Origin of the sequence: Limnobaculum zhutongyuii, from assembly GCF_004295645.1 — a bacterium.
In the GTDB taxonomy this organism is placed as follows: Bacteria; Pseudomonadota; Gammaproteobacteria; order Enterobacterales; family Enterobacteriaceae; genus Limnobaculum; species Limnobaculum zhutongyuii.
In genome coordinates this window covers 3,454,739-3,570,081 of sequence record NZ_CP034752.1, presented here as the reverse complement: position 1 = coordinate 3,570,081, position 115,343 = coordinate 3,454,739, and the positions used below count along the sequence as shown (strand labels likewise).

Here is a 115,343-nt window from a genome sequence, read left to right as displayed (position 1 = left end):
AATGGTGCTGGCGCAGTCGTTGCCCCTAATTTTGATAATACACAGTCCTATACTAAGGGAACCGTTGTTGCTGCTGCTGGCGCTACTTATAAGGCAACAGCAGATATTCCCGATCATACTTTTGAACCAGGAAAATCCAATCCCTGGAAGGCTTACGCTGCGGCTCCCGGATGGGCTGCGGATAAAGTTTATGATGCCGGAGAGATTGTTATTGTAAATGGTCAGGGTTATAAATCTTTGTTCTATAACATCGGTGATAACCCAGCCAGTGTTGATAACCAAAGCCCGGATGGTAATAACGGTCGCCCATGGCAGTCATTGGGTCCACTTACTAACTTTACCGATCAGGAATTGGCTAAAGCACCAACCCTGAATTTAGAAATGACCTACGCAAGCGGGGCTCTGGTTAAGTATCAAAGCATTCCTTATGTTGCGCAGTCGCAGGTTCATAAAGTGAAACCCGATGATAAAACATCCTGGGAGATTTACATTGACTGGACTGGCACCAAAGAGCGCGTTGGTAAACCAAACTCAACATGGCCAAAACATGTTTATGCTCCTTATGTCGACTTTACGCTAAACAGCATCCCTGACTTAGCTTCTCTGTCGAAAAGCCAGAATATTACTCACTACACGCTGGCCTTTATTGTGGCTAAAGATGCGAATACCTGTCTGCCAACCTGGGGTACAGCCTATAACATTAACGACTATACCCAATACAGAAAGATTAAAGAGCTACGCGAAGCAGGCGGTGATGTAATGGTTTCTATCGGTGGAGCCAACAACACTCCGCTGGCAGCGGCCTGTAAAAACGTAGATGACCTGCAAAAACAGTACTATGACATTGTTGATAACCTGAATCTTAACGTTCTGGACTTTGATATTGAAGGTAACTGGGTTGCAGATAGTGAGTCGATTCAACGACGCAACGAAGCGGTGAAAAAAGTACAGGATCGCTGGCGTCAGGAAGGTCGTAAAGTGGGTATCTGGTATACCTTGCCAATTCTGCCAACCGGATTAACTCAGGAAGGGATCTATGTACTGAATGATGCTAAAGCCAAGGGTGTGGATCTGGCTGGGGTTAACGTGATGACCATGGATTACGGTAACAGCATTTGTCAGTCAGCAGGAACAGAGGGGCAAAATATTCACGCTAAGTGTGCGACATCAGCAGTTGATAATCTGTTTTCTCAGGTAAAAGCCATTTGGCCTGAAAAAGACGATGCTACCGTAAATGGGATGTTAGGTACCACACCAATGATCGGCTATAACGACGTTCAGGGTGAAGTATTCTTTATGTCTGATGCGCGAGTCGTTTTCCAGCAGGCGAAAGATCGTAATATCGGCATGATCGGTATTTGGTCAATGTTCCGCGACCAGCCGGGAACTGCCGGATATGTAGGGCCGGAAAATAGCGGGATGACCGAGCAGCAGGCACCAATATATGCCTACAGTAAAGTCTTTGCCCCGTTCACTACAACCAGCGGTGGTCAGCCAGTTCCTCCGGTGACCGGAAATGTTCCTCCGGTTGCTAATGCGGGTATCAGCCAGACGGTTGATGGCTCGCAAGCAATCACTCTGGATGGTTCCGGCTCTACCGATCAGGATGGTGATGCGCTTACCTATCAGTGGGAGCAGACCGGTGGACCAGCCGTTACTCTGACGGGTGCTGATGCGGCGAAAGCCACCTTTAGTGTTGAACAACCGGTACAGCACGCAACCTATAAGTTCCGTCTGACGGTTAAAGACTCTGAACACAGTGCCTATGCGGATACGACCGTTTCCGTGGTTAATGCGGCGCAACCAATCGCACCAACATTAACGCTGGCTCCTAGCTGGCAGGTACAAAGTGGTAGTCAGGTAGTGATTACGGCGACAGCGACCGATCCTGATAGTACTGGTAATCAGTTAACCTGGAGCTGGACTATCCCAAGTCAATTGACTCAGGTTACCGGACAAGGTACCAATACCCTGACCATTACGGCACCATCCGTCACGACAGTGAAGAGCTATCAACTGACAGCTCGGGTTATTGACCAAAATAACCTGAGTGCAACGGCAAATACTGCGCTACAGGTCAACCCGGTAGCGACACCAACGCCACCGACTCCATCAGGGGATTATCAATATACATATCCGAAAGATATCAGCAAATATACTGCCGGAACCCGTGTGTTAGGGAAAGATGGCAGCATTTATGAGTGTAAACCATTCCCATATTCTGGCTGGTGTAGCCAGGCAGCGTGGGCTTATGAACCGGGTAAAGGCGTTAACTGGAAAGACGCCTGGGATAAACGTTAACTATTGACTAAGACCCGTTATCGCCAGGGTTGGCGATAACGGGCAAATAGTAAAGCCCTGTACCGGAGAGCCCATAATGAGAATCACCGCTTTCTTTACACTTATGGCGATCAGTACCGCAAGCTATTCAACCTGCTGGGATGAAGCAGCGGGTTACTTCAATATTGATCCCCGGTTATTAAATGCGATAGCGCAAGTTGAGTCGGGTATGAAAGCCGATGCTTATAACTCCAATAACAATGGAAGTTATGATGTTGGGCTAATGCAAATTAACAGTTCCCATTTTTCTCGCCTGAAAAAACTGGGTGTTGATGAGCATGTGCTGGTAAACGATCCCTGCATTTCGGTGTTAGTAGGTGCTTCCATTTTATCAGAAATGATCGGTCAGTATGGTTACACCTGGGAAGCGGTAGGCGCTTACAATGCCGGAATGGGTGAAAAACGTCACGATTTGAGAATGAAATATGCTTATCGGGTATGGCAGCGTTACCAAAAGCTGAAAGAAAGATAATGGATAATCCTGATAGTGTTTAAAACCGCTCTGGTAGTTTACCCACGTGCTGTAATTTTCAATTTTCAATTTTGATATATCCCCCCTGCTTAAGTGCAGACAAGATATTCATAATACGGCTGCGGGAAAAGTTGGTCCGTTCCTGTATATAGGTGTAAGCGCTGGTATTTTGACGAATTTCCTCAGGCTCACGCATCAGCTGTAACAGGTGCAGGCAGATTGATTCATAAATGGTCGTCCCCGGCAGATAATTTTCTCTCTCCATGAGCGTTTGAATAAAGTAAGCCTGTAAATACATTAGGCTTATTAATGCATCATTTTGATAAATAACATCTAACGCTGTTTTTACTGATAAAATACCCGCATTAATTTCAGTTTCTGTACGTAAAAAGTAATTATCCTGACGAATATCCAGAGAGGCAATTCCTATGATTGTTGGGGCGTGGGTATTGGTTAACACCATGCCATCTTTATTCCGACATACTGACACACTGCCTTCAATCAATAAGATACAAGACGACTCATTGTTATTGTCTAGCTGAATAGTTCGATATTGTTTATAGGATTTAAAGGTGGTTAGTGGCGTTAGAATTTCCATCAACTTATTGATGTGTTCAGTAGGTTTACCCTCCCGAACCTGAAGATAGGTTGTTTTATCATTATCGGAATTCATTTTATGCCTTATATCATAATGTTTATGGGTAAATTAAGCATAAGCAAGAAACGGTAAATTTCACAGGAAACAGGCCTGAAAAGTCTGAATTTTCAATAATAGTGGGAATTGTTTACGGTTGAACTGAATAGAAGTTACTGAGTTTCGGTTTTCTTATAGAAAATTAGACTATTGAGAATCATTGAATAAGACATCACAACGAATATTGATTTCCGTTGTGATGTCTTATGAAGATTGAATTAAATCATCTCAGACCAGAGAATTACTTAACGTACTGGAATACGGTAATAACCTGTTTTACGCCGCTGACTTCGCTGGCAACTTTCGCGGCTTCCTTACCCTGGGCTTCAGTCACCAGACCTAACAGGAATACTTCACCATTCTCTGTCACAACTTTCACATTGCTGGATTTCACTTTGTCGCTGGTTAGCAGTTGTGAGCGAATCTTAGTGGTGATCCAGCTATCGCTTGAAGCGGTACCGATTTCAACCGGCTTACCTTCACGAACTGCGTTATGAACTTCCTGTGCGCCATCTACGCCGACAGCAATATTTTTTGCACGCTCAGCCAACTCTGCTTTTGGGGTTTGGCCGGTTAACAAAACGCTGCCGTGGTAAGCGGTAGTGACAATACGAGCTTCTTGTTTAATTTCTTGATCTTTCGCAATAGCACTACTGACACGGGCTTCTAATGTCACATCATCTACCTGCGTGCCTACTGTACGTGGGTCGGTAGCGGTTTTAGTGGCCATAGCTGCACCACCGGCGACGACTGCCACACAGCCACTTAGCATGGTGGTACTCAGTAACATAGCCAATACAGTAAGGTTACGGATTTTCATTCAAAAAGCTCCTTCAGTCATCCTGGTGAGGGAATAGGGTGTAATCAATAAGATCGCAAAGGCAGTTGATAATCAACATGTGCATTTCTTGTATTCGAGCTGCCCGATGCGAGGGAATACGGATTTCAACATCCTGCAGGCCCAGTAAACCAGCCAGTTCACCGCCATCAGAGCCCGTCAGAGCGATAATGGTCATATCCCGGGTCACTGCGGCTTCAACGGCTTTGATGATATCACGGCTATTACCACGGCTTGAAATTGCCACTAAAATATCGCCGGCCTGCCCCAGCGCACGTACCTGTTTAGCATAACCTTCATCTTTTACGCCACCATTATTAATGGCGGTGAGGGTGATGGTGTCTGCGCTCAGGGCTAAAGCAGGTAAGCTGGGACGTTCGGTTTCAAAACGATGGATTAGCGTGGCGGCAAAATGTTGAGCATTAGCGGCGGAAGCGCCATTGCCACAGGCCAGTACTTTATTTCCATTCAGTAATGACTGAACAATGCTCATCGCTGCACGGGATATGGAGTCTGGCAGGGCTTCTGCTGCCGCAATTTGTGTTTGGATGCTTTCGGTAAAACAGCCTTTAATTCTTTCTAACATAGTATGAGTTCTGCTTTCGTTTTGCTTGTTAGGCCGAAGAGGGCGCTAGGTCTCACCATCGGCATTGAACGCGTTCGGCAACCATTGTAACTGATTACCGGTAATGGCTAAAACATCGAACCGACAGTTTGTTGTTTCCAGACATAATTGATGTTGTGCTAACCAGCGGGAAGCAGCATAAAGCAAACGTTGCCGCTTATGCCAGGTAATAGAGTCGGTGGCGTGACCAAAGTGTGAATTTTGCCGATAGCGTACTTCCACAAATACCAGAATATCGCCGTCCTGCATAATTAAGTCCAGCTCGCCACCGCGAAACTTAACGTTTGCGGTGACAAAGCATAAACCTGAACGTTCCAGATGGCGACGCGCTATGGCTTCATAGCGCGTACCAACCTGATAGTGGGTTATTTTACCGGAACCAGTTGTCCCTGACGGTATTGTATCCATGGCAATTGACGGTGAACCACGCAATTAGTGTCTGCACTGAGTATGCCTGTGGAACCCGAAAGTTTGAAGTCAGGTAACTGACTAATTTCTGAGAAATGGTTCGCAAGTTCCCATGCATCTGCTCCCATACCGTAAAGGCGGGCCAGAGTATAGTCGCTGCTATATTTGCTTGCGGCCTGTGAAATTGCCGGAGAAAGGCCAACCAACATTGGAATTTCACTAAACTGAAGACCTTCCATCTCAAAGCGGAAATCCGGACCGGCACCCGCCTGATAGCTGCGAGAGCTGGCGTATAAACTTGCCGATTTAGAGGCTTTAGACATATCCAGCATTGGCTTAATCAACGCCAGTTCCGGCTGTGTTGCCACGATATAGATAGCATCTACCGGACCGCTGATAGTACCGGTTACTCCTGAAGAAAGCGTAATTGGCTGACCCTCAGCACTCATACCGCGGCCACCGCTCAGTGCATCTCTCAGACCAGTCTGGTTAGAAAAATATTGGACGCGAGCAGCGTTACCACCAAACTGACTCCACTGATCGGCAAAGGCGCGCGCTACGCGATCGCCCAGGTTTCCACGCGGTGCAATAATCAACGGGGAGGTTTTACCCTGAGCATTGATATGACGAGCGGCATCAGCAGCTTCATCTTCCGGTGACAGGGCGAAATAGCAGATATTTGGACGATCTGACAGTTTTTCCGGTTGATTCAGCGCCAGCATATTGAGCGTTGAGGGCGATACAGCCAGTTTTTCTACGTCAGTTTTGATTAATGGCCCAACAATAACGGAGGCACCATCTTGTTCGGCCTGCGCCAGAAGTTCTTCTACTGGCTTACTACCAGTATCGTAAACTTTTACCTGAGTACCTGCACCAGTAGAGCTTTGTGATTTCGCTGTATTAAAACCTTCCTGAATGGCCGGGCTGAACTTACTGCCGGAACCGGTCAACGGTAGTAATAATGCGATATTAGCGGTAGAGGTATCTGCTTTCTGGAAACCTAATGCACGAGCCAGCGGTGCAGGTAACATTTTAGATGCCGGATGGCGGCTATAGCGACCCTGCCAATCCTTAACCGCAGACTGAAGCATACTGTTGTCTGCTTTATTGTTTTGATAGGTTTGCAGCAACTCAAGCCATTCGCTTAGCGTATTTTCATTCGCATCAACATTCAGCGCGGTGAGCATCGGCATGGTAAATCGGTTTAACAGGTTCCAGGTTTGATCGATTACCTTTTGTTTTTCACCTTCGGTGACCAGAGGCTCCAGATTAATATAGGCACGTAGTTGAGCTACCGGGTCACGACCCTGATTTGCCTGTATTTCTACCCGATAGTAGCGGGCTTTCTGTACGTCAGATAATTCGTTGAGGTTAATGTTTTTTAGCCACTGGAACATACCTTTGCTATCCTGTTGCTTCGCAGCCAGCTCGGCACGTAACAGGAGGCGCTCCTGATCCTGAGCAACCGTCAGCATCTCGGGCAGTTCTTGTAGTATATTCAACGCCTGTTTGGTGTCATTTTCCATGATCAGTGCGCGGACGGCTAACAGCTTCCAGTTTATCTGGGCATCGCCATTGCTTTCGGCGGCGAGTTGCAAGTAGTGAGCTGAGGGTTGAGTCAGTTCACCCTGAATACTGTTCTGTGAGTTATTTAAACTTTGGCATCCTACCAAAAACAGCGTAGCCAGTACTACTGGCAGAGCCTGGCTTGCCTTAGTACGAAGGTATGTAGTTAAACGCATGCTGTATCCAATTTATTGATAATCTTTAGATCGTTAATATTAAACGGCCACCCGGATGAAACCATGAGTCAACACAATCAAGTCGCTATTCTACCCTCGACCCTTTACGTGGTGCCCACTCCCATCGGTAACCTTGGCGATATTACTCAAAGAGCGCTAGATGTACTGGGTAGTGTCTCCCTTATTGCGGCAGAGGATACCCGACATACTGGTCTGCTATTACAGCATTTTGCCATTAATGCACAACTTTTTGCACTGCACGATCACAATGAGCAATCTAAGGCAGACATTTTAATCACAAAATTGAAAGATGGACACAGTATAGCGCTTGTTTCTGATGCAGGTACCCCATTAATTAACGATCCGGGTTACCATTTGGTGCGTCGTTGTCGGGAAGAAAATATACGTGTTATCCCGTTACCAGGGGCTTGCGCGGCGATTACGGCGATGTCGGCGGCGGGTCTTCCTTCCGATCGTTTTTGTTATGAAGGTTTTTTACCGGCTAAAACTAAAGCACGTTGCGATGTGCTGCGTGATTTAGAGACTGAACCCAGAACGTTGATCTTCTACGAGTCGACACACCGCCTGCTGGATAGCCTGCAGGACATGATCACCGTTTGGGGGCCACAGCGTTATGTGGTACTGGCGCGAGAATTAACCAAAACCTGGGAAAATATTAATGGCGCACCGGTGGGTGAATTGTTGGCTTGGGTGAAAGAAGATGAAGTGCGCCGCAAAGGTGAGATGGTATTAATTGTTGAAGGCTATAAAGCAGAGAATGAGAGTGAGCTTTCGGCGGAGTCGTTGCGTACATTAGCGCTGTTACAAAAAGAATTACCCTTAAAAAAAGCAGCGGTACTGGCGGCTGAAATTCATGGCGTAAAGAAAAATGCCCTGTATCGCTACGCGCTGGATCAACAGCAGGGCGAAAAGGAAGACGAGTAGTTTTTGATCGTCACCAACAGAGTTTGCCTGGTCTGTGTTGGTTTGCGTTCTGGCTTATTGTGGCTATCACGGGTATACTCCGCGCCGGAGTCGGCCAGACAGTCGCCGTTTCACCGTAGTCCCTTTGGGGAGACGGGTGGAAGGGAGGAAAGTCCGGGCTCCATAGGGCAGGGTGCCAGGTAACGCCTGGGAGGCGCGAGCCTACGACCAGTGCAACAGAGAGCAAACCGCCGATGGCCCACGTAAGTGGGATCAGGTAAGGGTGAAAGGGTGCGGTAAGAGCGCACCGCGCGGCTGGCAACAGTTCGTGGCACGGTAAACTCCACCCGGAGCAAGGCCAAATAGGGGTTCACATGGTACGGCCCGTACTGAACCCGGGTAGGCTGCTTGAGCCAGTGAGCGATTGCTGGCCTAGATGAATGACTGTCCACGACAGAACCCGGCTTAACGGCCGACTCCAATATCTTTTATAAAGGCACTTTATCTAAAATAAGGTGCCTTTTTCTTTTCAGGTTGTTCTTGATAATAAGTTAAATGAATTTAATATAGCAGGGTATTTACGCAAAATTTACTTGAAGCTTATTTAATTAAAACAATAAATTAACTCATATTAGCGATGTTATTTATAGGAATGGATATCAAGGAATTACAATGAAAAAATTATCTCTTTTAGCATTGATCGTGCTGGCTGTAGCAGGGTGTGCATCTAAATACTCAATTCTGACAAAGTACCATATGCGATGCGATACCGTGAATCCAAGTGCTGATGCTTTTGTCGGATATGTCGATTGCATGAATTCACTGGTTGATGCGGATGAGAAGGTCAGTCAGGGTAGTGGAACCATTAATATTATGGCTACAGCTAACAAGTATAAGGTGCAGGTTTTAGAGAAAAAAATGACCAGCAAAGAAGCCAAGCAGGCTTTCCAAAATCAATATAAAAGATTTACCTTTGCTTCCAATGTTCAACCAGCACCTGATGCCGTTGCTCCTGTCTCTGCTCCAGCTAAATAACACCGTGAATAAAAAAAACCGGCAAATTGCCGGTTTTATATTTAAGCATTACCAAAATTGATACCAGGGTTTTTTGGTAGGTTTCTTGAGCGGTAAAACCCGATGTATTTCGTCGCTTTGAGCATCAGCAACGATGATATTGAGTGCAAGCGCCGTTTCAATGATAAAAGGGACAACCTCCTCAACTCGTGAGAACGAAATGGCCAGCATTCCCATTTCATGACTGAAATTATTGATCATCGGCCCGTCAGCCCACGGACAATCATCAACTTCATCATCACTGCAATCACATAAGCAGGGGTAGCGCGCAGTTAATACTTTATGCAGTTCCAGAAGGGCTGGGGCCTTTTCTCTTTTATCATCATAATACTCTTCTCTGAGCTGAAAGATTTTCTCCCAAGCTTGTTTGTCTGAATCGGGTAGTGGAACGCAGATTAATTCGACGGTATAGCTCATTTAAATAACCTCCATTGTTTTGATTCGATAGCACCACTCTGAATTAGTGAGTTGCACCGATGGCTATATATCCAACATCCTCTATTAGCTTTTGCCCTTGTGGACTAAGGAACCAGTCCATCAGTTTTTGAGTATTTGCAGTAGGCTGACGGGCAGTCACCATATAAACATTAACGCTAAACGGATAACTGCCATTACGAATATTTTCAGCCGTTGGGGCAATACCGTTAACCGATAATAGTTGTAGCCGATCATTATGATTCATTTGGCTGGCATAATAACGAAATGAATAACCGAGGGCATTGCTGGTGTTCTGGTAATTGGCCACCCGACGAATAATACCGCCCATTCCTTGCGCCATTTCTGATTCTAACGGTTCGCGCATGGCTGTATCTTGCATCACTTTCGCCAGCATGGTGGTTTGACTACCGGAACCTTCAGGCCGTTGATAGGGAATGATATTGGTATTTTGGCCACCGACCGCCTGCCAGTTAGTTATCTGACCGGAATAGATCTCACGTATTTGCTCAACGGATAGATTCTTCACGGGGTTATCTTTATGAGTGATAAATACGAAAGCTTCCCGCGCAAAGGGGACCATGGTTAGTGTCAGGCCATTATCGGCTGCCAGTTTCTTTTGCTGTTCTGAAGGTTGGGCAACAAAAATTAAGTCAGTCTCACCGGCAATCAGGGCGTTGTAAGCCTCCGGAGTACGGCGGCTGTGGATATAAGGGGTCACTGAGTTCTCATCCAGTCCTTTATACAGCGCCTGAACGGCTGAGGCGTAAACCGGATAGGCGGCAGTGGCGCCATCCATTCGCGGCCAGTCTTTGTCGATGGATATTGTGGCTGGTGAAGAGAGCGGCGTCAGTCGGTTATCTTCGGTTTTAAAAGGCGCATAGTCCCACAGACTGATGGTTTCGTTAACGGTAAGTTCGCGATTTTCTGTGACTAAATGGGTTTCACGTTGATAACCCTGAAAGGCGATAATAATCAGCAAAATTCCACTTAAAATCAGAGTAGGTAATCGCCCCCGGTAGTTGGTAACGACACTCCCCGATCTTTTGGCTCCAACGGCAAGGCCTAAAGCAAAGCTGATATAGCAAACCACAGGCGTCAGAAGCAGTATCCATAAGCTTCCGGTGAAAAAAGCAATAATGTTTGTTGCCATAAAAGGGATAAACAGACCCATCAGATCGCCAAACGATGAGTGGGTAAAGTCGCCTTTGCTGAGAGCCGTTACGATAGCCCAGGTTAATAAACAGTATATTAACGGCGCTAATACCGGCAGATAACGAGGCAGAAAGCTGGTTGGTAAATTCTTTTTCCGCGCCCACCAAAATCCGACCGGAAAGATAACCAGTGACGCAAGAACGATAGCAACCAGAAAATTTGGAATTAGCATGCCGATTGCGATGCTGGCGACCTGAATCAGAACCGGTAGCCCAATCAGGGTAAGTAATAGGGTTTCTATGATATAGCGTTTATTACGGATGGGTTTTTCCTGATTGTTCATTGGGGACTTCCGTGTGGTGGTTTTGGGGATATTTAATAACGTGGAGTTGATATGGGCTACTATTATTTTTTGCGTTTGCCTGTGAGCTTGTTTATGTAAATTATTCAGTGTTTCTTTAGGTTGCGTATGGAAAGTTAGTTATCTTCGAGCAGATTGCCGTCTTCATCATAAGTAGGGGCACTGTATCTGACTTCTCTGTAAATAACGGCTTCTTCTTTTGTCGCTCGCCAGTTATCTCCACGTATTTCCCACATACAGATTAGGCCTAATAGTTCTTCGGGGGAAGTGGCACTGAAGAAGAGATCATCCTTTTTAGCGTTGTAATAATCCAGCCATTCTTCGTTTTCTTTTGATTCGAGATAGGAATAAACCTCTATTTCATACCCTTTTGACTTTATGGCAAAGTAACAAGGGGAGGCAGTATTTCCTGCGATTCTAATCTTCATTTTCTTTTGATCTCATAGCAAAAAACAAGCTCCTTTTGTATTTTCTGCGGTTAAAATTTGCACTTTTATTTCTTTCATAGCTACTCTTCTTGTTAATAATATAAGAGTGAAATAATTTATTAAGACAGGTATCAAATGCCAATAATGATTATTCCACCATGATTTATCATTTGCTGATTAATCCAAACTATCAATTTTTCTAACATAACTAAAATATCATTCTTATAATTTATATAGTTTAATCTGATATCATTAAGTGTATCTTTTTGAATGAATTTAAATCCAAATAGAATATTTGATAGATACCCCCAACTCAAAAGATTCTCTGATGGTAACTATTAAGTGATTTATATCATCTTTAAGAAGACCCCATTCCTGTTTATTAACGGGAGTGCTTCCCCAGTGACCATGGTTTTTGTATTCATTAACTCTTTGATATACAAATTCTTCTATGAGTCCAAAAGCATCTTCCGTCATATATAATGATGATTGATTATTTACATTACCGTTGGAAGTTAGAGATGCAAACTCGAAAATCAGCCCTGTGTTTACTTCGCTGATTTTTTGAAGGTTAAAATTAATCATATTAGTTTTCTATAATTCCTCATATGGACTCATTCTTCATTCCTTCTATAAAAGCTAGTCATCTTCTATTAGGTTTCCGTCTTCATCATAAAAGGCTTCATTGGACTCGATAAAATGTGGGGCATTGTAATAGGCTTGTTCATACTCCTTTTTTTCATTCCATGTTGCCCGCCAGTTATCGCCTCTCATTTCCCACATGGTAATAATTCCCAATAACTCTTCAGGAGAGTTTCCGCTGAATAGCCTATCGTTTTTTACAGCATCATATTGATAACAAAGGTTAACACCTTGATCCAGATGAGATACAAATTGAGTAATAGATATCTGGTAACCTTTTGACTTTATAACAGCAAAACATGGAAGCCTTGTATTACCTGCGGTACCTATTTTTACATCTAACTCTTCCATTTAGTTCTCCTTTCGCTATCTTGTTGAGTCGTATATTGTTGCTTGCTCTTCAATCTCATCATATTCTCTGGCTTCATCTTTGGTTATGCGCCAAACATCGCCTCGCGTCTCCCACATGGTGATTAACCCTAATAGTTCTTCCGGAGAATCTGCTGTAAATAGTTGACCCTTTTTTATCGCTTCATACATGTAATAACGAGCGTTATCTTTTTCTTCCAGGATGAACAGTGTTATTTTCACTTCATAGCCCTTTGCTTTTAAAGCAGAGAAGCAGGGGGCTTTAGTATTATCTGATGTGGCTATATTTACTTTGAATGAGTGCATGTTAAAACACCTGTTTGAAAGACGTTTGATTAAGAGAAGATTGATTATTCAATGAGTTTTCCGTCTTCATCAAATAGCGGTGCATTTCTGACTTTTTTATTAAATTCATGAGCTTCATTTTTATGAACTCTCCAGTTATCTCCTCTCATTTCCCACATATGTATTAAACCTAAGAGTTCTTCTGGAGAGGAGGCACTAAAGAATTCATCCTCTTTAGTGGCATCATATTGATAAACAACTTTTTCATATGGTTCAGTCCAAAGACAAGATGTAATCCTTATTTCATAGCCTTTGGATTCAATAGCATAAAAACAAGGAGCGGCGGTATTACCAGCAGAAACGATTTGTACTTTTAGTTTGTGCATAAAAGTTATTTATTCTCAATAAGGTTACCATCTCGGTCATACATTGGTATGTTGCAGGTAATATCCCAATATTCATCCGCTTCTTTTTCATTGGCTCGCCAGTTATCACCTCTAGTCTCCCACATGCTAATTAATCCTAATAATTCTTCGGGGGAAGTGGCACTAAAAAACAGGTCATCTTTAGTTGCATTGTAATCAAATGACCACTCATTCTCTTTTTCTGATTCAAGGTATGAAAAAATTTCTACTTGATAGCCTTTGGCTTTAATTGCAAAGTAACAGGGTGAAGCGGTATTGCCTGCAATTCTAATCTTCATATTCATCATCAATATGATGCTCTTTATCTTTTATCGTGAAGAAACAGGGCCTGTTGTATTTGAGGCTGCTGCCATTTGAGTTTTTACTTCTTCCATAAAAGTTAATCATCTTTCAGAAGATTACCATCTTCATCATATAATGGAGAGTTATCAACGTATTCGCCATATTTATGAGCCTCGCTTTTACTTACTCTCCAGCTATCTCCTCTTATTTCCCACATATGTATTAGACCAAGTAATTCTTCAGGAGATGAAGCACTAAAAAATTCATCCTTTTTATAGGCGTCATATTGATAACTAATTCTTTTATAAGGAACTTGTCTTAAGCATGAAGATATCTTTACTTTATAGCCTTTGGACTCAATAGCATAAAAACAAGGGGCGGCGGTATTACCAGCAGAAACGATTTGTACTTTTAGTTCTTTCATATTTCAACTCACTTTGTATTTTTTATGTATTTAGCAGGTATTTGCCCATGAATTAATATTTCATTGTTCTTTTCCATAGTGTAATAAACAGAATAGTCACTACCGCTAGTTCTTTTATTTGAGCTTGATTCAATAATACTTTTAGCTTTTTCTTTAGTAATTATTTCAATAACTCCATTTGATTGAAGTTGCTCAAGATCTATTGATGATACTTTTACAATACGTCCTTTACGAGTAAAATAGTCAGCACCTCGGCTGTCAGTAGAGCTTGTCTTTTTTCCTGAAAAAGAGGTAAGTCTTCCATCACCTTTTTCACTTAAGTGATTGATAATATCCCGAGCAGTAATTTCGCCTTCTTTCGGTAGACCAATCGGACCACCTTTATAATTATCATCCCCCCGAAAAAAATTACTAAACATGACATAAATCGGCGGCATCCCCGAATCCGGTGGGAACACCAGAATATAGTCATTAAAATCTTTTTCTTCTAAAGCAGGGTAATGTTCAGTCGTATCCGCTTTGCCTAACTCATGAATTGGAAAAGTGAGGATGGTAGCCTGATTAAACTCGCCGTTTTCAGGAGAGGGATAACCAATATTAGTTGGAATATCACTGCCTTCAGGTCTAACGGGAGTCCAGATAATGGTAGGTTTGGTTTCGCCAGCTTCCGTAAACTGATAACGTGTTTCAGTGCGATCCCAATCCATATAGCGAACCCGAACATTCTCCAGCGGGTTACCTTCTTCAATATGGATACCGTATACCTGAGCATGATTGCTGTCAGTTTCCTTCCATGCAAATCTTACCCGGGTTTTTACCGTTCCCTGCTGTTTAGCTATTTGGCCTAATTCACTACGAGTGTATTGGGTGAGATCCTTATCAGGGTTAGTAATAAATATTCCCATTCCACTGTATTTCAGCGCCATTAGCATATTAACAACCATCTGATTGCGAACAGAGGTTAACATATTTGGAATGGTGACTGATGGGCTGGAGTAAGTAGCAACAGGCATTAGCTGCATAGCCATCATTGGGCCAGCAGGAGTAGGGACTACAACCGGAACCGGTGCCGCTCCATAAGTTGCATGAGATGTATTTGAGTCAGGATAGTAATGCAAAAAAGAGGGATGATTTGCTTCTGATTCAGAGGAAATTAATGACGCTGCGCCATATAGCAGCATCGTGCCAAAGTTAGTTGATGGTTCAGATTCAGTACCGGCATCAGTGCAACCATCATCCTGCAGGCAGGATTTAGCAAAAACTTTGGCTGTTTCTTTTTCTTCGCTCAGGCTTTTATTTAGTTGAGGTGTGGAGTCAGAAAATGATGCAGATTGAACGCTGCTGGATGATGATCCTGGCACATAATCCTGCTCATCATCTGCAAACATCATGCTCAGATTAGCGATAATTCGATTCGTTCTGGCAGGGCAGCCACAAGCAATCAGATAACCATCTAAGGCCGCTCCTTTGCCATGTATATTAAAGGTTCCTAATCCCTGAATAATGGTGCCGACAGTATTACATTTAGGGCAGGTCGCTCGGTCTCCCATACGGGCAACCTGTCGCCCATCGCCAAAACAGCTATCTGCACCGGTGATAATGACTCCACCCGTTGTCGTTCTGTCACCAATAACGGCTATTCGTTTTGTTGCCATAACCTGTCCCTGTGGTTTTTATTTAAGCTGAAAAACGTATAACACAGGTTTATTCATTAAAATACAGATAGTTATGAAAAAAGTGAGGGGGTTGCTACCAGTTAAAACACAATGGATACAGGGATGGGCCACGTGAGTGATAATAAATTTAAGTAACTATCGTCAGGAGTAAAATGACGCCAAAGAGTTTGAACAGATTAATCAGATGATAAGAAAAATTTTCATCAATAATAGGTTTTAACATCAACAACAGAAAGAATTGGTAAACAAAGTCATCATTGAGTGGTTTTTAACTCATTCTCTGCAAACCCCTCCCTCCATTCTCAAACTTCTGCGAACCATCCCCATAATTCAACATATTGAGCCATAAGCATATTGACCGGTTTACGCTACAAATATACCGTGTGTTTGTTAACCGCTTTTTATGGGTTGGCTTAAAAAGCGAAACCCCGCAGTGCTAGGAACACATACGGGGTCTCTGACCACAACGTTATACAAGGTAACAATTATGGCTATTGAGAAGCATACCCAAACTCACCCTGAATTTATACCTCACCCTCGATCCAGTTTCAGATCCGGATCGGAAAAACGATCCTCTATTTCAGTCGATTATGCAGAAGTGGGAGGGCTCTATCATGCTTAACCTTATCGATTCGGCCCCCAACGATCCGCTGGAACTGGCGGAACAGTGCCTGGCGCTGGCCAGTGCGGTGCTTAAAATTGATGAGGCATCGGTAAAGGAGTCTTTGCAGTTTATTCTGCATGAAAAGATGGAGGCATTATTCCGAATGTTTTATAGCGCGGAAGGGGAGATAAACCAGCAGATTAAACCCTGAGTGATTATGTTATGCAAATGGCCAGAGGTTATCTGGCCATAATTAAATTTTAACGCACAGATTGAAATTTTAGGTATCACATCCTTTTGTTTTATATTATGTTTCTATTCACAGAAAATGACTTCAGGGAAGGAGCAGGATTTCATGTTAGCCAGGCAAATAGCGACAGGATTGATTAAGTTTTACCAACAGCGAATTTCACCCCATAAGGGTTTTTGTTGTGCCTATCGCTATGTGACCGGTAGAGACTCCTGCTCGGGTTATGCGCTAAAAGTTGTGCAACGTTATGGTGTATTAGCGTTGTTCAACGCTATGCCGCGTCAGTTTATGCGTTGCCGTCAGGCTAACCTGCAATACTCTTCAAATATGAAAAAGTGTACGGAAGAGAAGAATAAACCGAACAAATATGAACAGGGCTGCGATATTGTTAGTGGATGCTTAGAGTCTGTGGAAGACATTAGCAAATGCGATTGTTGTGGGGACGCCAGTTTACGAAAAATATTGGTCACATTGTTCAGACGTTAGATATACCTCATCCAACAATGTATTAAGAGAGCGGCTAATTCTCCCTGCATTGAGATAAAAAAACACCGGGTTTCCCCGGTGTTTCCCTATAACAGGCTTAGTAAACCCGCATCCAACTACGCCCCCATCGGCACATCATGAGCGGTATTTTTAAGCATCGGTCCGGTATATTTCTCAATTTCCAACTGAGCCATTTGGCCGCAGTTACCCTGCGCCAGACTGGACGAACCAATATCAAAAGTCAGACAGTTAACGTTACCGTTTTTACATAAGGATTTATCTTCGGCAGGATCCGCCGGATCAAACCAGGCGCCTTCACTGATACGCACTACGCCACTGCGAATATCTTCGCTGACGATAGCCCCCACCAGAATTTGCCCACGATCGTTAAATGCCCGCACCAGATCGCCATTTTTGATGCCGCGTTTTTCTGCATCCTGTGGGTTAATCAGGATGGCTTCCCGATCGGCTACCGCATGCTTCTCACGCAGCGGGGTATTATCCAACTGGGAGTGCAGCCGGTTGGTGGCGTGAGCGGTATTCAGGGATAGCGGGTATTTCTCCGCAATCTCGGCTTTATACCATTCGTGCGGCGGCATCCAGCTTGGATAACCTTTACAGTCGGCATAATTCATTTTGGCGATGGTATCCGAGAAGATCTCGATCTTACCTGATGGAGTACCCAAAGGGTTCAACAGTGGGTTTTCGCGGAAATCAGCAAACCGTACCCATTGGGTATTGGCTTCCGGTACCGGGAAACGCACATAGTTGTTTGATGCCCAGAACATATCAAACGGCGGCAGGGCAACGCGAGCGTTACGGGCCTGCAGTTTCATATCGTCATACATGCCTTTCAGCCATTGGGTTTCATCTTTGCCTTCGGTAAAGGCATCGTGTACCCCCAGACGGTCGGCTAAACCAGCAAAAATATCGAAGTCATTGCGCGCTTCGAACTGTGGCGGAACGCATTGATGCATAGGGAATACATAAAGTTGAGAGTAGTCGCCCCCCATCTCCAAATCATTACGCTCATAGCTGGTGGTTACCGGCAAGACGATATCCGCGTGTTTTGCGGTGGCTGTCCAGTATGGTTCATTTACTACAACCGTTTCTGCATGGCTGTATGCTTTACGCAGGTTGTTGGTATCCTGATGCTGGTGGAATGGATTCCCGCCAGAAACATAGATCATTTTAACATCCGGATAGGTCACTTTATTGCCGTTAAAATCAACGGTTTTACCCGGGCTGGTTAAGCACTCGGCAATACGCGCTACCGGAATCGGAGTTGGTGAATTTTTCGGTGCATTACCCGCTGAGATACCTGCGACAATACCGCCTTTGGCCGTTGGACTACCGCCAGAAGAGTAGTGATAGCTAAAGCCAAAACCGCCACCCGGCAGGCCAATCTGCCCCAACATAGAGGCCACGGTAACCAGCATCCAGTGTGGTTGCTCCCCATGATGCTGGCGCTGTATACCCCAGCCACCCATAATCATGGTGCGATTTTTAGCCATATCACGGGCTAACTGACGTAAGGTATCCGCTTTAATACCGCAAATTGCTTCAGCCCATTCGGCCGTTTTTTCTTCACCGTCGGTTTTGCCCATCAGATACTGTTCAAACTTATCGAAACCAACGGTATAGGTTTTAATAAAGTCCGGGTTGTGCAGTTTTTCCGTCAGCAGCGTATGGGCAATACCCAATAGCATGGCGCTATCGGTATAAGGATGAGGTGCAATCCATTCGGCGTTAACGAATTTCGCGCTGTCGTTATGCACCGGATCGATGCTGATAATACGGGTGCCTTTCTTTTTCAGCGCTTCAAATCCGGTTTGACCGTAGTGGTCCGGCACGTTCCAGCTGTTCTTCAGGGTCACCATTGGGTTACAGCCCCACATCACAACCAACTGGGTGTTTTCAATCACGTTTGGCCAGGCGGTCTGCTGTTCATACACTTCCATAGAACCCACCACGTGAGTCATGATCACCTGCGCTGCACCGGTTGAGTAGTCACCTGCATAGCCAAGGAAACCGCCGCTCAGGTTCATCAGGCGCTGCAGTAAGGTTCGGGAGTTGTGGAGCATGCCGACGCTTTTCCAGCCGTAGGAACCGGCATAGATCGACTGGGGACCAAACTCTTTTTGCAGGCGGGTAATTTGTCCGCTGACTAAATCCAGGGCTTTGTCCCAGCTAACCCGTACCCATTCATCATTGCCACGCAGTTCAGGATGGCTCCCCGGACCATGTTCCAGCCAGCTTTTACGTACCATTGGATATTTGATACGGTTTTTGGCATGAACCTGATAAGGAGCCATAGTAATCAGCTCATTAGGATAGGGATCATCCCCCACAGACTGAACAGCAACCATCTTGTCGTTTTCTACGATGGCTTCAAATGCCCCCCAGTGGGCGGCGGTCAGGATGCCTTTTTGCGCCTGACGCAAAGCCACAAATTGCGGCAATGCCTGGCTGATAGCTTCTGCCAGCGCCGATTTCGGCCACAGGCCACTCAGCAGTGGTACTGCCGCCATAGCACTGGTACCCAGTAAAAAGCGGCGGCGGCTTAGTTTCAGCGGTTGTTGTTCAAACACGGACAGCTCATCAATGCGGCGATCTTCAGAATCATATTTTTTCATTTCTTTTATTCCTTAAGATTTAGCAGGTTGAGCGCTTTGCATATCGCTGGCGTGTTTCTGAACGTATTGAGTCAACAGGCGTAATTGCTCCTCAGTCAGAGAGGTTCTCGGTGCCATCCCTTTAACCACACCAATCCACTGGTTGGCGTTAAAGCGGTCAAGAGCGGTTAAACCGTGGCAGCCGGTACAGTTGGTGGACATCATGGTTGAAGCGTATTGCCAGATTTTTTCCTGATCGTCGATCAGCTGGTTTTTAGCGACCCATACCTGAATGGCCGCCTGATGCCATACCAAACCGGTTTCCGGATCGGTTACGGTGCTTTGTGTTTTCAGCGTGCCGCGGGCTTCATCACCCAGCAGTACGCTGAGGATGCGTTTACCTTCTGCGGCATACAGCACTTCGTTTACCCCATCCTGCTGCCAGCCGGTGACGTTAACCAGTACGCGATCCCCATCGCGCTTGACTACGGTCACTTCGGTGGAAGGCATCAGGTTACCGGCATTATGCTGTTCGCCAGGTTGTAAGTAGAAAGGTTGGGTACCAATGGTATAGAGCTTAGTGGCGCTTTCCGGCGTTTTTGCCGCAGCGTCAGACAGCTCGGACGCACCGGCAGCAGCAAGAGAACTCATATCCGGCAGGATATGGGCAACCCCTTTATGACAGCTGATACAGGTTTGTCCCTCTTTAATGGCGACCGGATGTTGTATCCGGGCTTCCGGCGTTTGAGCAACGATATCCATGGCATCAAAACTATGGCAGGAACGGCAGGTGGCAGAGTTGTTGGCTTCAAACTCTTTCCAGACCTTTTGGGCCATTTCCAGTTTATGGGCGTTGTATTTTTCTGGCGTATCGATCTTTCCGGTCATTTCACCGTAAACATCTTTTAAGGCTGCAACTTTGGTCAGTAGGTAATCGACCGGTTGATGAGGAACGTGGCAGTCAGAACATTCAGCCCGAATACCTTTGGTATTCTGAAAGTGTACGCTGCCCTGATATTCTGCCAGTGGCTGCTGCATGGTATGACAGGATACGCAGAATGCGGTATCGCTGGTTTTATGCATCACATATGCAGAGCCGCCCAATAAAACCGCACCCAGAATAATGCCTATGATTAATATCCATAGCACACTCCATTTGCGGCGCTTAGCCGATGGATCGTTTGTATTTTTCATTGCTCGCCTGCTTTTTGTTTATGTCTTAATAAAAGATGAATTATCCGGGTCTCACCACCTCGGAAATGACGGAAAGGGAAACGTAAAAGCTCTCCGATAAGCTAAAGTGTAGACCATAATTTTCGAAGGGAATTGGCATGACAGCCCCATTGTGTGGGGATGGAGAGAAAACAGGCAATTTGGGTATCAAACGAATAAAAAATCGTCGGATAAGCAAAGAAAAACAGAACGTAGCGGTATAAAAATAACAAAAAAGCCGCCATTCTGAGGAGAATAGCGGCGAATCATGAAAGCCGATCAGGACTGCTTAACCACCTTATTGATGCTGCCTTTGTAACCGGTTTTATCAACGGATTTCAGCAGTTCATCGGTATTAAACCCTTCCGGTACAATCACTTCGGCCTGCTGGGTTTTCAGCGAGGCTTTCGCTTTAATCACCCCGTCAGTTTTACGCAACGCCTGATTAACCGAAGAGACGCAAAGCGGGCAGGTCATGCCTTTTACATCAATGGTCACCTGAACATTCTCGGCCCAAATCAAAGGGGAAAACAGAAACAGGGCCAGAAACATTAAGCGTTTCATTCCAATACCTCCAGTAACCACGGTAAAACAAAGGGATAAAGCTGAAAAGCCAGTACGATAGGGACGGCAATCCAGTACAGACAAAGCATCTGAAAGCGACTGATGGAACCTCTGCAAAATGGTTTTCGTGAGAAGTAGAGTCGCCAGAATCCCATGATGATTAGCACGCTTGAAACGGCAATCATCGGGAACTGTAACCAGCCCAACTTTTCAATACCCGACAGTCCGGCAGCGGAAACGCCAAATACCAGATAAATGAGTGGTCCGATACAACACAGGCTTGAGGCCACGGCAGCCGCGATAGCCGCCGCCAGCGTGGCCAGAAAACCCTTAGCGTTGCTCTTTTGACTGGTAGTCATAAGCAAAGATTTTTGGCTCATAGTAGTTTAACGGATCGCCATCGACTTCCGCATATGGATAGCCGAAGTTATTAATCGGAGCCTGTTCTGCTTCCGGAGACAGATCGAAGTCGCGGCCGTAGTTAAAGCCGACCCAGTTCATCTCCCAGTTGCCAAACAAATAGTCGTTTACAGCCTGTACCGCAGGATCGCTGTGTTCTTTTTTCTCCGTCAGGCGCATTTTGGTGACGTCTGCCGGATCTGCCGGTAACCAGCCATATCCTGCCAGGTAGAACATCGCGCGACAGTGTTGACCACCGCTGATTTTAGCTATGCCGCTTTCATCAGCGCTGCCAAAAGCAGTTTTAGAATATTTATCCAGTTTGATGGATTTACCTAAGCGAATACCAAACATTTCGCGGGCGGGAATGCCAGCAGCGCGGGCCAGAGCAACGAATACGGAGTTGATGTCGGTACATTTACCGCCCAACTTACCGCTTTCCAGAATGGTTGCCACATCACCGGTACCGCAACCAATCACGCTGTTATCACGGAACATATTGGCGCTAACCCACAGATAGATCAGATGGGCCTTTTTCAGTGGATCGGTTTCAGAGCCGACGATTTTATCGGAAGTTTGCTTAACAATGCCGGTAGTTGGCATGTGCTTGGTGGACTTCAGATAGTGTTCAACATCCACCGGGTAACGAATATCTTTTGGTGCACGATAGGTTTTCAGATCGCCATTTTTCATCGGCTCCCAGTCGAGGGTTTCGATATCCATCTCGACGGCCATCTCCATTTTGCTTTTGGCATCAGGCCAGGTAGCAAACAGGGTTTTCGCGCCGTAGCTGTTATCTGCGGTGATCCAGGCGTCTTTATAGTTGCCTTTAAAGGTTATTTTACGCAATTGTTGAAAGTGGGTATCTTCCGGCACCGGGATCCAGACTTTTACTACCCCCTCAGACCCTTCCGGAGCAATCACATTATAGGTTTGAGTCATAGTAAAACGACGGCGACCTTCACTGGCGCACTGCTCTGTTGAGGGCGTTGCCGTGGTGGTAGTGGCCATCATCGGCGTAATCAGTCCCGCTGTTGATAAGATAGCTGCACTTTTAAGAAAATTGCGTCTTTCCATTATTCGATAACCTTAATATGTATGTGATGTGGCACCTGAAAGAGAAGTGCCGTCAGACCTGATGCGGTGTTGCATTATGAATTGTAGCAAATCAGTCTACAAGGTTTGTTCTGTAGCAAAGTATGAGAACATCTGGTTAATATTTCATCATCTATTTATAAAGACGATGATTCATTTCCCCATTTTGTTGTCATAATTAACAAAGACGTTTTAGTCATCTATCTGTCGGGAGCCTGTCTATGAACTGGAAAATGGTCTTTACCCTGTTATTGGTTGGCGTGCTTTCGGGCTGCGCTCATACGGAATACGTTCAGGTCAGTGCGATTAAAGCGAAAGATGCGACAACTCAGTATAAAAAGTTTGCCATTGTCTCCGACCGCTATCAGCCGGTTAATGATGACCTGAACTTTGCAGAGTATGCCCGTCAGGTAGCCGTGGTGTTGAATCAGCAAGGTTATGTGCAGGTGAAGAATCAGCAGGATGCGGAAGTGTTGATTTCCCTGAGCTATCGGGTCAGTGAACCGCAGGTTCATACTGAGATTGTGAACACGCCAGTCTACCCTCGGGTTGGGCCGTTCTACGGCTCACGATTTGGTTATTATCCTTATCCAATGTTGGGATATCCGGCTTATGAACCTATGGTTTATCAGTCGATTGTGTACAGGAAACTGATCCGTATACAGTCTATTGATGCTGGCATTTACCATAAAGATAAAACGGTAAAACCGCTGTGGGATGTGCTGATTGTCAGTAATAATGATAACGGCGACTTACGCTATATGTTCCCGTACATGCTGGTGGCAGCCCAACCTTATATTGGTCAGGATTCCCAACATAGCGTAACCGTATCGGTAGATGAGCAAGATCCGGCGGTACTTAATTTGAAAGCTATAAAGTAGATTAAACCTAATTTGAAGTGCTCCAGCGTTGGCTGAAGCACTTCACTCTAACCAGAATTACGATTTTTTGTGCGAACGATGTCTCATGTGGGTAATAAAGCGTCGCAGGTGACCATCTCTCAGCGCACCCACCAACCAGCCCAGCGTGGCGTAGCTGGCACCTAATACTAATAGCATCACGACGTCACCTCCCACTTCCGTAATGGAAAGCCCCATCTGATTCACACTGGCAATGGCATTGGTTGCCCAGGTCGATGGCAGAAGATGGGTAATAAACCACACCCATTTTGGCATCAACTGCAGCGGCCAGATAGTGCCGGAAATATAGAATACCGGCGTAGTGACCATGGCTAACGTCAGGTAAATCAGCTCAACGCTACGTAAGCATTCAGTGATCAGTTTGGCAAAGCCTAAGGTTGCCAGGATGAACGGGAAGGTAAGCAACAAAATTTCGGGTATGGTGGCGGTCTGCCGATAACCTAACAGCATCGGCCAGACCACAAAGAGTATTACCGATAGAAATAACCAGATAGGGATAAGCGCCGACAGGCAGCCCAGATAGACCGGTAATGGTGGTTTTCCCTGCGGCAGGGTATGCAACACAATGCTGGTGCGTGTACCGGCAATGAGCAGCGTGTGCTGTAACAGCATGACCATCAGGCCTGGGAAGGTGATAGCTGCAAAGCTGATACCGGGATTAAATAAATCGATACTCTGGGCATTGATCGGCGAGAGAATGCGCTGAATCTGAATCGGGCTAAACCCGTTGTTCATCAGGATCTCGCTGTTATAAGAGAGGGTCATGGAACGATAGGCGCTAATCACATCCTGCTCTATCTGGCCGTTAGCCAGCCGGTTAGTCGCATCACCATAGGCAGGAATCGTTACATTCTCTCCATGCAGGATGCGTTTTTCCATATTGTGTGGCAGCACGACCACGGCAAATAGCTTACGGGCTGCCAAATCTTGCTGAGCCTCGTCAACGTTGCTGTAACTGCGTACCGCAATTTTGGAGCTGGCATCCAGACTGCGGGTGACCATACGGCTGGCTGAACTGTGGTCCAGATCGACCACGGCTACCGGCAGATCCCAAACCGAATGGTTAACGTAGACCAGGCTCATAATGCACAGTGAAAAGAGCAACAGCATCCACATGGGTTTTTCCAGCATGCGGTTCATGATCATCATAAAACCGCGGAAATAGCCTTTCATCATTATCGAATATCCCCACCCTGCAGGCGCTTAGGTAAGCGTTTTCTTACCAAAAAAGCAGTGATTAGTGGATAAACCAGTAGCAATACACAGACATACACCAGTGATGATGCAGGAACCCCGCGTAAGAACACATCAAACAGAGCGTACAGAGCATGGGTCAGCGGTTCTATGTTGGCAATGATCTGAGCAATAAGCGGCATGGACAGTTCCGGCACTGCGGTACCGGAATAGGTCATGGCAATACCCACCAGTAAACCGATTAAGGTATAGGCAGTAATAATATCTTTGGTGAAAGTAAACAGCAGTAGGCCAATGCTTTGCGCCGCCATAATATAGAAAAACCCAATAGCCAGCATAAACAGTGGATTACCATTTATTCGGGCACCGGAATAGGTGACCAGTGCGGCAAGCTCAACCATCAATAATAGGGTGTAGATAATGGTGTAGGGTGCCAGCTTACCTATCAACGCCAGACTGAAAGGACGGGCATTAAGTAGTACTTTACGTCGGCTTAAAACATAGATAGTGCAGGTGACCACAAACAGCTGGAGAATATGGATGGTTGCGGCAAATAGCTGGTAGTAAATAAAGTTGCCGCTGGCGTTAAACAGGCTTTCATAAGAAAGACTAACCTGCGCCAGTGGCGGTAGCGGACGACCAATTGCCGTTGCAATAATTTGCGAATAGGTTTGATTTAACTCTGCGGTCAGACCGGGAAAGTCCTGAGTAGAATAAAGACCAGCACCATAATACAGGCCATTATAGTAAAGCGCCGGAGTGGGTTGGCGGGCAGCCAATACATCCGCTTCAAAATTATGAGGAATGTACAATAGCGCGTAAATCTTAGCCGAACGCAGGTCCAACAGCGCCTGTTGCAGGTCGTTATACTGGGTTATTTGCGCATGGGAGCCTGCATCCAGATCGCGAATGATTCTTCTGGACAGGGTACTATGATCGTTATCTACCGCAGCCACCGGTAGATCCAACATGGTTCCGGCGGAGAAGTTGGCGCTGATAACCGTAAACAGCAGCAGAGGAAAGATCCACGTTAACCAGTGGAGCACAATACTGCGGGAACCGGCCCTGGCTTCTACGTTAAATGAGCGGTTAAAGCAGCGCCAGCCAGCTTTTAATCTTCCCATTTCCATAATGCGCTCATCCCCGGACGCAGCCCTTCAATCGGTTTAACCGGATAGAGCCGCACTTCGAAAGTTTTTAGATCAAAATCGCCGGTCGCGCGGGTAGCCCGTTTGGTTGCGAAATCGCCCATTGGTGAAATAAAGCGCACTTCTGCTTCAATCTGCTGATTTTTTAACGCGGGTACCTGCAACATGATTTTATCGCCCTTACGTACATGAGCCAAAATGTCTTCACGCAGGTTATAGACGAAATAAGCATCCGGCAGGCGGATAATGGTTAACAGAGGGCTGGCAGCGTTGAGTAATTCCCCTTGTTCTGCGGGAATGGTACCAATTTCGCCGTCTACCGGCGCTTTAACCTGCAGGTCATCTTGCTGAACTTTTATTTGCGTCAGGTTTTCTTCTGCCTGATGTAGCGCGGCCACAAAGGCATCTTTCTGTTCACTACGATCGCCATGCTGCGCTTCATCTAACAGCGCACGGGCGGCATTGACTTGATGAAATGCGGTATCTCGGGCTTTGAGTGATGCGTCTAACATGGTGGCAGAGACATAACCCTTAGGCGCCATGCTCTGATTACGACGATAATCCTTTTCTGCATTTTGATAGACAGCTTCGGCCTGTGCCAGTGACGCCTTCAGATTACGGATACTCTCTTCCCGGGTACCGTGCATTGACTCTTCCAGTCGCGCTTTTGCCTGATCTCTGGCGGCTTCCAGCGATTTGACCTGAGCATCCAGTTCCGGACTGTCCAGCTTCATTAACAATTGACCGGCTTTCACGCCGTCACCGCGTTCAAAATAACGTTCGACCACGCGACCTTTGGCTTTAGAGGTAACTAATACCTCCGGAGCATCTACTTCCCCCTGCAGCAGAATATATTGGTTATGCGCACGGAATAATATTGCCAACGCAATAACAATAATTATAAACATCAGGGTAATAATCGATTGTTTCTTCATATCAAATATATCGTTGTCATCATCATTTATTTAAAAAACAGATTAACGCCGGGCATCACAAAAAATAGTCTGAAAAATCAGGCTAGTAAAAATGTCATCGGGTCATTGTGCTGCAAAGTGATGCATGAAGCATCGGTTTGATTCTGGCGCCTGTTCTCGGATGGAATTGGCATTGATATCGTCTCTGCGCGGACTATAAATTCTACCTTAATATGGGCTTCAGACATAATAATCCCTTAGCATAAAGTGCTAAACATCCCGCTCAAATTGCCAGATACAGCAACCTTATTGCAGGAGATATTGAAAAATATTAACCATAACGGCCAGCGCTATTTGTTTTCTGATATTTAATTATTAGCCATAAAAATAGCAAAGATGATAATTATTGGTAGACGTTAACGGCGGATAATTTATTTCGTTGATATTGATGTGAGGTATGGCATAAAAAACAGGCAGTAACATGGATTGCTACTGGACGATTATCCATTCGCGGGTTAGTCTGACACACAATATTGTTATCAACAATCCGGCCAATCATTCAGCGATTATTATGAATAAAGACAGGGCACTAACACTCGAAGCATTAAGAGTCATGGATGCAATTGAACGCCGTCGTAGCTTTGCTGCTGCTGCAGAAGAGCTTGGTCGGGTTCCTTCGGCATTAAGCTATACCATGCAAAAGCTGGAGGAAGAGCTGGATGTGGTGCTATTTGACCGCTCTGGTCATCGTACCAAGTTTACGCCTGTTGGCCGTTTATTGTTGGAGCGAGGGCGTATTCTGCTGGAAGCCGCAGACAAACTGACCTCAGACGCGGAAGCGTTATCCCGCGGTTGGGAAACCAATATCAATATTGTCACGGAAGTGTTAGTACCTGCCTGGAGCCTGTTTCCTCTGGTTAATCGTCTGGCTGAAAAATCGGATACTCAAATCGCCATTACTACCGAGGTTCTGGCCGGGGCCTGGGAGCGTCTGGAGCAGGGGAAAGCCGATATTGTGATCGGACCTTCTGACTACCTGCGTCAATCTTCCGAGATTAACTCGATTCGTCTGTATAGCCTCACCAGTTTGTATGTGGCCGTACCGGACCATCCTATCCATCAGGAACCCAACCCGCTGGATGAGAGCACTCGCCTGAGATATCGTGGTATTGCTATTGCCGATACCGCGAAAGAACGCCCAATTTTGACCGTAAAAGTGCTGGAGAAACAGCATCGTTTAACCGTCAGTTCGCTGGAGGATAAACATAAAGCTCTGCTGGCTGGATTAGGTATCGCCACTATGCCCGTTGATATGATTCAGGACGATCTGAAAAATGGCAAACTGAAAGTCATTGGCGACGATCCGGGAAGTGAAGTGGAGATCATTATGGCCTGGCGACGGGATCAAATAGGTAAAGCGAAAGCCTGGTTACTGCGTGAAATACCTAAATTGCTTTCAGCCTGATTTCAGCAAGCATCCATTCATTTTTTATTCGGTGGCATCATGACCCGTGGTAGTGCTTTGTGGCAAATGCATGCCGCTGCCGTTCTGTTTGGCATTTCCGGTATCTTTGGGAAGTTAATTATCAGCGGTGTTGCCGTACTGGTTTTTGGCCGGGCGGTTTTTGCCGTTCTTTCCCTCTCGTTATTACTGATTAAATCCCGCCGCCTGCCCTGGCAGGGGATGACTTCCCAACGTATTTTTAACCTGCTGGCGATGGGTTTATTGCTGGTGGCACATTGGGTAACGTTTTTTATCGGTATTAAAGTCGGCGGGGTTGCGGTTGCTACGCTGGGGTTTGCCTGTTTCCCTGCGTTTGTGGCATTGCTGGAAAGCGTACTGTATCGGGAACAACTGACTAAAACCGAATATACGCTGATTGGGCTGGTGTCTCTGGGATTGGTATTAGTTACCCCCAGCTTTGATTTTGCCAATAATGCCACTGAAGGGCTTATTTGGGGAATTTTGTCCGGATTTACCTATGCATTACTCACCATTGGTAACCGTAGCGTGGCGGCTAAAATGTCAGGAGTACAGGTTAACTGGTGGGAGAATCTGTCGGTGATGTTGTGCTTACTGCCTTTTGCTTTTGCGGATATTCCACAGGTACCCTGGCTGGATTGGGTATGGATTGCCTGCCTTGGCCTGTTATGTACCGGGCTTTCTTATAGTTTTTTTATTAATGCGTTGAAAGTGATTAACGCCCGAACCGCCGCGATGATTATTGCACTGGAGCCCGTCTATGCCATTTTGGTGGCATGGGTTCTGTTTCATGAACAACCGGGACTGAGGATGGTGGCTGGTGGTGAACTGATTATTTTTGCCGTGGCCTGGTCTACCCGACAGAAGTCAGGCTAAATAAAAGGGTGAAAGTTTACAGTTCACTTTCACCCTACAAGCCCTGATGTAAGAAGACTATGCGGTAAATTTTCCGCTGTTATAGTCATTGATTGCCTGTTTAATTTCATCAACAGTGTTCATCACAAAAGGACCATACTGTACCACCGGCTCATTCAGCGGTTTACCCGCCAACAGCATGGCTCGTCCGCCCAGAATATCGGCTTTTAAGTGCAACATATCGCCATCGGTAAGAATAGCCGTTTGGTCAAATTGCAGCGCTTCATTTCCCACCTGAATCTCACCTTCAAACAGATAGAGCAAGGCGTTGAGTCCGGCTGGAACCGGAATATGTACCTCACCATTAGGTTGCAGATGAATATCGGCAATCAGCGGTTGAGTGGCATGGGCCTGTACCGGGCTGGTGTAGCTATCTCCATCCAGCGTCAGTGAGCCAGCAATCAGAATGATTTGCCCTTCTTCCAACAGCGATATATTGGGCAGTTGCTCAGCATCGAAGTTTTGATAACTGGGATCTTTCATCTTGTCGACCCCGGGCAGGTTAAGCCAAATCTGGAAGCCGCGCATTTCGCCATCTACCTGCTGTGGCATTTCAGAGTGAATGATTCCCCGACCAGCGGTCATCCACTGAATGCCACCGGTTTTCAGTTCACCACGATGACCAACATGGTCTTCGTGTAGCATGTTGCCTTCCAGCATATAGGTAATGGTTTCAAAACCGCGGTGTGGATGGTCCGGGAAACCGGCAATATAGTCTTGCGGATCGTCGGAAAAGAACACATCCATCATCAGATAGGGATCCATTCTCTGGCTATCACTCTGGCCTAAAGCGCGTTTAAGGCTAACCCCTGCACCGTCCTGAGTTGCCATTGCCGGAAATACCTGACGAATAGCTCGATATTGTTGATTACTCATTATGTTCTCCTTACTTATTCACCAAAACGCCGATCGCGATGGTGTGGAGCATTGAGATCCTGTTTTGGTCCGACAGAGATAATCCCGGTCGGGTTAATGGTTTTATGGCTACGATAATAGTGGTTACGAATATGCGGGAAATTAACCGTCTCATGAATGCCAGGGAGCTGATAGATGTCCCGCAAGAAGCCATATAAATTCGGATAATCACTGATCCTTTGATAGTCACACTTAAAGTGGGTGACATACACCGGATCGAAGCGAACTAAGGTGGTCCACAGCCGCAGGTCGGCCTCGGTTAGCTGGCTGCCTGTCAGATAGCGTTGCGTGCTGAGGATCTCTTCCAGCTTGTCCAGCGCATTGAAAACATTTGCTACTTCTTCGCTGTAGGCATCCTGTTGGGTAGCAAAACCAGCTTTATAAACACCATTGTTAACATTTGGGTAGATCCAATCGTTTAACCGGTCGATCTCTTCACGCAGTGGCTCCGGATAATAATCTGCCGGAGTTGCTCCCAGATCATCGAATGCGCTGTTAAACATACGAATAATCTCTGAAGATTCATTGCTGACAATGGTGTTCTTTTGCGTATCCCACAGTACGGGTACCGTTACCCGACACGTGTAATCAGGAATAGCTTTCAGATAGAGCTGATACAGATAATCCAGCCCAAAAAGCTGATCGCCGGTAGCGGCTTCAAAGTCGGTGGCAAAGGTCCAACCGTGCTCCAGCATCAAAGGATGTACCACTGAAACTGAAATCATTTTTTCCAGTCCTTTTAGCTTACGCATTAGTAAAGTGCGATGAGCCCAAGGGCAGGCGAGGGAAACATACAGATGATAACGCCCTGCTTCGGCCTTAAAGCCGCCTTCTCCGCTTGGGCCGGGTTGACCATCGGCAGTGACCCAGTGACGAAACTGAGGTGCGGTTCGTTTGAAATGACCGTTACTTGATTTAGTGTCGTACCAAACATCCTGCCAGATTCCATTAACTAACTGTCCCATTTTTACCTCCGCAGATAAGTTGGTTATAACAGGTATAGCTCAATTTTGAGTGAAAGGCTTTTCCTATATGTTTAACTATATGAAAAGATAGAAAATGAAAAGCTGCGCCTTGAGAGCGCAGCTTTTCAGTTATCAGTGAATTACCATTTTTTGTTTAACAGTCTATCAATACTGAAAGCACCAGGGCCGCTCACTGCCAGTAAGATATAACCGCCAGCAATGGTCAGGTTTTTCATAAACATTAACTGGTTAACGCCTTCAGCAAAGTTGCTGTGGAAAATAAACGCGGTTAACAGTGTGAACAGTGCAGTGAAAATTGCAGTGGTACGAGTCAGTAAACCAAATAACACCGCCAGACCACCACCCAGTTCCAGTAAAATTGTCAGCGGCAACAGGAAGCCAGGAACGCCCATGGCTTGCATATATTGCTGTGTTCCGGCGTAAGCATCACCTAACTTACCGTAACCAGCCACAATAAACAGAATTGGCATTAAAATACGGGCGATTAGTAATGCTACGTTATTTAAATTTTTCATTTCTACTCTAACTCCTGAACACAATTTGATAATGGTTTGCTTGCCCGTGATAGTTACGTACAAACATTGTTTTGTTTCGATGTGCTTATCCTAGTTCAGGTGATGGAAACTTGTTAGCGAGAAGAATTGCATAATTAATTCAAAAAATCTGAATGACTACATATGCTTAATGGTTATGATATATAACGAAATTATATATGTAATGAAACGTGCGTATTAGTTTCTCGAGCAGAAGCTCAGAATTATTGTTGAATTAATCAGCAGTATGAGACAGGCGGGATAATCCGGGTAGAAAAAGGTTATTTCGAGTTTAGACTATTTTTGACGAAATTCACGGTACTCCAGATGCCGAGAGCACGGCGGCCCCAAAGTATGAGTTTACGAGGATGGCGTAAACCATATACGGCAGCGATACCAAGACCGGTAGCAGTAATGATAGGGTAGTGCGTCAGCGTCAGCCAGCCCCGGTCAAAAGACTGCGTTTGTTCCAGCCAGTCTTGACGACCTTGAGCTAATTCTGAGCGCTGCCGGGCGATTTTTTTCAGCAGCAGGTTTTTTTTGAGTTGCCGTTGCTGCTTATTCACTTGTCATCCTCAAGCAGGATGTGATCCAGTTTCAGTTGATTGCGGGTTTCTTTCAGGAAGGTAGAGCGCTTAGCCCTGACCATAGCCCAAACCCCAGTGATAACAGCCAGCAGAAACAGAATTCCGGTAATCAGGGACAGTGCGAGCACGCGATAGGCGGGATCGATCGCCAGACAGATCAGAATGAACAGACCCATCAGGCAGAAACCGGAAAAAACCAGCGTCAGACCAACCAACATCAATAATTGAAGCAGATTGGCCTTCTCTTCTTCCAGCTCTACAGCAATCAGTTCCAGACGGGTTTGCACCATTCGATGCAGTAAGGTAAAGATTCGCTGGATAGTGGCCAGGGCACCCTTGCCGGGGCCCTGAGCAGAGGTGCTATTTGACATAATTAGCGACGAGTTAACAGTACGCCAAGCACCAGACCAACTGCAGCACCGATGCCTACGCCAGCCCATGGTTTTTCATGCACATAGGTGTCAGCTTTATCGGCAATCTCTTTAGTTTGGTCAACAATTTTGCCTTTGGTTTCGGTCAGGCGGGTACGGGTATCTTTTAACAGCCCTTCAGCTTTGGCGCGCATTTTGTCCAGTTCAGCTTTAGGTTTATCGCCAGAGGAGTGTAGGATCTCTTCCAACGTATTTGCCAGTGTTTCGAGCTCTTCACGAAGTTGTTCTGAAGTACTTTCTTTTTGCTGTGCCATTGGATCTACTCCTTAAAATATGAGCGAAATGTAATATTAACCATAGACCATTATTCAATGTTATTAAAGGAGAAATTGTGCTGTTTTGTCAGGAAATGCAAGGGAATTAGTCAGGGGGAAAGGTGAATATTCACCCGAGAATCAACAAAATAAAAGCCGAAATGGCGAGTCATTTCGGCTTTTATTTTAACTACCCGGAAAAGATTGGGTGATTAAAGGCGCTTATTTGGCGTTATGAGCGCGTTTTTTACGCCAGATAACGATAATTGAACCAATCAGACCCGCAACCAACAGTATGATTGGCAATAACACCAGACCTTTCATTAATTCGTTTTCATAACGGTCGAAAATTTTGGTGCTGCCCAGCGCATAACCCAGGCTGGTCAGAATAGCCACCCACAGGAAACCGCTCATCCAGCTGAAGAACTGAAAACGCTTGCTGTCCAGGCCAGAAACACCTGCCAGAGTAGGTAACAGAGTACGGACAAAAGCCAGAAAACGACCGATAAATAGTGCCGCTAAACCGTGACGATGGAACAGATTATGGGCACGTTGATGATAATGAGGAGGAATATGGGAAAGCCAGTTTTGCACCAACGACGTATTCCCTAACCATCGCCCCTGCAGGAAACCAATCCAACTGCCGATACTGGCACCCGCGGTAAGGATCACGATTGCCAGCGGATAATTAATTGCGCCTTTAGCGACTAAAACACCCACTAACAGCAACAGGCTATCACCCGGTAAAAATGCCGCGGGAAGAACGCCATTCTCCAGCAAGAGAATAGTGAAAAGTATGCCGTATAGCGTCCAGGTAAGGGACGGATTAGACAGCATTGCTATATCGTGGTGCCAGAGCGCTTGCCAGAGCGTGTGTATTACATCCATTTCGTATTCCTAAACATCGGTGTAACCGGAATATATCCCCGGGGATTAAATGGTTTGCTAGAGATCTCTGTTGCTAAAGTAAGGCTGGTATCTGGCGTGTGCCCTGAACATCTTCAGACTTCTTTTGACGCTAAGTAATCTACAGCTAAATTGGTGAAGCCTTTGGAATGTTCAGGCTTCTGATATCAGTTTAGTCAACATGTGTTGGTCTATTTGCTGCCTTCGCTGATTTTTCTCTGTTATCCATAAACAGGGAGGAAACAATGTTGTCACTCTAACAAAGTTCACTATGTCGAAACAGCAAAAAATCAGGATTTCCGCCATTTCTGAGGATTCTTTTAACATCTTTACAGAAAAACAGAGCGGAGATTATCACGCTCTGAAAGTACGATTATTGACGAAGACCAAAAAGCGGCTAATTCACTGTGCCTTTATCAATAATTGATAACCAATAGCGACCGCGAACAGGCATAACAACACATTAGCGATAATATTTAGCGCGGCTTTTAGCCACTCTCCCTGAGTAAAGAGCACCAAAGTATCAAATGAAAAGGTAGAGAAGGTGGTTAATGCACCTAAAAAGCCGACACCAATCAAAGGGCGCCAGTGGGGAGAAATTAATGTGCCGTGGGTCAGGGCGGACATTAAAGCACCCATGATGAAAGAACCACCTACGTTTACAGCAAGAGTGGCGTAGGGAAAGCTATTGCCAAACCATTGAATAAACCAGTTAGTAATCTGAAAGCGACTGACTGCCCCCACGGCTCCTCCGAACGCAACGATCAATAACGTTATGCCATAGCTCATTTTCTTCTCCTGCTATGCATGCCAATAGCCGCATAGGTTTAGTTTAATTGATTGGATTTGAATGGCTCTCGGAGGTACTGAGCGGGTAACAAAAACACCTGACGCACACAGACCTCCATAATGGAGTCATCTTTGTCAGGTGTCATCAGCCCTTAATATCAGGCGGTTTATAACCGGAAGGTTAATGGTGGAACGCCATCACCGATTGTTAGTATAGCGTGAAATGGAATGGGTACAATGTGATTGATTGTACTTATTTAACTTAAAAGTGGTTGAACCTGAGCTGGTTTCGTCCACTAACAGTACGGTGTTCAAATTACCTGTGGTGCATGTGGCCGAGCAGGGGGCGTTAAAAGGCGAACGCCCCCTGCACCCCCGCGCCTTCGCACCCGAATCCAGGTCGCCTGATGGCGACTTCCCTCCGCCTTCGTTCGGGTTTACGCACTGGCACTGATTCGGTTTATTCGCCTCATCCATGAGGCTCACCCCTACGGGGCCAGCACGTTGTGCTGTTCAAAATTGCTCCTGCAATTTTGAACAGCGAAGCAGTGCCTCGCCAAACATCCATGTTTGGCGTGCTACCCTCTCTCAGTTGTCGGCTGAATTCCAGTGCTCTATAAAAAGGTCAAGGGACACTTCTTATTTCAATAACTCACGGGCGTTCGCCACTACGTTATCAACCGTAAAGCCAAACTCGGCAAACAGTTGTTCTGCCGGGGCAGATTCACCGAAGCTGCGCATACCTACAATACGACCGTTCAGACCGGTGTATTTGAACCAGAAGTCCGCAATACCCGCTTCCACGGCCACGCGTGCACTCACACCGGATGGCAGTACGGATTCACGGTAAGCCGCATCCTGACGGTCAAACACTTCGGTACAAGGCATCGATACCACGCGAACTTTACGGCCTTCCGCACTCAGTTTATCTGCCGCATCCACCGCCAGGCTCACTTCTGAACCAGTGGCAATCAGAATTAACTCCGGTGTACCGGTGCAGTCTTTCAGCACATAACCACCACGGGCCACGTTAGCCAGTTGCTCTGCGCTACGCGGCTGTTGGGTCAGGTTCTGGCGGGAGAAAATCAGCGCACTCGGACCATCCAGACGCTCAATCGCTGCTTTCCACGCTATCGCGGATTCAACCTGGTCACACGGACGCCAGGTACTCATGTTTGGCGTCAGACGCAGGCTGGCCATCTGCTCTACCGGCTGGTGAGTCGGACCGTCTTCACCCAGACCAATCGAGTCATGGGTATACACAAATACGCTGCGAATTTTCATCAATGCAGCCATACGTACCGCGTTACGGGCATATTCCATAAACATCAGGAAGGTGGCACCATAAGGCACAAAACCACCGTGCAGGGCGATACCGTTCATCATCGCCGACATACCAAACTCGCGCACACCGTAATGAATGTAGTTACCCGCCAGGTCATCCACAATGGATTTCGAACCGGACCACATGGTCAGGTTGCTTGGGGCCAGGTCAGCAGAGCCCCCCAGGAACTCCGGCAGCACTTTACCAAAGGCTTCCAGTGCGTTTTGTGATGCCTTACGGCTGGCAATATTGGCCGGATTAGCCTGTAAATTCTCGATAAACTTCTGAGATTCTGCCTGCCACTGCGCCGGTAACTCACCGCTGACACGACGGCTAAACTCTGCCGCCAGTTCAGGATGCGCAGCACGGTAGGCAGCAAACTGCTTGTCCCACTCGGCTTCAGCCGACTGACCGGCAGATTTGGCATCCCACGCGCTGTAGATTTCCTGAGGAATAACAAACGGCTCATATTTCCAGCCCAGCGCTTCACGGGTGGCGGCCACTTCTGCATCACCTAATGGTGCACCGTGGCTGTCGTGCGTACCCGCTTTATTAGGTGAACCAAAACCGATAATGGTTTTACACATCAGCAGTGAAGGCTTACCGGTCTCTTTCTGTGCCTGCTCTACTGCCTTGCGAATGGCGTCGGCATCATGACCATCAATACCGCGAATAACGTGCCAGCCATAGGCTTCAAAACGCATGGCGGTGTCATCGGTGAACCAGCCTTCAACGTGACCGTCAATGGAGATACCGTTGTCATCATAAAAAGCAATCAGTTTGCCCAGTTTCAGGGTACCGGCCAGTGAACAGGCTTCGTGAGAAACCCCTTCCATCATGCAGCCGTCACCCATAAAGGTGTAAGTGTAGTGGTCAACGATATCGTGACCCGGGCGGTTAAACTGGGCCGCCAGCGTACGCTCGGCAATCGCCATCCCCACGGCGTTACAGATACCCTGACCCAGTGGACCGGTGGTGGTTTCCACGCCCGGCGCATAACCATATTCCGGGTGACCCGGGGTGCGGGAATGCAGCTGACGGAATTGTTTTAAATCATCGATAGTCAGGTCATAACCGCTCAGGTGCAGCAGGCTGTAAATCAGCATGGAGCCATGGCCGTTAGACAGCACGAAACGGTCGCGGTTAGCCCACTGAGGATTGGTTGGATTATGTTTGAGGAAACCGCGCCACAGAACTTCCGCGATATCGGCCATGCCCATCGGGGCTCCGGGATGGCCAGATTTGGCCTTTTGAACAGCGTCCATACTGAGGGCGCGAATAGCGTTAGCGAGTTCTTTATGAGAGGGCATCATTAGCTCCATTGGGTGAAAGATATCCAGAACATAATAATTCTGCTTCTGTATCCAGATTGATAGTTATAACAGATTAATCTGAGCTCTGAGAAGCAAAAAATTTATCATGTCAGTTGAAAATCGTCGGTTAAAAATTGGCTTATTAATGAGAATGGACTCCATCTTCACAGCATAAGAGGGATGGCAGTATCAACATAGTGTCAGGCATGCTGCATTTAGTGTGTTTAATCGCTGAAATAGCGAGATTTTAAAGGAAGGTTTTTTGTTCGGTTTCTCCGCTTGCCTTCCCCCGGCTTTAGCCGATAATACACCGGCCTTGATCCTATGATTGCTTAACTGTTCATCGCTGACTTATCGTCTACATCCACAGGGCAATGATAAAAAAGTGAATCAAGGTACTATTTTCCGGTTCTGTCATTATTGAACCGATGTTGTGATCTATCTCTGTGGTGTAACCATCTTGAAACTCAATCTTTCTGCCGTTATCGCTTTAGTCTGTATTACTTGTATCTGGAGTTACAGCTGGATAGTGATGAAAACCCTGCTGGTTTATATTGGCCCATTTGATTTTGCCGCAATACGCTGTACATTGGGGGCAGTGCTGCTATTACTGGTGCTTAAACTACGAAATCGTGGAATGAAGCCGCCACCGCTGGGTACCACATTTATCATTGGTGTATTGCAGACGGTTGGGATGGTTGGTTTTTCCCAGTGGGCGCTGATCACTGGCGGAGCAGGGAAAGTTGCGATTCTGGCGTATACCATGCCGTTTTGGGTGATTTTACTGGCGGCGCTGTTTTTAAATGAACGTCTGGGGAAATTACAGTATTGGGCCACGGCAATCGCCGTTTGCGGCATGATTCTGATTTTGCAGCCGTGGAATAATAACGGTTCGATGCTGGCTTCTGTGCTGGCGCTGTTATCAGGTTTCTGTTGGGGAGCCAGTGTGATTATTGCCAAGCGCTTGTATCTTCGTACGCCAACAGACCTGTTATCGCTGACCACCTAGCAGATGGTGATGGGGGCCATTGTATTAGTGGTTATTGCTTTGTTTGTTCCTTCAAAACCGATTGTCTGGCATCCTTATCTGTGGGGTGGATTACTGTATAACGCCGTTCTGGCAACGGCGGTTGCCTGGGTGCTGTGGATGTTTATCCTGAAACATTTACCTGCTTCCGTGGCAGGATTAGGCACATTGGCCGTTCCGGTTTGTAGTGCGCTCCTGTCATGGTGGTTACTGGGAGAACGCCCTAATGGCCCTGAAGCGGCAGGTATTCTTTGTGTGATAATGGCGCTGGTATTAGTGAGTTTACCCAAACGCAGAGCACAGAAAACCCTCTGAACCTTTAAGTTCTAAGAAAAACTGACGATGACTCTTTATCGTCAGTTAAAGATCCTGTCTTATGCTTTAAATGATAATGGTAATCATTTATTATTGGTGATATTGATTGAAATAGTCATTCCCAATCTTAAGGATCTGCCCTATGTCCTCCTCTTGCCCTCCCAAACGCGCTGAAGGTCAGCGGCAATTGCACGTTATAGCGTCTTATATGCTGACGGAAAATATCCGCCGGGTGATTCTGGGGGGCGAAGAATTGGTCGGTTTAGACATTGATGCCAGCCTGATTGGTCCTCATTTAAAACTCTTTATTCCACCGGCTAACGCAGCGTGTTTACTTTGGCCTGAATACGATGCTTTAACGGGGCGTCTGGTATGGCCGGAGCAGGGGGAGCGTCCAATCCTAAGAACCTATAGTCTGCGCAATTATGATGCTCAATTACATCAGTTAACTATCGATCTGGTCTGTCATGACGGTGGTGTGGCTTCCGATTGGGCTAAACAGGCTAAAGCGGGCGATAAAATAGGAATTTGGGGGCCGGGCGCTCGAGTGTCCTATAGCGATCAATGGCTGGTGCTGGCGGGTGATATCTCGGCACTGCCCGCGATTAGTTATACTCTGGAACAAGTTTTGCCTGCTCATGCTAAAGGCAAAGCTATTATTGAAGTGCCTTCAGAAGCTGATTTGATTCCTTTACATGCGCCAAAGGGAATGGAGATCACTTGGTTAGTCAGGCACCCAGGGCAGGAGAGTGGCTTGATTGATGCCGTTGCCTCGACGCCAATTCCTGCGGATGTTTCACCCTTAATCTGGGGCGGAATGGAGTGTGATTTAGCCAAAGGATTGCGCCGGGCGATTAAGGATAAGATGGGGCTACAACGTGATGAATATTATCTGGTGAACTACTGGCGCGAAGGCGTGCCTGAAGGTGGTTTTAACCATTCCTCCGATGAGTAGTGGCTCGATTTAGCGTTAAAACAGCAGAAAAATGGGGATGTAAGGTAACAATTTGTTGTTCCACAGTAGACGATAAAGCGTATTCCTGTGAAACTGGCTTCACCCTCTATTCAGGATGAATCGATAATGGATGAGTTGATATTCCTTGGTTTTATCATTCTTATCGCTGTACTGGCATCGCCAATAATGGCGCTGGTGGCTATGAGCCGCAGCCGCCATGCCAGAGACGAAGTAAGCCAGCTAAAAAAGCAGGTTGAGTCGTTACAAAAGCAGCTTAACCAGTTGGCAGATATTCCGGTCAGGCGATCTGATGCTCAGGAGACCAGAGTCGAACCCGCCGTATCACAACCATTACCAGAGCGGGTTATTCCTCCGGTAACGGATAAACCTATTCCAGTTGCACCACCGGCGATGGCAGCGAAAAGCGATGTCGAGCCTGTCAATCTACCGCCAAAATCCTCTGAACCCATCCAGGAGATTCCGATTGCTGCGGCGAAACCGCTGGCTGTTCCGACATCATCGGTAAATGTTGCGGCGTCGAAACCAGCTGCAGCACCGAAACCGGTATTGCCCCAAACTCAGCCGGCAGCGCCTGCACAAAGTGAAAGTTCAGATATTTTCTCTGGCATCATTTCCTGGCTGGTAAAAGGCAATCCGGTAGCAAAACTGGGAATTCTGTTGCTGTTTTTTGGCATCGCCTACCTGCTGAAATATACCATTGAACGGGATATGTTCCCGATTGAGCTACGCCTTGCCAGCTCTGCGTTAATTAGCGTGGTGCTGTTGGCATTAGGGTGGCGTTTACGCCATAAGCAGTCTCTGTATGCTCTGATATTGCAGGGCGGTGCCGTGGGGGCGTTATACCTGACGGTATTTGCTGCTTTCAGGATTTATGAACTGTTACCGCACACTTTTGCTTTTGTATTGATGCTGGTCATTTGTGCCGCCAGTGTGGCACTGGCCGTGTTACAACGGGCGTTGAGTCTTGCGATGCTTGCCAGTATCGGCGGTTATCTGTCACCAATCCTGCTCTCCACCGGCAGTGCTAACCATATTGGCCTGTTCTCTTACTATTTACTTATTTCCAGCGGCATTCTGTTTATCAGTATCTGGCAGTCGTGGCGGGTGCTTAATCTGCTGGGCTTTGTCTTCACGTTTGGCGTGGCCATCATGTGGGGTGTTGAGCATTATCAGCCAGAGGATTACCTCTCCTGCCAGCTATTCCTGATTGCCAACCTGGTTCTGTTTAGCCTGCTGGCTGAGCTGTTTGCGGTGAAAAACCGACTTCAACAGCATATGGCAATAGATGGAACACTGTTGTTTGGGCCTCCGCTGATTGGCTTCGCTTTGCAGTATGCAATGACCGAACAATGGCAATTTGGTCCGGCGTTCTCCGCGCTGGGCTTTGGCCTGATTTATCTGGTAATTACCTGGGGTACGCTGCGCCGTTTTCCACAGGAAGGTAAACGTATTGCTTTGGGCTATCTGGCTCTGGGGGGAAGCTTTGTTACGCTGGCAATTCCTCTGGCGCTTTCTGCTCAATGGACCGCGCTGGCGTGGGCGCTGGAAGGTTTGGGTATACTGTGGTTTGGCCTGCTGCAACATCAGCGTCGTTTAAGCTGGAGTGGCAGTGCATTGCTGGTACTGGCTTTAGGTGCCCAGTTAGTGGCCTATCAGGATTATCGTTGGGATATCTCTTTACTGTTTGTTTTACCGGTGCTGTTCCTGTGCTTTATTGCCGGTGGTGCTTTATGGCGCCACTTCAAACCAGAGTCTGATGCCTGGAAAGGGATCAGTATGGCGATGTTGGTGGCCGGTATTATGCTCTGGTGCTGGTGGTTGATGGAACTACCGTTAGCTTTCTGGACCAGAACTTACAGTCTGGAACCAATGTTACTGGCGCTGCTGGGACTCAGTGTCTCGGTCTGGATATGGCGCATTGCCGGAAATCGTTTAGCGTGGACGGAGTTAAAACAATCGGTTTGGTTATTGTGGCCGGCCGCGGTGATGGCGCTGTTCTTGCAACTTAATGATAATCCATTACCAACCGCATTAGGGTGGTGGAATCTGATTTGGCTGATAGTTGTTGCTACCGCACTCTTCCTGCTGCACCGTGATGCTCCTCAATTGCTAAAAGGAAATGCAGAGAAACTGGCACATCTGGCTCTCTTCTGGCTGGTATTGGCTTGGGTGGGAAGCGAGGTCTACTGGCGCACCATTCAAATGGCATGGGGAATGAACGAATGGCGCTTCTATCTGCAGATGTGCAGCTTGTCATTGGTTATTCTGCTACTGTGGATCGCCGATCGCCGTCAGTACTGGCCGATTAAGGCTCATGCCGATGTTTATTGGCTGGGCACCATTCCGCTGATGGTTGCAGCAGGCGCTATGCTGTTAACCGGCAACATGATGGATGGGCAGATGGTAAACTGGCGTTATATTCCATTGGTGAACCCACTGGAAGAAGCGGCAATGTTTGGTATTTTAATGCTGGTCATCTGGATCCGCCGTATTAGCGTCATTTTGAAGCCGCATGCCATTCAGTTAGATTCTATTATTCCGTTAGTCGGCTGGGGCCTGACTTTCTGGTGGTTCAATGGCATTTTGCTGCGGGCATTGGCTTACTATGCGGATATCGACTGGTGGTTTGACGCACTATGGGCATCACGTCTGGTTCATACCACGTTTGCCATCGTCTGGACGCTTATTGCTCTGATTTGTATGGTGTTCTCCGCTCGCACCGGACGTCGGATTATCTGGTTCATTGGTGCTGCCTTACTGGGCGTGGTTATCTTTAAATTATTCCTGGTGGATAGCGCTAAAGGGGGCGGTTTAGCCCGTGCCATCGCATTCCTGGGTGTTGCAGTCTTGCTATTAGTCGTGGGATATTTTTCCCCATTACCTCCCCGTCAGCCGCTTAAGCAGGAGCCAAAGGCATGATGTCGTTAATAAAAATAAAAAAATCCACCTTCACTTTACGCGCAGCGTTATGTGGCCTGTGCATATCGATGTTACCGCTGGCTCAGGCTGATGAAACTGAGTTAACGCCAAAGGATTTTTATAAAGGAGCAGAGCTGGAAGTGTCTGCTCCATCCCCTTTTTATCGCTTAACGCTGCCGGAAGAAGTCTATCTTGAAACGGTCTATCCTGATTTGCGGGATGTTCGGGTGTTTAACAGTTCGGGGCAGACGGTCACTTTCGCTTTATCAGCGGTGGATAGCGACACTACCGAACAGCAAAATATCCCATTACGTATTTTCCCGATGCAGGTGTCAGTGAGTAAACCTGAAGAGAATCAACGAGATGATAGAGAAACCTTTACCTTTAAATCGGCCGGTGGCGTTGAAGTAAAACTCTATCAGGATGGTGAACGTAAACCGCAAGCGACTTATTTGTTAGAGTTGAATCAGGATAAAGATAAGTCTGACGACGTTGGTTTTAACCAAGTTATGCTGGACTGGGCCCAAAGCAATGCCAACTGGCAGGCCAAAGTCACTCTGTATAGCAGCAGCGATCTGAAGGATTGGCGCAAACAGGCGGATAATGCACCACTGATGGATTTAACCTCCGGTACCGACCGTTTGTTGCTGAATAACATTGATATTGATGATAACTACAGCAGTCGACGCGCTCGCTATTGGCTATTGGTGGTTAATGGCGATGAAAAGATTGCTATCCCTGCTATCTCTAAGGCTCAGGGGGTGGTGATTAGCCGACGTACGGCGGTTGAAACCATTGAGCTGGCGTTTAAATCTGAAACGGTATCGAAAACCGAAGCGATATATCAGCTGCAGCGCCCTCAGCCTCTGTCATCCCTTTCCATCGTGCCCGATCAGAGTAATACGGTATTACCGGTAAATATTGAGTATCGCAGCACTGAGGAAGATAAATGGCGTCCATTGTCGACAGCGGTGGTATATCAAATTCATGGTGATACCGGATACCGTACTTCGGAGCCTTTAGCGATGAACCGTCTGTTAGTTCAGGGGATTCGGGTGAAAGCAGTAAGCGGTAACTGGGGTGATACTGTCCCTAAAGTCGTCGCTCAACGTGAACGTGTAGATGTACTGTTTAACGGACAGGGCAATCCTCCCTATTTATTGGCATGGGGGGCAAATCAGGCCCCTAAAGCGACGATTGGCGTGAATCAATTAATCCCAGCCTCAGAAATGCAGCCAAATGGATTACAGGGCCTGCCGCAGGCTTATGCCGGAAGTACCATGGTGCTGGGTGGAGAAGAGCGTCTGACGGCAACTTCGTCGGTAGAACGTGCACAACAATGGCAAACCTGGTTATTGTGGGGGTTACTGATTGTTGGCGTTGTTGGATTGGCGCTGGTGGTACTGAGACTGGCTCGCGAGTTGATGGAGCCCAAAAAGTAAGTAACTGAGCAAACCAGATAGTTTGGTTTTATGCTTTAGCGTCATTTATCGTCGGGCGGCGCCCGACGTACTTCGAAATCAGATGCAGATATTCTTCCGGCCGGGCACGATGGTGATATGTGTATATTGCCATTATGACCGGAATATCCCTGAATGCTGATTTATTCTCTCTGTCAGCATAACCATCAGACCTCTATCTGAGGTGTCGATTATTTATTTTCTGCCGCAACTTCATCATTCTGAGGCTTGTCTTCATGCTCAGAAATCTCAGATTGATTGTTCTCAATGATATCGGTTTTTTGCTCTGCGATTTTTTCTGTTACTGGAACCGGGATTGAAATTGGAGGAATCGCAGCGAGCGTTTTAGCTTCCCGACCAATAAAGAATGACAGTAAGGTGCGAACTACCACAATAGAAACCAGCACAATTAGCTCATTGTAGCCTGGGCTCATGATCGCTCGCAGTATATTCACCGCAATCAGAATTTCCAGACCAAGCAGTAAGCGGGAACCGAAGGGAACGCGTATTGCCAGCAGGCCATTGGCGGCCTGATGTTCGCGTTTAATTTCGCTGCGAATAAAGCCAATAACCGCAGCAATGACAGCATAAACGATGATGAATATACTGATAGCGCTCAATATATCGTTAATAAGATAAAGTATGTCTACCATAAAAAGATCCCTGTAGTGGTGAAAACATCAATGCTTCCCTCTCTTTTCCTTAGAGGGGCGGTTAGTTAGCATCCCATGAATTTGCGCTGCAAAATAGCTGTCAATATTCCCTGTTATATAGATGACCCCTATTTACACTAAAACGTTCCTGCCGAAAGTGAATATATTTCAAACAATCATGGTCAGGAGAAATAGCTTTCCTTTCAACACCTCTTCAGGCGCGGTGACAATTTTGATGTCCATTAGCTTTAGCATGTAACCGGGGGTAACGCTGAGATAGGGGGAGTTTTTATTGTTATAGCGCATCTTGAACAGTTCGTGCATATCGTCTTTGCGTATCACGATCAGCATCTTATCGTTCGGAACTTTGCCATATTGTAAGAAGACGTCTTCCTTCTTTCGCTGGATACCTTCAATAAGATGTTCAAGTAGCGGCATAGTTTTTCTCGCAGCGAAAGGTTATGAATAAAAAGTATCACTAATTCTGTTTCTGATAAACAGAGATTTCTTGTTGAAGTATAGGTGAATTTCTACCAATGGAATCGCCAGCGGTGGCTTTTATCGGTTTGATGATTTAACCATATTTGAATATTTGGTTTACCGTTAGCGGTGCATTATTAATGCTTCTTATTCATTTACCACTCTTGTATCGGGAATAATCAGCAATGGTTTCTGACTTACTGCTAATACAATCTGCAATCGGTTCCTGCACATTAAACCACCGTATTTTTTATTTTAAGGCTGGCAGAGTTTATTTTTACTTCCCTACAGATATTAATTTCACATATCCGGCATAAATTGAATGACTTATGCCGTATTCAATATTAACGGTGCTGATTAATATTAATTTAAACAACTACATCAATAACCATAATGAGACAGCGTAATCAATTTGGGGGAGCTCTTGATGTAGATCAGTAAAGACCTTTCTCAAGTAATCGTATTATCACTCTTAATAACAATAAACGTCCTAATATTTCTTTCTTGTTACCATGAGGGTAATGTCGATGCAGAGCAAAAAAACAGCGCGCCCTGGCGAGGTGTCGCGGCGGGAGTTTATCAAAACTTCCGTGGCTGCCACAGGTGCAGCCACAGTGGCGGGGTCATTAACCTTGCCATTTACTACCACGGCGGTTGCTGCACCAGAAGCAGCTTCAGCGGAAACCATTAAATACAGCGCTTGTCTGGTCAACTGCGGAAGCCGTTGCCCACTGAAGGTGCATGTTAAAGATGGTGTTATTACCAAAATCTCCAGCGAAACCGATTTTAATGATTCCACCTATGGTGAACATCAAATTCGCCCGTGCTTGCGGGGCCGTTCGGTGCGTTGGAAAACCTATAATCCTGACCGGATTAAATATCCGATGTTACGCACCGGCGCCAGAGGTGAAGGCAAATTCAAACGTATTAGTTGGGATGAAGCCACCACCATTTTAGCCGAAAAGCTAAAATATACCGTTGAAAAATATGGTAATGAGGCAATTTACTATCAGTACGGATCCGGCTCCACAGGGGCTAATTTACAAGGTCGTAATGCCTGTAAACGTATGCTCAATTTGTATGGCGGTTTCCTCGATCAGCATGGAACTTACTCTACGGCGCAGATCAACACCGTCATGCCATATGTGTATGGTGGTCTGGCAGAAACCCTGCTGTTGGAAATTAAAAACTCCGACCTGGTGGTGATGTTCGGGCATAATCTGGCTGAAACCCGTATGTCTGGTGGCGGTCAGTTCTATGAAACGCTGAATGCGCTGAAACAAAGCCATGCGCGGGTGATCATTATTGATCCACGCATGACCGACAGCGTAACCACACTGGATGCCGAATGGATCCCTATCTATCCGGGAACCGATAGCGCTCTGGTTGCGGCTATTGGTTATACCCTGATTAAAGAAAACCTCACCAATGAAGCGTTCCTGAAAACCTACTGTGTTGGTTGGGATGAAAGTACTCTACCTGAGTCAGCGCCTAAAAATGGCTCTTACAAAGATTATTTATTAGGTAATGGCCCGGATAATATTGCCAAGACGCCGGAATGGGCGAGCGAAATTACCGGTATTTCACCAACCCGTATTATTCAACTGGCGCGTGAGATTGGCTCGGCTAAAGCGGCCTGGATATCCCAGGGCTGGGGGCTACAACGCACCGCCAACGGCGAGCAAGCATCCCGTTCTATCATGATGTTGCCGTTAATGACGGGCCACATTGGTCGCGCCGGTACGAACACTGGTGCATGGGGCGGAAACGTAGCCTATTCCGTACCGGGATTTGCTATTCCTAATCCGATTAAAACCGCCATTCCTTGCTTTATGTGGACTGATGCCATTACGCGCGGAACCGAGATGACCGCGAAAAATGCCCACGTTAAAAATAAAGATAAGCTGACAACCAACGTTAAGTTTCTGTGGAATTATGCCAGTAACGTCATGATGAACCAGCATTCTGACGTGAATAAAACCCATGAAATTTTGCAGGATGAATCGCTGTGTGAATTCATTCTGGTATGGGAAACCCACATGACGGCCAGCGCCAAATATGCTGACCTGCTGCTGCCGGATGTTACCTCAGTTGAGTCAAACGATCTGATCAATAACTCCTATGCCAGCGGTGCTTATAACTACTGTATCCGTTTGCAGAATACCATCGAGCCGCTTTGGGAATGCCGCCAGTCTTATGATGTTCTGGCAGAAGTGGCGCAAAAATTGGGTATTCGCGAGCAATTTACCGAAGGGCGCACCCATGAGCAGTGGATTGAATATTGCTATAACAAAATGCGCGAGAAAGATACGACCTTACCTGAGTTTGCACAAACCAATGATAAGGGCATTGTCGCTCGCGCTCTGGCAGACAGTTCTAAATCCATTGCGTTAAAAGATTATCGTGACGATCCTCAAGCCAACCCGCTGAAGACGCCATCGGGCAAAATTGAAATTTACTCAGAAGCGTTGGCTACTATCGCCTCCACCTGGGAGCTGACGGAAGGGGATCGTATCCCGGCCGTGCCAGAGTATTGCCCAACCTTTGAAGGGGTTAGCGATAAGGCAGTACAAGAACTGTATCCACTTCAAATGACCGGCTTCCACGATAAAGGCCGTGTGCACTCTTCGTACTATTCAGTGGCCATGCTGCGTGAAGCGGTACCTCATATGATGTGGATGAACCCGATTGATGCACAGGCTCGTAAGTTGAAGCACGGCGATATGGCCGAAGTATTTAACGACCGTGGCCGTATCCGTATTGCTGTCAAAGTGACCGAGCGTATTTTACCGGGAGTTATCGGTGTACCACAGGGCGCATGGCGTAATACCAACGAGCAAGGGGTAGATGTGGGCGGATGTATTAATACGCTAACCACCCAGCGGCCTTCTCCATTGGCTAAGGGTAACCCTCAACATACCAACCTCGTTGAAGTAAAACGTGCATAAGGAGATAGTGATGAAACAGTATGGTTTTTACGTAGATAGCTCCAAGTGCACTGGGTGTAAAACTTGCCAGATTAGCTGCAAAGACGAAAAGGATTTGCAGCTGGGGCCAAAATTGCGCCGGGTTTATGAGTTTGGCGGCGGTACCTGGTCTAAACAGGGAAATCTGTGGACACAAAACGTGTTCAATTATTACCTGTCAATTGCCTGTAACCATTGCTCCAAGCCAACCTGTGTTGAAGGTTGCCCAACCGGCGCCATGCATAAGCGTGCAGAAGATGGACTGGTGGTGGTTAATCAGGATATCTGTGTTGGCTGTCGTTATTGCGAAATGCGCTGCCCTTACGGAGCCCCGCAGTTTGATGAGTCGAAGAAAGTCATGGCTAAGTGTGACGGCTGTTATGAACGAGTAGGGCAAGGGATGAAACCTGTTTGTGTTGAATCTTGTCCTCAGCGTGCGTTGGACTTTGATGAAATCAGTGTATTGCATGAAAAGTACGGCTATCAGAATGGGGTTGCACCATTACCGGATCCATCGCTGACCTCACCGAATCTGGTGATTAAAGCCCATCGGGATGCAAAACCTTGTGGTGATACATCCGGTCATATTCAGAATCCGGCGGAGGTGTAAGATGCATGAATTACCACTGGTATTTTTTACCGTACTTGGACAAAGCGCTGTAGGGGTGTTTTTGTTGGCCTTTGTTAGCTATCAGCTCAAATTGAGCGACTGGGAACAGCTCAGACGGGCTAACCTGTTGGCGCTGGTGTTGATGGCTATTGGCCTGATTTGCAGTATTTTCCACCTGGGGCAGATTTTCCGCATGTTTAATGTGATGGCTGGAGTAGGACGCTCGCCAATGAGTAATGAAATCGCGTTATGTGGCGCTTTCTTTGCTTTGGCTTGCGGTACTCTGTTCTTTAGCTACATCAAGAAAAACGTCGGGATCGCCAGCGTACTGAATGTGGCAACTATTCTGCTTGGGTTGGCTTTTGTCTGGTCAATTACCAAAGTGTATCAATTACAAACCGTAGGCAGTTGGAATACGGGTTACACCGCACAGCAAATGTGGCTTACCGTACTGGTTGGCGGCGGAGCCTGTGCTGTTTTAGCCGGAGTACGTAAGGTGGGTGCCATTGCGCTGTTGATTGGTGCCATTGTCAGCCTGGTGGCTAAACCGGGTTATCTGAGCTTTGTTAATCAGGTTGAACCCGCACTCTCTTCCCAACAGACGCTATTCTGGGGTATTCAGACCTTCTGTCTGGCTCTGGCGGTGTTGGTTGCGGTCGTGGTGTTGATTAAGCATAAGGGTTTGGGTTCTGTTCTGGCTCTTGGCTCTGCTGGTGTGGTGATTGGAGAACTGGCTTCCCGCATCGCATTTTACAATTTGTGGTCAATCGCCATGTAATCATTTCAGGCTGACCGGAAAACCGGTCAGCCTGTTGTGAAACACTAGAAAAAGGCCCTGTTGTTATGCTAATGAATACCACGATTCCCCGAATTATCGGAGCCTGCTTTTATTATCCGCCACAGACAACGCTGATCGCAGTATTGCCTGAATTGGTGGCGCTATTTCCCTGGCCGCAGCCAGAGTTGCTTCGTCAACAAACTGAGCGCCTGACGGAGTTTGACGCAGAAACCTTGATGCATGATTACTCTATGCTGTTTGAAGGAGTCGGCATGATGCCTGCGCCTCCCTGGGGTTCTGTTTATCTGGATCGGGAAAACCTGTTAATGGGCGATTCCACTCTGGATTATCGTCAGTTTCTTGCTCAGCAAGGAATGGCGACCAATACCGATAATCCTGAACCGGAAGATCAGTTTGGCTTGATGTTAATGGCCTTTGCCTATTTATTGGAATCAGATAAACCCACCGCCGCACAACAATTGTTGAGTGAGCATTTACTGCCTTGGGCAGAACGCTATTTGTCACTGGTACAATCAAGTGATACTGAGCATGTTTTTTATCCGCAACTGGCGGAGATGACCTGGCTTTATCTGCGAACCCTCCAGCAACAGCTTAATTTGCCGGTTGAAGCGAAGGAGCTTTATCTCTGATGAAAGATGAGCGCTTTTACAAAGCCTATATGGAGCATCGAACCGTCAGTCGGCGGGGATTGCTGCGTGGATTGCTCAAAGGTGCTCAGACCATTCCTGATTCATCTCCGGTGAAACATCATCAAAAAGCCGAAGTGATTCGCCCTCCGGGAGCCGTTGATGAGGTGATATTCCAACAGGCCTGTACCGGTTGTGGCGATTGCGCTTCCGCCTGTCCCGAATCGTTGATTGTATTGAATGCCTCTCTGCCCGAGCTGGATTTTATCTCTAATTATTGTACTCGCTGCGATCGCTGTATTCAGGCTTGCAGCCCTGGTGCTTTGCGAAGTGGCCCGTTTAATATTAATGCCCGGGCTCAATTAAATCACGCCTGTCAAAACAGCTATATGTATTGCGATAGCTGTTCCGGACGCTGTGATAAAAAAGCCATCCAGTGGCAAAGCGGTCGCGCGCCGGTTATTCAAACTGAGCTGTGTGATGGCTGTGGTGAGTGTGTATTCGTTTGCCCGGTAAAAGCATTGGAAATGGTGGTAATATAACGGTCGTTGATGATTTGGTAACGGGTTTCAGGGAAGAGAGATTGTGAAGATATTCATTTGGATTTTTACTCTTGTTGGCGTGTTGTTGCTCTCGATGGCGGGATATATAGGTTATTCTGCTTATAGCCTCGAAGGTGAAGGGGTTAAGACGACAGGAACGATTATTGCCTTGAACGGCACCCACCCTGTGGTTCGGTTTGTCACCGGGGAAGGGGAGCGGGTGACTTTTGAATCCTCTCTTGGTTCCAGCAGTTATACCAAACAGCTGGGTCAAGATATTGACGTTGTTTACCGACCTGACGCACCTCAGCAAGCTGAAATTGATGACTTTATATCACAATATCTTGTATCTATTATTCCCGGAATAATAGGTCTTATCTTTACGCTGACAGGTCTTATCCCCGCATTCATTATTCGCTATCGTGGAAAAAAGAAAATCCGATTATTGCAGCAGGGCAGGCCAGTAAAAGCGTTGATTACCGATGTGGATGTCAATCGCACGATTAAAATTAATGGTCGCTCGCCGTTTAGAATTTCATGCCAGTGGCGTAATACCCTGACTAATCAACATTACATTTTTACCAGCGAAAATATTTACTTCGACCCACGCCCTTATATTGAGCAACAGGAGATAACGGTCTATATCAACGGTGAAAATATCAAAGATTATTATGTGGATGTTCGATTTCTGCCGGAAAGAGTTTAATAAACGAATTCAATTGAAAGGGATAGCCGATGGGCTATCCCTTTTTCGTTGTCTCTAATTTGATCAAAGCGTTACAGGCGCGAAAAATATTAGATTATTTATCTTCATAATAAAAATAATTATCGTATAACTTAATGTAAAATATGATTTTATAGTAAGTTAAATATTCAAATTCTTTACTATTGTGATAGTAATCTCTTTTTATTATTTCTTACATTGCATGATATCTTCAAATTTATGAAGATATAGCGTAGCAGAATGGGTTAAGGGACCTATGAGTAAAACATTTATTAAAAAAGAGGGGATCGCTCAGTCCTTCCTGGCTCGTTACCTGCTGGCATTACAATCAGGAAGCCGCCTGAAAACCATTGATGAGCTTGCCAGAGAGTGCGAGTTATCTGTTGGATTGATGCAGTCTGCGCTGAAAGATCTGGAAAGCTTTGGTGCCCTGAAAGTTGTGCGGCGCGGCCGCAACGGGAGTTTTATCGATACCATCGATCATAAGCTGCTGTTGCAGTTTGCCAATATCGATAATGTGGTTTGTGCTATGCCATTGCCTTACGCCCGGGTTTATGAAGGGCTGGCCAGCGGATTAAAAGCCCAGTTTGCCGATATGCCGTTTTATTTCGCCCATATGCGAGGGGCAGACATCCGCGTTCAATGTCTGGAAAACGGTATATATGATTTAGCCGTCACTTCTCGTCTGGCGGCAGAGCAGCATTTAAAACAGGGCAATATCTATATCGCTCTGGCGCTGGGGCAGCAAAGTTATGCCGAGCAACATAAGCTGATTTTTCGGCAGGGGCAGGAAAAAAATATTCAACGTATTGGCATCGACAGTACGTCCGCTGACCAAAAGATCATGACAGAAGAATGGGTTGGCGGCAGAGATATTGAATTTGTAGAAGTTTCTTACCACGAATGTTTAAACAAGATTGTTAGCGGCTACATTGATGCGGCTATCTGGAACGTGGGGCAGGGAAAGACACTGGAAGCCCTTGGCCTGATGACCAGCGCGCTGTCAGGCAATGAGTCTTGCTATAAAGCGTCTGAAGCGGTGATTCTGACACGCAAAGATGATAAGCAGATTCAACAGTTGGTAAATACCATGCTCAATCGTGATGCTCTGTTGCTACATCAGCAGCAGGTGGTAGCCGGGCAGATTGAGCCGACTTATTGATATAAAAAGAGAAGTGATATGGAACAGCGGTTAGCCATTCTTTTACAAGGTGGCGTAATTGATCAAGATATTCACGATGGCATGCTAAATGTGATTACTGAGCTTGAACAGCAGTGGAACATTTCGATACGTCATTCACAGGGGAATATGGCATTAACCCATATGGCCAGCGCGTTAATGCGTTCCCGTCGTGGTGAAAGTATTGCCCCGATTGATAATGAGGTTTTGGAAGAGGTTCAGCAGTCTGAGCAGTATCCGTCGTTAGTGATTATTCATCAGGCGCTACTTCGACATTTTCCTCTGACTATCGATCCATCGGAAGAGGGATATTTATTGGCTAATCTTTATAGCCTGATGTTGGCGGCAAACGATCGCTAATTTTTTCAACTTAAATATTCATTTATTTGAATATTTAAGTTGTTAAGCCTGTATTTAAGGGAAAGGTATGTTTGTTGATGCACTTAAAAGGCAGAACCCACAACTGATTGAGGCCGCAGTCACGCTATGGCGTCAGGGCGCTATTCTGCCTGATACCTATGTTATCGATGTGGATCAGGTGCTGGAAAATGGTCGCAAGCTGCTTAAAACTGCGAATGATTATGGTATTGAACTCTATCTGATGACCAAACAGATTGGACGCAATCCAACCCTTGCCCGGCAGCTAATTGAATTGGGTTATCGGGGTGTGGTGGCGGTGGATTTCAGAGAAGCAGAAATTTTAACTGAGCATCAGATTCCTCTTTGTCATGTCGGACATTTGGTACAGATCCCGGATGGGCTGGTGGAAAAAATGCTCCGGTTACGTCCTGAGGTGATAACGGTTTTTTCCCTTGAAAAAGCACGGCAGATTAGCCAAGTGGCGCAGTCTATCGGTACGGTACAGCCGGTGATGATTAAAGTCATTGCCGATAGCGACAAGCTTTACCCCGGTCAGGAAGCAGGATTTATGCTGAATGACCTTGAGAATATTGTTCATCAGATACAAATGATGCCGGGTATCAAACTTACCGGGCTTACCCATTTTCCCTGTTTGCTATGGGACGATAAGCAACAAAGCACTCTGCCTACACCAAACCTGCAAACCTTGCTGGCGACTTACCATCGGCTTACCGATATGGGCGTTGGAATTCAGCAGCTTAATGCCCCTTCGGCTTCAAGCTGTGGCACTTTACCGCTGTTGGCAGAGTATGGCGTTACCCATACCGAGCCCGGACATGCACTGACCGGCACTATTCCCGCTAATCATTCCGGTACTGAACCTGAAAGAATAGCCATGGTATATATCACGGAAGTATCCCATCAGTTTTCAGGCCTTAGTTATTGCTTTGGCGGTGGTTATTACCGCCGTGGCCATGCCAGTAAGGGACTGGTTTTCTCTTCCTCTTCATCGAAGTTTCAAACTGCCCGGGTATTACCGCTGGATGATGCCAGCATTGATTACCACATTCCTCTGGAAGGCAACTATCCGGTGGGGAGCGGTGTTGTTATGTGTTTTCGCACCCAGATTTTCGTTACCCGCAGTGACGTTGCTTTAGTTTCTGGTATTCAAACCGGACAACCCGTACTGGATGGCATTTATACCAGTCAGGGGATGCTTAAACAGGGGGCTTTCTATGGCTAAGTTTTTGGTATTGGTGATTGATAGTTTTGGTGTTGGTGCCATGGATGATGTGCCACAGGTGCGCCCGCAGGATATCGGTGCGAATACCTGTGCGCATATCTTGCAGGCTAAACCTGATTTGCGTTTGCCGGTGCTGGAAAAGCTGGGAATGATTAATGCGCTTGGGTTTAGCGCCAATGTGATGCAACCAAGTGCTGAGGCCAACTTTGGTACTGCCGATTTGCAACATGAGGGTGGCGATACTTTTATGGGGCATCAGGAGATACTTGGAACCAAACCGAAAACCCCGTTAAGAATTCCTTTTTCTGAAGTCATCGATGCGGTAGAGCAGGCACTGTTCGCGGCAGATTATCAGGTAGAACGTATTGGCGGCACACTACAGTATTTATTGGTTAATCAGCATGTTGCCATTGGGGATAATCTGGAAGCCGACCTTGGTCAGGTATTTAATATTACTGCCAACCTGTCTGAAATCTCTTTTGAGCAGGTAAAAAAGATCGGGCGCATTGTTCGTGATTGCGTCAGTGTCGATCGGGTTATTGCGTTTGGTGGTCTGATGGCATCAAGTCAGCAAATCCTCGATGCCGCAGAAGAGAAACTCGGTATTTATATCGGCATCAATGCACCAAAATCAGGGGCCTATGACAAGGGTTTTCAGGTTGTTCATATGGGTTATGGTGTGGACAGTCAGGTACAGGTACCGGAAAAACTGCATAGTCGCCGGATCCCTACCACGCTGATCGGTAAAGTCGCTGATATTGTGGATAATCCCCACGGTATAAATCACATCAATCTGGTTGATTCACAAACCATCATGGATATCACCCTTGACGCTATAAAGCAGCCGGGGGATCGATTTATCTGTACCAATATTCAGGAAACGGATCTGTCAGGACACGCTCAGAATGTGGAGCGCTATGCGGATCGTCTGATGGTGGTAGATAACAACCTTGCTGACATATTGAACGTTATGACGCCGGAAGACTGTCTGGTGGTCATGGCGGATCACGGTAATGACCCCACCATTGGGCACAGTAAACATACCCGAGAGAAAGTACCGCTGTTGGTTTATCGACCCGGGGTAACCGGCGTTCAGATTGGCCATCGGGATAGCCTGTCTGATGTTGGCGCGACGGTATGTGATTTTTTCCATGCACCGGCACCGCAGAATGGAACATCGTTTCTGGCGCTGCTTAAGGCTCAGGAGTAAACGATGAGAACAAAAAACTACATTGATGCTTCAGGTTATACCTACGCCCACGAGCATCTGCATATCGATCTTTCCGGTGCGAAAAACAATATCGACTGTTGCCTCGATCAGTTTCAATTGCTGGTCGATGAAATGAAACGGCTGTATGCCCTTGGCGTACGCAATATCGTTGAAGTGACTAATCGTTATATGGGGCGCAATGCCCAATTTATGCTGGATATTATGGCCGAAAGCAAAATCAATGTTGTTGCTTCAACGGGATACTATCAGCAGAAATTCTACCCATCATCAGTGCATGCCATGAGAGTTGAAACCATTGCACGAGAAATGATTGATGAAATTGAACGGGGTATTGATGGTACCTCGCTCAAAGCAGGGGTGATCGCTGAAATTGGTTCCAGCCTGGGTCAGATCACTGATGATGAACGTAAAGTTTTTGAGGCGGCGGCGATAGCCCACCTCTCTACCGGACGTCCCATTTCCACTCATACCACCCTCAGTACCATGGGGCTTGAGCAATTGACTCTGTTGAAGGAGTTTGGTGTTGATCCTCAACATATTGTCATTGGTCACTGCGACCTGAAAGACAATCTGGACACCATCCTGCCTCTGCTTGATGAAGGTGCCTGGGTGCAGTTCGACACGATTGGCAAGAATGACTACTACCCGGACAGTAAGCGCATTGAGATGCTTCAGTCCGTCAAAGCGCGAGGCATGCTCGATCGCGTCATGCTTTCAATGGATATCACCCGCCGTTCACATCTGAAAGGTAATGGTGGTATCGGTTTTGATTACCTCCTAACAACCTTTGTACCCATGTTGCAAAAAGCGGATTTTACCCAGCGGGAAATCGACCTGATGTTGCGTGATAACCCGGCTGCTTTTTTTAATTACGGCCAAAACTAGAATATAAGGATAAGACCATGAAATTTGTAGTCGGTGGACAGATCGAAAAAGAAAAAATCGCAGAAAGTATCCGTACCTTAGCGGGCGACAAAGCCACATCCGTTGTGGTGATGAACGATATTGAAGCGGCAATGGCGCTTAAAAGTGGTGCGGTAGATTACTACCTTGGTGCCTGTAACACCGGTGGTGGTGGCGCATTAGCCATGGCTATCGCGATTGCGGGTATGGACCGCTGTGTCACTGTTGGTATGCCGGGAAAAATTCTGTCTGATGAAGAAATTATTGCCCATGTAAAAGGCGGCAAAAGTGCCTTTGGCTTTACCGGACAAGATATTGACGTGGTGGTTCCTGTCATCATTACGGCTATCTTTTTCTAATCAAGGACATCGTTATGGTACAGGAATTTTTGATGCGACTTATTGAAGTCGATCCCGTTAAGGCCGGACTTCTGGCTGCCATCGGTGCGATTTCTGCGATGATGGCTAATCGGGGAATTGCCGTTTTCCACGATGGATTACGACCATTGATTCCGGAACATTTGGAAGGGCGTATGAGCCGTAAGGCGCTGGCCGCGACCAGCTTTGCCTTAAGCTTTGGCCTGATTATCGGGTTTGGTATTCCTTTTTCACTGACGGCGCCGATCATTCTGGTACACAGCCTGCTGTTGGGCACTGATGTTATTGGGGTCTGGTGTTCAAACAGTAAAAAGGGTTTCGTGCTATCCGGCGTCATCGGGGCGCTTTATGCGGTTGCATTATTAACCGGCCTGAAATCGGTGGTAGAACTGTTTGCCATGTTGCCGGTTAACTTTATGACTAACTTAAGTAAAGTTGGCGATCCAATCGTAGTCTGCTTCTCTCTGTTCCCTGCCGTAGTGGTGGGCTATCAATACGGTTATCGTAAAGGTATTTGGGTATTGGCCGCCACGATAATTGGCTATCTGGCGACTCAGTCTATTGGCACCTTAAGCTTTGGCGGCTTTATTGAGAAACCGGTTAAGTTGGATCCAAACGGTAGCGCATTACTGATTGCGATGATCGCTATGTTCTACTTTGCAATGAAGCAACGCCCACCGGAAACGTCGGGAGATCAGAAAGGCGCCAATGAGATGTTAGTTGGCCTGTTCTCCTCGCGTATTGCGCGTATCCAGAAAAACAAATGGCTACTGGTGCTTAGCGGTGGTTTAACCGCCGTTGCGGCAACCATGTCGTTTAGCCTGCTAGCCGAAGGTCCGGTATCGCTGCAATTGATGGCTCAGGGTGAACAGAATGGTGCTCTGCTGGTTGCTCTGGCACGGGCCATTAGCTTTGTGCCGTTGGTGGGAACCACTGCCATTGCCACTGGGGTATACAGCCCGGATGGAATGAAGTTCGTTTTTGTTGCCGGTCTGGCAACCAATAATCCGTGGATCGCCTTTATTGCAGGCTGCGTGATTATGCTGATGGAAATCATGCTGCTGGCGAAGATTGCTATCTGGCTGGATAAATATCCTGGGGTTAAAGCCTGTGGCGACCATATCCGTACCGCGATCACCAGAATGCTGGAGATATCCCTGCTGGTTGGTGGAATGATTGCATCAAACGCGATTTTACCTGGTATGGGCTTTATGATTGTGGCGGGTATCTACCTGTTGAATAAGACCTCAAAACGTCCTCTGGTTGAAATGGCGATTGGTCCGATTGCTACCATTGCGGTAGGGATTCTGGCGAATATTTTTTATATCATGGGATTAGGCTAAGGCTGACCTGTAAATAGTTAAGGTAAAAACGATGAAAACCTACCCTTTGCAAAGTATGACGATGCTTCAGGCACAGCAACAGCAGTTTCGACTGGTGGATATTATCTGTCGTCATTTCCCCGGCAGTGATTTTTTGACGCAGGGCGATCTGGGGCTGGTGCCGGGTTTGAACCAACCTCTGATTACGCATCGGGTAGAGCAGGTTATCGCTGATTTTTTTAATACAGAAGCCGCAGCATTGGTTAGTGGGGCAGGGACCGGGGCATTACGCGCCGGCCTTGCCGTCCTGACCAAACCGGGGGATACGCTGTTAGTACATGATGCGCCAGTTTACCCCACCACGCAGGTTTCGATTGAGCAGATGGGAATCCGGGTTGTTAAGGCCGATTTTAACCATCCTGATGCAATTAAAGCGGCGATTGATGCCCATCAGCCGGTTGCCTGCCTGATACAGCACACGCGCCAGAAAATGGACGATAGTTACGATTTAGGCGAAGTGATTGCACTGGTGAATGGTTATCAGCTTCCCAGCTTAATTGATGATAACTATGCGGTAATGAAAGTAGAGCGTATTGGCTGTGAGTTGGGGGCGACGCTATCCACGTTTTCCTGCTTCAAACTGCTTGGTCCTCCAGGCGTAGGTGTCATTACCGGCGATAAGACGAAGATTGAGCAGGTTCGTGGCAGCATGTATTCCGGCGGCAGTCAGATTCAGGGCTTTCAGGCAATGGAAGTGCTGCGGGGAATGGTGTTTGCTCCGGTGACTCATGCCGTTCAGGCCATGGTGAATGATGAGGTCGTTTCCCGCCTGAATCAGGGAGAAGTGAAATCTGTTAAGCAGGCCTTTATTGCCAATGCCCAGTCTAAAGTTCTGTTGGTTGAGTTTCATAAGCCGATTGCCGCACAGGTATTGGCAAAAGCCCAGATTTTGGGAGCACTGCCGTACCCGGTGGGTGCTGAATCCCGATTCGAAATTCCGCCGCTGTTTTATCGCGTGTCGGGTACTTTCCGTCAGTCCGACGCTTCGCTGGAAAAACGGATGATTCGTATCAACCCAAATCGAAGTGGGGCGGAGACGATTTTGCGGATTTTAAGGGAGAGTTGTGGGTAAGGGACAGTGGCCACAGTGGATATAGTTTCCATCTTTGTTTAATAAGTAGGGATAGCCTTTGGGTTATCCTTTTTTATATTTGGTAATCAAATATCTCTCTACTCAATTGATTTATTTAATGGTGGAAGTAGTAATTTAGATTGTCTGATTAACGTTTCAATGATTTCTAAAGGCACGTTACTTTCCCAACAATTGAAGGTAAATTCTGAAGTTATATCGGAATAAAAAACTTCAGCGACTTGAATTAACGGATTGCTATTGGCAATGTTGACCTCAAGATACATACCGTCGCGTTGTACATCACTTCCACGGATAAATTGGTATTCGATGTTGTTAATTATCATTGTAGTAATACCCAGTTATGTCTCTATCAGTACGCTTATTAAAAGTTGTGGTAAGAGTATATTACATAATTAGTTACTATTGTTTTTAATAACTTATAGTAATATTTAAACCATGACATAGCTCGGAGAATAATAATATGGATATTCAATTGCGATTAGCTGAACAATTAACTAATCATCTTAATCGAGTTTATTGTGCTGATTTAAAACGTCAGGTTTATCAAACGAATAATCCCGAAGATTTACGAGCATTGTGTTATCACCCATCTGGCTATATTCGGGAAACCGCCGTAAAGTTATTAGGCGTTATGCAGGTAGGAGATGCGTGGCCTGATATCTTGGTGCGCTTGAATGATTGGGTTCCTCAAGTGCGAATTTCGGCACAGGAAAGTCTGGTAAAGCTATTAGTTGCTCAGAATGCAGATATTATGGTTTCATGCTTACCTGAATTGTATCGTCTCCTTGAGTGTCGCCGTGAAGATCATCGAGACTGGTTGCAGAATGTTATTAATTTCCTTCTACAACCGGAACACCAGCATCATATTATTAATGCGTTGTCGTGTACTTCTCCTAAAGTTGCTCGTTTAGCACTACAGCTAATTATTAAATATAACCTCCTCTCAACTGAAGAGATTATTCAACGTTGTTTACAACATCAGGATCCCGTTGTGCGTTGTATTGCAGTACGTCACTTACCTGATGTTTCTCAGCATATCTCAGAAGAGTTACTGCTAATAGCATTACGTGATACATCTCATTCTGTGCGTTTAGCCGCATTTGATAGCCTGTTGAAACAGCATTCAGAATTGTTATTCATTAATATTGATAGGCTTTTGTTTGATGCTAATGCCAGCATAAGAATGCGAACGATAGAATTACTTAAACAATCTAATAAAAATGCAGCGGAGCACTACCTTTTATCGCTTAATTGTTCTGATATAACAGCCAAAAAAACAAGTTATGCTTTATGGGGACTGGGTGTAATTCGTCACCCGGAGGCCTTGAGCACGGCATCGAGGTTTATTAAGCATCCTTATGCCAAAGTTCGCTGTATGGCATTGCAAGTTATTGTATGGCTGGTAGAAGAGGACAGGAAAGAGAATCTAATATCAGCTGTAAAAGATGATTTTCCCTCTGTAGTGAAAGAAGCGGTTAGATTAATAAATAAGTATAAAGTAAGCCTGTCATTGGATGAGTTAAATTATTTAATTTCAAATGCATATCATGTTTCAGGGTGCTATGGCTTATTGTATCGTTTGAGTAAATGGGATCGTTTGATTTTTTTACTTTCTCAATTAGCTAATGAGCCTAACCAAATTGCCGAGGGAGAATTACGTCGTTGGTATATGTCTTATAACAATATTGGAACGCAACCAACCAGAGAGCAAATAGTTTATTTAACTGAGCTACTGGATATAATAAATCCCCCATACAATCTCAGTTTACATAATGATTTGAATGAGATAGTGAAGTTTTATTACAACGGATAATATATTTGTTTATGGATGTTTTTATCCAGCATCATTATAAAAATCGGAGAGCTGCATTAATCAACGCAGCTCTCTGGGGACTAGATAATTAGGTAATAGGCAATACTTTTAACCTGATACGATAGTTAAATATCGCATAAAAACCATTGTTGCAACTTACTTCTGCGCCGGTTCCCACTTACAGCGCACAGGAGAAACAATCGTTCCTTTCTCTTTCATCACTTTAAACGCTTTATCGATCCCTTTACGGTCTAATCCGGATAGTTTTTCCACTTCTCCCGCAGAAATTGGTTTACCGGCTTCTTTCATCACTTTCAGAATTTGATCTTCCATTGGTCAGGCTCCTGTTTAATGTCCATTGCAAGCAATATGCTGGTGGCGCGAATTATATAATAATTAGAGGAATTCGATAGGCAATAATAGCCTGGCACCATTGTATCTCTGGTACAAAAAAGTCATTTCAGTCTCAACAACCCTGAAACTCTGATATATCTTTATCATCCCGATTCAACTTAATCAGCAACTGCGCACTGAATCAAAGCCCCACCTCTGTATGTGCATCCTCTTCGACTCCCACTTTCTAATTTACAGCCGTAGCCTATAGTTCCATCTGAATCTTGACTGGGAGGCAACATAGTTCCTTTCAATGTTTTACAGCAGCGGGCAAATCCATCAGGAGTGGAATTATTACAATTCGCATTGCTACCAGAAGCAACGGGATTATTACTCTGTGAGCTATTAACCATGGCGGTGCTTACTGACTGCATAACTTCAGGATTAGTGGAAGTATTAGCACTGGCCATTGAGGACAGTGTATTCGCGGCATCTGAATTAGGGGATATCGCTGATGCCGCAGAGGATAAGTCGCTGAGCCCGGTGTTAACATCTGACGTTCCACCAAGAGTAACAATGTCATAAACCATAACAATAGGTAATGTTAGGGTATACCAGGTAGCAACGCCATAATTACCATTATCAATCTCCTTTCCCGTCTCCTGTAATGCCTTCTGGGTTGTGCACGCAGTGATTGAAATAAAGGAGATTACAATCAAAAAACTCGAAAAGAGAACATATTGACCCCCACATTGGATGAAAGTGCAATGTATATGTAATCAAGCACAAACGCCCCATAGGCTTTTTATATGAAATTACTTTTCGATTCTGATTGTTTTAATGGCTGTGAAGTAACAGTTATCCGTTAAATATGAGTATAGCAGCTGAATTAAATCATCCTCTCATGCATAAGAATGAGGGAATAAAAAATCTAACCCAAGACGGATCTGATTAAGAGGCATCGTTCAGATTGATTGCGACGGTATGTCTTTCTGTGGAGGCGATTAAGTAAGTGCTGATGGTGGTGGCCCCTCCCCGGTTTGAACGGGGGACCAAGCGATTATGAGTCGCCTGCTCTAACCACTGAGCTAAGGGGCCAAGTGGCGGCGATTATACGGTAAACATTATTGTTTAGTCCATAGTTACGTGGTGTGAACGTTGGTTTTATGCACAGTTGTAGGGCATAGCGCTTGTAATGGGAAGTATGTATTCGATATCAAATAGATTCGTGGTATTTGACAGTCTGAACAGAATTGGGCATGGTCTGTGTACTTAGGGAGAAATAGCACACCGTCAGGTGTGTCAGACGCCATCTGATTAATCAGAGCATGAACAGGACGATGTGATAATGATATCTAAAATAGGTCGTATATTATTCTATTCAATCATTAGCTTAGGTTGCAGCGTCAGTATTGCTGACGATGCGCTCTCCATACCTAAAGACAGTCAGTGGAAATACCTCACCACCAATGTGAATGGGAAATATTCTATTCGTATGGACTACACCATTGCACCCCGGCATCCACTTTATCCACCGGACTGGGCTCAGGTATGGCTTAAAGAAGAGGTATTAGATTGTACTGATTTGACCTGTGGTTCAATCACTCGCCATATTGTTGATTGTGTCTATCGACCTAAGGGCTTCGTACAAGAACAACGCTATGATTATGATATTCATGGTAAGCGTATTTTTACCGATTCAGGACAAAAGCCGTTTAAAGATTATTCAGATTACCCCTCCTTTATCAAATTGTACGACACCGCATGTGCAGAAACTGCTGGAGCACGGAGTAAGGCTGCTGCTGAAAAGAAAGCAAGAGATGATAAATCGGCGGCTAAAAAAGCCAAAGAACTTGCGGAAAAATCACCTTATGACCGTAGCTTGCCGTTGACATATAATCCGGATGGAACCGGTGGCCCATTGGCGAATGAAGCCTATATTTTATTTGAAGATGGTCGTCAGGTTGCCCGTGGTGTCAGTGATAAGAATGGCAATATTCCCTACAAATTAAATAAAAACTCAAGCTATATCATTCAGTTTGCATATGGGAAATTTACGTTAGATCCGGTACGTAAAACACGGCGTAAGTAATAATATTGGGGGGAATTGCTATTCCCCCCAATATCTAATCTCATCATCTCTGATTTAGTATCTGTTCTAAACGTGGGATGGTGTAATCCTCACGATAGTACTCAGCATCACTGTCTGATAACGCTAAACTTATATCGCCATTCCAGGCAGGTAAGCGGGTTGGCGGTAATGGTAATACACGATGTAGATTGGTGAATTGCCATAGCAGACTGGCTTTCTTTTCCGGATTACGTCCCATGCTCTTGCGATAAGGATCCGGATAGAAACGTATCGGATCTATTGCCTGCCGAAATTGAGCTACCCGTTTTAAGAACGCTGGTGAGAGATAATCTTTGCCCATTGCCTGCTTATAATCATCGTTAAACTGCACAAATTCACTAAAGGATGCGTAGTAACCCGCTTGTGCTGAACGATGTAAATATGAAAAGGCCTGGTCCCAGTCTGCCTGACTCTTTGCCTTTATATTTTGAGCCAGAGCCAGCAGGTTAAGTGCCCGACCCGATCCATTTTGAGCTGCGCAGGCAATGTACTGCTGCGCTTGTGCAGAGTTTTTATTGGTTAATCGTAAATTAGCCATATACATCAAGGCAGAGGAATAGCCCATTTGTACTGACTGGTACATATAGGCGGAGGCCGGACTGGGTGAAGTAGTATATTCCTCCAGCGCTCGGTTACGCCAAAGAGCCATATAATAGAAAGAGGCCGCAACTTGCTGCTGCATCAGTTCGTTAATATAAGTGCGCGATTGTTTTGGGTTATATTCGGTATATTCAATAACACCATGTTTTTTAACAGGTTTGATAAGATGCAGTTCAGCCATCAGTAATTTGGCCCGCCAATCACCCATTTTCGCGGCTTTGGTGCCCAAAGCATACATGTGAGGATAAAGGCCGGTCTCCTTTTCTCCCCATAATTTATGTGCAATTTGGTAGTATTTTTCTGCCTCTCTTACCGTGGGTAATGGTACTTCGGTGGTGCAGCCTGAAAGCGGTTGGTTTACCACATCAACGGCGGGATAAGTTCGTTGAATATCGAATTGAGGCGCAGCGAAGGCGGTATTAACCAATAAAAATAGCGGTATTATCTTAGCAATATTTTTCATCATAGTAGGCCATCAATCAGTATTTCTTTCACTAAACGATCGTAGTGGTAGTCGGTACGATATTCTTTGGCATCTTCAGCAGAAAGCAGAACTGAAAAATCACCGTTCCAGGCGGGCAGTTTTGCTGGTGGGGGAAACGGAAGTACTTTATCTAAATTGGGTAGTTTATAGCTGGTATTGCCTTTTACACGGAAAGGCAGACCTCTGCGCTTACGATCGGGGTCATCATGGTGAAATCCCGGGCGAGTCATAATCCAAAGTTTATCTGAACGTTTGGCATATTCTTTATTCGGCGCGGCAAAACTTTCTCCAAAAAGAATTTGGTAATGACGGTCAAGAGATGAGAAACCGTGTAAACCATCACTATCACCTGCGACTGCACTCAGATAGTTATAGCGAAAAGCCTCTTTCCAACTCTCTTTATTCATGCCCGAATTGATACTGATTGACATTGATCTGTCCTGAGCTGCTATCCCATGACCATATTTAATCCCACACTGGATAAGCTTTTCGGCGCTTTGGTAACGTTTCACATTTCTGAATATATTGGCAACATCGACCATGCCTCTGGGGTCGCCCCGGCGTGCGGATTCATAAAGATAGGCAGATGCCGGGCTGGGAGCATTATCAAAATCATCACCGCCTCGTTGGCGGTATTGGCTCATAAGATAAAATGCCCCCGGAATGTCCTGTTCCATCAGTTCATCCAGATAAATCCGCGCCTGTTTGGGATTCAGACGGTTATAGGAGGTTGTCATATACAGCTCAGCCATAAATAGCTTGGCACGCCAGTGACCTAAATCAGCGGCTTTTTTCCCCAGCGTGAACATATGTGTAAAATAATTACCGTCCTGCTGTCCGGCAATTTTTTTAGCGGCGCGATAATAAATGTCGGCACGAGGATCGCTAATTAGCGCGGGAAGATGACTTTCCGGGTCGACACAATCGGGTTCTGATACGGTTAAAAAATTAACCCGAGGAAGGCTTTTATTAATATCAATGGCATGGACAGTGGCTGAACCTGTGCTTACTGCCAATAATAAACAGAGTGTGTATGTTCTCAATGCTCTTCCTTAATAGAGATCAATCCATTTTAAGGAGGATAATAGAAACCCGCTATTTATTAAACACACTCTGTTTTTTAGCACCAACAATGATAGGTCTGTCACTATTGATGGTTGGATAGATTCTCCCGTACTTCCATCAACGCAAACCCCAACAAATTCTGCCCATCCCACAATAAAGGATTTGCCGCACGTGGGTCATCCTGCGCCAGGCCAATACCCCAAATCTTATCTACCGGGCTGGCTTCAACCAGAACCCGCTGTTTGGTATTCAGCAGAAACTCACCCAGATTTGGGTGCTGACTGAATTTATGCAAGTTGCCCTCACAAACCAGCTCAAAGCAGCGTGATTGCCATATCTGTTGATCGAAGCCCTTTACCTGTCTGCCCAGACTTTTGGCCTGTGCGGGCGTTCTGGCGCTTAAAATCTGCGGGATAATCTGCTCATCGCCAAATAACTGAGCTTTACTTGCCATCATCCAGTGCTCTGCGGTTGCATAAGTGACGCCATCAACCACAAAAGGGGAGGGCCACCACTGGCTAAAACAGGATGCCGTAATAACGCCATTAGCTGAAGGTTGATGCCCCCAAAAATAGAGATACTTAAATCGAGAGCCTGACTTCACCGCATCCTGTAGCGCCTGAAGTGAATAATGTCCCTGTTGCATAAATCCCTCCCTTTAAAATAAAGACTCAGCCTGAAAACAAGAAAACCCCAGAGGACTGGGGTTTTCTTGTTTACTATTCATTAACGCAAAGATTAATCATCCAGGAAGCTGCGCAGTACTTCTGAGCGGCTTGGGTGACGTAATTTACGTAATGCTTTCGCTTCAATCTGACGAATACGTTCACGGGTAACGTCGAACTGTTTACCCACTTCTTCTAACGTATGGTCAGTATTCATATCGATACCAAAACGCATGCGCAGTACTTTCGCTTCACGAGCGGTCAGACCAGCAAGCACGTCGTGGGTTGCTGAACGCAGGCTTTCAGAAGTAGCAGAATCCAGCGGCAGCTCGAGGGTGGTATCCTCGATAAAATCACCTAAATGCGAATCTTCATCGTCGCCGATTGGCGTTTCCATTGAGATTGGCTCTTTGGCGATCTTCAGCACTTTACGGATCTTGTCTTCTGGCATCAGCATACGCTCTGCCAGTTCTTCCGGCAGTGGCTCACGACCCATTTCTTGCAGCATCTGGCGAGAGATACGGTTAAGCTTGTTAATCGTTTCAATCATATGCACCGGAATACGGATGGTGCGCGCCTGATCGGCAATTGAACGGGTGATCGCCTGACGGATCCACCAGGTGGCGTAAGTTGAGAACTTATAACCACGACGATATTCAAACTTATCTACCGCTTTCATCAGACCGATATTACCTTCCTGAATCAGATCCAGGAACTGCAAGCCACGGTTGGTATACTTTTTAGCGATAGAGATAACCAGACGTAAGTTAGCTTCAACCATCTCTTTCTTCGCACGGCGGGCTTTTGCTTCACCGATAGACATCCGACGGTTGATATCTTTAACCTGCTCGATGGTTAAGCCGGTTTCATCTTCAATTAACTGTAACTTCTGGATGCAACGCTCGACTTCTTCGCTGACATCTTTCAGTTTTTCAGACCATGGTTTACCCATCGCCAAAGCGCTGTTAAACCAGTCCATTGAGGTTTCATTGCTGGCGAACAGAGTGACGAAGTTTTTCTTCGGCATTTTACTTTGTTCAACGCACAGTTTAAGGATCAAACGTTCCTGAGTACGGACGCGGTCCATCATCTGGCGCATGTTATTGACCAGATAATCAAACTGTTTTGGTACCAGACGGAACTGTTTGAAGACTTCAGACAGTTTTACGATCTCTTCAATTGCCTGTGCGTTGCTGCGGCCAAACTCTTTAATGGCTTTGCGCGTTGCTTCATATTGCAGGCGCAGGTCGTTAAACTTCTCGCGGGCAAGTTCAGGATCGATACCGATATCTTCATCTGCATCGGAATCATCATCGTCGTCATCATCATCGTCGTCATCATCCTGCTCTTCGCTGGACAATTCGGAGCCTACATGTGTTGCCGCAGGACCAATGGTGTCATCCGCATTAGGATCGATGAATGCGGTGATAATGTCAGACAGTCGGGTTTCGCCAGTTTCAACGCGGTCGTATTGTTCCAGCAGATAGGTGATCGCTTCAGGGTACTCAGCAACAGAACACTGAACCTGATTGATACCTTCTTCTATGCGTTTTGCAATGTCGATCTCGCCTTCGCGGGTTAACAGTTCAACGGTACCCATTTCACGCATATACATGCGCACCGGATCTGTTGTACGACCGATTTCGGATTCAACGCTGGAGAGCACTTGTGCTGCGGCTTCTGCTGCATCTTCATCGGTGTCTGCGGTGTTTTCTGCGAGCATTAGATCATCGGCATCAGGTGCTATTTCCATTACCTGAATACCCATATCATTGATCATCTGGATGATATCTTCGATTTGATCTGAATCGATGATATCTTCAGGCAGATGGTCATTGACCTGAGCGTAGGTCAGGTAGCCTTGCTCCTTGCCTAGGGTAACAAGAAGTTTAAGCTGTGACTGCGGGTTTTGCTCCATAAGACGGTATCCACACTTCAGAGTATTAAATTTTATCGGCTAAGCCGGTAATCATAAGGTAGTCGGGCTATGTTTATCAGCTGTCGCCTTTATAAACAGCTATGCGCAGGATTTCTTACCTGCAATGAGCGGCACTTAAGCCGTTAATTCTGTTAAATCTGTCAAACTAATCTTTTTTTGCCAGAGCCATATTCAAAGACCATAATTCTTTGCGCTCTTCTGCGTTCAAACCGTGGGTTCTGTCACGGGCAATCAATTCTTCCTGACGTTGCTCTAATACTGAGTCATACAGTTTCGCTAACGTATCAAGAAATGTTTCTTCAACCATGTCCTCTACAATCATGTGGTTCCATGTTGCTAAAGTTTCAAGTTGTTGACTGTAATTATTTCCGCGATACAGCTCTAAAAGTTGTCCGGTAGTTAACCCCGGCTGAGCCAGACAGGTTTTAACCAGTTCAATAAACAGCGGTACTCCCGCCAGATTGGTCTGTTCTAACCCCTGTACTGACGGAACCAGTGTTGCCAGATAAGGGCGCTGAATCAACAGACCTATCAGTATACGCATAGTTGTGCGTTTTAGCTGGGGTGCCTGATAGCTTTGTTCAGTTTCAATTTGTTTCGGCATCAGCTTATCTAACTGACTGTCATCCAGAATGCCCAGTTTTTGACCGAGCTGCTGGCGTAGATACAACCGCAATGTTTCGCCGGGCACCTTGCTGATAAGCGGTAACGCTAATGTACTAAGTTTAGCACGCCCATCCGGTGAGCTCAGGTCGACCTGCGGCATAAGTGTATCAAATAAAAACATCGAAAGAGGTTGGGCTTGTTCTAAACGTTGCTGAAAAGCCTCTTTTCCCTCTTTTCTTACCAGCGTATCCGGATCTTCGCCGTCTGGTAAAAACATAAAGCGTAACTGACGTCCATCGGTCAGATAAGGCAGGGCGGTTTCTAACGCACGCCATGCAGCCTCACGACCGGCATTATCGCCGTCATAACAGCAAATAACGTTATCCGTAGAGCGGAACATTAACTGAATATGCTCTGCCGTGGTGGAGGTACCCAGCGAAGCGACGGCATAATCAATGCCAAACTGCGCCAGCGCTACCACATCCATATAGCCTTCAACGATCAGCAGCTTATCGAGCTGATTACGATTAAGCTGCGCTTCATACAGGCCATATAGCTGGCGGCCTTTATGGAAAATTTCTGTTTCCGGTGAGTTAAGATATTTAGGCGTTCCGCTACCCAAAATTCTCCCACCAAAGGCAATAACCCGACCACGCTTATCGCGGATAGGGAACATGACCCGCTCGCGGAAGCGGTCATAGGTACGTCCATTGTCATTGGTCACCAGCATACCCGCGTCATTAAGTGATTCGCGGTTCTCCGGTGAACGACCAAAACGTTTCAGAACGTTATCCCATCCGGAAGGCGCAAAGCCAATGGCAAAGCGCTGAATAATGTCGTCACTTAAACCTCGTTGCGCCAGATAGTTTCGCGCATCCTGAGACTGAGGTTGGTTTAAGGATTCCTGATAGAACTTAGCTAACGGCTCCATCAGTTGATACAGACTTTGTCTTTGGTGCCTTTCTAGCTGGCTGCTGCCGGTTCCGGATTCGTAAGGAATTTCCAGACTGTGCATGGTTGCCAGTTCTTCAACGCTTTCAACGAACTCCAGACGGTCAAAGTTCATTAAGAAATCAATAGCATTACCATGAGCTCCGCAACCGAAGCAGTGATAAAACTGTTTTTCACCGTTAACGGTGAAAGAGGGTGTTTTCTCATTATGGAACGGACAACAGGCGTGATAATTCTTGCCTTGCTTTTTAAGCTTCACACGAGCATCTATAAGATCGACGATGTCCGTACGGGCCAGCAAGTCATTGATAAATACGCGTGGGATTCGTCCTGCCATTAAGCCTCAATTCGTAAATCCATAAATGAGAATAAGCCGCGCATTCCTTTCGGAAAGCACGGCATACTTATATGCAGTTAGCTATTACTAGCTTTAGCTACACGACCAACCTGCGCATTAATCGCGCGCTCGGCGTTAACCGAAGGTATTAATACAGGCGGGTGCGGCGTGCGTTTTCACGAGCTAATTTCTTCGCGTGACGTTTCACAGCAGAAGCTTTAGCGCGTTTACGTTCAGTAGTTGGTTTTTCGTAGAATTCACGGCTACGAACTTCAGCAAGGATACCTGCTTTTTCGCATGAACGCTTGAAACGACGTAATGCTACGTCAAATGGCTCGTTTTCACGTACTTTAATTACCGGCATGTGCCTTTCACCTCAATAGAAATCGGTTTTGCTGCTGGCGCTGTTGCCAGCCATATTCAAAATGGTGCGGAATTCTACTGCGAATAGGTGCTGCTTGTAAAGTCCTGTTACCGATTCATTCATCGGTAGTCGGCAGAAAACAGCCCGTCATCATTGTATAAACAGCTACCATCACGTTAGTGCGCTGAAAGTCCCGGTTATTTTTATCTACCCATAATCAGGACTTTCAGCCATCAAATTTTTACTGCTTTAATGCTTATTTGCCCTGGCCTTTCACCGGTGAGCTTTTTGGTAGCTCGTTTTGGGCATTTCCAACCAACTGAATAAACTCTGAGCGCAGATCGTATTTATCGGTACCGCGCCCTTCATTTGCCAGCTTCAGGGTATCATCCAGCGTGAATGCGCCAGTTGATGCACCGTTATCTTTTAACTGCTGAGCAAATGCAGCGACCGCAGTGGCGAAGCGGAAATCTTTGCTGCTGTTATCCAGTGTATTGTTCATTTGTGATTCAGGAACCGGTAACTCAATACGCTGAGGGGTACTTTGTGCATTTGGCGTTTTATAACGCAGATGCATCATAGCAATCTCTTTGGTTTGACGCAGATAACTGTTAGCGGATGGCGTACCAATGAAACCATATTGCTCTGCGCTCCACTCTTCTGAGCTGCCCGCAGGAATAATTTCATATAGCGCAGTCATGGTTTGACCGGTGACTACAACACCACTATTTACCGCATTGCTGTTCTCTTCTGATGGAGCCTGATAGCCCAACAGGCGGTAAGCCTTGATATATGTTGGGTTAAACTCGACTTTCATGGAGAACTCTTTTGCTACCGGAGTTTGCGTTGCGCTTAATTGCTCATCCCAAACTTTGTCGCTATCGCGTACGTTGTCGATGTACTGATGAACACCGTGACCAACGTAAGCCACTTCAGCCAGTGGCGATGGGCTAAACTGACTGGCGGTAAAGCCTAAGGTGGTTAGCGAAATTTGTGCTGCTGGATGGTTAGCGAAGAAGTCACTGGCATCCTGTACGGTGCTGAAGCCTGCATTATAGGTGCTGTTACCCACCAGAATGACGCGGTTGATACCATCAGCAATGTAGTGATCTTTCGCCAGCGTATAAGCTTCTGTCAGACGTGAGCTGTCCTGAAGGGTTTTTCCACTGCTTAAGCTGGAAATTGCGGACAGCATTTTGTCTTTTTTATCGCCGGTAGTGGGTTCCAGCAGAACGCCTTTATCACCGGAGGCACTCAGCAGAGTCAGCGTATCCTGCGGGGTTAATTGATTAACCAGATGAGTCAGGCTGGTCTTGATAAGCGACAGGTCAGCACCTTCTCCGCCCACTAATACCACCAGATTTGCCGCACGACGTTCAGCACTGGCTTGAGTATCACCGGCCTTAATTGCTACACGTAGCAAGCGGGTATTGGGGTTCCATGGTGTAACCGCGATTTCACCGTTAGCCGCAAAAGGAATACGCCCTTGTGGCTGTGGATAATCATAAGGGAAGAAATTTACCCACTCAGACAACTGAATGCTGTCTTTTCCTGGCAGACTTGAGCGTGCCAGAGCACGGCGCATATTATTGTAGCTACCGTTATTGTCTGCGGCAGAAATCAATACTTCAGGGCCATTTTGAGCGCTTGTTTTATAAGCCTGTTTGATTTCCTGCTCTGGTGATCCTGCCGTTTTTGCTGGCGAAGGAAGATTCAAATTAGGATCGGTTGAGCTACAGCCGGCAAGTACCAGTGCACTCAACAATGCCAGGGAATGGATTCCACGTTTAACACTTTGAGCTTTAGTCATTTCTATCTCAATCAAGTTGTTTGGTGTTCATTGGATGGACAAAAGAAAGGCGAAGCATACCCAGAGTTTCCGGGGTGCTGCAAGCGACTTTGCGTCTAGTTTATCGAAATATGTTAGTGACTGCCGCTAATTAGTGATATTCAGTAGCATTTTTATTGAAGTGCGTGATTCTTTATTTTCAGCTTATCGACTGTGTTATTATTTAACGCAACACAAATTGTGTGTCTGCACCGTTGTGGCAGAAGCACGAGTAATGAATTCAGAGGCTGTTTGGCAGGTTATGCGTATATTAGGTATTGAAACGTCATGCGATGAAACCGGTGTGGCGATTTATGACGATCGGCAGGGTTTATTAGCGGATCAACTTTACAGTCAGGTGAAACTGCATGCGGATTATGGTGGTGTAGTACCTGAGCTGGCGTCTCGCGATCATGTGCGTAAAACGGTTCCTCTGATTCAGGCAGCACTTAAACAGGCAAATCTAACTGCCGCTGATATTGACGGTATCGCTTATACCGCCGGACCGGGTCTGGTAGGTGCGCTGCTGGTTGGCGCAACCGTAGGGCGTTCTCTGGCTCTGGCGTGGAATGTGCCGGCAGTGGCGGTTCATCATATGGAAGGTCATCTGTTAGCGCCGATGCTGGAAGATAATCCACCGGAGTTTCCCTTTGTTGCGCTGCTGGTTTCTGGTGGTCACACTCAGTTAATTAGCGTTACGGGCATTGGTCAATATGAGCTGTTGGGTGAGTCTATTGATGATGCCGCCGGTGAGGCATTTGATAAAACGGCTAAACTGCTGGGGCTGGATTATCCCGGTGGGCCTATGCTATCTAAAATGGCACAGCAGGGTGTTGCCGGGCGCTTTACTTTCCCTCGTCCAATGACCGATCGTCCGGGCCTTGATTTTAGTTTCTCCGGTCTTAAAACATTTGCGGCGAATACCATTCGTCAGTCCGGTGATGATGAGCAAACCAAAGCGGATATCGCCAGAGCATTTGAAGATGCGGTCGTGGATACGCTGGCAATAAAATGTCGTCGGGCATTGGATGAAACCGGATTTAACCGACTGGTGATGGCTGGCGGAGTAAGCGCTAACCGCACTCTACGCAGCAAAATGGCTGACATTATGAAACAACGCAAAGGCGAAGTATTTTATGCTCGTCCGGAGTTCTGTACCGATAATGGTGCCATGATTGCTTATGCAGGAATGGTTCGATTGAAAGCCGGTGAAGCGACAGGGCTGGAGGTTTCGGTTCGTCCGCGCTGGCCGCTGGATCAGTTGCCACCAGTAAGCTGAGCATGATTGAGTTTGAATGATTAAATAATTATCCGGCCGTAAATATGTATTTGCTTAAATACCATGAGCGGCCGAAAAGTTTGATTAAAGCGTAAACTTACTCTGGTTTATCGCTATCTGTGGTTTCTTCAGTCTTCTTCTTTTTAAACCTATCCCATATTTTCCCTTCCTGACCGCGCCATAATCGTTGAATATTGTCATGATGACGAATCAAAACCAGACAGGAAAGCATCGCTACCGGAAAGGTGAACTGCGGTTTAAACCACCAGGTATAAAATGGTGCTATGAGTGCACTGATAATGGCACCCAGAGAAGAATAACCACTGAGCAGCACGGTTAACAGCCAGGTACCGGTCATTAATCCGGTGAGATCCCAGCCTATCGGAGCAATGGCACCAAATGCCGTTGCCACACCTTTGCCGCCGCGAAAGTGAAAGAAGATCGGATAGATATGTCCCAGACAGGCTGCAATGGCGGTTAAACCAAGATAAAGCGGGGAAAGATTTAGCTTGTAGGCCACCCAGACAGGGATCATTCCTTTTAGCACATCGAAAATTAATACGGCAGCCGCAGCTGCTTTCCCGCCAATACGCAGCACGTTGGTTGCACCGGGATTACCGGAACCATGCTCTCGTGGGTCGGGCAGTTTGGCGATACGACAAACCAACACTGCGCTGGATATTGATCCACATAGATAGGCGATAATGATCATGCCAAGCGCGATAGCACTCATAAACTCGATTCCATCTAATAATTGTCGTTTTACTCTCTGCTAACGTGGATAATACGCATATTCTGCCCGAAGTGGTATGCCTTAATTGAAAAACTGAGAGTGATGTTATGGATATCGTATTTATAGAACAGCTCAGCGTCATTACAACCATCGGGGTTTATGACTGGGAGCAGACGATTAAACAGAAGCTAATTTTCGATATCGAAATGGGCTGGGATAATCGCAAAGCAGCAGCCAGCGACAACGTTTGTGACTGTCTGAGCTATGCCGATGTGAGTGAAGCCGTGATTGAAAAGGTCGAAAACGAGCGTTTCGCCTTAGTCGAACGGGTGGCAGAAGAAGTTGCGGAATTATTAATGCAGCGTTTTTCCATTCCATGGATTAGGATCAAAGTGAGTAAACCGGGAGCCGTAGCAGCGGCAAAGCAGGTTGGTGTGATTATTGAACGTGGTTCACGTTTAGCCTGAAAGAATAAGTCCGATAGAATGAAACTAAATGGGTTGATTTCTGTCTGAGCTGCGCGGGTTATTAAAATTATTGTCTGGTAATCAGGCACAAATATTTTCTTTATCTATTTTGCAAGGGATCTATTGATGGATGGTTTTCACTCGTTGGTCGTGGCATTTATTCTCGGTGTTGTTGAGGGGTTAACCGAGTTTTTGCCGGTTTCTTCAACGGGCCATATGATTATTGTCGGTGAGCTGTTGGGTTTTTCTGGCGATACCGCATCTACATTTGAAGTGGTTATTCAATTAGGGTCAATTCTTGCGGTAGTGGTGGTGTTTTGGCGTCGCTTGTTTGGTCTGATTGGTATCCATTTTGGTGAGGTTCCTCATGAAGGGAGTGGCAAGGGGCGCCTGACGCTGGCACATATTATTTTAGGTATGTTACCGGCGGTGATAGCGGGTTTTGCGCTGCATGATGATATTAAACAATATTTATTTGGCGCTAAAACCGTCATGTATGCCCTGATTGCCGGTGGCTTATTGTTGATTGCTGCTGAAATGCTAAAACCTAAAGTTCCGCGCGCGGAAGGGCTGGATGATATGACATATCGTCAGGCTTTCATTATCGGCTGTTTCCAGTGTCTGGCTCTGTGGCCGGGTTTCTCCCGTTCAGGGGCGACTATCTCCGGTGGAATGTTGATTGGCGTTAGCCGTTATGCGGCATCAGAGTTCTCTTTTATTCTGGCCGTACCGATGATGCTTGGCGCGACGATATTGGTGATGTACAAAAGCATTGGCCTGTTGGTTTGGGATGATTTACCCATGTTTGCCGTCGGTTTTATTACTGCTTTTATTGTGGCGTTACTGGCGATTAAAACCTTCCTGAGCGTAATTAAGCGTTTCTCTTTTATTCCATTCGCTATTTATCGTTTCTTTGTGGCTGGCGTTATTTATCTGGTGTTTTTCTGATTTTAGGATCGGGAGCGTGATGAATAAAAAAGGCACTGGTTGGATAATAATCAGTGCCTAAGATTAGTAACAAAGTTTGATTTGTTCAGTTCTGTGCTTTAAAAGAGCCAATTGTCGGGCCGGGTCTCCCGGTCGAGCACAAAGTCAATATAAGCACTTTAGATGTTACGACCGGAATATTCATTGAGGCCAATTTATCTGCTTTGTTTGTGGTCAGAAGTATCGATTGTTACTAATCAGAGTCATTAGATTGGCAGAGTAATTAACTTTGCGGCTGGCTCTCTTTCCATTTAGTGAGCGCTTCTAAACGGCGTTTATTCAGCTGATCTTTAATATCTGCACCGGTGAACCCTTGTTCGATAATCTCTTTAACCGATACGCCATTAACGACGTCAAAAGCCTGTCTGAGATAATCTGCCTGTGGATACGCTTTTTGCTGCCAGCCAGCCCGACCTCGATAATCAGCTTCGCTGACCAATAGCATCTGTTCCAGCCGATGTGGTTTACGCCAGACGTCGATAGCGTTCAACATACTTAATATGCTGTCCGGTCGCAGCTGATATACAGTATGGATCCGATCGTGGAACTCAGAAACCAGACAAGCCAGTTCGCGGGTAGCGTTAGGAATTTTGTAACGCTGACAGATTTCTTCCACTAATTTTATGCCGGCTAAACCATGACCATGATGGTGAGGCCAGAGTGCTTCTGGTGTAACACCTTTACCCACATCATGCAGTAACGCAGAGAAACGGACATCGATCTCATCACTCAGCGTTGCCGCCATCTCCAGCACCATTAAAACGTGTACACCTGTATCGATTTCCGGATGCCATTTCTCAGGGGCTGGGACACCAAACAGATTATTAATTTCAGGAAACAGAACGGCTAAAGCACCACACTCCCGCAGCACGTCAAAAAATACCTGAGGGCTACGAGTTGACAGGGCTTTTTCTGTCTCTTTCCAGACGCGTTCTGCCGTCAGATGCGCGATTTCACCGCTGTTAACCATCTCTTTCATCAGTTGCCAGGTTTCTGGTGCGATGGTAAAGCCAAGATTGGCGTAGCGTGCAGCAAAACGGGCGATTCTCAGCACCCGTAAAGGGTCTTCACGGAAAGCCACAGAGACATGGCGTAGAACACGCTGCTCGAGATCTCGTTGACCGTGATAAGGGTCGATAAGGGTACCGTCATCATCCTGCGCAATGGCATTGATAGTGAGGTCGCGACGTAGTAAATCCTGTTCCAGAGTGACATCAGGAGCGGCATAGCAGGTAAAACCGGTGTAGCCGGAGCCTGATTTACGCTCGGTACGGGCTAATGCGTGCTCATCATGCGTTTTGGGATGAAGAAATACCGGGAAATCCTTTCCTACCTGCTGATAACCTAACGTCAGCATTTGCTCAGGTGTGGCACCAACCACCACCCAATCACGCTCATGTACGGGTAAGCCCAGTAGTTGGTCGCGGACGGCTCCGCCAACAAGATAGGTTTTCACGTCTTCTCCAGAAACTTCATCGATTTAAAATGATATATAAATAAAACGCCGGCCAAACAGCGCCAGCGTTGAGATATTGCTTAACAAAAGCATCCGCTACGGATTAGTTCATCCAGCGATCTTTTTTGCGGCGAGGGATCAGATAAGGCAGTAACAGACCTAAAATCAGACCAACACCGGCGACTCCACCGCCATACATAAACCATTGTTGGATAATAGTACGTTGCTTATCATCCATTTGCAGGCTAATGTCACTTACCTTTTTACGGGCATCGGCTAATTCATCTTTTAACTGCTGATTTTCCTGCTTTAAGCCATTGATAATGCCATCGCTTTTGGCCACTTTTTCCTGCATATCAGCAGTGCGTTGGTTCCAGCTATTATCAATATTAGCTAATTTATCGGTCAAATCTTTGACCTGTTGTTCAAGTGCCGGCACTCTTTCACTCAGGCTTGGCGCAGTGCTTAGTTGATCCAGTGGGATCCAGGCGGTACGGCCTTTGCTGTCCTGAATCTGACCGTATTTGGTCGTATCGTTAACGGCAAGCAGCTCAACCTTCTCGCCAGCATTAATCGTACCGGTAAGGCGATAGTTATCTGATGGACCGCCACGCAGATAGGTATTCAGATTATCAGAGATATATCTGGTATCAGCCGCAACGATAAAAGACGTCATACTCAGTGATGCGAGTAAAGCGATAGAGATTGTTCTTAAATTTAGCATTGTCAGTATTTTTTTATCTGTTCAGAAAAGTTACTTATGTAACGATAGTAGAGCCTTCGGAGAGAGTGTGCAATGTAAAACCTATGTTGCAATCCAATAAAGGGCGCAAATCAGGTAGTTTTTTACCCTGTCGATGACGTAAATTACTGCATTACTCGCATAATTATTATCATTTGTTATTGTTTGTTTTTTAACTGCGGAAACCATTATGACCGTTGAGATTGAGCTTAAATTTATTGCCACTTCTGAAGCCGTTGCTACTTTGCCTGAAGTTATATCCCGATTGAAGGCGGAGGGTGGGGAGGTCCAGCAGTTATCAAATACTTACTATGACACGGCAGAAGGCACATTGCGCCGTCATCGTATTGGCCTGCGGGTTAGGGGCTGCAATGATTCCTGGGAGATGACGCTGAAATCGGCAGGAAATACCGTTGGCGGAGTTGCTCACCGTGCCGAACATAATATTCCATTACCTTCCGGCAAGCTGGATATCGCTTTATTACCAGCCAATGTTTGGCCAACTGATATTGATGTTCCAGCCTTACAGACTCAACTACAGCCGCTATTTACCACTGATTTCAAACGTCAGAGCTGGCTGGTTAAGTTTCAACAGAGCCAGATAGAGATTGCTATCGATCAGGGGTATATCACTGCAGGGGAGGCCAGTGAAGCTATTAGCGAACTGGAGATGGAACTGAAACAGGGGAATGCTGCCGATATTTTGACGCTGGCGCAGCAGTTAACCAGCGTGAAAGGACTACGTTTAGGGAGCCAAAGTAAAGCCGCTCGGGGATATGGTTTATTAAGTGATGATACTGCCATCGTTGTTACGCCAATGGAGGTGTTAACCGTTCCTGAGCGCGCGACCGTTGAACAAGGATTGGAAGCCTCATTAGAGTGGGCCTTTGCTTACTGGCAACGTAATGAAGCCTGCTGGTTTGATGGCGCGTCACAGGCCCAGTCGGCGGTTAGCCATAGTCTGACGGCAATACGCCAAATTCTGACGCTGTTTGGCGGTATCATTCCCCGCAAAGCAACTGCTCCGTTACGTGAACGTTTAACCGAGCTGGAACAGCAGCTTGAAGTCGCTCAGGACGCGGCGGCTGTCTGTTATCAGCCAGGATATCTGCAACTGAAACTGGCACTGATGGCCTGGGTAATGAATAAGGGATGGCGCATTTTTATCGATGATAAAGGGAAACAAAAGCTGGCGGGTTCTTTTAAACGTTTCGCCGATATTATGTTGTCCCGCTGTAAGTCAGAGTTGAAAGAGGCGTTCAATAAGAAATTAACCAACGATGGCTATAACGACCAGCAGTCGCGCTTGGAACGTCAGATTATCAATTTCTATCTGCTTTCTGGCGCATATGATAAAGAGCAGTCGCTGCCTTATATTGAAGTCTGGCAGAAACTGTTTGATGCAGAGGGCGATCGTGACACATTACGTCGTAATGCCATGGAACAGCCGCTGTTCTGGTTAAACAGTTCGCAGCATGTATAACTCGTAGTCTAATTAATTTTTGTAAGGACACCCTATGTTGTCTCATTTCCCACTACTTGAAGCTCAGCGGATTAAGCGTCAGTCTGAGTTGACTGAACGTCTTGCTCAGACAATCCAGTTTAGTCCGCAGGATGGTCAGGCGTTAGCACTCAGTGACTTTGTCAGTGATGGCTTACTTCAGCATCCGGAGTGGTGGGATGAGCTGCATCAAAATCCGCCTTGTGCTGAGGATGCTGAACATTATCAACAGTGGCTTCAGGCAGTTCTGGCAGAGGTGACTGACGAAGCTAATCTGTTGCAGGTGCTGCGTCTGTTTCGTCGTAAGATGATGATTCGTATCTCCTGGGCACAAAGTTTAACGCTATGTGATACCGAACAAACCCTGAGTCAGTTAAGTATATTGGCAGAAACATTGATTATTGCCGCTCGTGACTGGCTGTATGACCTTTGCTGTCGGGAGTGGGGAACGCCGGTTAACAGCAGTGGAGCCCCACAACCATTATTTATTTTAGGCATGGGGAAACTGGGAGGCGGGGAACTTAATTTCTCATCAGATATCGACCTGATTTTTGCCTATCCGGAAAATGGTGAAACCCAGGGGGGCCGTCGCCAACTGGATAATGCTCAGTTTTTTACCCGATTGGGACAGCGGCTGATTAAAGCACTGGATCAAATTACTCAGGAAGGGTTTGTTTATCGGGTAGATATGCGTTTACGCCCCTTTGGTGACAGCGGACCATTAGTGTTCAGCTTCAGTGCTCTGGAAGATTACTATCAGGAGCAGGGGCGCGACTGGGAGCGCTATGCCATGGTGAAAGCACGAATAATGGGCGACCAGCAGGACCGCTACAGTGAAGAGCTAAAACAGATGCTGCGTCCCTTCGTCTTTCGTCGCTATATTGATTTCAGCGTTATTCAGTCATTACGTAACATGAAAGGAATGATCGCCCGGGAGGTTCGTCGCCGTGGTTTGGCGGATAACATCAAGCTGGGGGCCGGTGGTATTCGTGAAATTGAGTTTATCACACAGGTCTTCCAACTGATTCGCGGTGGGCGTGAACCCAGCCTGCAAGGGAACTCCTTACTGCCTACCCTTCAGGCTATCGCTAATCTGGAGTTATTGACTCAGGAGCAGGCCGACACGCTGGGTATCAGCTACCTCTACTTACGTCGACTGGAGAACCTGCTGCAGGCGATTGCCGATCAGCAAACGCAAACACTACCGGTGGATCCTTTAGATCAGGCTCGTCTGGTGGCGGGGATGAAGAGTGAGAGCTGGGAATCTATGTTGTCACAATTAGGGCAACATATGGCTTCCGTCAGAGAGATTTTTGCCAACCTTATTGGTGATGATACGCCTGATGTGGAAGAGGATTCCGACAATTTACGCTACAGCCCTCTATGGCTGGACGACTTGGATGCCTGCGAGCTATCTCAATTGATGCCTCAGTTGGATGAAGCGTCACGGCAACGGGTGAGAGAGCATCTGGCTGAGTTCCGTCATGATATTGATAAACGGTCGATCGGGCAGCGAGGCCGTGATGTTCTCGATAAACTAATGCCGAGGCTGTTGTCTGAAGTTTGTCAGCGCGAAGATGCTGACAGCGTTTTGCCACGCCTGACTCATTTAATTCTGAGTATTGTTACTCGCACCACCTACCTTGAGTTACTGGTGGAATACCCCTCCGCCATGACCCATCTTATCCGACTCTGTGCCGCATCACTGATGGTAGCCAGCAAGTTGGCGCACTATCCGATCCTGCTGGATGAGCTACTGGATATTAATTCTCTGTATCAGGCAGTACCGCTGAGTGCTTATCGTGATGAGCTGCGGCAGTTTTTACTGCGAGTGCCGGAAGAGGACGAAGAACAACGGCTGGAAGCATTGCGCCAGTTTAAACAGACGCATCTGTTACGTATTGCCGCGGCAGATATTGCCGGAGCACTCCCGGTGATGAAAGTAAGTGACCACTTAACCTATCTGGCGGAAGCGATAATTGAAGCTGTGGTTCAGCAGGCATGGTTCCAGATGACCGCACGCTATGGTCAGCCGTCTCATTTATACGAGCGCGAAGGCCGCGGTTTTGCTGTGGTGGCCTATGGCAAACTCGGAGGCATTGAGTTGGGCTATAGTTCCGATTTGGATCTGGTGTTTTTGGTTGATTGCCCGGAAAATGTCACGACTGATGGGGATCGTAGCATTGATGGTCGTCAGTTTTATTTACGTCTGGGCCAGCGGATTATGCACCTGTTCAGCGCGCGTATGGCCTCCGGTATTCTGTATGAGGTTGATGCACGCCTGCGGCCATCCGGGGAATCCGGCCTGCTGGTCAGTACGATTAGTGCTTTTGAAGACTATCAGCGTAATGAGGCCTGGACCTGGGAGCATCAGGCGTTAGTACGTACTCGCATTGTTTATAGCGATCCGGTATTACACAAAGAGTTTGACCATGCCCGTCATGAAATTCTGTGTCTTGAACGTGATGAACAGCAATTAAAACAAGAGGTGCGTGAGATGCGGGAAAAAATGCGCAGCCACCTCGGCAATAAAGATGCAGATTTATTTGATTTGAAAACTGATGAGGGTGGGATCACCGATATTGAGTTTATCGCTCAGTATTTAGTGTTGCGCTATGCCCATCAACAGCCTCAGCTTACCCGCTGGTCTGATAACGTCAGAATATTTGAGCTGATGGGCAACTATCAGATTATGGACGAGCAGGAGGCCATGGCGTTGACTAAAGCTTATGTCACTATGCGGGATGAGATTCATCGTCTGGCCTTACAGGATAAAGCTGGGCAAGTACCAAGCGGAAGATTTGAGCAGGAAAGAATGCAGGTTAATCAGAGCTGGCGTAAGTGGCTGGCAGAGTAAAACTTATCGCTCTTAGTGTTGATGCCGCTAAGAGCGATAGCTTATTGATATAACGATGCCTCGCCCTGTGGGCGGGTTTTAAAGCGACGGTGTAGCCACATATATTGTTCAGGGGCCAGCAGAATTTGTTGTTCAATCGCCTGATTCATAAAGGTGGCGGCTGCAACTTCATCATCCGTCGGGAAGCCTTCCAGCGGCGGCTGCACAATCAGAGTATATCCGTGATTATCATCATTTCGCTTAGGGATAAACGGCACTAATAGTGGATTAGCCATACGAACTAAAATTGAGGTACCAATAGTCGTTGCCGCTTTTTCCACTGCAAAGAACGGGGCAAATACGCTGTTTTTAGGGCCGTAATCATGGTCCGGAGCGTACCAAACCAGCTCGCCTTTTTTCAGTGAGCGAATCATGCCTTTCACATCACGACGGTCAAGCATATATTTATTGGAACGCAATCTTCCCCAGGTCTGTAACCAGTCCATCAGTTTGTTGTCGTGGGGACGATAAACCCCTACGCCAGGACGGTGCATACCAATAATCCGGGCGCCAAGCTCAAGGGTAAGAAAGTGTATACCAATCACCAATACCCCGCGTTTCTCCGGGATACCGACATTCAGATTGTCCATTCCCTGAACCTGACACCACTTTTTGACACGCCAGTTGGGCCAGAACCAGGCCATGCCGGTTTCAAATACTGCTAACCCAGTCGCTTCAAAGTTTTTGATCATCCAGGCTTCGTGTTCTGCTTCGGTCATATTTGGAAAACAAAGCTCAATGTTGCGGCGTGAGATCATCTTTCTGCGTTTCATAAAACGCATAGCAAAACGGCCTAAACCGCGCCCCAGGCTATTAATCCAGGGATAAGGCAGCAAAACGATCAGGTATAAAAAAATGATACCAGACCATAGCAGCCAGTAGCGTGGGTGTAACAGTTCTCGGCTAAATTCCGGGAGTACTTGATTTTTTGACATAACAAATCGAATTAGAAAATTATTGTCCAATAGTTTAAAAAATACATTTATCAGTTTAACGGTATTTTTATCGCATTCCTATTTTACGATGTGATTATGATAAACTGCCTAACAATATATGCTGTCCTCGTTTATGGAGTATGGGATGAAAGTCATGTTACCCGATTTTAGCCGTGCCAGCGTAATGGTTGTCGGTGATGTTATGCTCGATCGCTATTGGCATGGACCAACCAGCAGGATCTCGCCTGAGGCTCCTGTACCGGTAGTTAAAGTCAATATGGTAGAAGATCGTCCCGGAGGTGCAGCAAACGTTGCAATGAATATCGCCTCCCTGTGCGGCGTTTCTCGTTTGGTTGGTTTAACCGGCATGGATGAACCTGCACGGGTATTAAACGACAAGTTGAATGAAGTGAACGTCAAATGTGATTTTGTGACGGTGGCTTCTCACCCAACCATTACCAAACTGCGGGTGCTTTCCCGTAACCAGCAGCTATTACGCCTCGATTTTGAAGAAGGTTTTGAGAACGTAGATTCCCAACCAATTTTAGATCGTGTACAGCAAGCTCTGCCTCATTTAGGAGCTTTGGTGCTGTCTGATTATGATAAAGGTGCGCTGGTTTCGGTTCAGTCGCTGATTGCCCTGGGGCGTGAAGCAGGTGTACCGGTGCTGATCGACCCAAAAGGGACCGATTTTGAGCGCTATCGTGGCGCAACGCTGCTAACGCCTAATCTGTCTGAGTTTGAGGCGGTGGTAGGGCAGTGTAAAAGCGAAGATGAACTGGTTAGTCGGGGCATGGCGTTAATTGAGCGGTTTGAGTTTAGCGCATTGTTGATTACTCGTTCAGAAAACGGCATGACATTACTACAACCGGGCAGAGATCCTTTCCATATGCCAACTCAGGCACAGGAAGTGTATGACGTTACCGGTGCTGGTGATACGGTGATTGGTGTTCTGGCGGTGAGTCTGGCGGCGGGTCTGACGCTGGAAGAAGCCTGCTTTATGGCAAATGCCGCTGCCGGTGTGGTGGTTGGTAAACTGGGAACCTCAACGGTTTCCCCTATTGAGCTGGAAAACGCCATCCGCGGCAGAGCCGATACCGGTTTTGGCGTCATGAATGAAGAACAGCTGAAACAAGCCGTTGCCCATGCACGTCAGCGCGGTGAGAAAGTCGTGATGACCAATGGCTGCTTTGATATTTTGCATGCCGGCCACGTTTCTTATCTGGCAAATGCTCGTAAACTGGGGGATCGCCTGATTGTGGCGGTTAACAGTGACGCTTCTACTCGCCGCTTAAAAGGGGAGACTCGTCCGGTAAACCCTCTGGCACAGCGTATGATCGTGCTGGGTGCACTGGAGTCCGTCGACTGGGTCGTTGCTTTTGAAGAAGATACGCCTCAGCGGCTGATTGCCGATACTCTTCCCGATCTGCTGGTGAAAGGCGGTGACTATAAGCCAGAAGATATTGCCGGCAGTAAAGAAGTTTGGGCAGCCGGTGGTGATGTGCGCGTTCTGAACTTTGAAGATGGTTGTTCAACCAGCAATATTATTAAAACGATTATGGAACGCGGATAATTAGCCTCAATGAGTGGATTAAAGCAGGAGCTGGGCTTAGTTCAGGGAGTCGGTCTACTTTCAACATCGCTGTTGGGGACCGGTGTATTTGCCGTGCCTGCACTGGCGGCGCAAATAGCTGATTCTGGCAGTCTGTGGGCCTGGCCTGTTTTAATTATTCTGGTTTTTCCTATAGCTATTGCGTTTGCCGCATTGGGGCGACATTTTCCTAATGCTGGTGGCGCTGCGCACTTTGTCAGTCTGGCCTTTGGCCCCCATATGGCCAGAGTGACCGGTTGGCTATTTTTATCGGTGATTCCGGTGGGGTTACCGGCAGCATTACAAATTGCGTCAGGTTTTTGGCAGGCAGCATTTGGACTGGAGCACTCAGGTTTGCTGTTGGTTCAGCTAGGAACGCTACTGGCTATTCTGTTTTTAGGCATGCGTAGCGCCGGTTCCAGTGCCAATGTGCAGGTGGTCATTGCAGGTCTGATTGTGGCGATGGTAGTGGCTATCTGGTGGAAAGGAGGAGTTACCCCCGGCTCCATTCAATGGCCGGCATTGAGCACATTGTCCGCCAGCCCGATGTTTAGTGCACTGGCGGTAATGTTCTGGTGTTTTGTTGGGCTGGAGGCGTTTGCCCATCTGGCAGCAGAATTCCGCAATCCGGAACGTGATTTCCCTCGAGCCTTACTCATTGGCATGCTGGTGGCGGGTGGTGTCTATTGGAGCTGTACTGCTGCGGTATTGGCATTCCATTCTTATGGCGGAGAGATGGCTGCATCGGCTTCTTTTCCATCAATTGTGGTTCAGCTATTTGGTCAACATGCATTATGGGTGGCTTGTATTATTGGTTATCTGGCTTGTTTTGCCAGTTTGAATATTTACACCCAAAGTTTTGCTCGTCTGGTGTGGTCGCAAACCTATGAGCAGAAACCAAAAGCCTGGGTAGCACAACTTTCCCGCTCTCGCTCACCCTTGAATGCACTGTCGTTAGTATTGTTATGTTGTCTGATTTCATCACTGGCGGCGGATTATTTCTCGCTGGAACTGGATGACTTGATTGTTTATGCCAATGGCATCTTTGTGTTTATCTATCTGCTTTGTATGCTGTCGGGTTGCCGCTTGCTGAAGGGAAGTTCCAGAGTGATGTCATTTATCGGCACTGTACTCTGTGTTTTATTGCTGGTGATGATTGGCTGGAAAACGCTGTATGCGGTAGTGATGTTTGCTCTGTTGTGGTTAGTATTGCCACGCAGAAAACAGACTTCAGAGGCATCTGCGGGATAATAAGATACGCATTAGCAAAGTCGGGTGGCTTCACTAATGCGTTTAAAAAGCAGGATTATTCCTGATTGCCTTTGGCTTCTAACTCTGCCAGTCGCTTTTCTAAAGCATTCAACTTTTCACGGGTTCTTAGCAGAACCTGAGTCTGAATATCAAACTCCTCGCGGCTGACCACATCCAGTTTTGCCAACTGATTTTGTAGCCCCTGGCGGATCTTCTTCTCGACTTCATCGCCCAGTTCGCGGATGCCTTTTGGCATTGACTCGTGAATTTGTTTGGCTATCTGTTCAATTTTTTTCGGGTCGATCATTGGTCTACCTTTGATGGTTGATGGCATCTTATTTAATCCCACTGATTAAGAGATAACCGCTAGTTTACTGTTTGTTTTGCAGAGTATAAACATTTGATAGCGGAGTGTCTTGGATCTGTCAACTTTCTGTGGCTAAGATTTCCCTTGTCTGTATTGCCCCTGCTATTAATAAGCGTTATAGTAGAAACGCTTATTCTCAGGGCGGGGTGGAAATCCCCACCGGCGGTAAATCATCAAGCCTGATGGCAACATGAAAGCCCGCGAGCGCTTGAGTCTGATGAAAGTCAGCGTCAAGGTCAGCAGATCCGGTGTAATTCCGGGGCCGACGGTTATAGTCCGGATGGGAGAGAGTAATGACAATGGTCGGGCATTCGCTCGCCTTACGTTATTTTAGGCTTTTTGCCTGCTTCCTAAGCTGCCCTGATTCTGGTAATCCATATTAATTAAGAGGTTATTTTACCATGAATCAGACATTACTATCCGAATTCGGTACCCCAATTGCTCGCGTTGAACTTGCGCTGGACGCATTACGCAATGGCCGTGGCGTTATGGTACTTGACGATGAAAACCGTGAAAACGAAGGCGACATGATCTTTGCCGCCGAAACCATGACCGTTGAGCAAATGGCGCTGACCATTCGCCATGGTAGTGGTATCGTTTGTCTGTGCATCAACGAACAAACCCGTGAGCAGTTGAACCTGCCGATGATGGTTCCGGCTAACTCGAGCCGTTATCAGACCGCGTTTACCGTCACTATCGAAGCGGCTGAAGGGGTGACTACTGGCGTTTCTGCTTCTGACCGTATCACGACGATTCGTGCGGCCATCGCGGATGGTGCAACGGCTAACAGCCTGCACAGCCCTGGTCACGTTTTCCCATTATGTGCCCGCACCGGTGGTGTATTAACCCGCCGTGGTCATACTGAAGCGACAATTGATTTAGTTACTCTGGCTGGCTTCAAACCCGCAGGCGTGCTTTGTGAACTTACCAACGACGACGGCAGCATGGCAAATGCACCGCAGGTTATTGAGTTTGGTAAACAACATAATATGCCGGTAGTAACGATTGAAGATCTGGTGATGTACATCGAGCAGCACGCCAGAAAAGCCAGCTGATTGCTATATTGATAATAAAAGCCGCTAATGCGGCTTTTATTATGACTGATGACAAAGTCAGATGATTCAGTTTTATGTTTGAACAGCGCCAGCGCTGGCCCGTCAGGGTGAAACACCGCAAGGTGTTTCATAACTGCCCCTAACCCGGTCAGGCCCGGAGTACTCTATAGCTAAGTGCAGACGATCTTCCGGCCGAGCACTAAGGTGATTTGGGCAATATCGTTTTTACGGCCGGAATATTCTCAGGTTCTAATAAAAAAACAAAAAGAATAAATTACCCAACAGTCCATAACTGCAACATCATCAAACTCAACCCCATTACCGACATACCACAAAGAATACCGTAGCTTGGATTGTTGTTAGGGTCGATCTCTTTGGCCAGCGGCATTAGCTCATCTACTGATAGTGCCACCATAATTCCGGCAACGGCCGACATTATCGAAGCCATAATGACCGGAGACACGTTCGGGCCAAGTAGCAAAAAGGCAAACAGGCCGCCAACAATCTCGGCAACCCCGGAAAGGCCTGCCCACAACAACGCCGTGCGTTTTGAGCCCGTTGCTGCATATACCGGACCGGCTACGGCTAAACCTTCAGGAATATTGTGAATAGCCACCGCCAGAGCAATCCCCAGACCCAGTTAGTGCTGGCGGTTACAAAGGTAGCGATGCCTTCAGGAAAGTTGTGCAGGCTAATGCCTAGGGTGAGCAAAATTGCAGTACGTCTCAGATTGCGTGTGGGCATTTTCCCCGGCGTCAGATCGTGAGCATGTTGGTGAGGCAGTATGCGATCCAACAGGAAGTAACCAAGCAGCCCAATAATAAACATGCTGTACCCCAATACCGGTGACATTCCCGGCGTATTGAGTGAGGCTGGCAGCATTTCCATCAGTGAGATTAACAGCATAATACCTGCGGCAAAGCCCAAAGCGAATGCCAGTACGCGATTCGATGGTTTTTGGCCGATAATCCCCAGAAAAGCACCTATAAAGGTAGAGCCTCCGGCAAGTACAGTAAGAATTAGTGGAACTGACATAGAACCTCTCATATGAGAATGATTATCATCTCCGATGATAGCAAACCTGACAGAAATATCGAATACACAATAGCAATTTATTTAATAGGGCGAATAAATCAGCCGTTATTCAATTTTTTTGATGATGTCTGTCAGGCTTATCCTCTTTTAAACAACAGGATAAAGATTAAGATATCACCTATCGTTACAACATATGTCCATCAGAACGAACAATTAATTTTAATCTTAAATTGACCTTCTGATGCGGTTAATCTGCCTTAGTAAATAGCATCAGCTATCAGGATAATCAACCTGATCTAAAAACAGAGGAAAAATAATGAACAGCAGCTTAATGCCCGCCCTGTTTTTGGGGCACGGTAGCCCAATGAACGTACTGGAAGAAAATATTTATACTCAGGCCTGGCAACATCTGGGGAACAGTTTGCCTCGTCCTAAAGCGATTCTTGCGGTTTCAGCCCACTGGTATACCCGTGGAACGGCGGTGACGGCGATGGAACATCCTAAAACGATTCATGATTTTGGTGGTTTTCCACAGGAGCTATTTGATACTCAGTACCCAGCTAAAGGTTCTCCTCAACTGGCGGCACGAATTCAGGCGTTACTGGCTCCGGTTCCTGTTATTGCTGATATGACTGAATGGGGATTGGATCATGGTTCATGGGGTGTATTGATAAAAATGTACCCCGATGCGGACATTCCGGTGGTTCAGTTAAGCATTGATGCCACGCAACCGGCAGCCTATCACTACCAGTTGGGACAAAAATTATCAGCTTTACGTCGTGAAGGCGTAATGATTGTTGCCAGCGGTAACGTGGTGCATAACCTGCGCATGGCAAGATGGCAGGGTAACCAGCAGCCTTTTGACTGGGCTGAACGTTTCGATAACTTTGTCCGTGATAACCTGACCTGGCAGGGAGATAATCATCCGTTGGTTAACTTTCTGGACAACCCGGATGCACATCTGGCCTGCCCGACACCAGAACACTATTTACCGTTGCTGTATGTGCTGGGGGCTCGGGAATACAACGAGCCAGTGAGCATACCGGTGGATGGTATCGTCATGGGATCATTGAGTATGTTGTCAATCAAGGTTGGATAGGTTTTGTTTTTTTGACCTTTATGAGCACTGGAATTCAGCCGACAACTGAATGAGGGTAGCACGGCTGGCATGGATGCCAGCCGAGGCGCAGCGACGTAGGGAGCGGCTCTGCGCCGGTGCGTAAGCCCGAATGAAGGCGGAGGGGAGTCGCGTAGCGACCTGGATTCGGGTGCGAAAGCGCGGGATTGTTAAGGGGGCTCGCTAGCCCCCTTGACTCGGCCACTTACATGATGGCCTATTTGAACTCGACACTATTAGTGGACGAAATTTACTCGGAATCAATGGGTTTTTATCAAACACATTAGTCTAATATAATATGCGGATAGTACCGCGAAAGATCCTGCGTTATTAAACTATGATCTTCCCGCAGGCCAATACCGCAAGGCTCATCATCGACCAGCCAGCTACCAATCAGGGTATAACTGTCGTTAAAACGCGGCAGCGGGTGGAATTGTTGAATGATCATTCCCTCTTCGCCATAAGGTCCATCGACTTTACACACTTCCTGACCATTTTCGATAATCTGAATGTTGGCCCCTTCCCGCGAGAATAGCGGTTTAGAAACGTAATGGTTCAGATTATGCGCTTCTCCGGCGAAGTAGGCCGGCAGCAGGTTTGGATGATTTGGGAACATCTCCCACAGCAAAGGTAACAGGGCCTTATTGGAGATAATGCTTTTCCATGCAGGTTCTAACCAACGCACACCGGCGTCAGCCAGCTTGGTGGAGAAGATCTCCCGGAACATAAATTCCCAGGGATAGAGTTTGAACAGATTGCTGATGACCTGATCTTCAGTATCAGTAAACTGACCTTTCTCTCCTAAGCCAATCTCTTCAATAAACATAAATTCATTGGCTAAACCTGCTTCGTTAGCGCAGTCCTGCAAATACTGTACGGTACCGCGATCCTCTTCGGTATCCTGACAGCAGGCAAAATGCAGCAGATTAAAACCATGTTGTGCTTTCAGTTCGGCGAAGCGCTCAATCAACTTATCCTGCAAACTATTAAATTGATCGGCATCGTGACGCAGATTACCGGCGTTAATCTGATCTTCCAGCCACATCCATTGGAAAAAAGCCGTTTCATACAGCGAGGTTGGCGTATCGGCATTATTCTCCAATAGCTTGGCCGGGCTTTTACCATCGTAGGCCAGATCGAGGCGAGAATAGAGTGACGGTTGCTGGGTTTTCCATGACGTACGAACAAAATCCCAGCAGTGTTTAGGAATATGGAATTTGGTTAACAGCTCTTCACTGTTAACTACTTTTTCCACCACCTGTAAGCACATCTGGTGTAGCTCTGCGGTGGTATTTTCCAGCTCTTCGATTTGTGCCAGTGAAAACTGATAGTAGGCATCTTCACACCAGTATGGCTCGCCATACATAGTGTGAAAATTAAAACCATATTCAGTCGCTACTTCACGCCAGTTTGGACGCTCGGTAATAGATTGACGAATCATTAAAAATTAACCTTAGCCACCGAATGAACGACTTTTTGTTGATGAGCTGTTGGAAGACGAACTGCTGCGTGACATGCTATTTTGCTTAGCCACTGAATCACCAAAACCACCGCGAGTAACGGTTGTAGTGGTAGCCGGCTTAGGTGCCAGAGCGCTCTTATCCACCTTCATGGTTCTGCCAGTGGTCGCATTGCCATAGCTACGGCCAGTAGAGTCAACAAATTTGCCGTTAGCCGGGCTACCTGCTGCTTTAGAAGTAAACAGCGGAGATTGGCCATAACCACCACCCATCATACGACCCATCATATAACCAGCCATCAGAGGCATCCACATGCTGCTTTGCTGTGGTTGTGCGGCCATGCCTGCCTGAGCAGGTGCTTCTGTACATTGGGCTTCACCAAATTCGGCTACGCAATCTTCCTTAGTTGCATATTTTGGTGCAGTTTTTACTGCTTCTTCCAGTGCCTGATTATAAGCAATGGTGCACTGATCGCCCATTGATGGGTTACTTTGTTTACATTCATCCGCATTCTGGAACAGGGATACGCTTTCGTCAGCCTGTTCACAGCCCGACAGCATAAATACGGCACTGATTGCCAGCGCAACAGGCGCTAAACGATAAGTACGGAAGGATTTACGAAAAGAGTCACGGTTGATGTGTTTAGTGCGTTTCATGAGTTATCAGTCCCAGAGTTAAATTCAAAAAATCGTATTGCTGCCAGTGCTGTTAATTTTCAGAAAAATGACTCATCTATGTTCATTACTTCAGGAAGGATAAAAAGAACATAAATGTGTTGGTGGTTTAGCTGAAAACGTAGAGCCAGACAGGGAAATTCCCTTTATGCATGTACCCTGTAGAATAGGCGAAATAAGCGATAAATTAAAGCAAAGAACGACGCTTTAGCCACAATTGTGGGTTCTGGCGGGAAAAGTGTGCGCTGAATCGCGATTTTGGCTAAACGGAGATAAAAAAATTCCCCCGGACTCAGAAAGCTCGGGGGAACAGAGATGCTACAACTATGGCTAATTAAAGATTTATTCTTTAACTTTAATCACTGGAATCGTTGAGCTTGGTTTGCCCAGCGTTTTGTTGAGCAAATCCAGATCGGTTTCATTTAATGTGCCCAATGCATACTTAATGTTTAACTGATTAATCAGATAATCATAACGTGCGTTAGAAAGCTGCTGCTTGGCGTTATACAGGGTAGTAGTCGCGTTTAACACATCCACGATGGTACGGGTACCCACATCATAACCTGCCTGAGTGGCTTCTAATGAGCTTTGTGCAGAAACAACGGTTTGTTTATAAGCATTCACTGAACTGATAGAAGCAGAGACGTTATTGTAAGAAGAACGTACGATCTGCACTACAGAACGGTGAGCACTTTCCAGCGCTTCGCTGGCACCAACATAATTATATTGTGCTTGCTTAACGCGGGAACTTGTTTGTCCGCCGCTGAACAGTGGGAAGCTCAGAGTAAAACCAGCAGTGGTGTTACCGTTAATGCTATCGTTTTGACCCAGCGTACTGGTACCACGATAGTCATTGTTAGACAGCCCACTTGACGCGGTAAATGCCAATGTTGGCATATGACCAGTCTGCTGTAATTTAACCTGTTCACGGGATAAATCCTGAGCCAGACGAGCGGTTAACAGGTTCAGGTTACGGCTTTCCGCTTCCTGTAGTAACGTGTTAACGTCATTCGGGCGACGAGTACTGAAACGTGCGGTATCCAGCGAACTCAGTTCCGGATAGAACATTCCGGTAATCTGGCGCAGAACTTCCAGCGAGTTTTCCAGATTGTTGCGGGCGGTCACTTCGTCCGCCAGCGTCTGGTCATATTGCGCTTGGGCGTTTTGCACGTCAGTAACAGCAACCAGACCTACGTTAAAACGTTGGCGAGCTTGGTCTAACTGGCGATAAAGAGCATCTTTCTGTGCTTCAGTAGTAGAAAGAATATCCAGACTGCGTAATACATTAAAATAAGCGGTGGCAGTATCGAGAATCAGCGTTTGTTGCTGAGCTTGATAAGAAACGTCCTGAACGCCTGCCTGTTTTTCAGTGATATTAAGCTGACGCCATAAAGACATATCAAAAATAGTTTGGCTTAATTGCAAAGTGCCACTGGTCACATCACTTTTACTGCCGCTGTTGTCACGATAGCCACGGTTAATGTTATAACCTGCATTCAAACCTAATTGAGGCAGCAGGGCACCGCGGGACTCACTAATTTTTTCGTAGGCTGCATCACGATCGGATTCTGACTTACGTAAGTCAGGGTTATTGCTTTTAGCCTGCTGGTAAACTTGCAGTAAATTTTCGGCATAGCTTGAAGTGCTCAGGCCAACCAGGCTAAGACCAATAATCAAAGGAAGCAGTTTTTTCATGGGCGATCCTTGTTGTACAGCAGTAATGTTGTTTTGACTGATTGCTACGGTCAGATATTAAATATAGTCGCAAATTCTACCAGAGTATTCCTTATAATAAAGGTAGCTTTATGTGCCATATCGGCATTATTTACAGAAAATTTACCTATTTTAGGCATTTATCTTAGGAAGCGCTCTGGTACGGCAAACTTGATAGATGCTATAAGACCACTTATCGACTAAAAGAGAAAGAAATAATGAAGTTATCTCAATCTGTACCCGTGACGCTAAGTAAGGATGATGTGGAAATTATTTCACGAAAGCCACTTTTCCGCGGTTTCTTTTCATTGACGGAATATCGTTTTCGCCACCGTCTGTTCGATGGCAGCATGAGTGGTGAAGTGGTCAGGGAGATTTTTGAACGCGGTCATGCCGGGGTCTTGTTGGCATATGATGCGGTGCGCGACACGGTAGTATTGATTGAACAAATCCGTATTGCCGCGCTGGAAACCAGCGATAGTCCCTGGCTGCTTGAGTTGGTAGCCGGCATGATTGAACCTGATGAAAATATTGAAGAAGTGGTACGTCGCGAAGCGCAAGAAGAGGCAGGTATTGTTATTGGTCGCTGTAAGCCGGTGCTCAGCTATTTAGCCAGTCCGGGGGGAACCAGCGAGCGCTCGTCCATTATGGTGGGTGAAGTTGATTCCTCTACGGCCAGCGGCATTCATGGTTTAGCCGAAGAGCATGAAGATATTCGTGTTCACGTGGTTAGTCGTGAGCAGGCTTACCGTTGGGTGGAAGAGGGAATTATTGATAATGCGGCAGCCATCATTGCATTACAGTGGTTACAACTGAATTATCAAACTTTACGTACTGAATGGCAGAATTAAAATCGGACAATCAATGATTTTATACCGCAGAGATTTTATTCTGCGGTTTCCTGTTAAATTATCCGGATGCTGCTAATATAAAAGGGATAATTATGAGAGGGGGTGTGCTGTGGCCAATAAAATTGTTGATAATATTATTAACAGCATTGAGCTAATTACCGATCCGTGGATTGATTCTGAAATTCACGATTTCTTCCATCTGGATGAGAATGTTGTTGAATTTAGCTATGAAGTCATTGATAACAAGTACTATATTGAGGTGATGTTAAAACAGCCTGATATTCATACGATTAAGATGCATTTCATGTCGTTTGTTTCGCTGATGCAGCACTCCAATTTTACGTTTTACTCCAGAAAAGCAAATGACCAAATTATCAGTTACAGGCTAATTTCTGGCGGTAGCGATATGAAAGGCTTTTATTGTGAGGTTAATTACGAACATATTTAACACATAATATTATTGTGGCTATAGGGATGTAACACCGCAGTATTTTCCGTAAATGTCATTATTATATTATGCCTGATAAACCCCAAGCATATTTAGCAACAGCCTACTTAACAACACATATAAGATTTTACCCTCCTCCTTTACTTTTCCTGACTAATTGATTCTTTATTTCTGAGTGGTTCCTGAATAATAATAGGCCGCTTAATATGAGACTACCGTATAGAATATTAGTGCTGATAAAGTTGAGCCAAAGCGAGCTATAGATTAATTTTGTATGATGAAAACACAATGGGCAGGGTGAAATGAAAAAGAAATATGTACCTGATTTTCCTGCCATGATGCGCTTAACAGAAGTCAATTATGCTCAGTTGCGTCGTCTGATCCCTCGTGATGATACGCCAGGAAGTCAGGTGGAGCTGCAGGTTGCCGGAGCGGTATATCGTATTGAAACTCTGGAATCTACCCGTTACACCTCTTATGTCTCCATTAAGCAAGTTTTTCCTAAGGTTAGCTACTGGAGTATGCCCTGCCTGAATGTAAGGCTTTACCATGACGCGTTAGTTGCAGAAGTGTGTTCCAGTCAACAGATCTTTAGATTTAAAGCAAGTTATGATTATCCTAATAAAAAATTACACCAGCGTGACGAAAAACACCAAATTAACCAATTTTTGGCGGACTGGTTGCGCTTTTGTCTGATGAAAGGAACAATGTCTGTTCCCATTTGTTAAACACTTAGAAAGCAGGAGCTTACTAACTTAAGCCTTTTGAAGGAAATCTCTTGGAAAGCCTTTTTCAACTCCCTTTAGCGCGTGGGTCTAAAGTGAGAGTTTTACAGATTACTGATACTCACTTATTTGCTGGCGCTGATGAAACACTTTTGGGTGTAAATACCCTGAAAAGTTATCAGGCAGTATTGCGTGCAGTCGCCGAAAGGGGGCACGATTACGATTTAATCGTAGCGACGGGTGATTTAGCTCAGGATCGCTCTTTTGCCGCATATGAACGTTTTACCGCAGGTATTGCAACGTTACCAGCACCTTGCGTATGGCTGCCGGGAAACCATGATTTCCAGCCGGCTATGGTTGACGCCATGGCAGCTGCACAGATTCTCCCTTCAAAACAGGTACTGCTTGGCGAAGACTGGTATGTTATTTTGCTGGATAGTCAGGTATTAGGCGTACCTCACGGCGAACTGAGTGAATATCAACTCAATTGGCTCGATCGTTCACTGACACAGTACAGCGATCGTCACGCCCTGATTTTGCTCCATCACCACCCTCACTCTTCGGGTTGTACCTGGCTGGATCAACACAGCCTGCGTAATGCCCATATGCTAGCGGAAGTGCTCGACAGACATCCTCAGGCTAAAACACTGTTATGCGGACATATCCATCAGGATCTCGATCTTGACTGGAATGGACGGCGAGTGTTGGCTTCGCCTTCTACATGCGTGCAATTTAAACCCCACTATACTAACTTTACTATTGATGACTTAGCGCCAGGCTGGCGTTATCTCGATCTCTATTCTGATGGTTCCATTGAAACTACGGTATGCCGCCTTGAAGGTGATGTATTCCGTCCTGACATGAACTCGGATGGTTATTGATGACGACTTTGCTCTATATACATGGATTTAATAGTTCGCCTCAGTCAGCTAAAGCCGTTAATTTTAAACGTTGGCTGGCGGAGCATCATCCAAATATTGAGATGCTGATTCCGCAGATACCGCCTTCTCCGGCGGAAGCGGCAGAACTACTGGAGCAAATAGTACTGGATCGTGTGGGAGAACCGTTGGGGATCGTCGGTTCCTCGTTGGGAGGGTACTATGCTACCTGGTTATCTCAGTGTTTTATGTTGCCTGCGGTAGTGGTTAACCCGGCAGTCAAACCCTTTGAGTGGCTGCAGGAATATATTGGAGAGCATCAGAATCCCTACACCGGACAGCAATATGTGATAGAGTCTCGTCACGTTTACGACCTCAAAGTCATGCAGATAGAACCGCTGGAGTCTCCGGACTTGTTGTGGCTACTGCAACAGACAGGAGATGAAGTGCTTGATTACCGTCAGGCGGTTACTTACTACACCTCTTGTCGACAAACGGTGGAGTCCGGTGGAAACCACAGTTTTGTCAGCTTTGATCACTATTTTTCCCCGATTGTTGATTTTTTAGGGCTTGCTGCGGCTTAATAAGTAGCTTCGGCCTGCCATACTATGGAAGGTTAGCCGGTTTACACCGATAATAAACAATGATCGTTTTTATGCCCTGAAACTTATCCAGAAACCAAACAATGAGCCAATCCAGTTATAACGCTGATTCCATTGAGGTGCTCAGCGGCCTTGAACCAGTACGACGCCGTCCCGGCATGTACACCGATACCTCTCGTCCGAATCATCTCGGGCAGGAAGTTATTGATAACAGCGTTGATGAAGCGTTAGCCGGTCACGCGAGTAAAATTGAAGTTATTTTGTATGAAGACCAGTCGCTGGAAGTGATCGACAACGGCCGAGGTATGCCTGTTGATATTCACCCTGAAGAAGGGGTGACGGCGATTGAGCTGATCATGTGTCGTTTACACGCTGGCGGTAAGTTCTCTAACAAAAACTACCAGTTTTCCGGCGGTCTGCATGGGGTAGGTATTTCAGTGGTGAACGCCCTGTCTACCCGAGTGGAAGTGACGGTGCGCCGCGATGCACAGGTTTACAGCATTGTATTTGAAAACGGTGACAAGGTGCAGGACCTGACGGTTATAGGAACCTGTGGTCGCCGTAATACCGGTACCAGCGTTCACTTTTGGCCGGATCCCAGTTTCTTTGACAGCCCAAGATTTTCTGTCTCCCGCATGGTGCACGTATTAAAGGCGAAAGCCGTTCTCTGCCCGGGCGTTGAGATTATCTTTACCGATAAAGTGAATGGTACCGAGCAGTGCTGGTGCTATCAGGATGGTTTAACCGATTACCTGATGGAAGCGGTTAATGGCCTGATAACCCTGCCGGAAAAACCATTTGTGGGTGCCTTTGCCGGTGATACTGAAGCCGTGGATTGGGCGCTGCTATGGCTGCCGGAAGGGGGGGAAGTACTCAGCGAAAGCTACGTTAACCTGATCCCAACCATGCAGGGCGGCACCCACGTTAATGGCCTGCGCCAGGGTTTACTGGATGCGATGCGTGAATTCTGTGAATTCCGTAATTTGCTGCCTCGCGGGGTGAAGCTTAGTGCAGAGGATATCTGGGATCGCTGTGCTTACGTGCTCTCCCTGAAAATGCAGGATCCGCAGTTTGCCGGTCAAACCAAAGAGCGTTTATCGTCTCGTCAAAGTTCTGCTTTTGTATCCGGTATTATTAAAGATGCCTTTAGCCTGTGGCTGAACCAGAACGTACAAGCGGCTGAACAGTTAGCCGAGCTGGCTATCTCCAGCGCTCAGCAGCGTATGCGGGCCGCGAAAAAGGTGGTGCGCAAAAAACTGGTCAGTGGACCTGCGTTGCCGGGCAAACTGGCCGACTGTTCATCACAAGATTTAAGCGTTACCGAGCTGTTTCTGGTGGAAGGGGATTCTGCGGGCGGCTCTGCCAAGCAAGCGCGCAGCCGTGAGTTCCAGGCGATTATGCCGCTCAAGGGTAAGATCCTGAATACCTGGGAAGTCTCTTCCGATGAGGTTCTGGCCTCTCAGGAAATTCATGACATTTCAGTCGCGATCGGTATCGACCCGGACAGTGACGACCTTAGCCAATTGCGCTATGGCAAAGTCTGTATTCTGGCGGATGCGGACTCCGATGGTTTGCATATTGCCACCCTGATTTGTGCGCTGTTTGTTCGTCATTTCCGTAAGATGGTAGAAGAGGGGCATGTCTATGTCGCGATGCCGCCGCTGTACCGCATCGACTTGGGGAAAGAGGTCTACTACGCGCTGGATGAACAGGAAAAAGAGGGCGTGCTGGAGCAGCTAAAACGCAAGAAAGGCAAACCAAACGTACAGCGTTTTAAAGGGTTGGGTGAGATGAACCCGCTACAGCTACGTGAAACCACGATGGACCCAAATACCCGTCGTTTGGTTCAGCTAACGCTCGAAGACAGCGAAACTACCATGGCCTTGATGGATATGCTGTTAGCCAAGAAACGTTCAGAAGACCGCCGCAACTGGTTACAGGAAAAAGGCGATCGTGTGGAACTTGATGTTTAATATCGGTATCTGAACCCCGTTTTTGTTTAGCCAGTGCTTTAAATGAAAACGGGAAAGGAAAGAGTAATTCTATGAGTGATATAACTCACGACGGTGTGGAACAGCAGCCGCTCCACCAGTTTACTGAGAATGCGTACCTTAACTACTCAATGTACGTCATTATGGATCGGGCATTGCCATTTATTGGCGATGGGCTGAAGCCGGTACAACGTCGTATTGTTTATGCAATGTCTGAGCTGGGGCTAAACGCCGCGGCTAAGTTTAAGAAATCGGCGCGTACCGTGGGTGACGTGCTGGGTAAATACCATCCTCACGGTGATAGTGCCTGTTATGAAGCGATGGTATTGATGGCGCAACCATTCTCCTATCGCTACCCGTTGGTAGACGGTCAGGGGAACTGGGGGGCACCGGACGATCCGAAATCGTTTGCCGCCATGCGTTATACCGAATCTCGCCTGTCTAAATATGCCGAACTGCTGTTGGGTGAGCTGGGACAGGGAACCGTAGACTACGTACCAAACTTTGACGGCACCATGCAGGAGCCGAAAATGCTGCCTGCGCGTTTGCCGAATATCCTGCTTAATGGGACAACAGGTATCGCTGTTGGTATGGCGACGGATATCCCTCCGCACAACGTACGCGAAGTGGCTAATGCAGCGGTGATGCTGTTGGATAATCCCAACGCCACGCTGGATAATCTGATGACCGAAATTCAGGGCCCGGATTATCCGACTGAAGCTGAAATCATCACTGCGCAGGATGAAATTAAGAAAATTTACCAGACCGGTAAAGGTTCGATTCGTATGCGTGCCGTATGGAAGAAAGAGGATGGCGATATTGTCATTACTGCACTTCCGCACCAAACCTCGGGCGCTAAGGTGATGGAACAGATTGCCAGCCAGATGCGAGCTAAAAAGCTGCCGATGGTGGACGATCTGCGCGATGAGTCAGACCATGAAAACCCAACCCGTCTGGTATTGGTACCGCGTTCTAACCGTATTGATTTAGAACAGGTGATGAATCATCTGTTTGCCACCACCGATCTGGAAAAAAGCTACCGGGTTAACCTGAATATGCTGGGTCTGGATGGTCGTCCGGCGGTAAAAAATCTGGTTGAGATCCTATCTGAATGGTTAGTGTTCCGCCGTGATACCGTGGTTCGTCGTCTGAATCACCGTCTGGAACGGGTACTGAAACGCCTGCATATTTTGGATGGTTTGCTGGTTGCCTTCCTGAATATCGATGAAGTGATCGAAATCATTCGTGCTGAAGATGAGCCAAAGCCGGTACTGATGCAGCGCTTTAGCATCAGTGATACCCAGGCTGAAGCGATTCTGGAACTGAAATTGCGTCATCTTGCCAAACTGGAAGAGATGAAAATCCGCGGTGAACAAGCCGAACTGGAAAAAGAGCGCGACCGTCTGCAAGGCCTGTTAAGCTCCGATCGCAAACTGAGTTCTCTGATTAAGAAAGAAATTCTGGCTGATGCAGAAACCTACGGTGACGATCGTCGTTCACCGATTGTGGTTCGCACTGAAGCTAAGGCAATGAGCGAACACGACTTTGTTCCTTCTGAGCCAGTGACTATTGTTCTTTCCGATATGGGATGGGTTCGTAGCGCCAAGGGTCATGATATTGAACCATCGGGGCTGAGTTATCGCGCCGGTGACAGCTTTAAAGCTGCTGCCCGTGGTAAGAGCAACCAGCCTGTGGTGTTTATTGACTCCACCGGGCGTAGCTATGCGCTGGATCCATTGACGTTACCGTCCGCTCGTGGGCAAGGCGAGCCGTTGACCGGCAAACTTACGCCGCCGCCGGGAGCAACGGTTGAACAGGTATTAATGCATGCTGACGATCAGAAGCTACTGATGGCCTCAGATGCCGGTTATGGCTTTATCTGTACCTTTGAAGATCTGGTCGCTCGTAACCGTAACGGTAAAGCGATGATCAGCCTGCCGGATAATGCCAAAGTGCTGACTCCGCTGGAAGTAAACAGTGAAGACGATCTACTGTTAACCATTACCGCCGCCGGCAGAATGTTGTTGTTCCCGGTAGGTGATTTACCACAGTTGTCTAAAGGTAAGGGTAACAAGATTATCTCTATTCCTTCGGCGCAGGCAGCATCGGGTGAAGATCGTATTGCTTATCTGTTTATCCTGACGGCGAAATCATCAGTGACGCTACACGTGGGTAAACGTAAGTTACAACTGCGTCCGGAAGATCTACAGAAATTCCGCGCAGAGAGAGGCCGTAAAGGAACGCTGCTACCGCGAGGGCTACAACGCATCGATAATATTGATGTTGAAACCCCTCCTTCACCAGCGGAAGAGGCTCCGGTTACGGAGTGATTTGGCTGCGGGAATGTTGATGAAAACTCAGGCTGCTCTGTTTACAGAACAGCCTGTTTTTTTCTGCAAGCGCTGTGTTCCGGCTAATGATGGGATTAAACTGTTTTAGCTCTGAATAATGAGAGATTGGTCCAGCCAAAGGGGATCTTTTGCATGACGAGCGATTGAAATAAAATTGATTCCCTCCACTTAACTTATTATTGGAATCAGTGCGTTTTCTTTATAAGTCGGTATACTTATCGGCTATAAATGAATGAGGTTTATATGTTAGTTATTCTGCGTGCTTTGATTGTTATTCCATTTTGTATTTTGGTCTGTCTGGGTGGCTCGATATATTGTCTTTTTAGTCCACGTAACCCTCGTCATTCCTATACTTTCGGTCGACTGTTTGGTCGTCTGGCACCAGTTTTTGGCTTAACCGTAGAAACACGGGTTAACCCGGAGGTTAAAGCCGACGGAAACTGTATCTATATCGCTAACCACCAGAATAATTACGATATGGTAACGGCTGCCGCAGCGGTACAACCAAGAACGGTGACGGTGGGCAAAAAGAGTCTGCTGTGGGTTCCCTTCTTTGGCCCTTTCTATTGGCTGACTGGCAATATCTTGATTGATCGCAATAATAAAACCAAATCTCGCGGTACCATTTACCAAATTATCGATCAGATGAAAAAACGGGATATCTCGGTGTGGATGTTCCCGGAAGGTACGCGCAGCAGAGGACGTGGTTTACTGCCGTTCAAAACTGGTGCCTTTCATGCAGCTATTGCTGCTGGTGTGCCGGTAGTACCAATATGTGTTTCCAGTACCAGCGGTAAAATAAAGTTGAATCGTTGGAACAATGGTCATGTGATTGTGGAGATGATGTCTCCTATTGATACCAGCGGTTATGATAAAGATCAGGTGCGCGAACTGGCGCAATACTGTCATGACGTTATGACAGAAAAGCTGGCGCAGCTGGATCAGGAAGTTGCTGAGCGTGAGGCAGCGGATCGCCAACGTTAACAGCCTTTATCACTTTTATTGGTGATTTCTAAGGTAGTGATTGCAATGTGTGTACTGGGGGATTATCTCCGGTGCATGTTTGTGATCCTGCCATTTTTGTTTTGTATAACGTGATACCAACACATTGGCGTAATAATTTTTGCGCTGACAATATAAAGCGGATCGGGATTGATCCCTTTAGCTGATATACACGAAGGTTGTTTGAATGGTTGCTAAGATTAACAACAAAATGATACCGATTAGCCGCCGCCGCTTGTTGCAGGCGACGGGTGCTGCACTGGGTGCGAGTATGGTTTCTCCGGCGTTTGCCGCAGCACCTCAGGCAGCGTTGCCAGTTCCGCCATTGCTGGAGACCCGTAAAGGCCAGCCGCTTTATCTCTCACTTCAACGTACTCACTGGGAATTCATCTCCGGATCACGGGTTAGCATCTTGGGTTTTAATGGCCGCTATTTGGGACCGACAGTAAGGGTTCGCAATGGTGATGACGTTAAAATGGTGTACAGCAATCGCTTAAGCGATCCGGTCGCCGTAACGGTGAGCGGGCTTCAGGTTCCCGGTACGTTAATGGGAAATGCGGCACGGATGATGTCACCGGGCGTGGACTGGTCGCCGATCATTCCTGTTCGCCAACAGGCAGCAACCTGCTGGTATCATGCCATTACGCCAAACAAGATTGCTTCTGATATCTATAATGGTCTGGCTGGCATGTGGATCATTGAAGATGATATTACGCGTGGCTTAACCATTCCTAATCAATACGGGGTAAATGATTTTCCCGTTATCCTGCAGGATAAGCACTTTAGCTCTTTTGGTCAGCCGGAATATTCCATCAGCGGTACCAATGAGTCTGGCTTTTTGGGGGATACCTTATTAACCAATGGCGTTAGTGGCCCTTATGTTGAGGTGGGTCGCGGTTGGGTTAGATTACGTTTATTGAACGCCTCTAATTCCCGACGTTATACCCTGACGTTAAGCGATAACCGGCCGTTCAATCTGATTGCAAATGATACTGGCCTGTTGACGGCTCCGGTTGAGGTTCTTCAATTGAATTTAGCTCCGGGCGAGCGCCGGGAAGTATTGATTGATATGTCAAAAGGCGAAGAGGTCTCTATTTCTGCCGGGCTTTCCGCTGGTGTCGTTGACAGATTACGTAGCTTCTTTGAACCATCAAGTATTCTGAATTCATCTCTGGTGTTAACCATTAAACCGACAGGATTGATGGCGTTAGTAACAGATAAACTTCCAACCAGTCTGAAACCGGTGGATGTATTAGACGGCAGTATTGCCCGCTCCCGTGAATTTGTGTTGGGTAGTGATATTCCGGGCATCAATGGTGCTATCTGGGATCCATTACGCATTGATACCAACGTGAAGTTAGGTACCTGGGAACGTTGGATTGTCAGCGCAGCTAAGCCTCAGGCATTCCATATTCAGGGGGCTTCGTTTTTTGTCAGCTCGGTTAACGGTGCAAACCCATCGCTGGAAGACAGCGGTTGGAAAGATACCGTTTGGGTTGAAGGAAAAGTCGAATTGCTGGTGAAGTTTAACCAACCATCGTCGCCGCATTTCCCGTTTATGTACTATAGCCAGAATCTGGAGCTTGCTGACCGCGGCAATATCGGGCAGTTGTTGGTTGAAGAATAGGTTTGAACCAGGATTTTTCTTTTTAGACTTCTGATAGAGCTAATCGGAGGGAGAGACGGGCGTGGGGGTCGACTTGGCGTAAGCCAACGAAGTGCCCGTAGCCCGGCTAGGCCCGACGTGCTCCTTAGTTAAGTAAGATTGTTTTCCGACCGCTCTCGATATTGATTAGACCACATTGCTATTACGGTCGGAATACTCATTGAAACTGAGATAAACTTAACTAATCTTCCTCCTGAACATCCAATAAGCAATACTCCCGGTGGTAACAGTAATCACCAAGAGCGGCCATAAACTTCCCCAGATAATTGAGAAATCGGCGTCTTTCAGATAAATCTGTTTGGTGATATCGGTGAAGTGGCGGATTGGATTAATCCAGGTGAGATTTTGTAGCCATACCGGCATATTCTCTACCGGCGAAACATAACCGGACAGCAGAATTGCTGGCATCATAAAGACAAACACGCCAATAAATGCCTGCTGTTGTGTCGCGCACAGCGAAGAGATCAGCAGGCCAAACCCTACCAGTGACAGCGTGTAAATCAGCATAGTGCTGTAAAACAGCATCAGCGATCCGGCAAAAGGGATCTGATAGAAAAAGATCCCGATAACCAGCACGATAGAAGCCTGAAACATCGCCACAATCATTGCCGGAACGGCCTTACCGATAAATATTTGCCAGGTGGTCAGTGGGGACACTAACAGCTGTTCCAGCGTTCCCTGTTCCCGTTCGCGGGCTACGGAAAGTGAGGTCACAATCAACACACCAATGGTAACAATCATGGCGATGAGTGATGGCACTACAAACCATTTATAATCCAGATTTGGGTTATACCAGTTGCGAACAACCAGCTGGCTATTGTTCAGTTTAGGCTGTGCCGCGCTCAGTTCTAACTGGTATTGCTTAACAATTTGCTGAATATAGTTGGCGGCAATTTGTGCGCTGTTAGAGCGACGGCCATCAAGGATAATTTGCAGCGGTGTACTTTGACCTGCTTCAATTCGGCGGGAAAAATCTGCCGGAAAGCGCACCAGTAACAGTGCTTTTTGCTGATTAATAGTCGGTTCTATTTCTTGCGAGCTGTGCAGCAAAATGACATTACTGAAGGCCTTGGCTTTGGCAATCCGCTGGGTTAATTCAATAGAAGCCTTGCCGCTATCCTCACTGTAGATAGCAATACTGGCATTGGTCACTTCTAACGTCGCGGCAAATGGAAACAGAATAACCTGCATTAATACCGGCAATACCAGAATAGCTCTGGTTTGCGGATCGCGTAGCAGTGACTGTAGCTCTTTGGCTATCAGTGACAGCATGCGGTGAAGTATGGTTAGGGTATCTCTGGTCATAAATTAATCCAGCCGCCTTCTGGTTTTCAGCGCCGTTAGCCCAATAAAGAAAACCGCTGATGCAATCAGAAACAGCAGATTAATAAACAGGATAGGACCAATATTTCCGGCCAGAAACAGAGTTTGTAAGGTACTGACAAAATAGCGGGCGGGAATAATGTAAGTTACCGCGCGTACTACCTCAGGCATGCTGTCGATTTCAAATATAAAGCCGGATAGCATCACCGCTGGCAGGAATGCCGCGTTCAGCGCCACCATAGCGGCGTTAAACTGGTTGCGGGTTAAGGTGGATATCAAGAGTCCCATACCCAGCGTGCTGGCAAGGAACAGACTGCTCATGCCAAACAGAATCGGTAGCGAGCCCCGATAGGGAACATCCATAACCAGTACCGCTACCACTACACAGAGCGCCATGGCGATCATACCGAGAAAGTAATAAGGAATTAGCTTGGATAGCAGCAACTCCCCTCGGGTCACTTGAGTTGAAAGCAGTGCCTCCATGGTACCGCGTTCCCATTCGCGAGCGATCACTAATGAAGTAAGAATGGCGCCGATGACCGTCATGATAATAGTGATAGCACCGGGAATAATGAAATTGCGGCTGATGGCCGAAGGGTTAAACCAGTAGCGTAACTGAACATCGATTAACCCCTGAGGTGTTTCTCCCTGATCGATGGCCTGATTTCGCTGCCAGATTTGCCAGATACCCTCAGCATATCCCTGAGCGAAGTTGGCGGTATTGGGTTCACTGCCATCGGTGATCACCTGAATGGGAGTGGTGTCTTCTGGTCGTAACAGATGCTGCGAAAAGTCAGAAGGAATCACCACTAAGCCACGAATTTCACCGGCTTGCAGTTTATGGATTAATTCGCGGCGATCGGTACTGATGGTGGGAGCGATATAGGCGGAACCAATAAAGGCATCCACCAGATGGCGCGCTTCCGGAGTTTGTTGCTCCATTAAAATACCGATCTTTAATTTGCTGGAGTCCAGGTTGATACCATACCCAAAAATAAACAGCAGCATCAGCGGGATCACAAAGGCGATCAGTCCACTACTGGGGTCCCGCAGGATTTGGTAGGTCTCTTTACGACACAGAGCGAACAGGCGACGCAGAGAGAAGATGGTATTCGGTTTTTTGACGGGAGAATTACTCACTTTCAACCTCCTTGTCATAACCTAATACTAAATCAATAAACGCCTGCTCCATGGTGGGGTTAGGGTTGTCTGCAGTAGCAACCTGCTGTTTAAGATCGTCAGGTGAGCCGGCGGCAATGATTTTTCCACGATAGACCAGACCGATACGATCGCAATATTCAGCTTCGTCCATAAAGTGGGTGGTCACCATTACCGTAACCCCTTTTTCCACCATGCCATTAATGTGCAGCCAAAACTCCCTGCGGGTAACAGGATCGACTCCGGAAGTGGGTTCGTCGAGAAACAGAATATCCGGCTCATGCATCAGGGCGCAGGAAAGGGCCAGCCGCTGTTTAAACCCCAGAGGTAAAGCATTCGGCTCTTGTTTAAGGATTGGGGCGAAGCTAAAGGCCTTGGTCATATCGGCGATTTTATTTTTCTGCTTATCTCCATACAGGCCATAGGCGCCGGAAAAGAATTTCAGATTTTGCTCTACGGTCAGGTTGCCATACAGCGAGAATTTCTGTGCCATATATCCCAGGCGTTGGCGTGCTTTACCTGAGCTGGTTTTCAGGTCCATATTCAATACCAGCGCTTGTCCACTGCTGGGTACTAACAGGCCACACATCATCTTAAAGGTGGTGGACTTACCTGCACCATTAGGACCTAGCAGGCCAAAGATTTCTCCCCGTTTTACTTGAAAACTAACGTTATCCGTTGCGGCAAAACTGCCAAATTTTTTAGTCAGAGAGATAGCTTCGATCACTACCTCCTGAGGATTACCCGCAACGCTTGGCATAATTTGCCCCAGTGCTGATTCACTGGCAGGGTTTCCCCCTAATAAGTCAATAAAGGCATCTTCAAATCGGGGTTCAGCTTCTTCTACCCGGGCTTCTGGTTGACCAAGCCATTCTGGTAGTTTGCTGTGATCCTCCCCTTCACGCAGAATCAGGCGAACAGATTTTCCCTGAATTACCCCATCGCTAACCTGCGGTAGGGCCAGCGCTTTTTGCAACATTTTACGGTTAGTTCCCTGAGTGGCAGCAATCAAGACGCTTCGACCAGCCATTCGTTGGGTTAGCTCCTGAGGTGGGCCGTTAAAAATCAGCTCTCCCTCATTCATTAACAGTACCTGACGGCATTGTTCGGCTTCATCCAGATAGGAAGTACTCCACAGGATCAACATGCCTTCATTCGCCAGTTCGTGCACCATTTTCCACAATTCACGACGAGATATAGGGTCAACACCCACACCGGGTTCATCCAGCAGCAGCACTTTGGGCTGACCGATCAGCGTACAGGCCAAACCCAGTTTTTGTTTCATACCGCCGGAGAGTTTACCCGCCAGCCGGTCGGTAAAACGGGAGAGGTCGGTGAACGTCAGCAGCTTTTCAAATACGGCTTTACGCTCTTCGCCAATAACGCCGCGCAGTTCTGCATATAGATTCAGGTTTTCTATAACTGACAGATCTTCATACAGACCAAATTTTTGCGGCATATAACCTAAAACCGCATGCAGTTCACCATCATCTTTAATGGGGTCGAGACCCACAACCCGAATGGTACCGGAATCCGGCTTAAGCAAACCGGCCAGCATGCGGATTAAGGTGGTTTTACCGGCACCATCAGGTCCAACTAATCCCATCACTGCACCGCTGGCAATTTGTGTTGTCAGGCTGGCGACCGCAGGTTTAGCTAACCCGTTAAAGCTTTTCTCAACGTTATCCAGAACGATATGGTGGATATTTGCTGAGTCAGTATCACTCATGTTGCAGCCTTAACGAGCAGGAAAAGTGATAGTGACCGGCATACCCTGACGTAAATTATCATCCGGATCGGAAACAATAATACGCAGGCGATATACCAGATCGGTTCGAAGTTCAGGGGTTTCGACACTTTTCGGTGTAAATTCTGCATTGGGAGAAACAAAACCAATGGTGCCGTGATAAGGCTTATCAGGCCGTGCATCGGTATAGATTTCAAGTTCAGTACCGGGAACCGCTTTGGCCAGATTGACTTCACTCACATAAGCCCTTATCCATACCGGATTGGTTAATGACAGGCTAAATACCGTATTACTGGCGCTCAGCATACTACCGGGTTCGAGGGCGCGGGTAAGAATGGTTCCTTCAGAAGGAGATAATAAGGTGGTATCTGACAAATTCAGTTCAGCCTGAGCTAAAGCTGCTTCGGCCTGAGACAGGTTAGCTTTAGCTTCAGCAATCTCTTGCGGGCGACTGCCGGTTTCAAACTGCGCCAGCTTATCTTTAGCTGATTGTAAAGTGGCTTTGGCCTGATCCCTTGCATTGCGGGCATCATCAAGGGTATTTGCAGAAACCGATCGGCTTTTCCACAGGCCTAACTGGCGTTGATAGAAGTTTTCAGCATATTGGTAAGCGGCCTGGCTTTGCTCCACTGCAGCTTTGACCTGGGCAATCTCTTCTGTGCGATAGCCTTCCTGTACCAGTGCCAGACGGGCTCTCAGTGATTCGACATTTGCTCTGGCTTGCTGTAGCGCATTGATATAGGGTGCATCGTCCAGTCGACCAAGGATCTGCCCTGATTTTACGCGATCGCCTTCATCAACGGTTAATGAGGCCAGACGTCCACCAACGCGGAAATTTAGATTTACCGTTCTGATATCAACATTGCCATAGAGGGATAACGTAGAATTTCGACTGTTGTTATAGCTATTCCACGAATAAAAGGCGGCAATGGCGCAGAGGATGACAACAATAATCAGAAGGAGTTTTTTCTTGGACATAAGATGCTGGTTCCGTCTCGATTTTGGTTCGATTAACCATAGCGTAATGTCATTAACGTTAGCATAAACAAGGAATGGTTATGAATGTATATTTGAGCGAAAACTTTATCTAAATGAGCGAATAAGCTAAATAGCACTGAAAAGGAGATAAACAATAGGGGGATGTAGCCCGAATAAAGCGTGAGATATCCGGGCCATAAATATTGCAGAAATTAACGGTAGTCAGGACCCACAACAGAATAGCGGCCGCTGCCCAGCATCATGGTGACAATAGCACCAAAGAAATAGAGCGCTTCGGTTTCCAAACCCCATGCACCGACTTTTGTCAGGGTATACATTTTGGCAATACCTACCATTAAAGTCGCGACTAACAGCGTGAAAGCCACAATTAATGCAGCGGGACGAGTGAAGATGCCAAGAATAATCAGGATAGGGGCAACAATTTCACCAATAAAAACGCCGTAAGCAATAAAATAAGGTAATCCCTGACCGACTAACATGTCACCAATCCAGCCAACCCCATGTTCTATTTTAGCGACGCCGTGAAATATCATAAGTACTGAAAATACGACCCTTAAAAGAAGCTTTCCACCGTCCTGATGGTCTGTCAGGCGAGTGAATGACTGATTCAGTTTTGCAAGCATGGTTTTCGTCCTGTTTTACTATCATTAATAATGTATATATTGGGCTATTGGCTAATTTATAGACTTATATCTCGATATATTGCCCGAGAATGGATGAAAGCCCCCCCGCTGGGATGAAGTATAGTTGAATTGTTGTGGTTATCCAGATGTAGATAGATTTATTTTGTTTGGAAAAATAAGCGTTGTAATACCCTGAATGCATTGCAACATAAAAATTTATTTCTTGCATAACAGTTGGTTTTTCAGATCGAGTTTCTATGATTATTTTAGTGATTATTCCATTTTTCATCCTGCAAGAGAGGATAAACCCAAAATAATTTACCAAAATATCCGGAAGTTTATTCCAGGGGGAGCTCTATATGTGGTTATTGAATATACATGGTAGAGGGGGTTTATATTTATTTAGCAGAGTGAAATATTGGTAATTATGACAGTATATCTTATTACAAGATGGGGCTATGCTATGTAGATACGGTGTTATCGATAAATATATTCGGCGTCAGAATTAGAGGTAGAAATAGATTATGGGGCCTTTTAAAAATGATAAAAGTATTAAGCTACTTTTAGAAAAACAGTTACAGTCATATGGTATTAGTCACTATTGCTATTTTCTTCTTCCTAAGTATGCTCAAACTTCACCCATCATCCTTTCGAACTATCCGGAAGAGTGGTTATCATGTTATATCGCCGCGGAACTTTATCTTTTTGATCCGGTTGTAGTGTATGCAAAACAGACAATACTTCCTTTTGCATGGAGCGACATTCTGGCCCCGGGTAAAAGTACGGCGAGTAGCAGTATGGATACTTTTGTCTCACGCTATAATATTTTTGATGGTTTTACCTTTACGCTTCGTGATGCTAATAATCGTCTGGCTTTACTAAGCTTTTGCAATATAAACAGGGAGGATAATTTCCAAGATAATATTCAGAAGAATCTGGCAGATATACAACTTTTACTAATTAAAACTCATGATAAAGTTAATAAAATAATTAATGAAAACCAACTTATTGAGAGTGAAGGTTCAATATTATCATCAAGGGAATTAGAGATACTGCAATGGGTTAGTATGGGAAAAACCTATATTGAGTCAGCTATAATTTTAGGTATTCGTGAAAGAACGATTAAATTTCATATGAAGAATATCGTAAATAAGTTAAATGTCTCAAATGCCAGGCATGCAATAAAGAAAGCGATTGAGTTGAATTTACTTAATTAGATTGTCTGTAGTTGAGCAGATGGTTGTTTTTAAAATTAAAAAAACTGTTCAAAAGATGAGCATCTTAACAAGTAATTTTGGTATAGGAAATAAGTTGCGAGAAAGCTAACTCTTATCACCATGATTTTAAATCATATATTCAACGTGTGTGTACAAGGCCCGGATTTTCAGTCTGAAGAAAGAGTAGGTAAAGTAATTACACCTCATTGATTTATATAATTATTCTTATATTTCCATCTAACATTTTTTGTTTTTCATTACCGTTTTATCATCCTGAAAGTAGTGAATAAAAACTCAGAAAGATATTGTTCTGCGAATTTATTGGTTTTAAGGCCAGAACGTTGAGCTCGAAAAACTACATCTTTCTACTAAACAGACAAATATTTCTTCAGGTTCTAATTATTCATCTCTTTGAGCGCCTGCTCAACATATAAGTAAGCAATTCCCATTACCTGTTGTTGACGGGAAAGATGACCAAAACTGATATTTGTGGCATTGATAAGCACCGTATCCGTTTGATCAAATGGATTGAAACCCGTTTGTTCCTGAATCAGCTGTAACCACTCTTTACCGAATCCACAGCTTCGCCCGTAAAGATATATTTGATTGATATTTAATATATTTAAAAAATTATACAGGCTAAGGCCAATAGATCGAGCGGCTTTATTTACCATACTCCGCAGTTCCTCATCTCCCTGATGGTAATGAGTAATTAGCCATTCGGTAGTCGGGGTTGCTGACAGGCTTTGCTCCTGAGTTGGTCGGGCATGAACTTTACGCATTTTACGCGCCATTTTCTTTAGTGCAGAAAGAGAGGCGATCGTCTCCAGACAGCCATACCGACCGCAATCGCACTGGCTGCCGTCAGGATCGATAATAGTATGCCCTATCTGTCCACTACCATAGAGACTTCCCCGATATATTTGATGGTTAATTACGAATGATGAACCAATGCCATAATCCACATTAATGACGCAGAAATCCTGAAAATTATGATGGTTTTGCCACTTCTCCGCCAGTGCCAGCATAATGCAGTCATTATCGATCAGTAACTCGGTGTTCAGGCGTTCTTCCAGCAAATATTTGATCTCGATAGGATCGTTCCATGGTGCCTGAGGCATATTCTGCGAGACACCGGTAACCGGATTAACCTGACCATGAATAGACAGCGCCAGCCGCAACGGTTGGGGACGATTACGCTGATAATACTCCTGATACAGACGTTCAATTTCTGTTAACAGTGCTTCTGGTGTTGTGGCCTTGATGCTGGTGGATTTCAGGGCGGATTGAGGCGTAATCCAACCGTCGACTAAAACGCTCTCAATCATATAGGGAGTGACGTTGAGGCACAGGATAAAACCCGGCTCGGGGGTAATACGATAACTGCCACCGCTATTTCCGCGGGCATGAAGACTCTCTTGCTGGTGAGATACTTTATTTTCCTGTTCCAACTCTGACAGGATTTTACTAACGGCAGGTATCGAGAGCTGCGATCGCTTTGCCAGCGTAGATTTACTGGCAATCTTTTCCCGATAGAGAATTTCCAACAGAACGCTTTTGTTGTGATGTCGTATGCGCTGATTGTTGAGTCCGTAAGCGGGCATATCACTTAACTCCGTTAACTATAATGCGTGATCATTGTGCATAACTTGTGCATTTTTGTCTATTAGACTGGCCCCAACTTATTTTTCAGTGTTACTGGTTAAATTTGAGGGGCGTTATGAGTCAGGTAAAAGTTTGGCAGGAGATGGTAGATATTCCGACTTATGAAGCGGGAGCTCAGGATATTCATCCTATGTTTCTGGAGCATCGAGTCTATCAGGGATCGTCCGGTGCGGTTTATCCCTACGGCGTAACGGATGTGCTTAGTGATGAAAAGGTGATGAAGTCCTATCGGGCTTTGTGGCTGGAAAATGACTACCTGAAAGTGATGTTACTCCCTGAGTTAGGCGGGAGAGTACATAAAGCCTGGGATAAAGTTAAACAGCGGGATTTTGTCTACCACAATGATGTGATTAAACCGGCACTGGTTGGGCTGTTAGGACCATGGATCTCTGGCGGGATTGAGTTCAACTGGCCCCAGCACCATCGTCCAACCACCTTTATGCCGGTAGATTACTTTATACAGGAGCAGGAGGACGGCTCAAAAACTGTCTGGATGGGAGAGATGGAACCCATGCGCGGCCTGCAGGTCATGACCGGCTTCACCCTTCATCCTAATCGTGCTCTACTGGAAATCGTATCAAAAGTTTATAACGGTAACCCGACACCGCGTCATTTCTTATGGTGGGCCAATCCGGCGGTGAAAGGCGGCGATGGTCATCAGAGTGTATTCCCTCCGGATGTGACTGCCGTATTTGACCATGGTAAACGTGCCGTTTCCTCTTTCCCTATTGCTACTGGTACCTACTATAAAGTGGATTACTCTGCTGGCGTTGATATCTCTCGCTATAAGAATGTCCCGGTACCAACCTCTTATATGGCTGAAAAGTCAGATTATGATTTTGTCGGTGCTTATTGTCATGATGAAGGTGGCGGCTTGCTGCATGTGGCAGATCATCACTATTCGCCGGGCAAAAAGCAGTGGTCCTGGGGGTATAGCGAGTTTGGTCAGGCTTGGGATCGTAACCTGACGGATGAGAACGGCCCCTATATCGAGCTGATGACCGGCGTATTTACTGATAATCAGCCCGATTTTACCTGGCTGGATGCCTGGGAAGAGAAGCAGTTTGTACAGAATTTCCTGCCTTACAACTCGCTGGGGACTATCCAGAATGCATCTTGTGATGCCCTGTTAAAGCTGGAGCGCGAGAAAGAGCAAATCGTCTGGGGGGTATATGCCGTAGCGCCTCTGGTCAATTATCGTTTGGTCATAACCAGTGATAAGCATTCGTCACCGCTATTAGATACTGCAATTACCCTGCAACCGGGAGAAGTACAGCGGGATGTATTACCAACAAACTCTGATGGTCGCTTAACCATTACGCTGTTTGATGCGCAGTCTAAAGCCATATTGAGCTATACCGAGCATCAGCCGCAGGAAACACCGCTACCTGAAGTCGCTAAAGCGCCATTACCTGCAGTGGAAATAACCAGCACGGATGAAACCTGGTTTATCGGCCAACATCTGGAGCAATATAACCACGCCAGCCGTTCACCTTTTGACTATTACCTGCGTGGTGTTGAACTGGATCCATTGGATTACCGCAACAATCTGGCGCTGGCTACGCTGGAATATAATCGGGCTAACGACTCACAGGCGATTGAGTATGCATCTCAGGCGTTAAAACGTGCCCATAAACTGAATAAGAATCCGGCATGCGGGCTGGCCAGTCTGGTCAGAGCCAATGCTTATGAGCGTCAGGGAAAACTTGAGTCAGCCAGAGAGGATTACTATCGCGCCACATGGAGTGGCAACGGTAAATCTGGTGGTTATCTGGGACTTGCTCGTCTGGCAACCCGTGATGTGGACTATCAGCAGGCGCTCTCTTTCTGCCATCAGAGTCTATTAAGCAATGCTGCTAACCAAACGGTCATTTGTCTGAAAGGTCTGGTGTTGCAACTGGCCGGGCAGCGACAGGAGAGCCAACAATGGCTGACTCGCTGGTGTGCGGAATATCCGTTAAATCCAACCTTACATTATCTGCTCTGGCGGCAATATGGCGATGACGCGCATCTGGAACAATGGCGTCAGGTATCCGGTGGTCGCGGCATTAACTCATTGTTGACGGCAGGGCTAATGCTGTCTTGCGGTCAGCCTGAGCTGGCTCAGGAAGTACTATCACTGCTTAACAGTCAGGAAACACTACCACTTTATTTCCGTGCCAGCATGCTGCCGGTTGCTGAACGCGTATCGCTGTTGGCGGATGCCCGTGCAGCTTTCCCTGCTTATGTGCGCTTCCCGAATACATTAGACGAAGTGGACATGCTGGAAAGCCTGACCGAATGCTACTTTGCCCGCCATCTTCTGGCCTGTTTCCACTACAGCAAACGCAACTATCAGCGAGCCGTTGAGCTGTGGCGTGAATGTACGGCTATGCAGCCTGATTTTGCTGATGCATGGCGTGGTTTAGGTATCTATGCGT

Annotated in this window: 105 protein-coding genes, 1 tRNA gene, 1 other RNA gene, 2 pseudogenes and 2 riboswitches (2 of these 111 running past the window's edge); of the genes and pseudogenes, 51 read left to right on the top strand and 58 right to left on the bottom strand. The window is 46.5% G+C overall.

Annotation, left to right across the window (positions count from 1 at the left end; all coding sequences use genetic code 11):
• Positions 1 to 2,301, top strand: the 3' portion of a protein-coding gene (locus EKN56_RS21510) for a chitinase (protein WP_130592691.1). The gene continues 279 nt to the left of window position 1, outside the view; 2,301 of the gene's 2,580 nt are visible here — the last part of the coding sequence; its start codon lies off the left edge, out of view; the stop codon is at positions 2,299 to 2,301.
• 76 nt (positions 2,302 to 2,377) lie between these two features.
• Positions 2,378 to 2,812, top strand: a complete 435-nt coding sequence (iagB, locus tag EKN56_RS15920; RefSeq protein ID WP_130592690.1) for a type III secretion system invasion protein IagB — start codon at positions 2,378 to 2,380, stop codon at positions 2,810 to 2,812.
• A gap of 58 nt (positions 2,813 to 2,870) precedes the next feature.
• On the opposite strand, the gene EKN56_RS15915 is transcribed toward iagB, so the two are convergent.
• The 5 genes from EKN56_RS15915 to EKN56_RS15895 all read right to left on the bottom strand — a co-directional run bounded on the left by EKN56_RS15915 (position 2,871) and on the right by EKN56_RS15895 (position 7,119).
• The gene (locus tag EKN56_RS15915; protein ID WP_130592689.1) at positions 2,871 to 3,485 is read right to left on the bottom strand and encodes a helix-turn-helix domain-containing protein; all 615 of its coding nucleotides are present in this window, start codon (positions 3,483 to 3,485) and stop codon (positions 2,871 to 2,873) included.
• A 262-nt stretch (positions 3,486 to 3,747) separates the two neighbouring features.
• Positions 3,748 to 4,326, bottom strand: coding sequence for a division/outer membrane stress-associated lipid-binding lipoprotein (gene dolP / locus EKN56_RS15910; protein WP_130592688.1), 579 nt, complete (start codon positions 4,324 to 4,326; stop codon positions 3,748 to 3,750).
• A 13-nt stretch (positions 4,327 to 4,339) separates the two neighbouring features.
• The gene (gene diaA / locus EKN56_RS15905) at positions 4,340 to 4,930 is read right to left on the bottom strand and encodes a DnaA initiator-associating protein DiaA (protein ID WP_130592687.1); all 591 of its coding nucleotides are present in this window, start codon (positions 4,928 to 4,930) and stop codon (positions 4,340 to 4,342) included.
• 45 nt (positions 4,931 to 4,975) lie between these two features.
• On the bottom strand, positions 4,976 to 5,377 hold the full coding sequence (locus EKN56_RS15900; protein ID WP_130592686.1) for a YraN family protein: 402 nt from the start codon (positions 5,375 to 5,377) through the stop codon (positions 4,976 to 4,978).
• A complete protein-coding gene (locus EKN56_RS15895) occupies positions 5,335 to 7,119 on the bottom strand; it encodes a penicillin-binding protein activator (protein ID WP_130592685.1) in 1,785 nt (594 codons plus the stop codon). Before EKN56_RS15895 ends, EKN56_RS15900 begins: the two co-directional genes overlap by 43 nt.
• Positions 7,120 to 7,182: 63 nt before the next feature.
• Here EKN56_RS15895 and rsmI point away from each other — a divergent pair, with 63 nt between their 5' ends.
• The 3 genes from rsmI to EKN56_RS15880 all read left to right on the top strand — a co-directional run bounded on the left by rsmI (position 7,183) and on the right by EKN56_RS15880 (position 9,078).
• Complete coding sequence (gene rsmI, locus EKN56_RS15890; protein WP_130592684.1) at positions 7,183 to 8,064, top strand: 16S rRNA (cytidine(1402)-2'-O)-methyltransferase; 882 nt, start codon at positions 7,183 to 7,185, stop codon at positions 8,062 to 8,064.
• An 86-nt stretch (positions 8,065 to 8,150) separates the two neighbouring features.
• An RNA gene (gene rnpB / locus EKN56_RS15885) (RNase P RNA component class A) lies at positions 8,151 to 8,527 on the top strand.
• 188 nt (positions 8,528 to 8,715) lie between these two features.
• Entirely contained in the window at positions 8,716 to 9,078 is a 363-nt protein-coding gene (locus EKN56_RS15880) for a hypothetical protein (RefSeq protein ID WP_130592683.1), read from the top strand.
• Positions 9,079 to 9,126: 48 nt separating this feature from the next.
• Here EKN56_RS15880 and EKN56_RS15875 read toward each other — a convergent pair whose 3' ends face one another.
• The 10 genes from EKN56_RS15875 to EKN56_RS15830 form a co-directional block, all read right to left on the bottom strand.
• Complete coding sequence (locus EKN56_RS15875; RefSeq protein WP_130592682.1) at positions 9,127 to 9,534, bottom strand: hypothetical protein; 408 nt, start codon at positions 9,532 to 9,534, stop codon at positions 9,127 to 9,129.
• Positions 9,535 to 9,577: 43 nt separating this feature from the next.
• A complete protein-coding gene (locus tag EKN56_RS15870; protein WP_130592681.1) occupies positions 9,578 to 11,050 on the bottom strand; it encodes a substrate-binding domain-containing protein in 1,473 nt (490 codons plus the stop codon).
• A gap of 134 nt (positions 11,051 to 11,184) precedes the next feature.
• Entirely contained in the window at positions 11,185 to 11,496 is a 312-nt protein-coding gene (locus EKN56_RS15865) for a hypothetical protein (RefSeq protein WP_130592680.1), read from the bottom strand.
• Between the two features lie 276 nt (positions 11,497 to 11,772).
• On the bottom strand, positions 11,773 to 12,081 hold the full coding sequence (locus tag EKN56_RS15860) for a hypothetical protein (RefSeq protein ID WP_130592679.1): 309 nt from the start codon (positions 12,079 to 12,081) through the stop codon (positions 11,773 to 11,775).
• A 54-nt stretch (positions 12,082 to 12,135) separates the two neighbouring features.
• A complete protein-coding gene (locus EKN56_RS15855) occupies positions 12,136 to 12,489 on the bottom strand; it encodes a hypothetical protein (protein ID WP_130592678.1) in 354 nt (117 codons plus the stop codon).
• Between the two features lie 15 nt (positions 12,490 to 12,504).
• Positions 12,505 to 12,813, bottom strand: a complete 309-nt coding sequence (locus EKN56_RS15850) for a hypothetical protein (protein ID WP_130592677.1) — start codon at positions 12,811 to 12,813, stop codon at positions 12,505 to 12,507.
• A gap of 44 nt (positions 12,814 to 12,857) precedes the next feature.
• Complete coding sequence (locus EKN56_RS15845) at positions 12,858 to 13,178, bottom strand: hypothetical protein (protein ID WP_130592676.1); 321 nt, start codon at positions 13,176 to 13,178, stop codon at positions 12,858 to 12,860.
• Positions 13,179 to 13,183: 5 nt separating this feature from the next.
• Entirely contained in the window at positions 13,184 to 13,504 is a 321-nt protein-coding gene (locus EKN56_RS15840) for a hypothetical protein (protein ID WP_130592675.1), read from the bottom strand.
• 92 nt (positions 13,505 to 13,596) lie between these two features.
• Entirely contained in the window at positions 13,597 to 13,923 is a 327-nt protein-coding gene (locus EKN56_RS15835; RefSeq protein ID WP_130592674.1) for a hypothetical protein, read from the bottom strand.
• An 8-nt stretch (positions 13,924 to 13,931) separates the two neighbouring features.
• A complete protein-coding gene (locus EKN56_RS15830; RefSeq protein ID WP_130592673.1) occupies positions 13,932 to 15,578 on the bottom strand; it encodes an S-type pyocin domain-containing protein in 1,647 nt (548 codons plus the stop codon).
• A gap of 635 nt (positions 15,579 to 16,213) precedes the next feature.
• Here EKN56_RS15830 and EKN56_RS15825 point away from each other — a divergent pair.
• On the top strand, positions 16,214 to 16,414 hold the full coding sequence (locus tag EKN56_RS15825; RefSeq protein ID WP_130592672.1) for a hypothetical protein: 201 nt from the start codon (positions 16,214 to 16,216) through the stop codon (positions 16,412 to 16,414).
• 144 nt (positions 16,415 to 16,558) lie between these two features.
• Positions 16,559 to 16,939 (top strand): membrane protein insertion efficiency factor YidD, encoded by a 381-nt coding sequence (gene yidD, locus EKN56_RS15820; RefSeq protein ID WP_168189672.1) that lies wholly within the window; start codon positions 16,559 to 16,561, stop codon positions 16,937 to 16,939.
• 116 nt (positions 16,940 to 17,055) lie between these two features.
• Here the strand turns inward: yidD and torA are convergent, their stop codons facing one another.
• From torA to EKN56_RS15795, 5 genes are all read right to left on the bottom strand, one after another.
• Positions 17,056 to 19,536, bottom strand: a complete 2,481-nt coding sequence (torA, locus tag EKN56_RS15815) for a trimethylamine-N-oxide reductase TorA (RefSeq protein ID WP_130593740.1) — start codon at positions 19,534 to 19,536, stop codon at positions 17,056 to 17,058.
• 51 nt (positions 19,537 to 19,587) lie between these two features.
• Complete coding sequence (locus tag EKN56_RS15810) at positions 19,588 to 20,748, bottom strand: NapC/NirT family cytochrome c (RefSeq protein ID WP_130592670.1); 1,161 nt, start codon at positions 20,746 to 20,748, stop codon at positions 19,588 to 19,590.
• Between the two features lie 297 nt (positions 20,749 to 21,045).
• Positions 21,046 to 21,330, bottom strand: coding sequence for a heavy-metal-associated domain-containing protein (locus EKN56_RS15805; protein ID WP_130592669.1), 285 nt, complete (start codon positions 21,328 to 21,330; stop codon positions 21,046 to 21,048).
• The gene (locus tag EKN56_RS15800; protein WP_210405309.1) at positions 21,327 to 21,689 is read right to left on the bottom strand and encodes a mercuric transporter MerT family protein; all 363 of its coding nucleotides are present in this window, start codon (positions 21,687 to 21,689) and stop codon (positions 21,327 to 21,329) included. The genes EKN56_RS15805 and EKN56_RS15800 overlap by 4 nt, the downstream gene beginning before the upstream one ends.
• Complete coding sequence (locus EKN56_RS15795) at positions 21,661 to 22,806, bottom strand: transglutaminase-like domain-containing protein (RefSeq protein ID WP_130592668.1); 1,146 nt, start codon at positions 22,804 to 22,806, stop codon at positions 21,661 to 21,663. The genes EKN56_RS15800 and EKN56_RS15795 overlap by 29 nt, the downstream gene beginning before the upstream one ends.
• A gap of 239 nt (positions 22,807 to 23,045) precedes the next feature.
• Here EKN56_RS15795 and EKN56_RS15790 point away from each other — a divergent pair, with 239 nt between their 5' ends.
• Entirely contained in the window at positions 23,046 to 23,705 is a 660-nt protein-coding gene (locus EKN56_RS15790; protein WP_130592667.1) for a DUF4136 domain-containing protein, read from the top strand.
• A 57-nt stretch (positions 23,706 to 23,762) separates the two neighbouring features.
• Here EKN56_RS15790 and EKN56_RS15785 read toward each other — a convergent pair whose 3' ends face one another.
• From EKN56_RS15785 to EKN56_RS15775, 3 genes are read right to left on the bottom strand one after another with little or no spacing between them, the layout of a single operon-like run.
• On the bottom strand, positions 23,763 to 24,917 hold the full coding sequence (locus EKN56_RS15785; RefSeq protein WP_130593738.1) for an ABC transporter permease: 1,155 nt from the start codon (positions 24,915 to 24,917) through the stop codon (positions 23,763 to 23,765).
• A 2-nt stretch (positions 24,918 to 24,919) separates the two neighbouring features.
• Complete coding sequence (locus EKN56_RS15780; protein WP_130592666.1) at positions 24,920 to 26,068, bottom strand: ABC transporter permease; 1,149 nt, start codon at positions 26,066 to 26,068, stop codon at positions 24,920 to 24,922.
• Positions 26,050 to 27,021, bottom strand: coding sequence for an HlyD family secretion protein (locus EKN56_RS15775; RefSeq protein WP_130592665.1), 972 nt, complete (start codon positions 27,019 to 27,021; stop codon positions 26,050 to 26,052). The genes EKN56_RS15780 and EKN56_RS15775 overlap by 19 nt, the downstream gene beginning before the upstream one ends.
• A gap of 550 nt (positions 27,022 to 27,571) precedes the next feature.
• On the opposite strand from EKN56_RS15775, the gene EKN56_RS15770 reads away from it, so the two are divergent.
• Both EKN56_RS15770 and EKN56_RS15765 read left to right on the top strand, forming a co-directional pair.
• Entirely contained in the window at positions 27,572 to 28,465 is an 894-nt protein-coding gene (locus tag EKN56_RS15770) for a LysR family transcriptional regulator (RefSeq protein ID WP_130593737.1), read from the top strand.
• A 39-nt stretch (positions 28,466 to 28,504) separates the two neighbouring features.
• Entirely contained in the window at positions 28,505 to 29,359 is an 855-nt protein-coding gene (locus EKN56_RS15765; protein ID WP_130592664.1) for a DMT family transporter, read from the top strand.
• A 57-nt stretch (positions 29,360 to 29,416) separates the two neighbouring features.
• Here the strand turns inward: EKN56_RS15765 and EKN56_RS15760 are convergent, their stop codons facing one another.
• From EKN56_RS15760 to tkt, 9 genes are all read right to left on the bottom strand, one after another.
• Positions 29,417 to 30,274 (bottom strand): pirin family protein, encoded by an 858-nt coding sequence (locus EKN56_RS15760; protein WP_210405308.1) that lies wholly within the window; start codon positions 30,272 to 30,274, stop codon positions 29,417 to 29,419.
• Between the two features lie 14 nt (positions 30,275 to 30,288).
• A complete protein-coding gene (locus EKN56_RS15755) occupies positions 30,289 to 31,278 on the bottom strand; it encodes a glutathione S-transferase family protein (protein WP_130592663.1) in 990 nt (329 codons plus the stop codon).
• A gap of 140 nt (positions 31,279 to 31,418) precedes the next feature.
• Complete coding sequence (locus tag EKN56_RS15750; RefSeq protein ID WP_130592662.1) at positions 31,419 to 31,814, bottom strand: DoxX family protein; 396 nt, start codon at positions 31,812 to 31,814, stop codon at positions 31,419 to 31,421.
• Positions 31,815 to 32,113: 299 nt separating this feature from the next.
• A complete protein-coding gene (locus tag EKN56_RS15745; protein WP_130592661.1) occupies positions 32,114 to 32,398 on the bottom strand; it encodes a YqjK-like family protein in 285 nt (94 codons plus the stop codon).
• On the bottom strand, positions 32,395 to 32,790 hold the full coding sequence (locus EKN56_RS15740; RefSeq protein WP_130592660.1) for a phage holin family protein: 396 nt from the start codon (positions 32,788 to 32,790) through the stop codon (positions 32,395 to 32,397). The genes EKN56_RS15745 and EKN56_RS15740 overlap by 4 nt, the downstream gene beginning before the upstream one ends.
• A gap of 2 nt (positions 32,791 to 32,792) precedes the next feature.
• Entirely contained in the window at positions 32,793 to 33,104 is a 312-nt protein-coding gene (locus EKN56_RS15735; protein ID WP_130592659.1) for a DUF883 family protein, read from the bottom strand.
• A 222-nt stretch (positions 33,105 to 33,326) separates the two neighbouring features.
• Entirely contained in the window at positions 33,327 to 33,992 is a 666-nt protein-coding gene (locus EKN56_RS15730; protein WP_130592658.1) for a DedA family protein, read from the bottom strand.
• Between the two features lie 420 nt (positions 33,993 to 34,412).
• A complete protein-coding gene (gene crcB, locus EKN56_RS15725) occupies positions 34,413 to 34,799 on the bottom strand; it encodes a fluoride efflux transporter CrcB (protein WP_130592657.1) in 387 nt (128 codons plus the stop codon).
• Positions 34,800 to 34,928: 129 nt separating this feature from the next.
• Positions 34,929 to 35,011: riboswitch (Fluoride riboswitch) on the bottom strand.
• 427 nt (positions 35,012 to 35,438) lie between these two features.
• Positions 35,439 to 37,433: a transketolase gene (gene tkt, locus EKN56_RS15720; protein ID WP_130593735.1), complete on the bottom strand. Its 1,995-nt coding sequence runs from the start codon at positions 37,431 to 37,433 to the stop codon at positions 35,439 to 35,441.
• Positions 37,434 to 37,893: 460 nt separating this feature from the next.
• Here tkt and EKN56_RS15715 point away from each other — a divergent pair.
• The 4 genes and pseudogenes from EKN56_RS15715 (at position 37,894) to EKN56_RS15700 (ending at position 44,115) form a co-directional block, all read left to right on the top strand.
• A pseudogene (locus EKN56_RS15715) lies at positions 37,894 to 38,778 on the top strand (DMT family transporter).
• Positions 38,779 to 38,920: 142 nt separating this feature from the next.
• Positions 38,921 to 39,733: a siderophore-interacting protein gene (locus EKN56_RS15710; protein ID WP_130592656.1), complete on the top strand. Its 813-nt coding sequence runs from the start codon at positions 38,921 to 38,923 to the stop codon at positions 39,731 to 39,733.
• A gap of 126 nt (positions 39,734 to 39,859) precedes the next feature.
• On the top strand, positions 39,860 to 42,673 hold the full coding sequence (locus EKN56_RS15705) for a DUF2339 domain-containing protein (protein WP_130592655.1): 2,814 nt from the start codon (positions 39,860 to 39,862) through the stop codon (positions 42,671 to 42,673).
• On the top strand, positions 42,670 to 44,115 hold the full coding sequence (locus EKN56_RS15700; protein WP_130592654.1) for a DUF3999 domain-containing protein: 1,446 nt from the start codon (positions 42,670 to 42,672) through the stop codon (positions 44,113 to 44,115). The genes EKN56_RS15705 and EKN56_RS15700 overlap by 4 nt, the downstream gene beginning before the upstream one ends.
• Before the next feature lie 209 nt (positions 44,116 to 44,324).
• On the opposite strand, the gene EKN56_RS15695 is transcribed toward EKN56_RS15700, so the two are convergent.
• Positions 44,325 to 44,786, bottom strand: coding sequence for a DUF1622 domain-containing protein (locus tag EKN56_RS15695; RefSeq protein ID WP_130592653.1), 462 nt, complete (start codon positions 44,784 to 44,786; stop codon positions 44,325 to 44,327).
• A 168-nt stretch (positions 44,787 to 44,954) separates the two neighbouring features.
• Complete coding sequence (locus tag EKN56_RS15690; protein ID WP_130592652.1) at positions 44,955 to 45,224, bottom strand: hypothetical protein; 270 nt, start codon at positions 45,222 to 45,224, stop codon at positions 44,955 to 44,957.
• 569 nt (positions 45,225 to 45,793) lie between these two features.
• On the opposite strand from EKN56_RS15690, the gene EKN56_RS15685 reads away from it, so the two are divergent.
• From EKN56_RS15685 to EKN56_RS15610, 15 genes are all read left to right on the top strand, one after another.
• Positions 45,794 to 48,214, top strand: a complete 2,421-nt coding sequence (locus EKN56_RS15685; protein WP_130592651.1) for a DMSO/selenate family reductase complex A subunit — start codon at positions 45,794 to 45,796, stop codon at positions 48,212 to 48,214.
• A 10-nt stretch (positions 48,215 to 48,224) separates the two neighbouring features.
• On the top strand, positions 48,225 to 48,842 hold the full coding sequence (locus EKN56_RS15680) for a DMSO/selenate family reductase complex B subunit (RefSeq protein WP_130592650.1): 618 nt from the start codon (positions 48,225 to 48,227) through the stop codon (positions 48,840 to 48,842).
• Position 48,843: 1 nt separating this feature from the next.
• Positions 48,844 to 49,620 (top strand): dimethyl sulfoxide reductase anchor subunit family protein, encoded by a 777-nt coding sequence (locus tag EKN56_RS15675; protein ID WP_130592649.1) that lies wholly within the window; start codon positions 48,844 to 48,846, stop codon positions 49,618 to 49,620.
• Positions 49,621 to 49,685: 65 nt separating this feature from the next.
• Positions 49,686 to 50,270, top strand: coding sequence for a Tat proofreading chaperone DmsD (gene dmsD, locus EKN56_RS15670; RefSeq protein ID WP_130592648.1), 585 nt, complete (start codon positions 49,686 to 49,688; stop codon positions 50,268 to 50,270).
• Complete coding sequence (locus tag EKN56_RS15665; RefSeq protein ID WP_130592647.1) at positions 50,270 to 50,809, top strand: 4Fe-4S binding protein; 540 nt, start codon at positions 50,270 to 50,272, stop codon at positions 50,807 to 50,809. The genes dmsD and EKN56_RS15665 overlap by 1 nt, the downstream gene beginning before the upstream one ends.
• A gap of 43 nt (positions 50,810 to 50,852) precedes the next feature.
• Positions 50,853 to 51,515: a DUF3592 domain-containing protein gene (locus tag EKN56_RS15660; RefSeq protein ID WP_168189671.1), complete on the top strand. Its 663-nt coding sequence runs from the start codon at positions 50,853 to 50,855 to the stop codon at positions 51,513 to 51,515.
• A 274-nt stretch (positions 51,516 to 51,789) separates the two neighbouring features.
• Positions 51,790 to 52,695, top strand: a complete 906-nt coding sequence (yhfZ, locus tag EKN56_RS15655) for a GntR family transcriptional regulator YhfZ (RefSeq protein ID WP_130592645.1) — start codon at positions 51,790 to 51,792, stop codon at positions 52,693 to 52,695.
• A gap of 18 nt (positions 52,696 to 52,713) precedes the next feature.
• The gene (locus EKN56_RS15650; RefSeq protein ID WP_130592644.1) at positions 52,714 to 53,073 is read left to right on the top strand and encodes a PRD domain-containing protein; all 360 of its coding nucleotides are present in this window, start codon (positions 52,714 to 52,716) and stop codon (positions 53,071 to 53,073) included.
• A 67-nt stretch (positions 53,074 to 53,140) separates the two neighbouring features.
• Positions 53,141 to 54,316, top strand: a complete 1,176-nt coding sequence (locus EKN56_RS15645; protein ID WP_130592643.1) for a YhfX family PLP-dependent enzyme — start codon at positions 53,141 to 53,143, stop codon at positions 54,314 to 54,316.
• On the top strand, positions 54,309 to 55,526 hold the full coding sequence (locus EKN56_RS15640; RefSeq protein ID WP_130592642.1) for a phosphopentomutase: 1,218 nt from the start codon (positions 54,309 to 54,311) through the stop codon (positions 55,524 to 55,526). The genes EKN56_RS15645 and EKN56_RS15640 overlap by 8 nt, the downstream gene beginning before the upstream one ends.
• A 3-nt stretch (positions 55,527 to 55,529) precedes the next feature.
• On the top strand, positions 55,530 to 56,432 hold the full coding sequence (locus tag EKN56_RS15635; RefSeq protein WP_130592641.1) for a phosphotriesterase-related protein: 903 nt from the start codon (positions 55,530 to 55,532) through the stop codon (positions 56,430 to 56,432).
• A gap of 17 nt (positions 56,433 to 56,449) precedes the next feature.
• The gene (locus tag EKN56_RS15630) at positions 56,450 to 56,809 is read left to right on the top strand and encodes a DUF2620 domain-containing protein (RefSeq protein ID WP_130592640.1); all 360 of its coding nucleotides are present in this window, start codon (positions 56,450 to 56,452) and stop codon (positions 56,807 to 56,809) included.
• Positions 56,810 to 56,823: 14 nt separating this feature from the next.
• Positions 56,824 to 58,170 carry a YhfT family protein gene (locus EKN56_RS15625; protein WP_185955892.1) on the top strand — a complete coding sequence of 449 codons (1,347 nt, stop codon included), beginning with the start codon at positions 56,824 to 56,826 and terminating at the stop codon, positions 58,168 to 58,170.
• 31 nt (positions 58,171 to 58,201) lie between these two features.
• Positions 58,202 to 59,281 carry an aminotransferase class I/II-fold pyridoxal phosphate-dependent enzyme gene (locus tag EKN56_RS15620; protein ID WP_130592638.1) on the top strand — a complete coding sequence of 360 codons (1,080 nt, stop codon included), beginning with the start codon at positions 58,202 to 58,204 and terminating at the stop codon, positions 59,279 to 59,281.
• A 481-nt stretch (positions 59,282 to 59,762) separates the two neighbouring features.
• Complete coding sequence (locus EKN56_RS15610; protein WP_130592636.1) at positions 59,763 to 61,115, top strand: HEAT repeat domain-containing protein; 1,353 nt, start codon at positions 59,763 to 59,765, stop codon at positions 61,113 to 61,115.
• 156 nt (positions 61,116 to 61,271) lie between these two features.
• On the opposite strand, the gene EKN56_RS15605 is transcribed toward EKN56_RS15610, so the two are convergent.
• Positions 61,272 to 61,448: a transcriptional regulator gene (locus EKN56_RS15605; protein ID WP_130592635.1), complete on the bottom strand. Its 177-nt coding sequence runs from the start codon at positions 61,446 to 61,448 to the stop codon at positions 61,272 to 61,274.
• Positions 61,449 to 61,793: 345 nt separating this feature from the next.
• Between EKN56_RS15605 and EKN56_RS15600 the strand changes: the two genes are divergently transcribed.
• The gene (locus EKN56_RS15600; protein WP_130592634.1) at positions 61,794 to 62,033 is read left to right on the top strand and encodes a hypothetical protein; all 240 of its coding nucleotides are present in this window, start codon (positions 61,794 to 61,796) and stop codon (positions 62,031 to 62,033) included.
• A gap of 437 nt (positions 62,034 to 62,470) precedes the next feature.
• On the opposite strand, the gene EKN56_RS15595 is transcribed toward EKN56_RS15600, so the two are convergent.
• A tRNA-Ile gene (locus EKN56_RS15595) sits at positions 62,471 to 62,546 on the bottom strand.
• Positions 62,547 to 62,796: 250 nt separating this feature from the next.
• Here EKN56_RS15595 and EKN56_RS15590 point away from each other — a divergent pair.
• On the top strand, positions 62,797 to 63,540 hold the full coding sequence (locus EKN56_RS15590; protein ID WP_130592633.1) for a hypothetical protein: 744 nt from the start codon (positions 62,797 to 62,799) through the stop codon (positions 63,538 to 63,540).
• 43 nt (positions 63,541 to 63,583) lie between these two features.
• Here EKN56_RS15590 and EKN56_RS15585 read toward each other — a convergent pair whose 3' ends face one another.
• The 7 genes from EKN56_RS15585 to EKN56_RS15555 all read right to left on the bottom strand — a co-directional run bounded on the left by EKN56_RS15585 (position 63,584) and on the right by EKN56_RS15555 (position 72,400).
• On the bottom strand, positions 63,584 to 64,645 hold the full coding sequence (locus tag EKN56_RS15585) for an SEL1-like repeat protein (RefSeq protein WP_130592632.1): 1,062 nt from the start codon (positions 64,643 to 64,645) through the stop codon (positions 63,584 to 63,586).
• Entirely contained in the window at positions 64,642 to 65,706 is a 1,065-nt protein-coding gene (locus tag EKN56_RS15580) for a hypothetical protein (protein ID WP_130592631.1), read from the bottom strand. Before EKN56_RS15580 ends, EKN56_RS15585 begins: the two co-directional genes overlap by 4 nt.
• A 104-nt stretch (positions 65,707 to 65,810) precedes the next feature.
• Complete coding sequence (locus EKN56_RS15575) at positions 65,811 to 66,374, bottom strand: NADAR family protein (RefSeq protein ID WP_130592630.1); 564 nt, start codon at positions 66,372 to 66,374, stop codon at positions 65,811 to 65,813.
• Between the two features lie 92 nt (positions 66,375 to 66,466).
• The gene (gene rpoD, locus EKN56_RS15570; protein ID WP_130592629.1) at positions 66,467 to 68,311 is read right to left on the bottom strand and encodes an RNA polymerase sigma factor RpoD; all 1,845 of its coding nucleotides are present in this window, start codon (positions 68,309 to 68,311) and stop codon (positions 66,467 to 66,469) included.
• Positions 68,312 to 68,477: 166 nt separating this feature from the next.
• Positions 68,478 to 70,226, bottom strand: a complete 1,749-nt coding sequence (dnaG, locus tag EKN56_RS15565; RefSeq protein ID WP_130592628.1) for a DNA primase — start codon at positions 70,224 to 70,226, stop codon at positions 68,478 to 68,480.
• Positions 70,227 to 70,374: 148 nt separating this feature from the next.
• Positions 70,375 to 70,590 carry a 30S ribosomal protein S21 gene (gene rpsU / locus EKN56_RS15560; protein ID WP_027275017.1) on the bottom strand — a complete coding sequence of 72 codons (216 nt, stop codon included), beginning with the start codon at positions 70,588 to 70,590 and terminating at the stop codon, positions 70,375 to 70,377.
• A 256-nt stretch (positions 70,591 to 70,846) separates the two neighbouring features.
• Positions 70,847 to 72,400 (bottom strand): vWA domain-containing protein, encoded by a 1,554-nt coding sequence (locus EKN56_RS15555; RefSeq protein ID WP_130592627.1) that lies wholly within the window; start codon positions 72,398 to 72,400, stop codon positions 70,847 to 70,849.
• Between the two features lie 280 nt (positions 72,401 to 72,680).
• Here EKN56_RS15555 and tsaD point away from each other — a divergent pair, with 280 nt between their 5' ends.
• Positions 72,681 to 73,697 (top strand): tRNA (adenosine(37)-N6)-threonylcarbamoyltransferase complex transferase subunit TsaD, encoded by a 1,017-nt coding sequence (tsaD, locus tag EKN56_RS15550; RefSeq protein ID WP_130593734.1) that lies wholly within the window; start codon positions 72,681 to 72,683, stop codon positions 73,695 to 73,697.
• A 97-nt stretch (positions 73,698 to 73,794) separates the two neighbouring features.
• On the opposite strand, the gene plsY is transcribed toward tsaD, so the two are convergent.
• Positions 73,795 to 74,430 (bottom strand): glycerol-3-phosphate 1-O-acyltransferase PlsY, encoded by a 636-nt coding sequence (gene plsY, locus EKN56_RS15545; RefSeq protein ID WP_130592626.1) that lies wholly within the window; start codon positions 74,428 to 74,430, stop codon positions 73,795 to 73,797.
• Between the two features lie 107 nt (positions 74,431 to 74,537).
• Here plsY and folB point away from each other — a divergent pair, with 107 nt between their 5' ends.
• Together folB and bacA are read left to right on the top strand one after the other, a co-directional pair.
• The gene (folB, locus tag EKN56_RS15540; RefSeq protein ID WP_130592625.1) at positions 74,538 to 74,897 is read left to right on the top strand and encodes a bifunctional dihydroneopterin aldolase/7,8-dihydroneopterin epimerase; all 360 of its coding nucleotides are present in this window, start codon (positions 74,538 to 74,540) and stop codon (positions 74,895 to 74,897) included.
• Between the two features lie 126 nt (positions 74,898 to 75,023).
• Positions 75,024 to 75,845: an undecaprenyl-diphosphate phosphatase gene (gene bacA, locus EKN56_RS15535; protein ID WP_130592624.1), complete on the top strand. Its 822-nt coding sequence runs from the start codon at positions 75,024 to 75,026 to the stop codon at positions 75,843 to 75,845.
• A gap of 262 nt (positions 75,846 to 76,107) precedes the next feature.
• Here bacA and EKN56_RS15530 read toward each other — a convergent pair whose 3' ends face one another.
• Together EKN56_RS15530 and EKN56_RS15525 are read right to left on the bottom strand one after the other, a co-directional pair.
• Complete coding sequence (locus tag EKN56_RS15530; protein ID WP_130592623.1) at positions 76,108 to 77,340, bottom strand: multifunctional CCA addition/repair protein; 1,233 nt, start codon at positions 77,338 to 77,340, stop codon at positions 76,108 to 76,110.
• A 103-nt stretch (positions 77,341 to 77,443) separates the two neighbouring features.
• Positions 77,444 to 78,064: a TIGR04211 family SH3 domain-containing protein gene (locus EKN56_RS15525; protein ID WP_130592622.1), complete on the bottom strand. Its 621-nt coding sequence runs from the start codon at positions 78,062 to 78,064 to the stop codon at positions 77,444 to 77,446.
• A 208-nt stretch (positions 78,065 to 78,272) separates the two neighbouring features.
• Between EKN56_RS15525 and EKN56_RS15520 the strand changes: the two genes are divergently transcribed.
• Together EKN56_RS15520 and glnE are read left to right on the top strand one after the other, a co-directional pair.
• Positions 78,273 to 79,565 (top strand): CYTH domain-containing protein, encoded by a 1,293-nt coding sequence (locus EKN56_RS15520; protein WP_130592621.1) that lies wholly within the window; start codon positions 78,273 to 78,275, stop codon positions 79,563 to 79,565.
• 34 nt (positions 79,566 to 79,599) lie between these two features.
• Complete coding sequence (gene glnE / locus EKN56_RS15515; protein WP_130592620.1) at positions 79,600 to 82,440, top strand: bifunctional [glutamate--ammonia ligase]-adenylyl-L-tyrosine phosphorylase/[glutamate--ammonia-ligase] adenylyltransferase; 2,841 nt, start codon at positions 79,600 to 79,602, stop codon at positions 82,438 to 82,440.
• 41 nt (positions 82,441 to 82,481) lie between these two features.
• Here glnE and EKN56_RS15510 read toward each other — a convergent pair whose 3' ends face one another.
• On the bottom strand, positions 82,482 to 83,414 hold the full coding sequence (locus EKN56_RS15510; protein ID WP_130592619.1) for a Kdo(2)-lipid IV(A) acyltransferase: 933 nt from the start codon (positions 83,412 to 83,414) through the stop codon (positions 82,482 to 82,484).
• Positions 83,415 to 83,559: 145 nt separating this feature from the next.
• On the opposite strand from EKN56_RS15510, the gene hldE reads away from it, so the two are divergent.
• Together hldE and yjeH are read left to right on the top strand one after the other, a co-directional pair.
• Entirely contained in the window at positions 83,560 to 84,987 is a 1,428-nt protein-coding gene (gene hldE, locus EKN56_RS15505) for a bifunctional D-glycero-beta-D-manno-heptose-7-phosphate kinase/D-glycero-beta-D-manno-heptose 1-phosphate adenylyltransferase HldE (RefSeq protein WP_130592618.1), read from the top strand.
• 9 nt (positions 84,988 to 84,996) lie between these two features.
• The gene (gene yjeH / locus EKN56_RS15500; RefSeq protein WP_130592617.1) at positions 84,997 to 86,256 is read left to right on the top strand and encodes an L-methionine/branched-chain amino acid transporter; all 1,260 of its coding nucleotides are present in this window, start codon (positions 84,997 to 84,999) and stop codon (positions 86,254 to 86,256) included.
• Between the two features lie 55 nt (positions 86,257 to 86,311).
• Here the strand turns inward: yjeH and ubiK are convergent, their stop codons facing one another.
• Positions 86,312 to 86,563 carry a ubiquinone biosynthesis accessory factor UbiK gene (gene ubiK / locus EKN56_RS15495; RefSeq protein ID WP_130593733.1) on the bottom strand — a complete coding sequence of 84 codons (252 nt, stop codon included), beginning with the start codon at positions 86,561 to 86,563 and terminating at the stop codon, positions 86,312 to 86,314.
• Between the two features lie 188 nt (positions 86,564 to 86,751).
• Positions 86,752 to 86,919: riboswitch (FMN riboswitch) on the top strand.
• 105 nt (positions 86,920 to 87,024) lie between these two features.
• Here ubiK and ribB point away from each other — a divergent pair.
• Positions 87,025 to 87,678 (top strand): 3,4-dihydroxy-2-butanone-4-phosphate synthase, encoded by a 654-nt coding sequence (gene ribB, locus EKN56_RS15490; RefSeq protein WP_130592616.1) that lies wholly within the window; start codon positions 87,025 to 87,027, stop codon positions 87,676 to 87,678.
• Between the two features lie 274 nt (positions 87,679 to 87,952).
• Here ribB and zupT read toward each other — a convergent pair.
• Positions 87,953 to 88,713 (bottom strand): annotated as a pseudogene (zupT, locus tag EKN56_RS15485) (zinc transporter ZupT).
• Positions 88,714 to 89,029: 316 nt separating this feature from the next.
• Between zupT and ygiD the strand changes: the two are divergent.
• Positions 89,030 to 89,812, top strand: coding sequence for a 4,5-DOPA-extradiol-dioxygenase (gene ygiD / locus EKN56_RS15480; protein WP_130592615.1), 783 nt, complete (start codon positions 89,030 to 89,032; stop codon positions 89,810 to 89,812).
• 301 nt (positions 89,813 to 90,113) lie between these two features.
• Here ygiD and EKN56_RS15475 read toward each other — a convergent pair whose 3' ends face one another.
• From EKN56_RS15475 to tolC, 3 genes are all read right to left on the bottom strand, one after another.
• Positions 90,114 to 91,271 (bottom strand): glutathionylspermidine synthase family protein, encoded by a 1,158-nt coding sequence (locus EKN56_RS15475; protein ID WP_130592614.1) that lies wholly within the window; start codon positions 91,269 to 91,271, stop codon positions 90,114 to 90,116.
• A gap of 12 nt (positions 91,272 to 91,283) precedes the next feature.
• A complete protein-coding gene (locus tag EKN56_RS15470; RefSeq protein ID WP_130592613.1) occupies positions 91,284 to 91,946 on the bottom strand; it encodes a DUF1190 family protein in 663 nt (220 codons plus the stop codon).
• Positions 91,947 to 92,306: 360 nt separating this feature from the next.
• The gene (gene tolC / locus EKN56_RS15465) at positions 92,307 to 93,659 is read right to left on the bottom strand and encodes an outer membrane channel protein TolC (RefSeq protein ID WP_130592612.1); all 1,353 of its coding nucleotides are present in this window, start codon (positions 93,657 to 93,659) and stop codon (positions 92,307 to 92,309) included.
• Positions 93,660 to 93,895: 236 nt separating this feature from the next.
• On the opposite strand from tolC, the gene nudF reads away from it, so the two are divergent.
• From nudF to ftsP, 9 genes are all read left to right on the top strand, one after another.
• Positions 93,896 to 94,528 (top strand): ADP-ribose diphosphatase, encoded by a 633-nt coding sequence (nudF, locus tag EKN56_RS15460; protein ID WP_130592611.1) that lies wholly within the window; start codon positions 93,896 to 93,898, stop codon positions 94,526 to 94,528.
• A gap of 109 nt (positions 94,529 to 94,637) precedes the next feature.
• The gene (locus EKN56_RS15455; protein WP_130592610.1) at positions 94,638 to 94,976 is read left to right on the top strand and encodes a hypothetical protein; all 339 of its coding nucleotides are present in this window, start codon (positions 94,638 to 94,640) and stop codon (positions 94,974 to 94,976) included.
• 302 nt (positions 94,977 to 95,278) lie between these two features.
• A complete protein-coding gene (locus EKN56_RS15450) occupies positions 95,279 to 95,704 on the top strand; it encodes a DUF1249 family protein (RefSeq protein ID WP_130592609.1) in 426 nt (141 codons plus the stop codon).
• 50 nt (positions 95,705 to 95,754) lie between these two features.
• The gene (cpdA, locus tag EKN56_RS15445; RefSeq protein ID WP_130592608.1) at positions 95,755 to 96,582 is read left to right on the top strand and encodes a 3',5'-cyclic-AMP phosphodiesterase; all 828 of its coding nucleotides are present in this window, start codon (positions 95,755 to 95,757) and stop codon (positions 96,580 to 96,582) included.
• On the top strand, positions 96,582 to 97,163 hold the full coding sequence (gene yqiA / locus EKN56_RS15440) for an esterase YqiA (protein WP_130592607.1): 582 nt from the start codon (positions 96,582 to 96,584) through the stop codon (positions 97,161 to 97,163). The genes cpdA and yqiA overlap by 1 nt, the downstream gene beginning before the upstream one ends.
• A gap of 101 nt (positions 97,164 to 97,264) precedes the next feature.
• Positions 97,265 to 99,154, top strand: coding sequence for a DNA topoisomerase IV subunit B (gene parE, locus EKN56_RS15435; protein ID WP_130592606.1), 1,890 nt, complete (start codon positions 97,265 to 97,267; stop codon positions 99,152 to 99,154).
• Between the two features lie 71 nt (positions 99,155 to 99,225).
• Positions 99,226 to 101,502: a DNA topoisomerase IV subunit A gene (parC, locus tag EKN56_RS15430; RefSeq protein ID WP_130592605.1), complete on the top strand. Its 2,277-nt coding sequence runs from the start codon at positions 99,226 to 99,228 to the stop codon at positions 101,500 to 101,502.
• Between the two features lie 264 nt (positions 101,503 to 101,766).
• A complete protein-coding gene (locus EKN56_RS15425) occupies positions 101,767 to 102,507 on the top strand; it encodes a 1-acylglycerol-3-phosphate O-acyltransferase (RefSeq protein ID WP_130592604.1) in 741 nt (246 codons plus the stop codon).
• Between the two features lie 232 nt (positions 102,508 to 102,739).
• Positions 102,740 to 104,152, top strand: coding sequence for a cell division protein FtsP (gene ftsP / locus EKN56_RS15420; protein WP_130593732.1), 1,413 nt, complete (start codon positions 102,740 to 102,742; stop codon positions 104,150 to 104,152).
• Positions 104,153 to 104,368: 216 nt separating this feature from the next.
• Here ftsP and EKN56_RS15415 read toward each other — a convergent pair whose 3' ends face one another.
• From EKN56_RS15415 to EKN56_RS15395, 5 genes are all read right to left on the bottom strand, one after another.
• Positions 104,369 to 105,496: an ABC transporter permease gene (locus EKN56_RS15415; RefSeq protein ID WP_407656491.1), complete on the bottom strand. Its 1,128-nt coding sequence runs from the start codon at positions 105,494 to 105,496 to the stop codon at positions 104,369 to 104,371.
• Positions 105,497 to 105,499: 3 nt separating this feature from the next.
• Positions 105,500 to 106,672: an ABC transporter permease gene (locus tag EKN56_RS15410; RefSeq protein WP_130592603.1), complete on the bottom strand. Its 1,173-nt coding sequence runs from the start codon at positions 106,670 to 106,672 to the stop codon at positions 105,500 to 105,502.
• Positions 106,647 to 108,401 (bottom strand): ATP-binding cassette domain-containing protein, encoded by a 1,755-nt coding sequence (locus tag EKN56_RS15405; protein ID WP_130592602.1) that lies wholly within the window; start codon positions 108,399 to 108,401, stop codon positions 106,647 to 106,649. Before EKN56_RS15405 ends, EKN56_RS15410 begins: the two co-directional genes overlap by 26 nt.
• A gap of 9 nt (positions 108,402 to 108,410) precedes the next feature.
• On the bottom strand, positions 108,411 to 109,397 hold the full coding sequence (gene hlyD / locus EKN56_RS15400; RefSeq protein ID WP_130592601.1) for a secretion protein HlyD: 987 nt from the start codon (positions 109,395 to 109,397) through the stop codon (positions 108,411 to 108,413).
• 212 nt (positions 109,398 to 109,609) lie between these two features.
• Entirely contained in the window at positions 109,610 to 110,041 is a 432-nt protein-coding gene (locus EKN56_RS15395; protein WP_130592600.1) for a DoxX family protein, read from the bottom strand.
• Positions 110,042 to 110,565: 524 nt separating this feature from the next.
• Here EKN56_RS15395 and EKN56_RS15390 point away from each other — a divergent pair.
• Complete coding sequence (locus EKN56_RS15390; RefSeq protein WP_130592599.1) at positions 110,566 to 111,258, top strand: helix-turn-helix transcriptional regulator; 693 nt, start codon at positions 110,566 to 110,568, stop codon at positions 111,256 to 111,258.
• Between the two features lie 395 nt (positions 111,259 to 111,653).
• Here EKN56_RS15390 and EKN56_RS15385 read toward each other — a convergent pair whose 3' ends face one another.
• Entirely contained in the window at positions 111,654 to 112,862 is a 1,209-nt protein-coding gene (locus EKN56_RS15385; RefSeq protein ID WP_130592598.1) for an ROK family transcriptional regulator, read from the bottom strand.
• A 116-nt stretch (positions 112,863 to 112,978) separates the two neighbouring features.
• Here EKN56_RS15385 and EKN56_RS15380 point away from each other — a divergent pair, with 116 nt between their 5' ends.
• A protein-coding gene (locus EKN56_RS15380; protein WP_130592597.1) for a DUF5107 domain-containing protein crosses the window boundary here: on the top strand, positions 112,979 to 115,343 show its 5' portion. Its footprint extends 965 nt past the window's final position; the window shows 2,365 of its 3,330 coding nt (coding positions 1-2,365); it begins with the start codon at positions 112,979 to 112,981; its stop codon lies off the right edge, out of view.

Bases quoted from the DNA above. Each gene is read 5' to 3' on its own strand.
- EKN56_RS15875 (WP_130592682.1), bottom strand. From the start codon at position 9,534: ATGAGCTATACCGTCGAATTAATCTGCGTTCCACTACCCGATTCAGAC.
- EKN56_RS15805 (WP_130592669.1), bottom strand. From the start codon at position 21,330: ATGAAACGCTTAATGTTTCTGGCCCTGTTTCTGTTTTCCCCTTTGATT.
- EKN56_RS15605 (WP_130592635.1), bottom strand. From the start codon at position 61,448: ATGGAAGATCAAATTCTGAAAGTGATGAAAGAAGCCGGTAAACCAATT.
- yhfZ (WP_130592645.1), top strand. From the start codon at position 51,790: ATGAGTAAAACATTTATTAAAAAAGAGGGGATCGCTCAGTCCTTCCTG.
- EKN56_RS15785 (WP_130593738.1), bottom strand. From the start codon at position 24,917: ATGAAAGGCTATTTCCGCGGTTTTATGATGATCATGAACCGCATGCTG.
- ubiK (WP_130593733.1), bottom strand. From the start codon at position 86,563: ATGATCGACCCGAAAAAAATTGAACAGATAGCCAAACAAATTCACGAG.
- hldE (WP_130592618.1), top strand. From the start codon at position 83,560: ATGAAAGTCATGTTACCCGATTTTAGCCGTGCCAGCGTAATGGTTGTC.
- EKN56_RS15860 (WP_130592679.1), bottom strand. From the start codon at position 12,081: ATGATTAATTTTAACCTTCAAAAAATCAGCGAAGTAAACACAGGGCTG.
- EKN56_RS15915 (WP_130592689.1), bottom strand. From the start codon at position 3,485: ATGAATTCCGATAATGATAAAACAACCTATCTTCAGGTTCGGGAGGGT.
- yqiA (WP_130592607.1), top strand. From the start codon at position 96,582: ATGACGACTTTGCTCTATATACATGGATTTAATAGTTCGCCTCAGTCA.
- EKN56_RS15590 (WP_130592633.1), top strand. From the start codon at position 62,797: ATGATATCTAAAATAGGTCGTATATTATTCTATTCAATCATTAGCTTA.
- EKN56_RS15900 (WP_130592686.1), bottom strand. From the start codon at position 5,377: ATGGATACAATACCGTCAGGGACAACTGGTTCCGGTAAAATAACCCAC.
- EKN56_RS15520 (WP_130592621.1), top strand. From the start codon at position 78,273: ATGACCGTTGAGATTGAGCTTAAATTTATTGCCACTTCTGAAGCCGTT.
- EKN56_RS15385 (WP_130592598.1), bottom strand. From the start codon at position 112,862: ATGCCCGCTTACGGACTCAACAATCAGCGCATACGACATCACAACAAA.
- parE (WP_130592606.1), top strand. From the start codon at position 97,265: ATGAGCCAATCCAGTTATAACGCTGATTCCATTGAGGTGCTCAGCGGC.
- rsmI (WP_130592684.1), top strand. From the start codon at position 7,183: ATGAGTCAACACAATCAAGTCGCTATTCTACCCTCGACCCTTTACGTG.
- EKN56_RS15845 (WP_130592676.1), bottom strand. From the start codon at position 13,178: ATGCACAAACTAAAAGTACAAATCGTTTCTGCTGGTAATACCGCCGCT.
- folB (WP_130592625.1), top strand. From the start codon at position 74,538: ATGGATATCGTATTTATAGAACAGCTCAGCGTCATTACAACCATCGGG.
- EKN56_RS15735 (WP_130592659.1), bottom strand. From the start codon at position 33,104: ATGGCACAGCAAAAAGAAAGTACTTCAGAACAACTTCGTGAAGAGCTC.
- plsY (WP_130592626.1), bottom strand. From the start codon at position 74,430: ATGAGTGCTATCGCGCTTGGCATGATCATTATCGCCTATCTATGTGGA.
- EKN56_RS15410 (WP_130592603.1), bottom strand. From the start codon at position 106,672: ATGACAAGGAGGTTGAAAGTGAGTAATTCTCCCGTCAAAAAACCGAAT.
- EKN56_RS15795 (WP_130592668.1), bottom strand. From the start codon at position 22,806: ATGGAAAGACGCAATTTTCTTAAAAGTGCAGCTATCTTATCAACAGCG.
- EKN56_RS15835 (WP_130592674.1), bottom strand. From the start codon at position 13,923: ATGAAAGAACTAAAAGTACAAATCGTTTCTGCTGGTAATACCGCCGCC.
- EKN56_RS15800 (WP_210405309.1), bottom strand. From the start codon at position 21,689: ATGACTACCAGTCAAAAGAGCAACGCTAAGGGTTTTCTGGCCACGCTG.
- EKN56_RS15425 (WP_130592604.1), top strand. From the start codon at position 101,767: ATGTTAGTTATTCTGCGTGCTTTGATTGTTATTCCATTTTGTATTTTG.
- parC (WP_130592605.1), top strand. From the start codon at position 99,226: ATGAGTGATATAACTCACGACGGTGTGGAACAGCAGCCGCTCCACCAG.
- EKN56_RS15855 (WP_130592678.1), bottom strand. From the start codon at position 12,489: ATGGAAGAGTTAGATGTAAAAATAGGTACCGCAGGTAATACAAGGCTT.
- EKN56_RS15665 (WP_130592647.1), top strand. From the start codon at position 50,270: ATGAAAGATGAGCGCTTTTACAAAGCCTATATGGAGCATCGAACCGTC.
- EKN56_RS15635 (WP_130592641.1), top strand. From the start codon at position 55,530: ATGAGAACAAAAAACTACATTGATGCTTCAGGTTATACCTACGCCCAC.
- EKN56_RS15850 (WP_130592677.1), bottom strand. From the start codon at position 12,813: ATGCACTCATTCAAAGTAAATATAGCCACATCAGATAATACTAAAGCC.
- ribB (WP_130592616.1), top strand. From the start codon at position 87,025: ATGAATCAGACATTACTATCCGAATTCGGTACCCCAATTGCTCGCGTT.
- ygiD (WP_130592615.1), top strand. From the start codon at position 89,030: ATGAACAGCAGCTTAATGCCCGCCCTGTTTTTGGGGCACGGTAGCCCA.
- EKN56_RS15450 (WP_130592609.1), top strand. From the start codon at position 95,279: ATGAAAAAGAAATATGTACCTGATTTTCCTGCCATGATGCGCTTAACA.
- EKN56_RS15730 (WP_130592658.1), bottom strand. From the start codon at position 33,992: ATGGATGTAATACACACGCTCTGGCAAGCGCTCTGGCACCACGATATA.
- EKN56_RS15390 (WP_130592599.1), top strand. From the start codon at position 110,566: ATGGGGCCTTTTAAAAATGATAAAAGTATTAAGCTACTTTTAGAAAAA.
- EKN56_RS15760 (WP_210405308.1), bottom strand. From the start codon at position 30,274: ATGAGTAATCAACAATATCGAGCTATTCGTCAGGTATTTCCGGCAATG.
- yidD (WP_168189672.1), top strand. From the start codon at position 16,559: ATGTTAGCCAGGCAAATAGCGACAGGATTGATTAAGTTTTACCAACAG.
- iagB (WP_130592690.1), top strand. From the start codon at position 2,378: ATGAGAATCACCGCTTTCTTTACACTTATGGCGATCAGTACCGCAAGC.
- dmsD (WP_130592648.1), top strand. From the start codon at position 49,686: ATGCTAATGAATACCACGATTCCCCGAATTATCGGAGCCTGCTTTTAT.
- dolP (WP_130592688.1), bottom strand. From the start codon at position 4,326: ATGAAAATCCGTAACCTTACTGTATTGGCTATGTTACTGAGTACCACC.
- EKN56_RS15825 (WP_130592672.1), top strand. From the start codon at position 16,214: ATGCTTAACCTTATCGATTCGGCCCCCAACGATCCGCTGGAACTGGCG.
- rpsU (WP_027275017.1), bottom strand. From the start codon at position 70,590: ATGCCGGTAATTAAAGTACGTGAAAACGAGCCATTTGACGTAGCATTA.
- EKN56_RS15575 (WP_130592630.1), bottom strand. From the start codon at position 66,374: ATGCAACAGGGACATTATTCACTTCAGGCGCTACAGGATGCGGTGAAG.
- EKN56_RS15405 (WP_130592602.1), bottom strand. From the start codon at position 108,401: ATGAGTGATACTGACTCAGCAAATATCCACCATATCGTTCTGGATAAC.
- EKN56_RS15775 (WP_130592665.1), bottom strand. From the start codon at position 27,021: ATGAAGAAACAATCGATTATTACCCTGATGTTTATAATTATTGTTATT.
- EKN56_RS15865 (WP_130592680.1), bottom strand. From the start codon at position 11,496: ATGAAGATTAGAATCGCAGGAAATACTGCCTCCCCTTGTTACTTTGCC.
- EKN56_RS15695 (WP_130592653.1), bottom strand. From the start codon at position 44,786: ATGGTAGACATACTTTATCTTATTAACGATATATTGAGCGCTATCAGT.
- EKN56_RS15650 (WP_130592644.1), top strand. From the start codon at position 52,714: ATGGAACAGCGGTTAGCCATTCTTTTACAAGGTGGCGTAATTGATCAA.
- EKN56_RS15675 (WP_130592649.1), top strand. From the start codon at position 48,844: ATGCATGAATTACCACTGGTATTTTTTACCGTACTTGGACAAAGCGCT.
- rpoD (WP_130592629.1), bottom strand. From the start codon at position 68,311: ATGGAGCAAAACCCGCAGTCACAGCTTAAACTTCTTGTTACCCTAGGC.
- EKN56_RS15710 (WP_130592656.1), top strand. From the start codon at position 38,921: ATGTCCTCCTCTTGCCCTCCCAAACGCGCTGAAGGTCAGCGGCAATTG.
- diaA (WP_130592687.1), bottom strand. From the start codon at position 4,930: ATGTTAGAAAGAATTAAAGGCTGTTTTACCGAAAGCATCCAAACACAA.
- EKN56_RS15690 (WP_130592652.1), bottom strand. From the start codon at position 45,224: ATGCCGCTACTTGAACATCTTATTGAAGGTATCCAGCGAAAGAAGGAA.
- EKN56_RS15510 (WP_130592619.1), bottom strand. From the start codon at position 83,414: ATGTCAAAAAATCAAGTACTCCCGGAATTTAGCCGAGAACTGTTACAC.
- EKN56_RS15610 (WP_130592636.1), top strand. From the start codon at position 59,763: ATGGATATTCAATTGCGATTAGCTGAACAATTAACTAATCATCTTAAT.
- crcB (WP_130592657.1), bottom strand. From the start codon at position 34,799: ATGAGCTATGGCATAACGTTATTGATCGTTGCGTTCGGAGGAGCCGTG.
- EKN56_RS15680 (WP_130592650.1), top strand. From the start codon at position 48,225: ATGAAACAGTATGGTTTTTACGTAGATAGCTCCAAGTGCACTGGGTGT.
- EKN56_RS15475 (WP_130592614.1), bottom strand. From the start codon at position 91,271: ATGATTCGTCAATCTATTACCGAGCGTCCAAACTGGCGTGAAGTAGCG.
- EKN56_RS15525 (WP_130592622.1), bottom strand. From the start codon at position 78,064: ATGCTAAATTTAAGAACAATCTCTATCGCTTTACTCGCATCACTGAGT.
- EKN56_RS15685 (WP_130592651.1), top strand. From the start codon at position 45,794: ATGCAGAGCAAAAAAACAGCGCGCCCTGGCGAGGTGTCGCGGCGGGAG.
- EKN56_RS15585 (WP_130592632.1), bottom strand. From the start codon at position 64,645: ATGATGAAAAATATTGCTAAGATAATACCGCTATTTTTATTGGTTAAT.
- EKN56_RS15630 (WP_130592640.1), top strand. From the start codon at position 56,450: ATGAAATTTGTAGTCGGTGGACAGATCGAAAAAGAAAAAATCGCAGAA.
- EKN56_RS15750 (WP_130592662.1), bottom strand. From the start codon at position 31,814: ATGAAAAATTTAAATAACGTAGCATTACTAATCGCCCGTATTTTAATG.
- EKN56_RS15780 (WP_130592666.1), bottom strand. From the start codon at position 26,068: ATGGAAATGGGAAGATTAAAAGCTGGCTGGCGCTGCTTTAACCGCTCA.
- EKN56_RS15895 (WP_130592685.1), bottom strand. From the start codon at position 7,119: ATGCGTTTAACTACATACCTTCGTACTAAGGCAAGCCAGGCTCTGCCA.
- EKN56_RS15625 (WP_185955892.1), top strand. From the start codon at position 56,824: ATGGTACAGGAATTTTTGATGCGACTTATTGAAGTCGATCCCGTTAAG.
- glnE (WP_130592620.1), top strand. From the start codon at position 79,600: ATGTTGTCTCATTTCCCACTACTTGAAGCTCAGCGGATTAAGCGTCAG.
- tolC (WP_130592612.1), bottom strand. From the start codon at position 93,659: ATGAAAAAACTGCTTCCTTTGATTATTGGTCTTAGCCTGGTTGGCCTG.
- EKN56_RS15770 (WP_130593737.1), top strand. From the start codon at position 27,572: ATGAATAAAGACAGGGCACTAACACTCGAAGCATTAAGAGTCATGGAT.
- EKN56_RS15810 (WP_130592670.1), bottom strand. From the start codon at position 20,748: ATGAAAAATACAAACGATCCATCGGCTAAGCGCCGCAAATGGAGTGTG.
- bacA (WP_130592624.1), top strand. From the start codon at position 75,024: ATGGATGGTTTTCACTCGTTGGTCGTGGCATTTATTCTCGGTGTTGTT.
- EKN56_RS15555 (WP_130592627.1), bottom strand. From the start codon at position 72,400: ATGACTAAAGCTCAAAGTGTTAAACGTGGAATCCATTCCCTGGCATTG.
- EKN56_RS15790 (WP_130592667.1), top strand. From the start codon at position 23,046: ATGAACTGGAAAATGGTCTTTACCCTGTTATTGGTTGGCGTGCTTTCG.
- EKN56_RS15705 (WP_130592655.1), top strand. From the start codon at position 39,860: ATGGATGAGTTGATATTCCTTGGTTTTATCATTCTTATCGCTGTACTG.
- EKN56_RS15700 (WP_130592654.1), top strand. From the start codon at position 42,670: ATGATGTCGTTAATAAAAATAAAAAAATCCACCTTCACTTTACGCGCA.
- EKN56_RS15830 (WP_130592673.1), bottom strand. From the start codon at position 15,578: ATGGCAACAAAACGAATAGCCGTTATTGGTGACAGAACGACAACGGGT.
- tkt (WP_130593735.1), bottom strand. From the start codon at position 37,433: ATGCCCTCTCATAAAGAACTCGCTAACGCTATTCGCGCCCTCAGTATG.
- EKN56_RS15840 (WP_130592675.1), bottom strand. From the start codon at position 13,504: ATGATGAATATGAAGATTAGAATTGCAGGCAATACCGCTTCACCCTGT.
- EKN56_RS15395 (WP_130592600.1), bottom strand. From the start codon at position 110,041: ATGCTTGCAAAACTGAATCAGTCATTCACTCGCCTGACAGACCATCAG.
- EKN56_RS15415 (WP_407656491.1), bottom strand. From the start codon at position 105,496: ATGACCAGAGATACCCTAACCATACTTCACCGCATGCTGTCACTGATA.
- EKN56_RS15880 (WP_130592683.1), top strand. From the start codon at position 8,716: ATGAAAAAATTATCTCTTTTAGCATTGATCGTGCTGGCTGTAGCAGGG.
- EKN56_RS15765 (WP_130592664.1), top strand. From the start codon at position 28,505: ATGACCCGTGGTAGTGCTTTGTGGCAAATGCATGCCGCTGCCGTTCTG.
- EKN56_RS15640 (WP_130592642.1), top strand. From the start codon at position 54,309: ATGGCTAAGTTTTTGGTATTGGTGATTGATAGTTTTGGTGTTGGTGCC.
- EKN56_RS15645 (WP_130592643.1), top strand. From the start codon at position 53,141: ATGTTTGTTGATGCACTTAAAAGGCAGAACCCACAACTGATTGAGGCC.
- nudF (WP_130592611.1), top strand. From the start codon at position 93,896: ATGAAGTTATCTCAATCTGTACCCGTGACGCTAAGTAAGGATGATGTG.
- dnaG (WP_130592628.1), bottom strand. From the start codon at position 70,226: ATGGCAGGACGAATCCCACGCGTATTTATCAATGACTTGCTGGCCCGT.
- EKN56_RS15470 (WP_130592613.1), bottom strand. From the start codon at position 91,946: ATGAAACGCACTAAACACATCAACCGTGACTCTTTTCGTAAATCCTTC.
- EKN56_RS15755 (WP_130592663.1), bottom strand. From the start codon at position 31,278: ATGGGACAGTTAGTTAATGGAATCTGGCAGGATGTTTGGTACGACACT.
- EKN56_RS15740 (WP_130592660.1), bottom strand. From the start codon at position 32,790: ATGTCAAATAGCACCTCTGCTCAGGGCCCCGGCAAGGGTGCCCTGGCC.
- EKN56_RS15870 (WP_130592681.1), bottom strand. From the start codon at position 11,050: ATGAACAATCAGGAAAAACCCATCCGTAATAAACGCTATATCATAGAA.
- EKN56_RS15620 (WP_130592638.1), top strand. From the start codon at position 58,202: ATGAAAACCTACCCTTTGCAAAGTATGACGATGCTTCAGGCACAGCAA.
- hlyD (WP_130592601.1), bottom strand. From the start codon at position 109,397: ATGTCCAAGAAAAAACTCCTTCTGATTATTGTTGTCATCCTCTGCGCC.
- yjeH (WP_130592617.1), top strand. From the start codon at position 84,997: ATGAGTGGATTAAAGCAGGAGCTGGGCTTAGTTCAGGGAGTCGGTCTA.
- tsaD (WP_130593734.1), top strand. From the start codon at position 72,681: ATGCGTATATTAGGTATTGAAACGTCATGCGATGAAACCGGTGTGGCG.